Origin of the sequence: Bradyrhizobium sp. I1.14.4, assembly GCF_050435825.1 — a bacterium.
GTDB lineage: Bacteria > Pseudomonadota > Alphaproteobacteria > Rhizobiales > Xanthobacteraceae > Bradyrhizobium.
The window spans coordinates 56,838-147,500 of the sequence record NZ_JBNDLA010000001.1; the positions used below are offsets into that span (position 1 = coordinate 56,838).

A 90,663-nucleotide genomic window follows, 5' to 3' on the forward strand; every position below is an offset into this window, starting at 1 on the left:
TGGGCTGCTCGGTGAAGTGGCACGGCAGGCCGGCGTGAGCTGCGGCACCTGCCACGTCAATGGTGCGAACAACGCCAAATTCTTCATGCCGAAGATGTCGAGCCGGCCCGGCACGTTCGACACCACCGGGGCGCTGTTCAATCCGAAGGCCAACAATCTGGCGTTCGACCCCGTGCGGATTCCGAGCCTGCGCGGCGCCCGCTATCTTGCGCCCTACGGCGCCGACGGCCGGTTCGCCTCGCTGCGCGACTTCGTCCACAACGTCATCACCAGCGAGTTCGCCGGACCCGAGCCGTCGCCGGCAACGCTCGATGCGATCGTGGCTTATATTCACGACATCGACTTCCTGCCCAATCCGAGCCTTGGACCCGCCGGACGGCTGGCCGGCAGGATCAGCGACGCGGAGCGCCGCGGCGAAGCGCTGTTCTCGAAGCCGTTCCAGCACGATCCTGCACTGAGCTGCGCGGGCTGCCATGTTCCATCGTCCGGCTTCGTCGATCACCAGCAGCACGACATCGGTTCGGGTGGTCTGTTCAAGACGCCGACCCTGCGCAATGCCGACTTCAACGCGCCGTACTTTCACGACGGCCGCTTCGACAATTACAACCAGGTTGTCGACTATTTCGACCGGACCTTTCAGCTCGACCTCTCGTCGCAGGACAAGGGTGACCTCGTCGCCTACCTCACGGCCGTCGGTGATGGCGTGCAGCCCTATGAACGCGACGGTGCCGGTGCAACGCTGAAAGAGATCAATGAGTTTTCGACGGTGCTCGCGACCGCGATTCCAGTCGGTGACAAGGACATCGTTGCGCTGGCGGTCGATACGATCGGCCGCGAGCTACGCGAGTTGACCGAGCAATACCCTGATCGCAAGAACACCAGCGTATCGGGCGGCGCGCAGCAGCGCGTGCTTGCGCGCAACGGCCTCAAGGAGCTCGTGCTTACGCTACGGCGAATCGAGATGGCGGTTGTAGCAGGACGCAACACCGATGCTGCGACCGAGTTCAGGAATTATCGCAATCTGATGGCCGCTGCAGTTCCTGCGCTATTGGCCAGCGCCGAGCCGTGGTCGCTGTTCAATCAAGACGTGCATGATCAGCATTATGCTGCGCTTCGCGAGGTGATGCGCTCCAAGCACATTTCGCGCTGATCGAGCTGTTTTGTTTTGCAGTGAATTTGCGATCCGCATCGTTGCCCGGATTGCGCAATCAATTTTCGATCGTCGGTTGAAGAGTCGAATCGCGGAGTTGCTGCCTGCCGCAGCAGATGTCTCCACAGAAAATCTTTGAACGTTTCGAAATTTCTCGCGCGCTTTCACGTAAGCGAAAAGCGTGCGTCATATTGTCGCACTAAGCAGTGTGTGTTGCTAACCGCAAACACCCTGAGGTCGACAATGAGTTTGAATTACAAAAAGCACTGGAAAACCAGCACCGCGCTCTGCATCGCGTCAACGGTGCTCGTCGCAACAGCCGCATATGCCGCTCACTATCCGGGCGGTCACAGTGATTGGGACAAGCGTTCGCATCACAATCACCAGGCGCACGAAGAGGGCGATCGTGCGAACCATGAGAACCACGGCAATCATGGTGACGGCGATCGCGGTGACAAGGTGAAGACCGCTTCGCCGATCAAGCACGTCATCATCCTGATCGGTGAGAACCGCGGCCTTGATCACACCTTCGGTGTGTACAAGCCGAAGGGCAAGGGGCAGACCATCTCCAACCTGCTGTCGAAGGGCATCGTCAACGAGGACGGAACGCCGGGACCGAACTTCGCGCAGGCGCAGCAGTTCTCGGTCGCCGGCCAGACGTCCTATTATATCGGTGCGCCGACGATCTCGAAGTCGCCCTACAACGCGACCAACAAGATGCCGCAGCCGAACACCAACGGCACGCCGACCGCGCAGAGCGACACCGGCGCCCCGTTCAAGACGATCGTCGAAGCCGGCGTCGAGAAGGACATGGACCCGGCCGATCTCGATATCCTCACCACCGGCTTCAGCGGTCTGCCGACCGGTGCGCTCGATACCCGCGTGCCCGGCGCCGGCGGTCTCAACGGACCGTTCCCGCTGCAGGGCGAGCAGATCAGCGACGATGACTACACCGGCGACTCGACGCATCGCTTCTATCAGGACTGGCAGCAGGAAGACTGCAGCGCCGCCAGCGCCACGAAGAAGAACAATTCGGGCTGCCTGAACGACCTGTTCCCGTTCGTGATGGCGACCTATTCGTCGTCCAACAAGAGCATGGCCAACTCGATGGGCTTCTATAATGCCCAGCAAGGGCAGGCTCCGATCCTCAAGATGCTCGCCGACCGCTTCACCCTGAGCGACAACTTCCACCAGTCGTTCCACGGCGGCACCGGTGCGAATCACTTCATGCTCGGCACCGGCGACGCGGCCTTCTGGAGCGACGGCAAGGGCAACCCGGTGACGCCGCCGGCCAACCTGATCGCCAACCCGAACCCGGTCGCGGGCTCGGTCAACCGCTACACTGTCGACGGCAATTGGAGCAACTGTTCGGACGTGTTCCAGGCCGGCGTGAAGCCGATCGTCGCCTACCTCAACAATCTGCCGTACGCGGCCGAGCCGAACTGCAAGCCCAACCACTACTACATGCTCAACAACGTCAATCCGGGCTATCTGCCGAACGGCGCACTGTCGGGCGGCAACAACGTTCCGCCGTCGCCGGTTCGCACGATCGGCGATGCGCTCATGGACAAGAATATCTCCTGGGCGTTCTATGGTGGTGCGTTTAACGACGCCGTGGCGCTTTCGAACGCCGCGGTTGCCGCCAATCCGTCGAACCCGAACCTCAGCGCCGCTGCGGTCGCCGATCCGGCGCACGCGCTCGGTGTTGCCTACTGCCAGATCTGCAATCCGTTCCAGTATGCGACCTCGATCATGGCCAACCCGGCCGTGCGTCAGGCTCACATGAAGGACACTGCCGATCTGATCACGGCGATCCAGGACAACACGCTGCCTGCGGTGTCGTTCGGCAAGCCGGACGGCCTGCTCGACGGTCATCCGCAGAGCTCGAAGGTTGATCTGTTCGAGGCCTATGTCCTGAACGTGCTCAATGCGCTGGACAACAATCCGGAGCTGAAGGCTGAAACCGCTGTCTTCATCACCTGGGACGAAGCCGGCGGCTACTGGGATTCCGGCTACATGCAGTCGATCGACTTCTTCGGCGATGGACCACGCATTCCGACCCTGATCCTTTCGCCCTATTCGACGGGCGGCAAGGTCAACCACAACTACGCCGACCACGTTTCGCTGCTGAAGTTCATCGAACGCAACTGGGCCCTCCAGCCGCTGACGAACCGCAGCCGCGACAACCTGCCGAACCCGACCTACTCGAAGAACAACGAGTATGTCCCGACCAACAGCCCGGCACTGTCTGACCTGTTCGACGCGTTCGACTTCAACAAGCCGGTCACGCTGTCCTACACCGAGTGATCGAGCGTTCGTCGAGCAAGAGATCTTGATCCGAACTAAGACCGGCGCCGATCGAACCGATGGTTCGGTCGGCGCCGTCATGTTTTGCGTGCCTACCCACGTGATCGACCGGAAACATGCGATGAACCGCAATGAGAAGACGTATCCGACAAGCCGGAGCGCCGCAGCCTGCCTGCTTGCCGTGGCCATCCTGGCCTCTGCGCCGACGCGGGCGATGGCGCAGCAGTTTTCTGCCGATCTTGTTGCGCGGAAGGACGAAACGTCGACCACGCTCGGAACGCTGCGTGTCTCGCAGCAAAAGGCGCGAATCGAGGCAAAGGCGTTGCCGGATGGCTTCTTCGTGATCGATACAGCCAAGCCCGCGGCGTATTTCGTCCGTCCCGGCGCACGTGTTTTCATGGAGGCAAGGCTGTCCAGCCCGCTGACCCAGATGTTCGTTCCGGTCGATCCGGACGATCCCTGCCGGCAATGGCAGGCGATCGCGCAGCTATCCGCGCCGATCGATCTTGCGGTGTGGCATTGCCAACGCGATGGAGAGGAGACTATCGCAGGGCGTAACACAGAGGTTTATCGAATCACGGCGCCGTCCGGTGCCAGCTTTGCCGGCTGGATCGACCGCGAGCGCCGGTTTCCAGTGCAGGTCAGAACCGCGGATGGGACGGTGATCGCCGCCGTTCGCATCCGCGACGAGCCCCAGCCGGCGCAAGCCTTCGAAATTCCCGCAGGCCTGCGCAGATTCGATCCGCAGGCGCTGATCCGCAGGATACAGCAGAGCGACGTGTGGGTTGCGCCACCAGCCTCGCAGTGAGCTTGCAGTGCGTTACTGCGATTGCCGGCTTGTCACCGGCAGCATCCGGCCGAGCGCCGTGTAGTGCGACTGATGCACATTGCTGTTGAACAGCGACCAGGGTTCGGCCTTCTTCAGGGCAACGGGAACGTCGAAGTTCACCAGCTGGGCAAATTTGCGATATTCCGTCATCGCTTCGTCGATATGGCCGGCCGCGAGCTCGAGGTCGATGCGGCGCAAAGTGAGGACGAGGTCCTTCAAGATCGCCCGCGCCGCCAGCCGCTCGTCCTTGCCGCCGATCGAGGTGTTCCTGATGTCCGGGATGTGCTCGGTCAATTCACGCAATTCGGCGCCGACCCCGGTCACGGCCAAGGACACCACCGCAGTATCGGCGGCCGGGATCGCGATCTCGAGCACGCTCGACAGCTCAAGCACTTCCTTCATCCGGAGCACGACGCCGTCCTTGTCGAAGGGACGTTCGCCGTCGCCGACCGCATTCAGATACGCCACGAGGTCCTGCGCGTCCTGGGTCGACAGTTCGAGGTCGAACACACGATCGAAATGATCGACCACCTGTTCATAGCTGTCGTAGCGGCCGTCGTGGAAATAGGGGGCATTGAAGTTCGCGTTCAGCAGGGTGGGGGTCTTGACCAGTCCGCCCGATCCGACGTCGTGACGTATCTGGTCGTTGAAGGTTCCGCCCGGAATATGACAGCCGGCGCAGCTCAACTCGGCCTGCTTCGGGAACGGTTTGAAGAACAGCTGCTCGCCATGACGCTCGGCCAGGCTCGCCTGCGCGGCAAGCCTGCCGCCGGGCGCAATCTTCGGATTGGGGAGGAAATCGATATCGTTGATATAAGCGACGAGGCCGTCGAGAACCTCGTCGCTCGGCCGCGGCCCGGAAAATTCGTTGGCGATGACATTATATACGAAGTCGCGCAGCGAGGTCATGCGCCCGTCATGCCCGTAGGGTGCGAGGAAGCGTGCGCCCCGCAAGCTCGGTATCCTGACCGGATCGAGGATGCTGTTGAATGTCTTCGCGTTGAAGACAAGGCTGGTCGTGTCGAAGGTGCCCGGGCGGGAGGATGCGCCCGGAACGAACAGTTTTGGGTTCGACGCGCCGTTGACGTGGCAAGTGCCGCAGCTCATCTCGGCCTGTCGGGCCTTGCCGCCGAGGATCGAAGGCGAGTTGAACGCGAGATCGCCGAGATTGACCAGGTAGGATTTTCGCCCGCCCATCGCTTCGGAGTGAAAGAGTTCGCGCGGCCGCGCCAGCGCTTCCTCGGAAAATTCGGTGCCGGCCGGCAGCACGGTCTGGTCGCCGCCCAGCGGGAACGCCATCACGTGCAGCGGGAGGAGAGCAACGACGAGCGCCAGCAACGCGACCCGTGTCGGTCTGACGCCACGATCAGCAGATGCCGCACGACGTTTTCCGGAGCCGGACGCCAAAATATCCCAAGCCATCGCGCGAAAACGCCCCTGTCACAAATGCATATGCGCTGCCGTGCGTCGGAAGATGTCACGGAGGTGACAGTTTCCTGTCGGCAGGATTCAATGACCATCTGTTTGGATAGACGACTGTTGATTGCGGTTTGATGACGATCGATCAACGAACCGCGATGTGTGGCTGACAGGGCGAAAATTTGTTGGCGCGCGAGCATCTTTTCACGTGTTTGTGCGCGCGTCGAAAAACAGTCATCCCGGCGAAATGTGTTTTGCATAGCGTGTAACTCCATTTCTATTTCTTTCTAAAATCAGGAGAGCACTATGCGGCTTTGGGGAGCCATTCCGGCGCTCGTAGTTGTTGCTGGCGCCGTTGCCATCTCGCCGGTGGCAAACGCGGAGAATTTGGTCGAAAAGATCGTTGATGAATTCAAGCACGAGGTGCGGGACCAACTGCGTGACCTGCGGGATCGCGGCCATGAAGGTGTGCATCAGTACAAGCACATTGTCGTCATCTATCAGGAAAACCACAGCTTCGATAACCTATACGGGCACTGGGGCGACGTCGGCCGTGACCGGATCAACGGCACCTCCGACGCCGATCAGGCGCATACGCTGCAGGTCCGGCAGGACAATCAGACTGTCTATGCCTGTTTGTTGCAGAACGACGTCAACCTGACCTCCCCGTCGCCGCAGCCGACCACCTGCACCGACAATACCGGCTCGGTCGCGATCCTGAGCGCCTTCAAGAACAAGCCGTTCGAAATCAACGACTTCATTCCGACCTCGGCGACCACCTGTCCGAAGCCGCTCGGCGCTTTCGCAGCGCACGGTTTCCTCAACGGCACCGGCGCGCCTGGCGGCTGCACCGAGGACATCGTGCATCGCTTCTACAGCGAGCAGTACCAGCTCAACGGTGGCCGGCAGAACCGCTACATGACCGGTAGCGATGCCGCAGGTCTGGTGATGGGCTACTACGACACCAAGAAGCTGCCCATTTACGCCTATCTCCATGGCCACAGCGCCCCGAACTACATCATCGCCGACAGCTTCTTCCAGGGTGCCTTTGGCGGTTCCTTCCTCAACCACCAGTTCCTGGTCGCGGCTGCTGCGCCGCAGTTCGTCGGTGCCTTGAGCGACGGCAGCGCCAGCGACTTCCACTCGATCGTCGATGCCAACGGCATGCCGACCAGCACGCCGCTCTATGCGCCGCTCTCCACGGTGAAGGACGCGCAGCTGACGGCCAAGTGCAGCCAGACCGGTCTGCCGGCAGGTCTCGCCTGCGGCGACTACGCCGTTAACACCACGCAGCCGTTCTATCAGCCCTATTCGCCGGGCACCGCCGACATCAAGCGCCTGCCGCCGCTGCACACCCCGAATATCGGCGATCGGCTGTCGGCCAAGCATGTTGATTGGGCCTGGTATTCCGGCGGTTGGTCGAACGCCAACGGTGACGTCGGCGCTTCCGGCTGGACCAACGGCAATGGCACGACCTGCACCGATCCGAACCATGTCTCCACCGCGGTGTTCCCGAACTGCCCCGACGTGGACTTCCAGTACCACCATCAGGCGCTCAACTACTTCGCCAACTACGCTCCCGGAACGCAGGCCCGCAAGGATCACCTGAAGGATGAGGCGGAGTTCATCCAGGCGGCGAAAAACGGCCGGCTGAAGCAGGTCAGCTTCATCAAGCCGATCGGCGAGGAGAACGAGCATCCGGGCTACACCAGCGAGTCGGAAGGCAGCCAGCATCTCGTCGATCTCGTCAAGGCGATCGTCGAAGGGCCGGACGGCAAGGACACGCTCATCGTCATCACCTATGACGAGTTCGGTGGGCAGTGGGATCACGTTCCGCCCCCGCCGTTTAACCGTCATGGTGCCGAAGCCAAGGCTGCGGACCAGTGGGGCCCGGGCACCCGCATTCCGGCGCTGCTGATTGCCAAGCGCTTCAACAAGTCGGGCGTCGCGCATGAGGACTTCGACACCACGTCGATCCTCAAGATGCTCGAGAAGCGCTTCGATCTCGATCCGCTGGTGACGCGCCCGGTGCGCAGCCTCTCGGCGGCGCTCAAGGCCGGCGAAGGCTGGCACTGATACCGAAATGATCTTGGCCCGCGTCAACGTCTGATGCGGGCCAGGACGTTCATGACGCTTCAGGGCGTTACATGATCAGATCGTGCTGCACGTGTGTAAGCTGGTCTGACAAGATGCTCGCGCCGGCCATCGCAACCGCCGCCCCGGTCGTGAGGCCCTGGATGTCGACCTGAAGGCTGGCCGTCGCCGAATCGCCATCCTTGTCGGTGGCGGACACATCGAACAGCAGGTCGGTGCTCGGGATGGTCGTCTTCTCGTTATAGGTGATGTTATTGACCGTGAAGGTGGCGTTTCCGCTCGCCGCGTGATCGTAGTCGACCTGGACTTGATTGAACTCCTTTCCGACATAGAGCGTGTAAGTCGATGTCGAGCTGTCGAACACTGAAGTGTTGATCAGCGAGGCGTTCGACGTCTCCTGCACGACGATGCTGGCGCTGCCACTATGCGGCTTTGGAATATCAATGCTGAAGTCGTGGACGTCGGCGCTGCCTTCAAGAACCTTGAAGACGACACTTGCGGTGCCGTTACCTTGCCACTGGGTCAGCATGAAGCTGATCTGCGGCTGTTCGTTGGAGAACGCGAGGTTCAACTGCTCGGCGGGATCCATGCTCAGCCCGGTATCGCCGACCGCGATGCCATTGTTCGAAGCCTTGACGTCGATAGGCTGATCGCTGCCGTTGGATCCGGTGATGACGAGCTCTCCATCCGGAGCCGTTAGCGAGGGCGTGCCGCTGCCCGAGGCGCCGAACGTGGAGCCGGTCACGGTCACCTGCTTGAGCAGCTCGACGCTCTCGAGATCAAAGGAAAAGGTTCCGTGCGGATCGATCAGCAGCTTGAAATACGGATCGGACAGCGTGCCGCCGGAATCCGCAAGGTAGGCATCCATCTCGACACCGCCGCTCGCCGCATGGGTCGAGTAGTAGAACGTGTAGTCATCACCATTTCCGGTGACGTGCACCGAGGTGATGCCGCCATCGAGGCTTGAGGTGGCCAGATTGTATCCGGTGCTGCCGACCACGCCATTGTGGATCGCAACGAACATCGCGGCGTCACTATCCGCGCCGAAATTGATGTTGTAAGTGCCCGACGCGGTCTGATTATCCTGAGCGGCGATGGCGGTCTCCGGGAATCCGCCAATTGTCGGGCCATCGTCGGTGATCGTCAGGTCCTTGCCGAGGTCGAGACTCGCGCGCTGGAAGTCGCCGTCCTTGTCGGTGATGGTTGCAACCAGGTCCACAGTTCCGGCGCTCAGTGAAACGCCTTCGCCGCCGTCGGGGCTGGTGCCGAAGGGTTGCGTTACCGCGCGATATTCGATGAAGCTCACGAGCCCTGTCGTTGGGTCGACTTCGATGGCAAACGCCAGCGTGCCGGTGGTCGTGCCGACATGTCCTTCGATGGTGTTGCCATTCAGGACCAGCACGTCGGCGAGGCCGGTGTGTGAGTCGATCAAACCTGACAGGGTACCGTCACCGCCGGCGATCGTCAGTGCGTAGCTGATGGACGCGCCATCCGCGCCCTGAACCGACGTGAATGCTGTCGAGAAATCGGCCGACGTCGTCGTCAGCAGCGCGTTCGGTGCCGAACCGGCGATGCCGTCGTCCAGAACCGTTGCCGTCAGGTGCGTCTCGCTCAGCGTCAACGACGGCGCCGCTCCGTTCGATACGATGCTCGGGCCGTCGTCGGCGATGGTCAGTTGGGTGCCGAGGTCGAGGCTCGCGCTCTGGAAGTCGCCGTCCTTGTCGGTGATCGTCGCCGTCAGGCTGACGATTCCGCCGCTGAACGATACGGCTTCGCCGCCATCCGGGTTGGTACCAAGCGGCTGTGTCACCGGCCGATACTCGGTGAAGGTAACGAGCCCGGTCACCGGATCAACCGCGATGGTAAATGCCAAAGTGCCGTTGGTTGCGCCGACGCGGCCTTCGATCGTGTTGCCGTTCAGAACCAGCACATCGGCGAGGCCGGTATGCGAGTCGATCAGGCCCGACGCCGTGCCGTTGCCGCCGGCGATTATCAACGCGTAGCTGATGGTCGCGCCGTCCGCGCCGTGAACCGAAGTGAACGCCGTCGAGAAATCGGCTGACTTCGTCGTCAGCGAGGCATCCGGCGCCGAACCCGCGATGTTGTCGTCGAACGTCGTTGCCGTCAGATGCGTCTCGCTCAGCGACAGCGACGGCGTAGTCCCGTTTGCCTTAATGCTCGGGCCGTCGTCGGTAATGGTCAATTGCTTCCCAAGATCCAGGCTCGCGCTCTGGAAGTCGCCGTCCTTGTCGGTGATGGTTGCAACCAGGTTGACGATTCCGGCCGCGAGCGACAAGCCTTCGCCGCCATCCGGGCTGGTGCCAAGCGGCTGTGTCACCGCCCGATACTCGGTGAAGGTCACGAGCCCCGTGGCCGGATCAAGCGTGATGGTGAACGCTAAAGTACCGGTGGCTGCGCCGACGCGACCCTCGATCGTATTGCCATTCAGGACCAGCACGTCGGCGAGGCCGGTGTGCGAGTCGAGCAGGCCCGACAGGGTGCCGTTGCCGCCGGCGATCGTCAGTGCGTAGCCGATCGTCGCCCCATCAGCACCCTGAACCGAGGTGAACGCTGTCGAGAAGTCGGCGGACGTCGTCGTCAGCGCTGCATTCGGCGCCGAACCCGCGATGTTGTCGTCGAGCGGCGTTGCTGTCAGATGCGTTTCACTCAGCGTCAGCGACGGGGCTGCTCCCGTCGCCTTTATGCCTGGGCCGTCGTCGGTGATAGTCAGCTGCTTGCCAAGGTCGAAGCTCGCGCTCTGGAAGTTGCCGTCGTTGTCGGTGATCGTCGCAACCAGCTTCACGGTTCCGGGGCTCAATGCGATGCCTTCGCCGCCGTCAGGGCTGGTGGCGAGTGGCTGTGTCACCGCCCGGTACTCGGTGAAGGTCACGAGCCCGGTCGTCGGATTGATCGTGATGGTGAAGGCCAGTGTACCGCTGGTTCCCCCGATGCGGCCTTCGATGGTGTTGCCATTCAGAACCAGCACATCGGCCAGGCCGGTGTGTGAGTCGGTCAGGCCTGAAGCTGTGCCGTTGCCGCCGGTGATCGTCAGCGCGTAGCCGATGGTCGCGCCGTTCGCGCCCTGAACCGAGGTGAAAACCGTCGAGAAGTTGACCGAGGTCGTCGTCAGCGCCGCGTTCGGCACCGAGCCTGCGATATTGTCGTCGAACGCCGTTGCCGTCAGATGCGTCTCGCTCAGAGAGAGCGACTGGGTGCTGCCATTGATGTCGATGCTTGGGCTGTCGCCTGTGATCGTGAGCTGCTTGCCAAGATCAAGGCTCGCATTCCGGGAGTCGCCATCCTTGTCGGTAATCGTGGCAACCAGGCTTACGACTCCGGCGCTCAACGTGATACCTTCCCCGCCGGTCAGTTGCTTCACCGCACGGTACTCGGTGAAAGTCACCCGCCCTGTGAGCGGATCGAGCGCGATGCTGAACGCCAGTGTGCCGGTGGTCGTACCGACATGGCCCTCGATGGTGTTGCCGTTCAGAACCAGCACGTCGGCCAAGCCGGTATGCGAATCGATCAGACCCGATGCCGCGCCGCTTCCGCCGGCGATCGTCAGCGCATAGAGGATTGCCGCGCCATCCGCGCCTTGAGCTGAGGTGAATGCCGTCGAGAAATCGGCTGACGTCGTTGTCTTTGTCGCATCCGGAGCCGAGCCGGCGATGTTGTCGTCCAGCGGCGTTGCGGTCAGGTGCGCCTCACTCAGCGTCAGCGAGGGTGCCGTGCCGTTGGCCTTGATGGTCGGGCCATCGTCGCTGATGCTCAGCCTGCTGCCGAGATCGAGGCTGGCGCTCTGGAAGTCGCCATCCTTGTCCGTGATGGTCGCAATCAACGTGACTATTCCGGCAGTCAGCGACACGGCCTCGCCGCCGTCCGGGTTGGTGCCGAACGGCTGCGTCACCGCGCGGTAGTCGGTAAAGGTCACCCGCCCCGTCGCCGGATCAAGCGCAATGGTGAACGCCAATGCGCCGCTGCTCGTGCCGACATGGCCTTCGATGGTGTTGCCGTTCAGAACCAGCACGTCGGCGAGGCCGGTGTGCGAGTCGACCAGGCCCGACGCCGTGCCGTTGCCGCCGGTGATCGCCAGCGCGTAGTTGATCGTCGCGCCATCCGCGCCTTGAACCGGGCTGAATGCTGTCGAGAAGTCGGCCGAAATCGTCATCAGCGTCGCATTCGGCGCAGAGCCGGCGACGTTATCGTCCAGCGCCGTTGCCGTCAGATGCGTCTCGCTCAACGTCAGCGACGGGATTGTTTCGCTCGTTGTGATGCTCGGGCCATCATCGGTGATGGTCAACTTGCTGCCGAGATCGAGGTTCACGAACTGCAGCTCGCCGTCCTTCGTGACGATCGCAACCAGGGTTACGACTCCGGTCGCGAGCGAGGTGCCTTCGGCGTTGTCCGGGCTGCTGCCGAGCGGCTGTGCCACCGCGCGGTACTCGGTGAAGGTCACGCGCCCTGTCACCGGATCAAGCACGATGGTGAACGCCAGCGTACCGTCGATCGCGCCGACGCGGCCTTCGATGGTGCTGCCGTTCAGAACCAGCAGGTCGGCAAGGCCGGTGTGCGAATCGATCAGTCCCGATGCGGTGCCATTGCCGCCGGTGATCGTCAGCACGTAGCTGACCGTCGCGCCACTCAAGCCCGGTGCGATGGTGAACGCAGCCGAGAAGTCGGCCGAAATCGTCGTCAACGCCGCGTTCGGCGCCGAGCCGGCGATGTTGTCGTCCAGCGCGGTCGCCGTCAGATGCGTCTCGCTCAGCGTCAGCGTCGGCGCCGTTCCGGCTCCAATCAGCGGGCCGTTGATTGTGATCGTGATGACCTCCGGGGTGCCGCCTATCGTGGTCACCGTGAAGCTGTCGGTCAGCACATCGCCGACATTGAGGGCTTGCACGGAGCTGTTGTCGTTGTCGAGCGTGTAGGTCCACACGCCGGAGGTCGTGATCGTGAACGAGCCGTAGCCGCCCGCGCTTGGCGTCGGCGTGCCCACGGCCGTGAAGGTGTTGGCGGGGTCGTCGACGTCGGTGTCGGTGAGGGTGCCGGTCGCGATCAGCAGGCCCGGCGAGGCACCGCTGACGCCGACCGCCCCCACCACCGAGCCGGTCGTGACGCCGGATATGATGGAAGCGTCATCGACCCCGACGATGGTGATGTTGAAGCTCTGGCTGGACGAGAGCGAGCCGTCGGTGACCGTGATCACGAAGCTCTGGATTGTGTTGGCCTTCAGCGCGTTGATCGGACCATCGTTCGGAACGAAGGCATAGGCGCCGGTCGAACTGTTGAGATAGAGCGTGCCAAACGTGCCGACGCTCGACACGTCGTATGTCTTCTGACCCAGCTCCGTGTTGCCTGCAACGCCGCCGCTGATGCCGTAAGTCAGCGCCAGGCCCTTGAAACTGATGCCGGAGAAGGTCCCGCTCGCGGCATTGAAATCGTCAAATATCGACGTATCGACCTCAGCCGGCGCCGCGCCGAGGTTCAGTATCGGCGGCACCGGCGGCGGCTTGAAGAAGTCGTTGATCAGGAATGGGAGCCCCGGCAAAGGCCCGAGCGGATCCGGCGGTGGCGGCGCGGCAGGCCCTGTAAAACTGATGGGGTGCAGCAGCTGCGACCCATCGAAGGCAGGCATGCCGGACCCTTTTACGCCCAGTGCTTTCGTGTAGTTCGCAAGCGTCTCCTGTTGGGCGTCCCGCAATTCCTCCATGCGGGCGGGGGTATTCGCGACCTGGTTCACGCCGACCGATGACCCTCTTGCGGTCAAGATGATCGTCGTTCCGGGGTCATCGACGATGATATGACGGGGAATCGCCTCCTTGGTCACCAGCTCGAACACGCCGTGGTGGAGGTCCTTGTAGTTGATGCTGTCGTCGTCCAGGAAGGTGACGTTCGGTTCGGCAGCCCGGGCTTCCTTCAGAAGCGATAAGGTCAGTGCGGCGAACGACAGCATGCCGAGGCCGCTGGCCCTGATGGTGCCGACAGGCGTCTCCGAGCTCAGGACGCCCGATCCTCCCAGCCGGCTGCCAATCAAGCGGACGATGCTTCTGGTTTTCGCGAACAGACCCGGCCGCAAGCTGCCGCCGGAGTGTTGGGCGAAGTCGCCCAACTCCAGCCGGGCGCCAGCGGGCAGGTCGAGCACCGTGCCGTCGATCAGGCGGATTTCGACCTGCCCGCCGGCTGCGATCTCGATGAAGTCACCCCGGCGAACGGGATCGCCGCCCGCGACTTGAATGGCAACGCCGCCCGCACGCGCGATGGTGCCGCAGCCGACCGCCATCTGAACAATGCCAAGCACTCGGGGCAGCTGGCCTGAAACGGCCGAGCTCGCGTCCCCGAATGCTACGCCGGACGCAACTAACATTGGCTTTTCGCCTGCTGAGCAATTCAGGCGGAACGCGGCGCCGCAGTTTTTTGGGGTGGCTTGCGCTCGCCACGAGGTAAAAAGACCTCGTACCGGCAGCCATCGGCTTGCCCGCTGAAACGTCCTGATTGAAACTTTATTCGGTAGTGAAAATCGAATTCCAGTACTGTGGGGAGCATCGCGGAAACGACAGAACTGCTGCCCTTTATCGCAGGGTGCGGCCCCACAAAATTTATAGTATAATTACCGAGTAAATTGTCCACATATTAATTTTTATTCGAGCTACGTCAGGCGCTTAGGCCTGTTTGCAGCAGCTCGCTTGGCACTAAAGGTCCTGCGGTCTCGGCCCGGCGGTCTAGATTTCCGTCGCGCCGCGACACGACAAGATCTTCTCGAAACGGAGGGGATCGTGCGCATCCATTTGGTTATTCAATTGCTCGCAAGCTTCGTCTTCGCGGTCGCGGCCTTCATGCCGGGCCAGGTGCAAGCGCAAACCGAGCCGGCCCAACAAGCGATTCAGAATTCGTCAGCGAAGCTCATCGGGAAAGTCGTAGCGGCCACCGGCTCGGTCACGATTGAGCATGCGAGTGCGGTCGTCGTTCAGGCCGCGCTGTCTGATCAACTGCCTCAGACGAAGGTTGGCGACCTCGTCTATTTGGGCGACGTGGTGCAGACCGGAGCCGATGGACGGGTCGGGATCAACTTCACCGACGGCACCTCCTTCAATCTGTCGAGCAACGCCAAGATGGCCATGACCGAGTTTGTGTACGACCCGAACGGCAAGTCGAATTCGACCTTGTTCAAGTTGGCCAATGGCACGTTCACCTTCGTTGCCGGCAATATCGCGAAGACGGGTGATATGAAGATCGACACTCCCGCCGCGACGATGGGAATTCGAGGCACCACGCCACGCATCGAAATATCTGACGATGGAACGGTCAAGTTCGCGACGCTCGTTGAAGAGGGCAAGAGCAAGCTTCTCAGAAAGCCCGTGACACGAGTGACGCCGGAGCAAAACTCCTACCACAGGTTCAACCCGAACATCTGCCGAGGGTGCTAGGCGAGCCAGGCGCCGGTCTTGAGCCGCTACTCACGGAAATCGGCGTCTGCGCGTCGTCAAAACCGGAGCCCGACATGAAGCCTCGTGCAGGTACCGGTGCGAGTGGGGGCGTAGCGGCGGTTCTCATCCTGCTGTTGTTCGCATCGCCGGCCGACGCGCAGAACCCAAAGCCAAAGGGCACCTATCTCAGGGATATCGGGTTGTGCAGCGGCCTCAATCATACGCCGGCCGACGCGCGCATTGGCGCGTGCACGACGCTCATCGATGCGGCGCAGGACATGACGCCTGCCGGCCTCGCGATCGCCTACAACAATCGCGGCAACGCCTATGCCGCCAAGGGAGACTACGATCGCGCCATCGGGGATTTCGATCGATCGATCGAGCTCAATCCAACCTACACCAAGCCGTTCAACAACCGCGGCGTGGCCTATTTCAAGAAGCGCGACTACGATCGCGCGAACGACGCGTTCGATCAGGCCATCAAGCTCAACCCGAACTACGGCGAAGCCTTTGCCAACCGTGCGGGGACCTATCTGAAGAAAAATGAATATGCCCGCGCAGCGGCCGATTACGATCAGGCCATTCGCCTCGAGCCGAACCTCGACGGCGTGTGGAATGGACGCTGCTGGAGCCGGGCTATCCTCGGCGCGCTGCAGGCGGCGCTGGAGGATTGCAACAAGGCCCTTCAATCGGGTCCGGCCAACGCCGCGACCTACGACTCGCGTGGCCTGATCTATCTGAAAACAGGCGAGCTTGGCGCGGCTATCGACGACTATAGCTCCGCACTTCGCATCGATCCGAAGCTGGCAAGCGCACTGTATGGACGCGGGCTGGCGAAGCTGAAGCAGGGCGACAAAGCCGGCGGCAACATCGACATCGCGGCGGCCAAGACGATTCAGAGCAGTATCGGCGACGACTTCACACGTTACGGCGTGCAATAGACGAGCAGGATCGACGAAGGCCACGGCAAGGACGATGGCCGGCTTGATCCCGGCGGCGAGTTCCTAGTCGATGATCTCGACCGTCGCCGAACGGCCGGCGACCAGCGCGATGCGATCCGGCAGGTGATCCAGCGCGATGCGCACGGGGACGCGTTGCGCGAGCCGAACCCAGCTGAAGGTCGGATTGACGTTCGCGAGCAGGCTCGCGCCTGCCGCGCGGTCACGATCCTCGATACCGGCCGCAATGCTCTCGACATGCCCGGTGAGCCGGACCGGCTCTCCCATCAGCCGTATCTGCGCCTTGTCGCCGACACGGATCCGCGCGAGCTTGGTCTCCTCGAAATAGCCTTCCACGTGCAGCGTGTCGGTGTCGACCAGCGCCATCACGCCCTTGCCCGCGGTGACGTAGGCACCGGGTCGCAGGTCCATATTGGTGATGGTGCCGTTCACCGACGCGTGCACCTCGCTGCGATCCAGATTGAGCTGGGCGACCGCGCGATCGGCGACAGCCTGGTCATAGGCGGCCTTGGCCTGCAGCTGCGTGGCCAGAACCTGCTCCTGTTTCTGCTGCGACACCGCATCGGTGGTCAGCGCACTATAGCGTTTGAGGTCGGCGTCAGCCTGATCCAGCGTCGCGCGATGGCCGGCGACCGCCGCATCGGCCTGCTGCAATGCCAGGGCAAAGCGTGCGCGATCGATCCGGAACAGGATGTCGCCGCGATGCACTTGCTGATTGTCCTTGACCAGCACATCGGTGACGAAGCCGGATACGTCGGGAGCAACCTGAACCACGTCGGCGCGAACCCTGCCGTCGCGGGTCCATGGCGACTCCATATAGTAGACCCAGAGCGCGTGAGCGACGGCGAGCGCGGCAACGAGCGCAATGGCGGTCAGCGCGACCCGGCCAAGCCAGGCGAAATTTCCCTTCATGGCAGAAACTCCGAAAGATAAACGACGACGCCAAGCAGGCATACATACAGTGCGAAGTTGAACAGCGCGCGATGCCAGACCAGCCGGTAGAGCCCGAAGCGCTGCATGATCCGGCTGATTCCCGCGCTCAGCGCGTAGGCGACGATGAGCCACAGCAGCAGCGCCGGCACGAGCACTCCGTAAATGTCGAGCTCATATCTCATGCGGCAAAACTCTCCTCGGGCTGCGATCGATACGCAGGTGCATCCGGAAACAGGCCGCGGCGGATGCCGACGAGGCCGAGCAATGCATCGTCCCGTGCGCGCACATTGGGATCCTTGACGACCGCGGTCAGCGCCGCATCGATGCATGTGAGCAATTCGGCCGGCATTGCCTCCTTCGCATGGGCACGAAACGCCGCCGCGAATTCGTCCAGCATGTCGTCGATGGCACGCACGGTCGATGCGACGAGGCCGTAACGGGCCCGCCTGAGGTCGATGATGTTGAGCCCGACGCGCAGCTGGATCAGGCTGTCGGCGTCGCGGCGGTCGCTCTCGGAGATGAAGGCGATGCGCTGTACCAATAGTCCGAGCTGATGCAGCATCAGACCGGCAAACTGCGCGCGATCACCGTGGCCGCGCCGCTCAGCCGCGACCGCGAGCGTCTGCCAGCTCGACATCATCAGCCGCTTGGCGATCCATTCGGCACCGACGCCGCGCGCGATGCGCGTCACGATCTCCGCGATGACAACACCGAGGAAGAAGGCAACGGACGTGTTGGCAAAACTGGCAAAATCCGCGCTGTAGGTCGATTGCAGCGCGAGCAGCGTCGCGGTGTTGGCGGCGAGCGCCATGCCGATCGGCGCGGTTTTGGGCCGCGCGATCAGGAAGCCGTACAAGAGGAAGGTCGGCGCCAGCGCGGCGATCAGAACCTCGACATGGGAGATGCCAGGCACCAGCGCGAACTGATAGATCGCGACGACGACGATCGCGACCAGCGAAAACAGGCCGAAGGCCCGGATACTGCGCGCCGGCTCGTCCTGCGCGGCGAAGAAGGAGCAGGCGACCGCCGCCATCATCGGCGCCGAGGCGCCATCGGCCCAGCCGGTCGCAATCCACAGGCCGCAGCAGATCAGGATGGCCGCCGCCGCCCCCGCGGCCGACCACAGCGCCATGCCGTGGTCGCGATGACGGACCGGCGCCGCCCCCGACTCCGGGTGGAACGCCAGCGGGACGGTGGAGACATCCTGGCCCGCGGCAATCGCATCGCTCACCGCACGGCAGTCGGCCGAGATGTCGACAAGCTCGCGTAGCCGGAGCAGCAGGCTGATCGTGATGATGCGCTCCCGCGGCGCGACGCCGTCGAGCGCGGATTGCCGCTCGGCGATCGCAGCGCGGATCTGCTCGCCGGATTGCCGCTGGCGATCCTCGTCCACGATCCACGCGGCAAGATCGTCGATCACGCGCCGTAGCTCCGGTTGCCTTTGCAACGCTACCTCGCCGAGTGCGGCAAGCCGGTCTTCGATCGACGTGATGATCGGCAACAGCATCAGCATACGCAGCCGGATCTCGCCGAGGCCACGCACGGTGCCGGTGTCGGCCAGCCGGTCATAGGCGAGATGGGTCGCCAGCGTATCGATCTCGACGATGTCGGTCGCAGGACGGAGGCGTTGGGCCCGTCGCGTCTCGCTGGTCCCGCGATCGAGCAGCACGTCGCGGGACAGACGGCGCGCGTCCGACAGCCAGCTCCTGACGCGGCCGCCGACCGCCGGCGCGACGCTACGGGGAAACATCACGGTCGACACCAGGCTCGCGCAGATGATGCCGAGCGAGATTTCCTCAACCCGCGCCAGCGCTATGTCGAAGATGCTGCCCGGGTCGGTCACCGACGGAAAGCCGATCAGTGCGACGGTATATCCGCCCAGCATGAAGACATAGCTGCGCGGCGTGCCGTCGAGCAGTGACAGATAAAGGCAGAGTCCGACCCAAAGCGCGATCGCGAGGCACAGCAGCTCCGGCGCATTGATTAGGTTCGGCACCAGGGCGACCGTCATGCTCGCGCCGACCAGGGTGCCGATCACGCGGAAGAACGCCTTCGAGCTGGTCGCGCCGGCCAGCGGCTGGGAGGTGATATAGACCGTCGCCATCGCCCAATAGGGGCGCGGCAGATCGATCGCCAATGCGATAACAAGTGCGAGCATCGACGCGGCGAACGTCTTCAACGCGAAGATGAGGTCCGCGTGGCGGACCAGGAACGGCTCTTCCTCGCGCATGACTATTTCGCCTCTGGAGCAGTCTTGGCTGGAGCAGTCTTGGCGTCCTGAAGGCGGCTTGCCCGCTGCTCGATGCGCTGGAGCGTCTCGAAGGTTACCGCAAGTTCCTCGCTGCCGATATCCTTGAGCAGGCTGGCCCGCACCCGGCGCAGCACCCGGTTGATCTCCTCGACCTTGGCTTCGCCGGTCGTGGTGAGATGCAGCGTCTTGGCGCGGCGATCGGTGGGGTCCTCGCGACGCTCGACCAAGCCTTCAGACTGGAGCAGATCGACCAGCCGCACCAGCGAAGGCCCCTCGATGCCCAGTTCGTCGGCCAGCACGCCCTGGCGAACGTTTTCCCCCTGCCGCGACAGCACCAGCAGCGGAATCGCCATGGCGTAGGACAGGCCGTGATCGGATAGCGCCTGATCCGACTCGCGACGCCAGATCCGGGCCAGCATGCTGATCAGGCGACCGATCTCGGCGTGGACATGGGATTGCGAAGGGGGCATGCAAATTAGATAGGATACAAACTATTAGGCTGCAACTAAATACCCTGATGATCACGCAAAAGCGAATGCAGTCTGGAGCGGGGATCGCTGCACCCGCGATCGATGTCGCAACCTGCGACCGGGCGACGGCCTAAAAGATTTTGCGACATCAGCATGCCGGCGACGTTGCCGAGCGTTGGGGCAGTCCCGATCAAGCCGCCTGGTCCAGCCGTGTAGCAGGAGGAAGACCCGACGAATGGTCCAATCCCGGCCTGCATGTCTGCCATGAAGAAGTTCACGGCCGGCAGCGGCCACAAACGGGGGGTGCGGAGGAGGAGTTCGCTTGGCGGTGACGCATGTTCCATGAACGCATGCCGCCGAGGAACGAAGCCACCGCGGCTTGGTATTTCTGCGCAACGCCACATGCCGCAATACGCATAGCGGCCCGACCCTCGAAACGCTCTCAGGGTAGAGGTTGCGCGGGATAGCCCGCATGTCTGCGGGCCGTGCTCGCGCCGATCCTCGTCTATCGCATCAGGACGTAGACGATGACGATGATCGCGAGTGCAATGACCGCGGACGTGATCATCATGCCGTAAGGACGCATCTGCCTTCCTTGCGTCGTCTCCGCGGTGCTGGCGGGAGCTGGTTCAGCGGGACCTTCTCGGACCATGGTTGGCGTCCTGCTCGTCATAACTCTATCCCGACGCCGCCGATGCAGCTTCGTTCCTAAATTGGTGTCGATGCCGGGCCGGCTGTGCATAGGAACCTCGCTCCGAGGGCGTTGTTGAGGCCACTTTCGGAGGCGCGCAGATGCAAGAGGTCGCGACGGTCACCACGAAGTCGGTCAATCCGGCATCGACGGCGAGGGTTGGCATGCACGCCATCCATCCGATGCTGGTGCCGTTTCCGATCGCGTGCTTCGTCGGAACGCTGGTAACGGATATTGCATATTGGGCGACGGCCGAGATGATGTGGGCCAATTTTTCGGCTTGGCTCTTGTTTGCAGGGCTGATCATGGGCGGCTTCGCTGCGATCGCCGGTCTGGTCGATTTCCTGAGCAATCGGCTGATCCGCGGCGTGCCATATGCATGGTTTCACATGGCGGGCAACGTCGTGGTGCTGTTGCTCGCGCTGTTCAATGCCTTCATCCACAGCCGCGATGCCTGGACATCGGTGGTGCCGACCGGGCTCGTGCTGTCGGCGCTGACCGTCCTCGTGATGCTGGTCACGGGTTGGCTCGGCTGGGACATGGTTTATCGCTATCGGATCGGAGTGGCGGGCTGATGCGGATCGATCTGACCAATATCCCTCACATCAAAGTTGCAACGCTGTTATTGGTCGGTCTGTGCCTGGCAAGCTGCAGCAAGGAGGCGGCGCCTGATCCGAAAACCCAGATCGGCGCACGTCCTGATTTGCCGGCATTGCAGCAATATCTGATGCCACCGATGCACGTCGCTCCGGTGGTCGGATGGAAGCAGGGCGAGAAGCCCAGCGTGCCGGACGGTTTGCAGATCAATGCGCTTGCCTCCGGCCTGCAGCATCCGCGCTCGCTCTATGTGCTTCCCAATGGCGACATCCTGGTTGTCGAATCCAAGGCGCCGGGGACCGAGCCGATCAAGCGGCCAAAGGACTTCATCATGAAATGGGTGGAGTCGTGGGCGACCTCAGGCGGTGACACCGGCGAAAGCAATCGCATCACGCTGCTGCGTGATAGCAATGGCGACGGCAAGCCGGAGATGCAGAGCGTCTTCCTCGACCACCTCCATTCGCCGTTCGGCGTCGCGTTGGTCGGCAACGATCTCTATGTGGCGAACACCGATGCAATCGTTCGATACCCCTATCACGAGGGCGACACCAAGATCACCGAGCCGGGTCAGACCCTGACCCAGCTTCCGGGCGGTCCGATCGACCACCACTGGACCAAGAGCCTGGTGGCAAGCCCGGACGGTGCGTTGCTCTATGTCGGTGTCGGCTCCAACAGCAACATCACCGAGAATGGAATCGAGGCCGAGAAGAACCGGGCGGCGATCCTCGAGGTCGAGCGCGCCACCGGCCGCTGGCGGATCTTCGCCAGCGGGCTGCGCAATCCGAATGGTCTGACCTTCGAACCGCAGAGCCACGCGCTATGGACCGTCGTCAACGAGCGCGACGAGATCGGTCCGAACCTCGTGCCCGATTATCTGACATCGGTAAAGGACGGCGGTTTCTACGGCTGGCCCTACAGCTATTTCGGCCAGAACGTCGATCCGCGGGTGCAGCCGCAGCGGCCGGACCTCGTCGCTAAGGCCACCGTCCCGGACTATGCGCTGAGCTCGCATGTCGCGCCGCTGGGGCTCGCGTTCTACACCGGCGACAAGCTGCCATCGTCCTATCGGGGCGGAGCGTTCATCGGCGAGCATGGCAGCTGGAATCGGCCGCAGCTCAATGGCTACAAGGTCGTCTATGTGCCGTTCGCCGATGGACACTCGAACGGACCTGCGCAGGATGTTGTAACCGGCTTCCTGAGCGAGGACCAAAAGTCCCGCGGCCGTCCGGTTGGATTGGCGATCGACAAGTCCGGCGCCCTTCTGATCGCCGACGATGTCGGCAACACGGTGTGGCGCGTCAGCGCCTCGGGCCGGCTCTGACGGTCCGTGAGCCATCGCGATTGGAGAACCCCATGAATGACAGCACGATCAAGAAAGTTGCGGTGAGTACCGCGCCGAAGGGAGCGATGAGCCAGACCTATCTCGTATCGGGCAAGCGTGTGGCAATGCGCCTCTGGGACAAAGAAAGGCCACAACAGGGCGCTGCCGACCGGCGAGACTACGAGACGGTCGGGTATGTCGTGGGCGGCCTCGCGGAGCTGACCCTGGAAGGGCAGCCCGTCCGCCTGCAGCCCGAAGATTCCTGGCTCGTGCCCGCCGGGTCGGAGCATAGCTATCGCATCCTGGAGCCATTCACGGCGATCGAAGCCACCGCACCGCCGGCGCAGGTGCATGGTCGCGACGAGGTCCAATCATAGGGGGCTAACAGTGTCGAACATGCTCGAAGAGAAACTCAGGGATTCGATCATCGGCGAGTTGAAGCGGCAGGCGGCCGACCGGCCGGATCTGCTCCGCGTACAGGAAGCCGGGGACCTGTCGGTCAGCGGCACGATCGACCTCGATGCGCTGGTCATGGTGATCGCGGGCTCGGTTGCCGGGGGACCATGAACGCGGCGCGTTAGGAACTCATCGAGACGCAGATGCTTCTGCACTTGAGGAGATCGACATGAAGAAAAAAACTGTGACGCAGGATCCCGGGCGCCCGAGCGACTGGGGTTCCCACGCGCAAACCGACAAGCCCTGGAAGGGCAATCCCGAGAAGGAGCAGCGTTCCGGAGACGAGAAGCCGGATCTGGAAAAGTGGCATGAATCGAACACGCAGTAATGCGCTGGCGGCAACGCTTGGAGAGACCGAATGGATATGGGCCTCGAAATCATCTACGGCGTCGGAGCGCTCGTGCTCCTGACCGCTTTGATCTTCTGCGTCCTTCAATACCACTTTCGCAACCGGCGCGCGGTGCAGGCAGGCGAACAAGTCGTTCGTGAGCGATACGAGCGGAATGAGGCGTGAGGCCGTGCCGCTTGCGCAAGGAGGAGACAATGGGACTGGCTCAATACGCGGTGATTGCAGCCGGCGAGGAATGGGGCGTCCTGCACGACGGCAATCTCAATGCTGGATACGCCACCAAGGAAGCTGCATTCGAGGCCGCGGCGGCCGCCGCTGCACTGGCGATCAGGATGGGGCACGAAGTCCACGTCAGCGTTCCCGGACGCGAAGAAGGGGAAGCTGCCCTCACCAAGCAGCCGACCTAGTCCAGACAACAGCCGTGTAGCTTGCATTCTCTGTGAGGTGGATGACGACGGCGCGCGCCGCCACGCTCTACGGATCGAGCTCAGTATCCCAATAGAGATAATCGAGCCAGCTCTCGTGCAGATAGTTCGGCGGAAACAGCCGGCCGTTGCGGTGGAGCTGATGCACGGTCGGGGCGTAGGGTGACTGCCTCGGAAACATCTTGGCCTGCTGCGGCGTCAGATTGCCCTTGCGCAGATTGCAGGGCGAGCAGGCGGCGACGACGTTCTCCCAGGTGGTCTGGCCACCCTTGCTGCGCGGAACGATGTGATCGAAGGTGAGGTCGTCGCCCGACAGGCAATATTGGCAGGAGAAGCGGTCGCGCAGGAAAACGTTGAACCGGGTGAAGGCGGGGTGGGTGGTCGGCTTGACGAAGGACTTGAGGGATACGACGCTCGGCAACTGGATTTCGAAGGAAGGACTTCGTACCGCCCGGTCGTAATATTCGACGATGTTGACGCGATCGAGGAACACCGCCTTGATCGCGTCCTGCCAGGACCAGAGCGACAGCGGGTAATAACTCAGCGGCCGGAAGTCCGCATTCAAGACCAGCACCGGCCAACCGCCTTGCGAGACATGTGCGTTCAAATAACGCTCCTGACTCCCATTAGCTGCGAAGCAGCATGCACTCACATACTACAGGCAGCGTGACGGGATTGTGAAGAGCAATGAGCGGCTTATCCGCCATGCCCTGCCATGTTCCTGCCCCGATTGCCTCCCGCCCGCGAGGCCCGTAAAGGGAGCCGCAAGGCCCTGTCGGCCAGTGACGGACCCCGCCGATGACCACAACGTCAAACTATCTCGAGGCGCCGCGCCGGCTGCGCGCATTCGTGCGCGCGCACGAAACGAGCCTCGTGGTGCTGGCGGTGCTGATCGGCGCCATTGGCGGCCTCGTGGTGGCGGTCATGAGCGGCATGGTCACGGTGCTGCACGCGGTGCTGTTCAATCTGCCGCTGGGCGACCGGCTGTCGAGCCAGCCCAGCATTGATCCCGTGCGCGCGCTCGTGGTTCCCACGGTTGGCGGTCTGCTGCTGGGATTTGCGTTCCTTCTGCTGCTCCGGGTCCGGCCGGCCCGCGAGATCGATCCGATCGAGGCCAACGCGCTCTATGGCGGGCGGATGTCGTTCCGTGGCAGCGTGATCGTGGCGCTGCAGACGATCTGGTCGAGCGGCGTCGGCGGTTCGGTCGGGCTCGAGGCCGGCTATACCCAGCTGGCCAGCGGCCTCGCCGCCTCGCTCGGCCGCGGCTTTCACCTCCGCCGCAACGACCAGCGAATCATGGTTGGCTGCGGCGCTGCGGCGGCAATCGCCGGCGCCTTCAGCGCGCCGCTTGCGGGCGCATTCTATGCTTTCGAACTTGTGATCGGCGGCTACACGCCGGCGAGCCTGACCCCGGTGGGCGTGGCCGCGGTGACCGGCTACTTCGTCGCCCATGCCTTCGAGCCGCTGCCGCTCGGCGTCGGCGTTGGAACCGTCGGCGACGTGCTCGGGCGGGATCTCGCGATTGCCGCGCTGCTCGGCATGGTCGCAGCCCTGACCGGCATAGCGATCATGCGCGGGGTGGCGCTGTGCGAGGCGCTGCTCGCCAAGACGCGGCTGTGGCCGCCGCTGCGGCCGGCGCTCGGCGGGCTTGCCGTCGGCGCGATGGCGCTGCTGACGCCGCAGGTGATGTCCTCGGGCCATGGCGCGCTGCGATTCGCCGGCATTGTGGCGATGCCGCTCGCCTTCATCGCGGGAGTGTTCGCGTTGAAGGCGGTTGCCTCGATCGTCTCGCTCGGCTCCGGCTTCCGCGGCGGATTGTTCTTTGCCACGCTGTTCATGGGCGCGCTCGGTGGCCGGCTGTTCGCGGCCGGCGTCGACATTGTGTGGCCGGGGCTGAACCTCGATCCCAACGCCTACGCGGTGATCGGCATGAGCGCGCTGTCGGCCTCGGTGATCGGCGGTCCGCTGACGATGTCGTTCATCGCGCTGGAATCCACCGGCAATCTCTGGCTCACCACCGCGGTGCTGGTCGCGGTCATCATCTCGACCACGATCACGCGCGAGCTGTTCGGCTATTCGTTCGCGACCTGGCGCCTGCATCTGCGCGGAGAGTCCATCCGGAGCGCCGCCGACATCGGCTGGATCCGCGATCTCACGGTGGGCAAGATGATGCGGCAGGACATGACGACGGTCGAAGCCGCGATACCGATCGAGGCGTTCCGCGAGAAATTCCCGCCCGGCTCGAAGACCCAGGTCGTCGCGATCGACGACGAGGGGCATTATGCAGGGCTCGCGCTGGTCGCGGAAGCGCACGCGCCCGATCTCGAGGCCGGCAAGGGGCTTGGCGCCATTTTGCGCTACGCCGACGTGGTGCTGCATCCCGCCATGAACGTGCAGGAGGCGATCGCGGTGTTCGACGCGGCCGAAGCGGAGTCGCTCGCGGTGATCGAGGGCGAGGGTGACCGGCGGCCGATCGGCCTGCTCACCGAAGCGCACGCCATGCGGCGCTATGCGGAAGAATCCGAGCAGCGCCGCCGCGAGGTGATCGGCGAGATTTGATTCCGGCGCGCGCTTTTCGACCCATCATCCTGCGGCGCTCGCGAAGCGAGCCTCGAAGGATGCACGGCCAAGCCGCGGCGGCGGGGCCGTCGATGCTTCGAGACGTTGGTTCCGTGCTCCTCAGCATGACAGGGACAAATAGGGGTTCAACGCTACACCACCACCCGCTCCAACTTCTGCAAACATCGTGTCACGCGAACCGCGGCCGGCATCTCGGTATCCGGAAAGCTGGTCTTCCAGTCGGTGACGCCGACCTCGCCGACATAGATGTCGCCACGCGAGTCCAGCGCGATGCCGTGCGGCGCCAGGAATTTTCCGGTCTCGACGCCGGGGCCGTGCTCGCCGCCGAGCCGGGCGATGCGCTTGCCCTTGTGATCCACGATCGATAGCCGCGGGCCGAGATTGGGCACCTTGCGGTTGACGGCCATGCCGGGGCCGAGCTCGCCGATCACGAAATTCGGCTGCTTGCCGCCGGAGCAGCAGCATAGGGCGCAGGGCCGGTGCAGATTGTTCCACTGCGTCTCGTATTTGCCGTTGCCGTCGAACACCTGGACGCGGTGGTTCTCGCGGTCGGCGACATAGACCCAGCCGTCGGCGTCGGTCGCGATGTTGTGCACGATGTTGAACTGGCCGGGATCGGTGCCGGGCTCGCCCCAGGTTTTGATCAGCCTTCCATCCGGCGTGTATTTGTGGACGCAGGCATTGCCGTAGCCATCGGAGACATAGATCTCGCCCCTCGGCGATAGCGCCGTATGGGTGCAGCGATGGAACGGCTCGCCACTCATGAACGGCGCCGGCTTGTACGGGATGCCGATCGTCAGCAGCACCTTGCCGTCAACAGAGCATTTGCGCACGGTGTGGTCGCCGTCGTCGGTGCAATAAAGATTGTCGTCGGCGTCGATATGCAGGCCGTGCGCGCGGGAGAATACGCCTTCGCCCCAGCTCCGGATGAAATTCCCCTCGCGGTCGAGCACCACCATCGGATGTTCGCCGCGGTTGAAGACATAGACGCGGTTCTTGCTATCGACCGCGACGGAGGCGACGTCTGTCAGGCTCCAGCCGTCGGGCAGTTTCGCGAAATTCTCGACGACGCGGTAGCGATGCTCGCCGGTGCCCAGCATGGTTGGCATAAGGCCTCTCTCCAAGATCGTCATTTCGGCGCGATGCGGAGCATCGAGCCCGGAATCTCGAGGTCCCATAATGCGCAATTGCGCATTAGGGTCTGCGCTTCGCGCATCCCGGAACGACAGTGGTAGCGGTTACGAAAGCTTCGCCACCGGCCCGACGTCGCGCGGCAACAGGCCTGCCTCGATCGCCTTGATCTGCAGCGCGAGGGCGCGCGAGTTGATACGGCATTGCGCGAGGCTGCCGGCGATGAACCACAGGCCGGGCTGCGGTGTGCGGGTGTACATGTTGCGCAGCTCCTGGCCGTCGCCAAAGCCCCAGATCGGGCCGACCCGCGCCGCCATCGCCTCGCCGAACAGCTTCTTCACCAGCTCTTCCTGGGGCCGGTAGCCGGTCGCGAGCACGATGAGGTCGGCATGAACCACTTCTCCGCTCTTCAGCCGTGCGCCTTCGCTCACGAAGGTCTCGATATCGGAAAACTGCTTCAGCGCGATCGCGCCGCTGGCGACGAGATCGGAGCAGCCGACGTTGAAGTAGTAGCCGCCGCCGCGGGTGAGGTACTTGAACTGCCAGCCGGTGCCGCCGTCGCCGAAATCGAGCTTGAAGCCTTTGCGAGCGAGGCCGTCGAGCAGCGGCTTGTCCAGTTCCTTCGACTGCTCGGTCATCAGCACATGGCTGCGCTTGGCGAGCGCGAGCGGCATCGAGGTCGCGATCAGATCGTTGTCCTCGAGCGAACCTTCATTGTAGGCGGCGTAGGCAAGCTGCGCCGACGGCTCGATATTGGTGATCAGCGTCGAGGAGCGCTGCACCAGCGTGACTTCGGCGCCGGACGAATACAGGTCCTGGGCGATGTCGTGGCCGCTGTTGCCGGTGCCGATTACCAGCGCGCGCTTGCCGGTCCAGTTCTCGCCGTCCTCGTAGCGGCTGGAATGCAGGACCTTGCCGGAAAAATTCGTCAAGCCGGGGATATCGGGCAGGTTGGGAATGCCGCTGACGCCGGTTGCCATCACGACGTGGCGCGGCCGCATCTTCCGGGTCGTGCCGTCGGCGCGGCGCAACTCGACGGCCCAATGCCCTTCCGCGTCGTCATAGCTGCCGCCCAGGAATTCGGTGCCGGTCCAGAAGTTCAGCTCCATGGCGTCGACATAGGATTCGAACCAGTTGGCGAGCTTGTCCTTCGGGATGTAGGTCGGCCAGTTCGGCGGGAACGGCATGTAGGGCAGGTGATTGACCTGAACTTGATTGTGCAGGGTCAGCGCGTGGTAGCGCTTGCGCCAATTGTCGCCGACGCGCGCCTCGAGGTCGACGATCAGCGCGTCGATCTTGAGCTGTTGCAGCCGTGCGGCGATCGCAAGTCCGGCCTGTCCGCCGCCGACCACCAGCACATCGGGCTCGCGGTCGGCATATTCGGCGGCTGCCTTGCGCAGGTCGAGCCAGTTGGGTCCGCGGAAGTCGCGGGAATGGGCTTTCCCACGCGGCCGGGTGTTTCCCTGCTGCTCCTCAAAGCCCTTCAGCTCCTCGAGTGCCGTCAGCAAGGTCCAGGCCTTCAGCCGGTCGCCGTCGGCGGCGTCGGGGATCAGCCGCACGATGCCGTGGCCGCGGCCAACAGCGGTCTCGAATTTGAAGATGGCCTCGATCGCATTGGTGCCGGCGCGCATCACCCGCCGCGGTGCGGCGCGCTCGGCATCGATGCGAAAGTCATGCGGCGCGCTGCGGCGCGCATGCGCGCGCAGTTCCTCGATGATCGCAAAGGCACGATTGACAGTCTGGATGTTCCAGCTCAGCGCCAGCACGTCGCGCCAGTAGCTGTCGGGGTGGAATAGCGGCTTCAGCAGCACATCGTCGAGGCTCGCGAGCGCATCCTCGAACTGCACAAGCCAATTGTCGGTGGCGACCGAAATATCGTCCGTCTTGTCGAGCATTGGGCGCTTCTCGTCGTCGGCCGCCCTTAGTGACGTTTTCTTGGCGGCGTTCCCTTGCCCGCAAGCCTATACCGATTGGCGAGGCCGCAGAAAGGGCGCGACGGGATAGCGCCTATTCGGCCAGCGACAGGATCAGGCCTTGATCCGGCGGAACGCGGCCCTGCAGGGTATCGAGATAGGCCTCGCGCACCGCGGCCGGGCCGCGCCGCTCGACGATATCGAGCCAATTGGGCAGATGCGGCACGAGTTCCGTCCATGCGGTGCCAAAGCGGTGGTCGACGCCGCCGGGACCCCATTCCTTGGCGCGCTTGCGGATCTGGTCGGGCGCGAAGAACCACACCGGCTTGGCGCCGGGAAGCGTCGGCTCGTCCGGCTCGCTCGCGCGATGCGTGAGCCCGACCCGCCCGGAATAGACCATCTGCGCGCCGAAGTGCCGGTGCAGGCTCTCGCGCAGCGCGCTGTTGCCGGCCATGTCGACATAGGCGACCGGCTCGGCCGGCGGGATCGCGGTGACCTGGTCATAGGTGACGACCTCGTCGTAGCAGCCGAGCGAGGTGACGAAATCGATATTGCGGTTCGATGTCAGCCCGATCACCCGGATGCCCCGCCTGTGCAGGAGATGGGCGAGGCCGAACGCGGTCTTGCTCGAGGCCGACGACAGGATGACGCGGCGTGCGCCGTAGAACTCATTCTCGGCCAGGAAGTCGTCGACCAGGAACGACAGCATGAACAGGGGCAGCAGCAGCGCACGGAAATCGCCCTGCCGGCCGGCATAGGTCGGATCGCCGGAGACGCGGGCATAGGCGTTGTAGACCGGCGAGACCTCCTGACGGTGCGCCGCTCCGTCGCGCAAGCCACGCTTGCTGACGTCGGTGGCCTCGATCATGAGATGGGTCGCCATCGGGAAATAGCCGAACAGGGTTTCGCCGACCGCGATAGCGGGATGTTTCGAGGCGATCACTTGGCCAAAGCCCCACACCGGGATGATGCCGTAGCCCTCGGGCGCCGGGAACAGATGCCAGTATTTCAGCTGCTCGCCAATCACGGCATAGGTGATGTTGTTGGCGGTGAAGGCGAAGCGGGTGACCTTGACCAGCAGCGCGTCGGCCGGCAGCGCCGCGGCATCGGGCAACTGCGTCTCGATCACCTTGCACTGCTGCAGATCGTTGCGGATGACGATGAAGTCGATCGAGTTCATGGCGATGATCCGGGTCTCAGATGCGGCGGCATCGTTGCGTCGATTGCCGGCCTTTTGCAACAGCAACTAAGTTTCAAACGCCGTTCGCTTCACCGCCATTTCGTTCAGCCGAGCCGTCCTTCGCGGTAGAGGTCACGCAGCTTGCGCTTGAAGATCTTGCCGGTGGCCTCGCGCGGCAGCGCGTCCATGAACCGGATATCCCGCGGCACCTTGAAATTGGCGAGCTTGCCGCGCAGAAAATCCTGGATCGCTGCAATCGACAGCGCAGCGCCCGCTTCCGGCTCGACGCAGGCGAACAGCCGCTCGCCGTACTCGTCGTCGGGAACGCCGAATACCGCGCAGTCGCGGACACCTTCCATGCCGATCAAGGTATTCTCGATCTCGGCGGGATAGATGTTGACTCCGCCGGAGATCACCATGTCGCGCTTGCGGTCGCAAAGGAACAGATAGCCGTCCGCGTCGAGATAACCGACGTCGCCGACACTGATGAGGCCGTCGCGGTCGGCCTCGGCGCGCGCCTTGGCGTTGCCGTGGTAATCGAAGTCCGACGTCGCCGTCTGGCGCATGAAGATCTCGCCGGGCTCACCGACGTCGCATTGCGTCCCATCGGGCCGGAAGATCTTCACGATGCCGCCCTCGATCGCGCGGCCGACCGTGCCGGGCTTGGCCAGCGCTTCCGCCGCCGAATGCCACACCGGGATGCCGGTCTCGGTCGAGCCGAGATATTCGTTGATCACCGGACCCCACCACTCGATCATCGCGCGCTTGACGTCGACGGGGCAGGGCGCGGCGCCATGCACGATGAATCGCAGCGATGACAGGTCGTAGCGGCGTCGCGTCTGCTCCGGCAAGCGCAGCAGCCGCACGAACATGGTCGGCACCATATGCATGTGCGTGACACGATACCGCTCGATCAGTTGCAGCAGATCCTCGGGATCGAAGCGGGGCTCGAGCACGATCATGCAGCCGTTGCGGAATGCGAGCATCCCGTAGGAGTGCGGCGCCGAATGGTACATCGGGCCGTTCATCAGGATCACCTGATCCTCGTTCGGCTTGACGCCGTAGGTGATGGCGCCGACGCGCGCGGCCGCCGCCTGCTGCTCGGGCCGCATCGGCTTGCGCCGCACGCCCTTCGGCAGTCCGGTGGTGCCCGAGGTGTAGAACATCGGCGCTGCGCCGATCGGCGCGTCGGCCAGCGGTTGATGCGTCTCGCGCCAGACGTCCCAGTCGGTCATGCCGTCTGGCACGCGCGTAGCCGCAGGCGCCACACCATAGGCCGCGGCGATCTCCGGTGGCGTGGTCACCACCAGCAGCTTGATTCCCGGCGGCAACCCGTCGCGGATCTGCGGCAACAGATCGGCGTGGCAGACCAGCGTATCGGCGCCGCTGTCGGACAGGATGTAGGCGACCTCGTCGGCCTTCAGATGCCAGTTGATCGGCACTACCGGACTGCCGAGCGCGGCGGAGGCCGCGACCACCTCGAACAGCGCGAAATCGTTGCGCAACATCATGCCGACCGGCTTGCCGTCGCGCACGCCGAGCGCGCGGAAGCCGGTGGCCGCCCGTGCGATGCGGGCGTGAATGTCGCTGTAGCTGATCTGCCTGTCGCCGCTGATGATCATGCCGGCTCTCTCCGCGTGGTCGTCCAGACGTCAGGCGCTGGCACGAACGAAATCGTTCCGCGCCTCATTAAACTCCGCCTTCAGCCGCGCCACCAGTTCGGCGACCGGCGGGGCATCCGTGATCTGGCCGATGCCCTGGCCCGAGCCCCAGATGTCGCGCCAGGCCTTGGCCTTCATGTTGCCGCCGGAGCCGAAATTCATCGTGGATTTGTCGGCCACCGGCAGATTGCCCGGATCGAGGCCTGCCGCCGCGATCGATGGTCCAAGATAGTTGCCGGGCACGCCCGTGAACAGGTTCGAATAGACGATGTCGTGCGCGGCATGTTCGGTCAATGCCTGCTTGTACCTGATATCGGCGTTGGCTTCCTCGGTCGCGATGAAGCGGGTGCCGATATAGGCGAGGTCGGCGCCGAGCGCGAGCGCGGATGCGATGCTCCATCCATCGGAGATCGCGCCCGACAACAGGATCGTGCCCTTGAACCACTGCTTGACCTCGCGCACCAGCGCAAACGGCGACAGCGTGCCGGCATGGCCACCGGCGCCGGCGCAGACCAGGATCAGCCCGTCGACGCCCTGCTCGGCAGCCTTGCGCGCATGCTTCACGTTGATGACGTCGTGGAACACCACGCCGCCATAGGAATGCGCGGCCTCGACGATCTCCGACGGCGGGCGCAGCGAGGTGATGATCACGGGCACCTTGTGCTTCACGCAGATCTCCATGTCGCGCATCAGGCGGTCGTTGGAGGCGTGGCAGATCTGGTTGACCGCGTAGGGCGCGACCTTCTTCTCCGGATGCAGCGCCTGGTATTCGCCGAGCTCGTTCTCGATCTGCGTCAGCCATTCGTCGAGCTTTTCGACCGGGCGGGCGTTCAGCGCCGGGAATGAGCCGACAATGCCGGCCTTGCACTGCGCGATCACGAGCTCCGGCCCCGAGACGATGAACAGCGGGGATCCGACGACCGGCAGTTCAAGCTTGTTGGCGAGCGAAGCAGGCAGCGACATTTTTCGGATCCTCCATGGTGGACCGCCCGGCCGGTAGCCGGGGCGGATCGCGATGTGTTGTAATGGCTGGAGCGGCGGCTCTCTTGCGCGGCAATATAAGGCTGGACGGCTGCGTTATGGCGTTCAATATTGAACAGCTGGTCGAGCAGAAATGAAAGAGGGCGCAGGCGGGCAAGCGGCATGGACTGGGAGCTTTGCAAGACATTCGTCGCGGTGGCGGAGACGCGCAGCTACGCCGGCGCGGCGCGGCGGCTGCGCATCAGCCATCCCACCGTCGGCCGCAATGTCGCGGCGCTCGAGAAGCAGCTCGGGACCCGTCTGTTCGCCCGGTCCAATGATGGGTTGGCGCTGACATCGCTCGGCCGCAAGTTCCGCGAGCACGCTGAGGTGATGGCCGCGGCCGCGTTGCGCGCGGAAGCTTCCGCGTCCGCAACCGGTGAGCAAGCCCGTGGCGTCGTGAAGCTGTCGATCGGCGCGACACTGGCCGCGCACTGGCTGATGCCGCGGCTCGGGCCGTTCCTGCGCGATCACGCCAGCATCCAGCTCGAGATCATCACCCACCCGTTTCCGGCGAGCGTGCGCCGCCGCGAGGCCGACGTGGTGCTGCGGCCGGTCGATGCGGGGGACGAGAACCTGATCGGGCGCAAGATCGGACGGCTCGGCGCCGGCTTCTATGCGTCACGCTTCTATGCCGCCGGCCGCAAGCTTCCGGAGCGGCCGGACGAGTGGAAAGGCCACAGCGTGATCGGGTTTGCCGACCAGGCCTCGAATGCGCGTCTGGCGCGGTGGAGCGATGTCATCACGCGGCAGGGCACGCTGGTGATGCGCTGTTCCTCGCAGGGCGACATGCTTGCGGCGGCGCGGGCCGGGCTCGGGATTTGCGCGCTGTCCTGCCTGGTCGGGGCCGACTATCCCGATCTGGTTCGGGTCGCTCCGCAGAAGCTCTCGAGCCTCTCCGATCTCTGGCTGCTCGCCCATCCCGATCTGGTCGAGCTTCCCTCGGTGCGCGCCGTCATCGGCTTCGTCACCGACTGCGCGCGCGAGGACCGTGTCAGGCTGCGCGGCTAGAACATCTCTTCTCAGGCACGCGCGCGCCACAGCGTCACCGCAAGCAGGATAAAGACGGCGCAAGTCCACAGCGACTGCCAGTTCTCCGGACCTTCGTTGAAGCCCATATAGATCGCGGCTCCGACGAAAATGCCGGCAAAGACCGATTCCGCCAGCGGGCGGATTCCTTTCGTGGGAGGATTGAGCAGCGTCGTCGCCGCAAACGGCACCGCCGCCATGGTGAGCGGCGCGAAAGGAAAATCGATAAAGCGCGGATCAAACACCAGGCCGAGTGCGGCCGCTGTGCCGACCACGACGGTGACGATCAGGGCCAATCCGTGCGTGGTCACCGGCACCGATTCGGTGTGGTAGCCCTGCGGACCCAACAATTCCAGGAAACTGGGCGGCGCGCGCCCCGCCATCAGGGCGTTGGCGCCAAACACCGGCGACGCCGTTGCCGCCAGCAGAAGCGAGCCCCACACAAGCCAGCCTCCCGCTCCATAGCTTTCATAGACCAGTCTTTGGGCGGCTGCCCCAAACAGGATTCCGGCCGTCGTTGCAGATACTCCGACTGCAAGCCATGGCACGAATTCGGGCTTCCTCGGCTTGCGGCGCAAGGTCAGCCATGCTGCGCCGAAGACCAGGATCGCCAGCACCATTCCGCTGCACATCTGCAATTTCCAGAACGGAAAATTGCTGATGGGCAGGCCGGCCGGATATTTCAGCGAGCGCTGCTCGGAATCGAACAGGCCCCAGGATCCGCCGACCGTGCCCTCGATCTCCCGCTTCCATCCCTCATCATAGGCCTCGAACAGGTTGACGCGGAAATGCTCGCGCCGGGCAAGGTCGAGGACCTCCGAGACCACCCGCGCCTGATTGACGCGCGACGGCAGCGCGGACTCGCGCATGCGCCCCTCGCTCGGCCAACCGATTTCTCCGATCAGGATTTCCTTGCCCGGGAAAGCCGCCGCGATCTGCCGGCGAATCTCGTCGGCGTGAGCGGCAGCATCTTCCGCCCGGATTGGAACGTTTTCCCAATACGGCAGGATATGAACGGTGATGAAATCGACGGCGTCGTAAAGTTCGCGATTGCTCAGCCAGAACTCCCAGACGTCGGCATAGGTGACGGGGACGCTGACCTGCGCCTTGATCGCGCGGATCGTGGCGGCGAGGTCGGACGCCGACATTTCCTTGCGTAACAAGACCTCGTTGCCGACCACAAGCGCGATGATGGTTTCCGGATATTCCTTGGCGAGGCGGATCGCCGTTGAAATCTGCGTTGAATTCTTCCTTCGGTCCCTGTCCAGGAAGATGCCCTGAATGACTTTAAGCCCCGCCTTGGCCGCGAGTCCGGGAATCTGATCGAGACCAAGATCGGTCGCGTAGGTCCGGATGCAGTCGGATATCTTGGCGAGTTGCGCGAGGTCTTCCGCGATCTGTTCCCGCGTGACCTGCGTCGCCGGCGAAAGTGATGTCTGATTGTTACGGAACGGAGCGTATGAGATGCACTGAACTTTATCGTTCGGATCGATCGGTGCGCGCACCAGGTTGACCGGGATGCCCAGCCACCACCACACCGCGGCGATGGCGCCCAGGGATATAGAGAGAAGCGTCAGCGGGATACGGCGAGAAACCAGGTCCGTCTCCTTGCAATGGGGACGTGCTGAGTGTGCTAAATCGGCGAGGCCGTCAAATTGAATAAGTATTTGTCTGCTGATGCTATATCACGCGATCACATAATTGGTGTGTTTTTCTCGACGACGCCCTACTTCGCGCCGGCGAGCACCCCCTCGCGATTCTTCAGCACGCGATAATATGCCCACCACAGATGCGCGGCGGCGCCGCGGAGCGGACGCCACGGCTCCGCAAGCGGCGCCATCTGCTTCGGCGTCGGCCGCTCCTTCAGCCCGAGCCCGACCTTGACCGCTTCCTGCACGGCGAGGTCCCCCGCCGGCCATGCATCGCCATGGCCGAGACAGAACAGGAGATAGACGTCGGCGGTCCACGGGCCGATTCCGGGCAGCGCGGTCAGCGTGTTGTGGGCGGCATCGGCCTCTTCGTTGGCGAGCACGTCGAGGTTCAGCCGCTCCTCGGCGAGCTCGCGCGCGATGTGCTTCAGCGTCTTGATCTTGGCGGCGGACAGTCCAAGCCGGCCGAGCCGGTCGGCCCGTACCTTGCGGATCGCATCATGATGGAATGGATCGAACGCCTTGCTGACGCGCCCCCAGATCGCCGCCGCACTCGCGGTCGACAGCTGCTGGCCGCAGATGATGGCGGCTAGCCCGGCAAACCCGGGCTCACGCTGCCGGATCGCCGGCATCCCGGTCGATTCGAGGATCGGGCGCAGGCGGCGATCCTGGTCGACCAGCTTCCGGATGGCGTCGTCGAGGTCGGCCTGGGTTTCGAGATGAATCAGCATTGCGGGATCTGCATCGGCTTGCCATGCGCGGGCTTGACCGCACATCCATCTCCTATCGTAACAGAGTCGTGTCCAGGTGCATGATCCGGAAAGTGGAAACCGGTTTGGCCTCGCGTCAAACGCAAGCCGTTTGCGCGGGGATCATGCTTAAACAGGGATCGTCTGGGCGAACCCGGCCATGAACCTACGAACGATCGCCATGCCACCCGTTTTCCGCTTCGCGCCGAGTCCGAACGGCTACCTGCATCTCGGCCACGCTTATTCGGCGCTGCTCAACCACGACCTCGCGCGGCAGTCGGGCGGACGATTCCTGCTGCGGATCGAGGACATCGACGCGACGCGCTGCCGGGTAGAGTTCGAGCAGGCGATCTACGAGGATCTCGCCTGGCTCGGCATCGCATGGGAAACCCCGGTGCGGCGGCAGTCGGAGTACCTTGGCGCCTATCGCGCGGCGCTCGACCGCCTGGCGGCGCAGGGCCTGGTCTATCCGAGCTTCGAGAGCCGCACCGACATCGCCCGGCTGGTCGCGGAGCAAGAGGCCGGTGGCGCCTGGCCGCGCGATCCGGATGGCGCGCCGCTCTATCCGGGAGCGGGCAAATCGCTGTCGGCCGGGGAGCGCGGCCGGCTGATCGGGCAGGGCGCGCCGTTCGCGCTGCGGCTCGACATGGCCTCAGCCTGCGCACGCGCCGGTGGCCTGCGCTGGCAGGAGGCGGGCGAGGGGCCGGCTGGCGAGAGCGGAGAGGTGGCAGCGCAGCCTGGGGCCTGGGGTGATGTGATCCTGGCGCGCAAGGAGACCCCAACCAGCTACCATCTCGCCGTCGTGGTCGATGACGCCCTGCAGGGCGTCAGCGATGTGGTCAGGGGCGTTGACCTGTTCTGGTCGACCAGCGTGCATCGGCTGCTGCAGGAACTGCTTGGCCTGCCCGGGCCGACCTACCGGCACCATCGCCTGATCCGGGACGCGGCCGGCCAGAAACTATCCAAATCGACCCAGGCGACCGGGCTGCGCGAGTTGCGGGCGGACGGTGCGAGCCCGGCCGATATCCGCCGCTTGGTCGGTTTGTCATAGATTCCGGCCGCGTTCGATCGCGAAGCAGGGCTGTTACCACCATGGCGCCTTGCGATGGCAGGCCGCAAACGCCGCCGTGACTCCGGCACGCCTGGCATGCCATGTTGTCCTCCAGGGCGGGGATCACTGAGACCATGGCGTCAAAATCGCGTGTACGGCGCCGCAATCGGCCATCCAAAAGGATGCCGCCGAAGACGCGCGCTGCCAAAACACGCGCCGGCAAGACAGGCACCGCCAAGACGGCCGCCAAGCGGGCCGCGCCAAAGGCGCCCGCGAAGGCTGGCCCCGGCGTGGTCGAGACCGCGCTCGCCGCCTTTGCTCATGAGGTGCGGACGCCGCTGACCGGTATCCTCGCGATCAGCAATCTGCTCGCGACATCGGATCTCGGCGAGCGTGAGCGGCGCTGGGTCGATACCGTCAAGGCCGGCGCCGAGCATCTGGCCAGCCTTGCGACCCTGTTCGTCGACGCCGCGCGGAGCGAGGGACCGGGGCTCGAGATCCGGCAGGATTTTTTCGACCTGCGCACGCTGGCGCGCCACGCCGGGGATTCGCTCGCCGGCCGCGCGGCAGCCAAGGGGCTGCAGGCCTCGGTCGAGGTCTCCGATAAGCTGCCCGCCTTCGCGGTCGGCGATCCCGTCCGCCTGCGCGCCGCGCTGGAGAACCTGATCGACAACGCCGTCAAGTTCACCGAGCAGGGCAGCATCGAGCTGCATGTCGCGCCGGTGCGCGCGCCCAAGGGCAGAATTGGCATTGCGTTTGCGATTTCCGACAGCGGCATCGGTCTGACGCTATCAGAGGTCAAGCGCCTGTTCCGGCCGTTCTCGCAGGCCAACGTCTCGATCGCCGCGCGGTTCGGCGGCGCCGGGCTCGGCCTGTCCTCGGTCAAGCAGCTCGCGCGCGCCATGGGCGGCGACATCGTCGCGGCCCGGCGCGCGGGCGGCGGTACCACCTTCACGCTCAACGTGGTGCTGGTGCCCGCCGAAGGGCCGGCCGGCGCCATGTCGAGCGAAGGCGCGGTGGTGCGGGCATCGCAAGGGCTGCGGCTGCTCAGCGTCGAGGACAATCCGTTCGGCCGCGTCGTGCTCAACACGATCCTGACCGAGCTCGGTCACCGCGCCGAATTCATCGGTCAAGGCGAGGCCGCGCCGGACAGGCTCGGCCAGGGCGCCTTCGACGCCGTGCTGATGGACATGGTGCTGCCGGGCATCGGTGGCATCGAGGCGATCAAGCGTATCCGCGCGCTGCCGCCGCCGCAGGGCCGGATCGTGATCATCGGGATTTCCGGCCGCGCCGAGGATGAAGCGGCGGCGCGCGCCGCCGGCGCCGACGCCTTCCTGGTCAAGCCTGTTTCTCCGCGGGCGCTCGCGACTGCGCTGCTTGCAGCGACACGCCGCGCGGCAGCCGCGACTTGATGATCGCCGCATTCAGCTCGCCGCCGAACACGAAGATCGCAGCGATGAAGTACAGAAACACCAGCGCGATCACCACAGAGGCGAGCCCCGCATACATCGTGACGTAATTGTTGGCGAAGCGCGCCAGGTACATGCCGAAACCGATGCCCGAGATCAGCGACGCCACCATGGTGAAGATAATGCCGGGCAGGATCTGCGTGAAGCCGCGGCGCCCCGCCGGCAGCCAGGCATGCAGGATGAAGAGCGCCACGACCAGAGCCAGCACCGTGATGCCGTAACGGGCGGTGTTGAGCAGGCTCTCGTTGGATTCGACGAAGAACGGGATATAACGTCGTGCCGCCTCGATGATCAGCGGCCCGAGCACTATCAGGAATGCCATCGCGAGCGAGGTGAACGCCGCGACCAGCGTGTAGCCGATCGACTCCAGCCGCAGCCAGTACCAGCGCCGCGGCTCGATCACGGCATAGGCGCGGTTCAGCGCCACCCGCAGCGCCTCGACGCCGTTGGAGGCGAAGTAGACCGCGAGCACCGCGCCGATGGTCAGGATGTCGCCGCGGGTGTTGGTCAGCACGTCGTGGATCTGGCCGGACAGCGCCTCGGCGACCTGCTGCGGCCAGACCTGCAGCAACAGCCCGACCGCCTGGTCGGCGAGCTCCTTGGAGCCGAAGAAGCCGGCCACCGACGTCAGCACGATCAGGAAGGGAAACAGCGCCATCAGGGTCGACAGCGCGATGTGGCTCGCAATCGCCCAGCCGTCATCGGCGAGGAACGTGTAAAAGGCATCCATCACGACGTGGGTGACGTAACGAAGCTGCTTCACATTCCACCCGGCATTGTCGAAAACGGCTCGGACCGAGAACGGACCCAGCATCTGATATTACGCATTGAAAAGCCAGTTGGTTGCATGGCGGAGCTGTGTGGAAGTCCGCTCCGTGCGGTGTTATGTACCGCAGATGACATCTGTCCTCAGCACGATCTTTCTTCCTATCGCCGTCGGCGCCGTCGCGCTGGTGCTCCTGCTCGGCCTCGTCAACATGATGAAGGGTGGTTCGCCGAACACGTCGCAGAAGCTGATGCGGCTGCGCGTGCTGCTGCAGTTCGTCGCCATCGTCATCGCGATGCTCGCGGTCTGGGCGATGGGGCGGTAGAGCATTTCGAGCGAAGCGGGCGATGGACAAACCTTAGGAGATCACGGCCATGGTCGTTCTCAATCGGATCTATACGCGCACCGGCGATGACGGCACCACCGCGCTCGGCTCCGGCGAGCGGCGGCCGAAATACGATCTGCGCATTGCGGCCTACGGCACGGTCGACGAGACCAATGCCGCGATCGGTGCGGTGCGGCTGCACCTTGCGGGTAGCTCCGAGCTCGATGCGATGCTCGGCCGGATCCAGAACGATCTGTTCGATCTCGGCGCCGACCTCGCGGTGCCCGCGCGCGAGGGCAAGGCCGAACGTCTGCGGATGCTGGCGAGCCAGGTCGAGCGGCTCGAGCGCGACATCGACAGCCTCAACGACCAGCTCGCGCCGCTGACCTCGTTCGTGCTGCCCGGCGGGACGCCTGCCTCTGCATATCTGCATCTAGCCCGGACGATATGTCGCCGCGCGGAACGGATGATCGTGGAACTCGCCGCCCGGCCCGACGAGCCGGTCAATGAAGCTGGCATCCAGTATATGAACCGCCTGTCGGATTTCCTGTTCGTTGCCAGCCGCTTCCAGAACAATAAGGGGGCCGGAGACGTATTGTGGGTGCCCGGCCAGAACCGCTAAACTGGTTCAAAACCAGGTGACGGTTTTTTGGCTTTGGCGCGTTGACCGGGGGAAACGGGACCTTTAGGTTCCGCGCCAGCCAACCGAAACCCATAAAATCAAAGCGAAAGAGGATCGATGAAGGTTCTTGTGCCGGTAAAGCGGGTCGTCGACTACAACGTCAAGGTCCGCGTCAAGAGCGACGGATCGGGCGTTGAGCTCGCCAACGTCAAGATGTCGATGAACCCGTTCGACGAAATCGCCGTCGAGGAAGCGCTGCGGCTGAAGGAAGCCGGCAAGGCGACCGAAGTGGTGGTGGTGTCGATCGGACCGGCGCAGGCCTCCGAGACCATTCGCACCGGGCTTGCGATGGGCGCCGACCGCGGCATCCTGGTGAAGGCCGAAGGCAATGTCGAACCGCTCGCGGTTGCCAAGATCTTGAAGGCGGTGGTCGAGGCTGAGCAGCCCGGCCTCGTCATCCTCGGCAAGCAGGCGATCGACGACGATAGCAACCAGACCGGTCAGATGCTGGCCGCACTGCTCGGCTGGTCGCAGGCGACCTTCGCCTCCAAGCTCGAGGTCGAAGGATCGGACTTCAAGGTCACGCGCGAAGTCGACGGCGGCCTGCAGACCATCAAGCTCAAGGGCCCGGCGATCGTCACCACTGACCTGCGTCTCAATGAGCCGCGCTATGCGTCGCTGCCCAACATCATGAAGGCGAAGAAGAAGCCGATCGACGACAAGAGCGCGTCGGATTACGGCGTCGATCTCACGCCGCGTCTGGAAGTGCTGAAGACCGCGGAACCGGCGGGCCGCAAGGCGGGCGTCAAGGTCAAGGACGTCGCCGAACTCGTGAACAAGCTCAAGACCGAAGCCGGGGTTCTCTGATGACGACGCTGTTGATTGCCGAACACGACCACGAGACCCTGAAGGATTCGACCAACAAGGCGCTGACCGCGGCGAGCCAGCTCGGCGGCGACGTACATGTGCTGGTTGCCGGCGGCGGCCAGGGCACCAAGGCGGCGGCGGAAGCAGCCGCCAAGCTGGCCGGCGTCACCAAGGTGCTGGTGGCTGAGGGCCCCGCCTATGAGCACGACCTTGCCGAGCCGCTGGCCGCGCTGATCGTCGCGCTGGCGGGAGGCTATGACGCCTTCGTCGCGCCCGCGACCTCGCGCTTCAAGAACGTGATGCCGCGCGTCGCAGCGCTGCTCGACGTCATGCAGGTTTCCGAGATCATCAAGGTCGTCGCGCCCGACACCTATGAGCGGCCGATCTATGCCGGCAATGCGATCCAGACCGTGAAGTCGAAGGACGCCAAGAAGGTGATCACGGTCCGCACCTCGACCTTCGCCGCAGCCGGCGAAGGCGGCAGCGCCGCGATCGAGAACGCCGCCGCGGCTGCCGATCCGGGCCTGTCCTCGTTCGTCGGCGAGGAAGTCGCCAAGAGCGACCGTCCGGAGCTGACCTCTGCCAAGATCATCGTCTCGGGTGGCCGGGCCATGCAGAGCCGCGAGAATTTCGCAAAATACATCGAGCCGCTCGCCGACAAGCTCGGCGCCGGCGTCGGCGCCTCGCGCGCCGCGGTCGATGCCGGCTATGCGCCGAACGACTGGCAGGTCGGCCAGACCGGCAAGGTGGTGGCCCCGGAACTCTATGTCGCGGTCGGCATCTCCGGCGCAATCCAGCATCTGGCCGGCATGAAGGACTCCAAGGTAATCGTCGCGATCAACAAGGATGAAGACGCGCCGATCTTCCAGGTCGCCGATTACGGCCTGGTCGCCGACCTCTACCAGGCGGTTCCGGAGCTCACCGAAGCGCTCGGCAAGCTGGGAAAGTAGGCGACAAGACACCGGCGGGATGGGGTAAGCTCCAGCCGGTGTTATTATTTTCGAGGCAATGATCCGGAAACGTTTTTCCGAAAGGATCATGCTCGACAGGGGAATTGGGATCCGGGTGTGATTACCTGTAATCACTTCATGGTCCCGGGAAACGTTTTCCGGCGGATTGGGCAACCCGGAAGGCTTCACTTCGGGTATCGTTGGAATTGGGCAGGCGCGATCTGCGCGCCGTTCCGGTGGATGACAAGATGACGGTGGCAATCAAAAAGGTCGGCGTGATCGGTTCGGGCCAGATGGGCAATGGCATTGCCCACGTGGCGGCGCTGGCCGGCTTCGACGTGGTGCTCAATGACATATCCAGCGACCGGCTGAAGTCGGCGCTGGCAACCATCAACGGCAATCTGACCCGCCAGGTCGCCAAGAAGGCGATCAGCGAGAGCGAGCGCAAGCAGGCGCTCGACCGCATCACCTCTGCCGAGACGATCGATGCGCTCGCCGATTGCGATCTCGTGATCGAGACCGCGATCGAGAAGGAAGAGACCAAGCGCAAGATCTTCCATGAGGTTTGTGCGGTGCTGAAGCCGGAAGCGATCGTCGCGACCAACTCGTCGTCGATTTCGATCACCCGGCTCGCGGCATCGACCGATCGTCCGGAGAAATTCATCGGCATTCACTTCATGAATCCGGTGCCGGCGATGGAGCTGGTCGAACTGATCCGCGGCATCGCCACCGACGACATGACCTTCGACACCGCCAAGGCGTTCGTCGCCAAGCTCGGCAAGCAGGTCGCGGTGTCGGAAGATTTTCCCGCCTTCATCGTCAACCGCATTCTGCTGCCGATGATCAACGAGGCGATCTACACGCTGTATGAGGGCGTCGGCAACGTCGAGGCGATCGACGCCGCGATGAAGCTCGGTGCGCATCATCCGATGGGCCCGCTCGAGCTCGCCGATTTCATCGGCCTCGACACCTGCCTGTCGATCATGCAGGTGCTGCACGAGGGGCTGGCCGACTCCAAGTACCGGCCGTGCCCGCTGCTGGTGAAGTACGTCGAGGCCGGCTGGCTCGGACGCAAGAGCCAGCGCGGCTTCTACGACTATCGCGGCGACAGGCCGGTGCCGACGCGGTAAGAAGGATCTGCACTCGTTCACCAAGGCAAATCTGCCACTGCTGAAGCAGGGCAAGGTGAAGAACGTCAGGTTCGATACGCTGGGCGGATCTGCACCTATCTAAAGTGCCAGCCTGGCGATCTCTTGCGCTTCGAAACGATGCGTCAGCCTGACGCGGCCATCCATTGCCCAAGTATTAACTTTCGCGCGTTAGCCCAAACCTAGTTCCGGGAGTACCGCGCATGGACATGATGAGCATGATGACAAGCATCCTGTCGATGCAGCAGGGCAATATGCAGGGCGAGATCGCGACCCGCGTGACCAAGCAGAACCTCGACGCGGAAAAGTTCGCGGTTCAGACCCTGCTCGGTACGCCGTCGACCGCCAATCTCGGTCCTGGCATTGGCGACAATCTCAACGCCGTCGCCTGATCAAAACCCTGCGGCGGCCGGGGCTAGCGCCGCCTTCACCAACTTGATCGCGTCGTCGCTCGCCCATTCGGCGGGACCGGCGATGTTGGCGATTTCGCAGCCCTGGCCGTCGACCAGCACCGAGGTCGGCATGCCCAGCGCCTTGCCTATGTTCTTAAGGTCCTGAAAGACCTTGGCTTTCTGGTCGCTGAAATAGCCGAGATTGGTCAGATTGGCCTCTTTCAGGAAGTTTTTCGGCTTGTCCGGGTCGCGGGTGTCGATGTTGATCGCGACCACCTCGAAATCCTTGCCGCCGAGCTTGGTCTGCAGGCTGTCGAGCGCCGGCATTTCCTTGCGGCAGGGCACGCACCAGGTCGCCCACAGGTTGACCAGCACGGTCTTGCCGCGCCAATCCGATAGTTTCTTCATCTGGCCGTTGGCGTCCTCGAAGGCGAGGTCGGGCACCCTCAAGGGGGTGGTCGCCATGGTCAGCGCCGCGACCTCGCCATGGGCCAGCGGGGCGATCTTCTTCGCCAGAGCGACCGCGCTGTTGCAGGCCACATCGCCGCCTGCGGGATGTTTGAGGCTCGAGACCCCGACATAGCCGATCGCGGCCCCGGCCAGCACGGCGCCGACCACCAACGGGATGCGCCATTTGGCCGTCGGCTTGGCGGTCGGTTCGGATGGGGTCGTCTCGGGCATATCGTTTGTCATCCTGGGTCAGATGTGGCTAAGCAGTGGCTAGGAATACGATCGGAACCGCCATGCTGTTTCGCCGTTCCGGCGATGAAACCACGCGGCCTGAAATACAAATTCGTGAGCGAGAAGTCATGAGCAATAAGATGTGGGGCGGCCGGTTCTCCGAGCGTCCCGACGCGATCATGGAGGAAATCAACGTCTCCATCGACGTCGACCGTCACCTTTATGCCCAGGACATCGCCGCGTCCAAGGCCCACGCGGCCATGCTCGCCGCGCAAGGCATCATCACGTCCGCTGATGCGAAAAATATCGGCAAAGGTCTAGACACGATTTTGTCAGAAATCGGCAAGGGCGATTTCGATTTCAAGCGCGCGCTCGAGGACATCCATATGAATGTCGAGTCGCGGCTGTCCGAATTGATCGGGCCCGCCGCGGGCCGGCTGCACACCGCACGCTCGCGCAACGACCAGGTCGCGACCGATTTCCGGCTCTATGTCCGCGACACCATCGACGAGACCGAGGCCGCGCTGGCCGCGTTCCAGCAGGCGCTGGTCGCCCGCGCGCTGGAGCATGCCGGAACCGTGATGCCGGGCTTCACCCATCTGCAGACCGCGCAGCCGGTGACCTTCGGCCATCACCTCTTGGCCTATGTCGAGATGGCCGGCCGCGACCGCGGCCGCTTTGCCGATGCGCGCAAGCGGCTGAACGAATCGCCGCTGGGGGCGGCGGCGCTCGCCGGCACCTCGTTTCCGATCGACCGCGCCGCGACCGCCAAGGCGCTCGGCTTCAACCGGCCGATGGCCAATTCGCTCGACGCGGTGTCCGACCGCGATTTCGTGCTGGAGACGCTGTCGGCGGCGGCGATCTGCGCGGTGCACATGTCACGCTTCGCCGAGGAGATCGTGATCTGGACCTCGCCGCTGGTCGGTCTCGTCAAGCTGAGCGACAAGTTCACGACCGGCTCGTCGATCATGCCGCAGAAGCGCAACCCGGATGCGGCCGAACTCGTGCGCGCCAAGACCGGCCGCGTGATCGGCGCGCTCACCGCGCTCCTGATCGTGATGAAGGGCCTGCCGCTCGCCTATCAAAAGGATATGCAGGAGGACAAGCAGGGCGCCATGGAGGCGTTCGAGGCGCTGTCGCTCGCGATCCGCGCCATGACCGGCATGGTCGAAGACCTGGTGCCGGACGAAGCGAAGATGAAGGCCGCCGCCGGCGAGGGTTACGCCACCGCGACCGACCTGGCCGACTGGCTGGTGCGCGCGCTGAAAATGCCGTTCCGCGACGCCCACCACGTTACCGGCCGCATCGTCGGCCTGGCCTCGAAGCAGGGCGTGGCGCTGCACGAGCTGCCGCTTGCGGCCATGCAGGAGGTCGAGCCGAAGATCACGGCGGACGCGCTGAGAGTGCTCAGCGTCGAATCCTCGGTGAAGAGCCGGACCTCGTTTGGCGGCACAGCCCCCAGAAACGTGATGGCGCAGGCCAAAGCCTGGGCCAAGCGGCTGGAAAAAGAGCGAAAATTGGGCTGAACCGGAAAATTTGGCCGTGATTTCATGGCGCTCCACCTCTCGCCAGAGCACGCCAATGTTTGTATGGTGCCGCCCGCATTGGGGAATTCGTCGTGATTAGCAAGAACCGCCTGACCCCCTCGGGATGGGCCATCATTGTGCTGAGCGCATCGGCGCTTGTGCTCGGCGGCTGTGGCCGCAAGGGACCGCTCGACCTGCCGCCGACCGCGAACGCCGCGCCAGGCGCGGCGCCGACCGACACCGAGGCCGAGCGGGCGGCACAGCCCAGCGTGTTCAATCCGACCTACGGCTCGGATGCCGCGCCGGCCGCGCCGCGAGGCAATAAACGGCCCTTCATCCTCGATCCGTTGCTCGGCAATTAATAACCGGAGCATGATCCGGAAAAGTGGAAGCCGGTTTTCCCTCGCGACAAACGCGGACCGCGTTTGCGCGGAGGTCATGCTCAAACAATCTAGCGTGTCATGAACCATTTCGACTATCGCAACGGCGTGCTGCACGCCGAGGCGGTCAATCTCATCGAGCTGGCGGAGGCCGTCGGCACGCCGTTCTATTGCTATTCGACGGCGACGCTGGAGCGCCATTACCGCGTCTTCACCGAGGCCTTTGCCGGCGAGAAGGCCCTGGTTTGCTACGCCATGAAGGCGAACTCCAACCAGTCGGTGCTGCGCACGCTGGCCAAGCTCGGCGCCGGCGCCGACGTGGTGTCCGGCGGTGAGTTGAAGCGGGCGCTGGCGGCCGGCATTCCGCCGTCAAAGATCGTGTTCTCCGGCGTCGGCAAGACCGAGTCCGAGCTGCGTGCCGCGCTTGCCACCGACATCCTCTGCATCAATATCGAGTCTGAGCCAGAGCTCGAGCTGCTGTCGCGGCTTGCGGTCGAGATGAAGACAACCGCGCGCATCTCGGTGCGGGTCAATCCCGACGTCGATGCCGGCACCCACGCCAAGATCTCGACCGGCAAGTCGGAGAACAAGTTCGGCATCCCGATCGCGCGCGCCCGCGAGGTCTATGCCCGCGCCGCAAAGCTGCCCGGCATCAAGGTCACCGGCACCGATGTGCATATCGGCAGCCAGATCACCGATCTCGGTCCGCTGGAGGTCGCCTTCCGCCTGCTCGCCGAATTCGTGCAGACGCTGCGCGCCGACGGCCACACCATCTCGCATATCGACTTCGGCGGCGGCCTCGGCATTCCCTATTACATGGACCGGGCCGCGCCGCCGGCGCCCGATGCCTATGCCGCGATGGTCAAGCGCGTCACGCACAATCTCGGCTGCACGCTGATGTTCGAGCCGGGCCGCATGATCGTCGGCAATGCCGGCATCCTCGTCACCCGCGTGATCCATATGAAGCCGGGCGATGCCAAGAACTTCGTCATCATCGACGCCGCGATGAACGACCTGATTCGGCCGACGCTGTATGAAGCGCATCACGACATCTTAGCCGTGCGACAGCCTGCGCCCGGCACGCCGACCATGGTCGCCGACCTGGTCGGCCCGGTCTGCGAGACCGGCGACTACCTCGCGCTCGACCGCTCGCTGCCGCAGCCGAAGGCCGGCGACCTGCTGGCTGTCATGACCGCCGGCGCCTATGGCGCGGTGCAGTCCGGCACCTACAACACGCGGCCCTTGGTGCCGGAGGTGCTGGTCAAGGACGACCAGTACGCCGTGGTCCGCCCGCGCATCGACGTCGACGCCCTGATCGCAATGGACAAGCCCGCGCCCTGGCTGTGAGGCACCGATAGTCCCTCATGCTCGGTGTCTTCCTGGCGAAGGCCAGGACCCATAACCACCGCTTTGGATTGTCATGCCGAGCTGGGGCCGCAACTCAGCCAAACCACAAACGCCTGTGACTATGGGTCCCGGGTCGCGCTTCGCTTGCCCGGGACGACAGCGTTTATTTGTCAACAGCGATTACTTCGCGGCGTGCGCGCCGCCTTTACCTCCGCCGACGATCACGCCCGCGGCCTTCTCGATCGGCTTGATCGCCGCGGTGAAATCCGACTCCGGCCCCTCGTCGCGGATGATGACTTCCCAGAGCCGGCCGACCGCTTCGGCGACTTCCATCGACAGGCCGAGCGAGCGCATTTCCTCGACGGCGAGCCGGACGTCCTTCACCATCAGGCCGGTGGCGAAGCCGAAGTCGAAGCTGCGCGGCAAGACCGAGCGCGGAAACTTGTCGCGGCTCGCGGTGTTCAGCCCCGAGCCCGCATTGATGACATCGATCATCACGGCCGGATCGAGCCCGGACTTCACGCCCATTACCACCGCCTCCGAGGTCGCGACCATCGCGGTCGCCGACAGGAAGTTGTTGGCGAGCTTCATGGTCTGGCCGGAGCCCGGTTTGGTGCCGATGAAGAACACCTTGCCGATCACGTCGAGCGCGGATTTCACCAGCTCGAAATCGGCGCGCGGTCCCGACACCATCACCGCGAGCGTACCCTTCTCGGCGCCGGAGACGCCGCCGGAGACCGGGCTGTCGATCTGCACGATGTTCTTCCTGGCCAGGAGATCGTGGATCTTCACCGCCATCTGCGAGCCGACGGTCGACAGATCGATGAAGCGCCTGACGCGGTTGCCCTCGATCACGCCGCCTGCGCCGGTCGCGACCTCGAGCGAGGCCTGCAACGAGGGCAGGCTTGCCATCACGGTCTCGACGCGGTCGGCGATGTCCTTGGGCGATGTTGCGGCCGCAGCGCCGCGCGCAACGAACTGGTCGACGACGTCCTTGCGGGTGTCGAACACGGTGAGCTTGTGGCCGGCCTCGATCAGCCGGCGCGCCATCGGGAAGCCCATCTTCCCAAGGCCGATGAATCCGATTTCCATGGTGTTTCCTCTACGTCGTTATGTGCGGAGCCTGCCCTGTACTCGATGTCGTCCCTGCGAAAGCAGGGACCCATAATCCCGGGACTGCGTTGTTTAGTTCAGCTGGGGCCACGGTCGTCGTAGCGACAACGAGCGGTGGTAGTGGTCCCGGCTCGCGCTTCGCCTGGCCGGGACGACAATGAGTGGAGTCTTGCTCACGCCTTGTTGTCGAGTTCGGCGAACACTTCGCGCGCGATGCGGAAGCTGTCGACGCCGGCCGGGATGCCGGCATAGATCGAGACCTGCATGAAGATCTCGCGGATCTCGTCGCGGGACACGCCGTTGGTCAGGGCGCCCTTGATGTGCGCCTTCAGTTCGTGTGGCCGGTTCAGGATCGAGATCATGGCGAGGTTGAGCATGCTGCGGGTCTTGCGCGGCAATTCCTCGCGGCCCCAGACCGCGCCCCAGCAATATTCGGTGACGAGTTCCTGGAACGGCTTGTTGAAGCTGTCCGAGTTCTTCAGCGCATTGTTGACATAGGCCTCGCCGAGCACCGCCTTGCGGATCTCGAGCCCCTTGTCGTGCGTTTTTTGGTCCATATCGTTTCCTCATGCGTTAAGGCGTTGGTTCGGCCGGGACGTTAGGGGGTCGAAGTGCCGCAGTCACGCCTTCGTGTTATGCGTATTTCCCGGTGTGGGTTACGCCCCGGAACGGGTGCCTCAAAGCCGCCGCCGTGCTAGGCTGACCTGCCGGCTACCCCGGAGATGTTATTGAGCGGAGCCAACATCGACCCGTCTGACAACCCGTCACGCGCCGTCCCCGACCGCGATGCGATCGCACGACTGAAGCTGACGCAACAGAAGCTGACAGAGGCTCTGCAGCGGGCAAAATTTGCGATTGCATGGGAACGGGCCTGGCCGCATCTGGCGCGGTTCCTGACGGTCGCGGGTCTGTTCCTGGTCGCGTCCTGGGCCGGGCTGTGGCTGGTGCTGCCGTTTGCCGCACGCGTGGCCGGTGCCGGCCTGTTCGGCATTGCCGCGCTCGGGGCGCTGTCGCCGCTGGTGCGCTTCCGCTGGCCGAGCCGCGAGGAGGGCCTGAGCCGGCTCGACCGCGGCGCCGGCATCCGCCATCGCCCGGCGACCACGCTGTCCGACACGCTCACCAACAAGGACCCGTTCGCGTTGGCGCTGTGGCAGGCGCAGCGTGAGCGCACGCTGGCCTCGATCAAGCGCATCCGCGCCGGCCTGCCGCGGCCGCGCGTCTCGCTGCACGACCCCTGGGCGCTGCGCGCGCTGGTCATCGTGATGCTGGTCGCGACCTATGTCGCGGCCGGCGACGAGCGCGGTCTGCGGGTCGCCTCCGCGTTCGACTGGAACGGCATCATGGCGCCGGCCAATGTCCGGGTTGACGCCTGGGTGACGCCGCCGAGCTACACCGGCAAGCCGCCGATCATCCTGTCGAACGCCAACAAGGACGCTGCCGCGGCCGACACTACCCCGCTCGCGGTTCCGGCCGGCAGCACGCTTTTGGTGCGCTCCAGCGGGGGCACCATCGATGTCGTGGCCGGTGGCGGCGTCACTGAGGTCGCGCCGGACGGGCAGGCGCCGAAGGGCACCAACGAGCGGCATTTCAAGATCACCGGCGACGGCACCGCGCATGTCCGCGCGCCCGCCGGCCAGCCGCAGTGGAAATTCACCGCGACACCGGACCGGCCGCCGTCGATCGCGCTGGCCAAGGATCCGGAGCGGCAGGCGCGCGGCGCGCTGCAGATGTCCTATCGGCTCGAGGACGATTACGGCGTGACCGAAGCGCGCGCGCAATTCGCGGCGCGGCCGGGCGATGCGCCCAAGGATGCGCCCAAGGCCAAGGATGCCGACGGCAAGGGGGCGCAGCCGCGTCCGCTGTTCGAGCCGCCGCAATTCGCGCTGGTGCTGCCGAATGCGCGCACCCGCAACGGCGTTGGTCAGACCGTGAAGGACCTCAGCGAAGATCCTTATGCCGGCGCCGATGTGACGCTGACGCTGTCGGCCAAGGATGAGGCGGGCAATGAGGGCAAAAGCGAGCCGTTCAACATGCGGCTGCCGGAGCGCCTGTTCACCAAGCCGTTGGCGCGCGCGCTGATCGAGCAGCGCCGGATCCTGGCGCTCGACGCCAACCAGAACGGCCAGGTGTTCGCCGCGCTCGAGGCGCTGATGATCGCGCCTGAAATGTTCATGCCGGAAACCGGCTATTATCTCGGCCTCCACACCGTGAGCCGCCAGCTCGAGGCAGCGCGCACCGACGATCAGCTGCGTGAGGTCGTCGCCAGCCTGTGGGCGCTCGCCGTCACCATCGAGGACGGCAACATCAGTGATGTCGACAAGGCGCTGCGCGCGGCACAGGACGCGCTCAAGCAGGCGCTCGACCGCGGGGCGACCGACGAGGAGATCAAGAAGCTCACCGACAATCTGCGCGCGGCGCTGGACAATTTCCTGCGCCAGCTCGCCGAGCAGTACCGCAACAATCCGCAGCAGCTGGCGCGGCCGCTCGATCCCAATGCCAAGGTGCTGAGCCAGCAGGATCTCAAGAACATGCTCGATCGCATGGAGCGGCTGTCGCGCTCCGGCGACAAGGATGCGGCGAGGCAGTTGCTGGAACAGATGCAGCAGATGCTGGAAAACCTGCAGATGGCGCAGCCCAATCAGGGCGACGACGACATGCAGCAGTCGCTCAACGAGCTCGGCGACATGATCCGCAAGCAGCAGCAGTTGCGCGACAAGACCTTCAAGCAGGGCCAGGATTCCCGCCGTGACCGCATGCGCGGCAAGCAGGGCGACCAGTCGATGGGCGATCTGCAGCAGGATCAGCAGTCGCTGCGCGACCGCCTGAAGAAGCTGCAGGAGGAGCTCGCCAAGCGCGGTATGGGGCCGGATCAGCGCGGCCAGAAGGGCCAAGGGCAGCAAGGTCAGAAGGGCAATCAGGGCCAGCAGGGCGAGCAAGGCGACGACCAGGGCGACGATGGCGACGGGCTCGACCAGGCCGATTCCGCGATGGGCGATGCCTCCGGGCGGCTCGGCGAGGGCAATGCCGACGGCGCGGTGGATTCGCAGGGCCGCGCCCTGGATGCGCTGCGCAAGGGCGCGCAGAGCCTCGCCGATGCGATGCAGCAGGGCGACGGCGACCAGCCGGGCGATAGCCCCGGCAACCGCGCCGGCCGCCAGCAGAGCGGCGGCAACCAGACCGATCCGCTCGGCCGTCCGCTGCATGGCCGGGAATTCGGCGACGACTACACGGTGAAGGTCCCCGGCGAGATCGACGTCCAGCGCGTCCGCCGCATCCTCGAAGAACTGCGCCGCCGCCTCGCCGATCCGTCACGGCCGCAGATCGAGCTCGATTACATCGAGCGGCTGCTGAAGGATTATTGAGCTCGGCCGCCATGCCGGCTCGCATTGCGACCGGGTGCGGTCAAGTCCGAAACGTGCTCCCAATCGGTCCGCACAATTTCTCTAAAATTCTTGGGTTCCCATTGGCGCGCATTTAAGTCGCCTGAGTCACTCTGTTTCGGAAAATTGGCAAGCGTCTCAGGAGAGCACATGGGGCACTGCAGCCGTTTATTCATTGCATCGTCATGCCGGCCATTGCGTAATATTCGCCGGTACCAACAGAGGACCAACCCGTTTCGACGATTCGTTCGAGACCAGTCGGGCAGCTATGTCATTATTTCAGCGCTGCTGATGCCGGTGCTGGTGGGCACGGCAGGGCTCGGCACCGAAGTGGGCTGGTGGTTCTACAAGCACAAGAATATGCAGAGCGCGGCCGATTCCGGCGCGGTCAGTGCCGCAACCGCGGCCAGTGCAGGCGCCGACCTGTTGTCCGAAGCCAATGCGGTGACGGCAAACTACGGTTACGCGAACGCCGTGAACAACGTCACGGTGACGGTGAATCGGCCGCCGAAGGCAGGCAATTTCACGTCCAACCTGCAGGCGATCGAGGTCGTCGTGACGCAGCCGCAACCGCGGCTGATGTCGGCTCTATTCGGCTCGAATCCCGTCATGGTCACCGCGCGCGCGGTCGCCCTGCCGAATTCCGGGACAGGTTGCGTCCTTGCGCTCGATGCGAGCGCCAGCCCCGCCGTCAATGTGAGCGGGAGCAACCAGCTCAACCTGATCAAGTGCAACCTCTATAGCAACTCGAGCGCGAGCCCATCGCTCAACGTTGCCGGCAGCGCGACCGTCACCGCGAACCAGGTCGGAGCAGTCGGCGACGTCTCCGGCACGAGCAACATCACGGCAACCAACGGCATCAAGACGCACATACAGCCGATCGCCGACCCGTATGCGACCGTCTCTCCCCCAGCGGAGCCGAGTTGCACGAACGGCAAGATCACGGTCAACGCCAACGGAAAGACAAACTCGCTCAGTCCCGGCTGCTACAAGGGCAACATCACGGTCAATGCCGGCGCAACCCTGAGCCTTGACCCCGGCATCTATTATCTTGACGGCTCAAATCTGAGCGTCGCCGGCAACGCCACGATCACGGGCAGCGGCGTGACCCTGGTTTTTACAGGATCGGGAAGCAACTGGGGTACCGCTTCAATCGGCAGCAACGCGACCATCGATCTGACGGCGCCGACCTCCGGCTCCACGAAAGGCATCGTCATGTATGGCGACCGTAATATGCCGACCGGGACCACCTTTAATCTCACGGGTGGCGGCACCCAGAACTTCGGCGGCGCCATTTACCTGCCAAAGGTCAACCTGAGCTTCAGCGGCGGAAACGGCACGAGTACATCCTGCACCAAGATCATCGCAGATACCTTGACGTTCACCGGTACGTCGAACCTTCAGGTCAATTGTTCGGCGCTCGGCACCGCGACCATTGGCTCGCAAACTGCGCAACTCATCGAATGAGGTCGGCTCCGATGCAAATCCAGAGATCCTCACCCAACAGTCATGGCCGCTTGCGTTGTTCTCTAATGCGGCACGTGCGCGCGACCGTTCACGACAGACGTGGCGTCGCGGCCATCGAATTCGGCATCATGATCCCGCTGCTGTCCCTGATGGTGGTCTCGGTCACCGACATTGGGCTCGCACTCTTTCGCAAGATGCAGGTCGAAAATGCCGCACAGGCGGGAGCGCAATACGCAATCGTGCGCGGCTTCGATGCGGCTGGCGTTACCAGCGCGGTAACAGCCGCCACGAATTCCACAGCCATCACCGCTTCGCCCAAGCCGTACCAGTTTTGCGGATGCCCAACGAGTACGGGAATTAGCACCGTCAGTTGCGGTGCGGTTTGCCCCAGCGGCGCGCAGGCCGGGACATATGCAATGGTCTCGGCGCAGGGGACCTACTACACGCTCATCAACTACCAGATTGTGGCGACCTCATACACGTATAACGCCCAGTCCACTGCGAGGCTGCAGTGAAGCTCACAGCATTCCGCCGAGACAGTCGAGGGGCCTCTGCGCTGGAATTTGCCCTGACCGCCCCCATGTTCTTCCTGTTCATATTCGGGATCATCGAGTTCGGACTGCTGTTTTGGACTCAGCTCGGGCTTCAGCACGGCACGGAAATGGCGGCGCGTTGCGCAACCGTCAACGGCACGCTCTGCCCAGACAGCAACGCCATTACGACCTACGCCGCGCAGCAGGCGTTCGGCCTCACGCTCCCGACGCAGACATTCACCCATTCCACGTCGGCATGTGGCAACCAGGTCAGCGCGAGCTACGCATTCCAGTTTGCGCAATTTCTCAATGTGTCGCCGATCGTGCTGACTGCCCAGGCGTGTTTTCCGAGCTGAGCTCGGCGTTGAATGCGCACCCTAGCTCGCCTTCCGCGCCGCCAGCGCGTCCGCGACCGCAGTGCGGATATCGGCCACCGAGAACGGTTTCGTCACCACGTCATGTACGATCGCCTCGAGCCCGGAGGCGCGTTCGCGCTGATGCGCGAAGCCGGTCATCAGCAGGATCTTCAGCTCGGGAAAGTCGCGCGCCGCGGTCAGTGCCAGCGCGATGCCGTCCATGACAGGCATCTGGATGTCGGTGAGCAGGAGGTCGAACGCGCCTGCATCGCGCGTCAGCATCTCCAGCGCCTCGGCGCCGTCCTGCGCGGTCACGGTCTCGTGGCCGTCCATGGCGATGGCGCGCGCCACCAGCGAGCGCATCGAGTCTTCGTCGTCGGCGATCAGAACACGCGTCATGGCGATTGGTCAGGTCCAGAAAGTGTTGGCCGGCAGCCTCACGCGCGGCCGCCGGTGAGATCACGCTTGTTGAAGAAGCGTACGTCGATATTGCGGCCTTCGGGCGGCGGCGAGGCGAGGCGCGACTTGAAGAAGGCGCGCTCGCCGGGATTGAGCACCGGCTGCTCCAGCACTGCATTCCAGGCATAGATCTCGGCGCCCTGCGCGTCGCGGACCGAGAAGCGCAGCCGTGGCAATTCGACCGGTTTGCGGGTCTGGCCGACGATCATGCCCTCGATCACCAGCACCGGCTTGCCGTCCACGGTCTCGTTGGTGATCTTGAGGTCCTTGAAGGCGAGCCCGCGCAAATTCACGTCGAGTCCGACCATCTTGTAGAACAGCGCCGTCTGCGGCAGCAGGCGCACTACGTCATTGCGCCAGACGAAAAGCGCGATGATCAGTGCGCCCATCGCGCCGCAGGTGGTCGGCAGCGCGCCGATCACAGGCATGAAGGGAATTCGGGGCAAAGAGGGCAGGCGGAACAGGCCGGAAAACGCCGGCAGGCGGACGCGGCGCCCGGTTCCGGCCGCCTCCTGGGTGTCGGTATGGGCCGCAGCATCCGCCTCGGCCACCGCCGGCCATTCCGTGGCGGCGTCGCTCCCGTCGGCCGGCAAATCGGCCGAAATCGAGGGGCTTTCGACCACCGGGGTCTCGTCGGCCTCCTCGCGGCCCATCGCCTCCCATTCGGACGCGAGATCGGAGCCGGCGGATTGGTAGGCCAAAGTGGGCGCCGTTGCCCCGATCGCGTCCTCCGGCCGGGCCAGCCAGACCTCCCGGCAGCGGGAACAACGGACGGTGCGTCCGGCCTCGCCCAAGGTGGCCGGATTGATGGCATAAGATGTTGTACAATGCGGACAAACGATATGCACGGAGCCGAATCTCCACCGTGTGGTATGTCCGGATGCTACTTAGCGACCGTTAACGAATCGGAAACCATAACCGACGCACAACCTTTCTGTGCGGTTTGTGGCCGGTTGGAGCGCGTTCGGGCCGCAAGACTGGGGTCAAGCGCTGGGGTCAAGCGTGGGGTATTGGGCCATCGGCCCTCTCGAACGGAGCTAGCGCATTGGTTCGGTTCGAAAATGTCGGTCTGCGTTACGGGCTCGGCCCGGAGATTTTGCGCGACCTCTCCTTCATGATCCCTGCGCACTCGTTCCAGTTCCTCACCGGGCCGTCCGGCGCGGGCAAGACCTCGCTGCTGCGGCTGTTGTTCCTGTCGCTGCGGCCAACCCGCGGGCTGGTCAACCTGTTCGGCAAGGATATCTCGCTGCTCAACAAGGACCAGGTCGCCGACCTGCGCAAGCGCATCGGCATCGTGCTGCAGGATTTTCGCCTGCTCGACCATATGACGACCTATGAGAACGTCGCGCTGCCGTTCCGCGTGATGGGCCGCGAGGAATCGAGCTATCGCCGCGAGGTGATCGACCTGCTGAAATGGGTCGGCCTCGGCGAGCGCATGGATGCGCTGCCGCCGATCCTGTCGGGCGGCGAGAAGCAGCGCGCGGCGATCGCGCGCGCGGTGATCTCGCGCCCGCAATTGCTGCTGGCGGACGAGCCGACCGGCAGCGTCGATCCGACGCTCGGGCGCCGCCTGTTGCGGCTGTTCATCGAGCTGAACAAGTCGGGCACCGCCGTCATCATCGCGACCCACGACATCACGTTGATGGATCAGTACGAAGCGCGGCGGCTGGTGCTGCATCAGGGACGGCTGCACATCTATGAGTAGGAGCGGCGACGAGAAAGTATCGTTGGTCGATCTCGGGCGCGAACGCCCGCAGGTCCCGGCCACGGCGCGCAACATGTCGCCGATCGTGCCGCGCGCCTCGATCTCGGGCCGCGCGCTGGTCGCGGTCGTCGCGATCATGACCTTCCTCGCCTCGCTGACCACCGGAACCGTGCTCCTGGTCAGCGCGTCGGCCGCTGAATGGCAGTCCGAGGTGTCGAGCGAGATCACCATCCAGGTGCGCCCCTCGCCGGGCCGCGACCTCGATCGCGACGCGCAGGCCGCAGTGGATGCGATGCGGGCGCAGCCCGGCATTCTCGAGGTCCGTCCGTTCAGCAAGGAGGAATCCGCCAAGTTGCTGGAGCCGTGGCTCGGCAGCGGGCTCTCGATCGACGAACTGCCGGTGCCGCGCGTCATCGTGGCGCGGGTGCAGCCCGGCACCACGCTCGATCTCGCCGCGCTGCGCGCGCGGGTGACGCAGGCGGCACCGACCGCAAGCGTCGACGATCACCGCGCCTGGATCGAGCGCATGCGCTCGATGACCGGTGCCACCGTGTTTGCCGGCGTCGGCATCCTGATCCTGGTGATCATCGCCACCATCATCTCGGTCTCGTTCGCGACGCGCGGCGCGATGGCGTCCAACCGCCCGATCGTCGAGGTGCTGCATTTCGTCGGCGCCGGCGACAGCTTCATCGCCAACCGCTTCCTGCGGCATTTCCTCAGATTGGGCCTCGAGGGCGGGTTGATCGGCGGCGGCGCGGCGATGCTGGCGTTCGGGTTCTCCGAGTCGATCGCCAACTGGTTCTCCGGCACGCCGGTGGGCGACCAGTTCGCGGCACTGCTCGGCACGTTCTCGCTGCGTCCGTCCGGCTATCTGGTGCTGGCGTTGCAGGCGGTGCTGATTGCGGCGATCACCGCATGGGCGTCACGGCGGACCCTGTTTGCGACGCTCGACGACATCGACTGACGGCCAGCGACAGCGCGATCAAGGGGCCGGTTTCGTGATCGCGGTTCGCGGCCTGAGTGTGATTTGGCGTGCATGCGCGCGGGCCTGGCCGCGGCAAAACCGGTTTCCACTTTTCCGGATCATGCTCTAAAATCCCCCGGGGGAAGGACAACCGCATCACATGAGTTTGCAGTCCGACGATACGTCGCCGAATGGCCTTGCCGCGCGCCCGCGCGGCTGGCTGCGCGCCGTCGTCGTGGTGCCGCTGGCCCTTGCTTTCGTCGCCGCGGCGGTCGGCTTCATCGGCTTCCTGTCGCAACTGCGCGGCGTCGAGACCGATCCGCCGCACAATGCCGACGGCATCGTGGTGCTGACCGGCGGCTCGTCGCGGGTGTCCGACGCGATGGAGCTGCTGGCGGCGGGCTACGGCAAGCGCCTGTTGATCTCGGGCGTGCATCCGACCAACGACGCCAGCGACATTTCGCGCTCGGTTCCGGACAGCCAGGGGCTGATGCGCTGCTGCGTCGATCTCGACCGCTCTGCGGTCAACACCCGCAGCAATGCGGCGGAGACGCGGCGCTGGGCGCGCGAGCGCGGCTTCAAGTCGCTGATCGTGGTGACCTCGAACTACCACATGCCGCGGGCGATCGTGGAACTGTCACATGCGATGCCCGACATCACGCTGATCCCGTTCGCGGTGGTCGGCGACAAATGGCGCGACGAGCCGTGGTGGACGAATGGCGGAACGTTCCGTCTCTTGCTATCGGAATACGCCAAATATGTTGCTGCGGAGGTCCGGGTGCGGCTGGCCGATGTCGGCCTCGACCTGACCTCGGATCTTGCCGAGCCGGCAGCGGCACCACGCCGTCCGGCAACGGCACAGGCGAATTGATGTATCAGCAGGTCCCGTCATTCCGGGGCGATGCGAAGCATCGAACCCCAATTCGCAATTGCGAATTGTCGAATCTCGAGATCCCCCGATGCGCGATCGCGCATCTGTGGTCTGGTGCTGACGCACCATCCTGGAATGACGATGTGACTGCACGAAGGTAGTTTTAGAAATGACGTTGATCTTCCTGCGCTCGCTGATCTTCAATGTGTTGTTCTATCTGGTGCTGGTGCTGCTGTTGATCGTCGCACTCCCGGCGCTGCTGCTGCCGCGGTCGGCACTGATGGCGGTCGAGGCCGCGTGGGCCAGCATCAGCCTGTTCCTGATGCGCGCGGTCTGCAATATCAGGATCGAATTCCGCGGCGTCGAGAAGATTCCGAAGGGCGCGCTGATCATCGCCTCGAAGCACCAGTCGTTCTGGGAGACCTTTGCGCTGATGCGCTTCTTCGAGCAACCGCTGTTTATCCTCAAGCGCGAGCTGATGATGATCCCGGTGTTCGGCTGGTGCCTGAAGAAGGCCGGCATGATCTCGGTCGAGCGCGGTGGCGGGCCGCGCTCGCTGATCAAGACGCTGAAGCGCGCAGCCGCCGAGGTGAAGCTCGGCCGGCAGCTCGTGATCTTTCCGGAGGGCACCCGCACCGCGCCCGGTGCCGTGCCGAACTACAAGGCCGGCGTCGCCCAGATCTATGCCGAGAGCGGCGTGCCGTGCCTGCCGATCGCGCTCAATTCCGGGCTGTTCTGGCCGCGCCGCACCTTCATGCGCTATCCCGGCACGCTGGTGGTCGAATTCCTCGACCCGTTGCCGCCGGGCCTGCCGCGCGACGAATTCATGACCCGCCTGCGCGACCAGATCGAGACCGCCACCAGCCGCCTCGTCGAGGCCGGCCGCGCCGAACAGGCGCAATTGTTCGGCGGGGTGCCGAGTTCGGCGAAGGGGTAGGCAGACCTATCGATTCCCGGCTACAGCGGGAGGAATGCGAGATCGGTCAATCCAAGCCCGCGGAAGGCAGGCGTATCGTTACCCGGAGTCCTCCCAGCGACGACCGGTCCAGGGTGAGGGAGCCGGCATCATAAAGTTCGGCGAGCTCGCGCGTGATCGACAGTCCGAAGCCGAATCCGGGCGAGCTCTCGTCGAGGCGTCGACCGGCCTGCACCGCCTGTGACATCTGCTCCGGCGAGAGCCCCGGCCCGTGGCGATCGTCGGCGCTGGCATCGGTGCGACGGCGGCGGTCCTTCTCGGTGCATCGGCGTCTGGCGCCGATCTCGGCCTGCCGACTTTCGTCTGCGGCGCTGTCGTGACCGCGATCGTGCTCCTGTTTGGCGGCAAATCGCCGGGGTCGATCGTTCGGGACATTTCGTGGTCGGTCCTGCCTCTCGTCGCCGGACTGTTCATCCTGGTTGAAGGTCTCAATCATACCGGCACACTCCCCGCGCTCGCCGAACAATTGGAGCGAGCCGCGGCCATTTCGCCGCACGCGACAGCGTGGGGGGCCGGCATCGTCACGGCAATCGCTTCGAACCTCATCAACAACCTGCCGATGGGGCTGATCGCGGCGACGACGACGCACGCTGCGCAGTCGTCTCCTCATATCACCGGCGCGGTTCTGATCGGCGTCGATCTCGGGCCCAATCTCTCGGTCACGGGCTCTCTCGCAACAATTCTGTGGCTGATCGCGCTAGGCCGGGAAGGCGAGTACGTCAGCGCCCTGCGGTTCCTCCGGCTCGGCATCTGTGTGACGCCTCCGGCATTGATCCTGTCGCTGCTTGCACTCTCGCTGGGGGCGCCGTGAAGAGCCGACGGAGGCGAACCCCTCACCGCATCACGAACGGATTCGCCGGCACGTCCGTCGCGGTCGAGATCCACACGCTCTTGGTCTCCTGGTATTCGCGGACCGCGTCGATGCCGCTCTCGCGGCCGACGCCGGAGAACTTCATGCCGCCGAACGGCATCATGTAGCTGATGGCGCGGTAGGTGTTCACCCACACGGTGCCGGCACGCAGCTGCTTCGGCACGCGGATGGCACGCGCGAGATCCTTGGTCCAGATGCCGGCGGCGAGGCCGTAGATGGTGTCGTTGGCGATCCGGATGGCGTCTTCCTCGGTGTCGAAGGAGATGATCGACAGCACCGGTCCGAACACCTCCTCGCGCGCGATCCGCATCGAGTTATCGACGTCGGTGAAGATGGTCGGCTCGACGAACTGGCCGCCCGTGATTCCGTCGCCGGAAGCCGGCTTGCCGCCGAGCAGGCAGCGCGCGCCCTCGGCCTTCGCGATATCGATGTAGTCGAGCACCTTCTTGTACTGGGCGGGCGTCGTGATCGGGCCGACATTGGTGTCGGCTTGCATGGGATCGCCGATCTTGGCGGACTTCGCCAGTTCCAGCACGCGCGCGACGAACTTCCCCTTGATCGAGCTCTGCACCAGAAGGCGCGATCCTGCGATGCAGGTCTGGCCGGTCGCGGCGAAGATACCGGAGATCGCGCCGGCCGCGGCCGCAGTGAGGTCGGCGTCCTCGAACACGATGTTCGGTGATTTGCCGCCGAGCTCGAGCGAGACGCGCTTCAGGCTCTTGGCGGCGGTCTCGTAGACTTTTGCGCCGGTCGTATCCGATCCGGTAAAGGTGATTTTTGCGACGCCCGGATGGGAAATCAGCGCGGAGCCAGCCTCGGGTCCGAAGCCGGTCACCACGTTGAAGATGCCGTCGGGGATTCCGGCCTCCTTGGTCAGGGCCGCGAATTCCAGTGCGCTGGCCGAGGTGAATTCCGATGGCTTGACGACCACGGCGCAACCGGCCGCGAGCGCGGCGGCGCATTTCCAGGCGACGAACAGCAGCGGCGAATTCCACGCGGTCAGCGCCGCGACGACGCCGACCGGCTCATGCGTCGTGTAAGCAAACGTCTCCGCCTTGTCGATCGGCACCAGGCCGCCTTCGAGCTTGTCGACCAGCCCGCCGAAATACCACCACCACTCCGGATGATAGCGCAGCTGGCCCAGCATCTCGGCCATCAGCTTGCCGTTGTCGCGCACCTCGATCTCGGCAAGTCGTTCCGCATTTGCTGCAACGAGGTCGCCGAGTTTGCGCATCACCTTGCCGCGTGCGGAGGCCGTCATCTTCGCCCATGGACCGCGCCACATCGCCTCGTTGGCGGCCTTCACCGCCTTGTCGGCGTCGGCGGCCGTGCCGCGCGGGATCTTCGCCCACGCCTCGCCGCGATAGGGATCGATCGTGTCGAACCATTCGCCATTGGCGGGGTCGACATACTGGCCGTTGATGTAGAGCTGATAGATTTTCATGAGATCCTCCCGCAAGGCGATGGTTCTGGTTGGCGAAACGGTATCACGCATTGCGCGACGCCGTCATAACGCAGATGCGTGCGAGGGTTGTGGCCGGTGTGGGCCGGTATCAGCCGTGCGGCATGGCAAGCCCGGCGGCGACAGGCGCTCAGGACGCGCTCGACGCTGCCCGGCGTGCACGACGCGCGGCGCGGCGCCGCTGGCTCCAGAGCCTGGCGCGGTCGAGATAGAGATAGACCACCGGCGTGGTGTAGAGCGTCAGGATCTGGCTCAGGATCAACCCGCCGAAAATGGCGATGCCGAGCGGCTGGCGCAACTCGCTGCCTTCGCCGAGGCCGACCATCAGCGGCACCGCGCCGAACAAGGCGGCGAGCGTCGTCATCATGATCGGCCGGAAGCGCATCAGGCAGGCTTGGTAGATCGCATCGCGCGACGACAGCCCGCGCTGGCGCTCGGCGTCGAGCGCGAAGTCGATCATCATGATGGCGTTCTTCTTCACGATGCCGACCAAGAGGATCACTCCGATCATGCCGATGATGTCGAAATCGGTGCCTGACAGCATCAGCGCCGCCACCGCGCCGACGCCGGCCGAGGGCAAAGTGGAGAGGATGGTCAGCGGGTGGACGTAGCTCTCGTAGAGCATGCCGAGCGAGATGTAGATCGTCGCCAGTGCTGCGAGAATCAGGAACAGCTCGTTCGCCAGCGCCTGCTGGAAGATTTTCGCGGAGCCGGCAAACCCGCCGGAAATGCCCGCCGGCATGCCGAGCGCGTGCATCGCGTTCTCGATCGTGGTGGTCGCCGTGCTCAGCGAGGCGCCCGGCGGCAGGTTGAAGGAGATGGTGCTGGCGACGAGGAGATCCTGGTGGTTGACCGATAGCGGCGTCTCGCCGTGCTCGAAACGCGCAACGCTCGACAGCGGGATCATCGTCTCCGCGCTGGTCGAGACCGCCGTTCCGGTCGACGCGACGCCCTTGCCGGTGGCGCCGATCGAGTTGGTGGCCTGATTGCGCACCACATTGGCGGCGACCGCGCTGACCGAGCTCTTTTGCGACGTCGAGGCCACCGTTCCGGCCACCGCATTGGTGCTCTGCGTGCCGGTCGCAGAGCCGCCCGAGGTCGAGATATAGACCTCTTTCAGGGTCTGCGGATCCTGCGAGAAGCGCGGCGCGACCTCCATGATCACGTGATACTGGTTGCGCGCGACGAAGATGGTCGAGACCTGGCGCTGCCCGAACGCGTCATAGAGCGTGTTGTCGAGCTGGCTGACCGTGATCCCGAGCCGCGAGGCGGCGTCGCGATCGATGATCAGATTGGCTTGCTGCGCCTTGTTCTGCTGGTCGCTGTTGACGTCGGCGAGCGTCGGCTCCTTCTGCAGCGCCGCGACGAGCTTTGGCGTCCACTCGTTCAGCTCCTCGAAGGTCGAGCCCTTCAGCGTGTATTGATACGCCGCGTTGCCAGAGCGTCCGCCGGCGCCGAGATCGCCGATCGATTGCAGGAACAGGGTGGCGCCCGCCACCGTCGCCAGCCTGTCGCGCAGCCGCTCGATCACCTTGTCGGCACGCAGCTTGCGTTCGCCCATCGGCTTCAGCGAGGCGAACACGGTGCCGGTGTTGGTGCCGCCGGGGCCCACGCCGCCGCCGCCGGTGAAGCCGACGGCGGTATCGACCGCCGGATCGGCCTTCACGATGTCGATGAACTGGGTCAGCTTCTGCTGCATCAGCTGGAACGAGGTGCTCTGGTCGGCCTGGATCGAGCCGATCAGCAGCCCGGTATCTTGCTGCGGGACGAAGCCCTTGGGCACGACCGTGTAGAGATGGACGTTCAGGTAGAGTGTGCAGCCCAGGATCAGCATTACCAGCAGCGGATGGCGCAGCGCGACGCCGAGCGTCGCGCGGTAGCCGCTCAGCATCAGCTCGAACACGCGCTCGCTGATCCGGTAGATCCGGCCATGCGGCCGGCCCTCCTCCTTGCGCAGCAGCACCGCGCACATCATCGGCGTCGTGGTCAACGAGACCACCAGCGAGATCACGATGGCGATCGTGATGGTCATGGCGAATTCGCGGAACAGGCGGCCGACCAGGCCGCCCATCAACAGGATCGGAACGAACACCGCGATCAGCGACACGCTCATCGACAGCACGGTGAATCCGACCTCGCGTGTGCCGAGCAGCGTCGCTTCCAGCCGCGACAGCCCCGCATCCATATGGCGGGTGATGTTTTCCAGCACCACGATGGCGTCGTCGACCACGAAGCCGGTCGCCACCGTCAGCGCCATCAGCGAGAAGATGTCGAGCGTGTAGCCGAGCAGGTACATCACGGCGAAGGTCGCGATCAGCGACACGCCGACCGCCACCACCGGCACCAGCGTCGCCCGCGCATTGCGCAGGAAGGCGAACACGACCAGGATCACCAGCGCGACGGCGATCAGGAGCGTGATCTCGACGTCGTGCAGCGAGGCCCGGATCGTCTTCGATCGGTCGACCGCGAGGGTGATGTCGATCGCGGGCGAGACCGAGGCCCTGAGCTGCGGCATCAGCCCTTTCACATTGTCGACCATCTTGATGATGTTGGCGCCCGGCTGCCGGTACACGATCATCACGACGGCCGGCTTGCCGTTGGCAAGGCCGAGCGTGCGCACATTCTCCACGGAATCGATGACGTCGCCGACGTCGGTCAGGCGCACCGCCGCGCCGTTGCGGTAGGCGACGACCAGCGGCTTGTAGTCGGCCGCCTTCCGGGCCTGGTCGTTGGCATAGATCTGGTAGCGCTGGTTGCCGACGTCGATGCCGCCCTTCGGGCTGTGCGCATTGGCGCTGGAGAGCGCGGCGCGGACGTCCTCGAGCCCGATGCCGTATTTGTAAAGTGCAGGTGGGATCAGCTCGACGCGCACCGCGGGCAGCGAGCCGCCGCCGACCGAGACTTCGCCGACGCCCTCGACCTGCGACAGCTTTTGAGCGAGCACGGTCGAGGCGGCGTCATAGAGCTCGGCCGGCGTCAGCGTGTCCGAGGTCAGGGTGTAGATCAGGATCGGCGCCGAGGCCGGGTTGAACTTGCGGTAGGTGGGATTGGCGCGGAGGTTGGTCGGCAGGTCGGCGCGCGCCGCGTTGATCGCCGCCTGCACGTCGCGCGCGGCGCCGTTGATGTCGCGGTCGATGTCGAACTGCAGCGTGATGCGGGCGGAGCCGAGCGAGGACACCGACGTCATTTCTGTGACGCTGGCGATCTGGCCGAGGTGGCGCTCGAGCGGGCTTGACACGGTGGACGCTACATCGGCCGGGCTGGCGCCGGGCAAGGTCGCCTGCACCATGATGGTCGGGATGTCGACGTCGGGCAGCGGCGACACCGGCAGCTTGAAGAACGCAATGATACCCGCCACCACCAGTCCAAGCGACAGCAGCGTGGTGCCGACCGGCCGGCGGACAAAGGGGGCGGAGAGGTTCATTGCATCAGCGGGCGATGTTTGCGGATCAGCTTCTATCCGTCCGTGCCGTGATGCAAAAGCCTAAATGTCACAGGCGCTGCCATACACAAGCCGCGATTTGTTGAACTGCGAGCGGTGCGTCGCAGCCTGAAAGCGTGCGTCAATGAGGCGCTCGACATAATAGCTGTCCGCACTCAGCCCGGATCAATCCTGCCCGCCGCACGCACTTCCCGATGCGGCGCCCCCGCAGCGTGCAGCATCGTCGCGAGCTGGTGCAGTTGCGCGTCGCGAAAGCCCTGCTTCTCGATCGCGGCGACGGTCGAGAGCACATAGTCGCGGTTGTTGCCGGAGCGGCCATGGCCCTGCTGCACCAGGTGCAGTTGCTCCGCCAGCGACAGCCGCCCGGCATATTGCACATGGCCGCGATCGACCACATAGGCCAGTGCGGAGACCCGATCGCGCGCGGCGTTCTCCAGCCACACCGAGCGCATCACCTCGCGATAGACGTTGGTGGTCTGCTCGCGCGACCGCAAATAGGCGATGGTGTCGTGGCGTTGGCGGGCGGCGACGCGAAACGCGATGCCGCGGCAGGCGCCGCCGCGGTCGAGCCCGAGCACCAGGCCCGGCTTCTCCGGCGTGCCGCGATGGTCGAACGAATAGACGCAGAGCGCGCGATGCTCGCCGATCAGCCGCGCCGGCACCTGCTCCAGGAACTCGAAGCCCGGCTTCCACATCAGCGACCCGTAGCCGAACACCCAGAGGTCGCCGTCGGTTTCGGAATGGGGAGGATTTGCTGACATTGCGCCGATGGGCTAGCAGAACAGGCCGTCGAAGCGAAGCAAATTTCGTTCTGTTTCCAACACTTGACCTTTAGAACGATTGCTGCCGCTTCGATTTTGACAAATTCGCCCGCCAAAGGACGCCGCATGTCCGATTTGACCTCCGCCCCCCGCCGCCGCTCGCGCTTCGGCCTCTATGCCGTCCCTGTCGCGGTCCTGATCGCCGCGGTGCTGTGGAGCGGCTTCTGGTTCTTTGCCGCCTCGCAGGTCGGCGTGCAGGCCGATGCCTGGCGCGCGCAGGAAGCGAAAGCCGGCCGGGTTTATGACTGCGGCAACCGCTCGGTGGCGGGTTACCCGTTCCGATTCGAGGTCCGCTGCACGGATCCGAGCGTGATGCTGGTCTCGCAGACCGCCTCGCCGCAAATGGCGTTCGTGGCGCGGCTCGCCGAGATCCTGGTGGTGGCGCAGGTCTACGACCCCAAGCTCGTGATCGCGGAGTTCAAGGGACCGGCCACGATCGCCGAGAGAGGCGCGCAGCCGACGCTGTCAGTGAACTGGAAGTTGGGACGCAGCAGTGTGGTCGGCCTGCCGGCGCCGCCGCAGCGCGCCTCCCTGGTGTTCGACGATCTCGCGATCGACCGCACCGGCGGTCCCGCGCCGATCCCGGTGGCGCGCGTCAATCACATCGAGTTGCACGGCCGGCAGGTCGATGGCTCGGCGCCGGACAATCCCGCGATCGAGACCGTGCTGCAGCTCAATGGCGGCACCCTGCAGGACGTGCATCCGCTGCTCACCCAGCCGTTCAACGCCGACATCCATGCGCGGCTGAACGGCCTGAAGGATTTCTCGCCAAAGCCGTGGCCCGATCGCTTCCGCGAGATCCAGGCCGCCGGCGGCAGCGTCGAGATCCAGCAGTCGCGGATCGAGCAGGGCGATGTGCTGTCGGTCGCGGCCGGCACGCTCCGCCTCAACGCGCAAGGGCGCATCGAGGGCGAGCTGCAGATGACGGTCGCCGGCCTCGAGCGCGTCATCCCTGCGCTCGGCATCGACAAGATGCTGGAGGAGGGCGTGCCGCAGGCAACCCTCGATCGCGTCGCCCCGGGCGTAAAGAGCCAGGACCTCAGCAATCTGTTCGGCGCGCTGGATCGCGCGATCCCCGGTCTCGGCAAGGTGATCAAGCAGAACGCCAATGCCGGCATTTCCGCCACTATCAATTCGCTCGGCACCGAGGCCACGCTCGAAGGCAAGAAAGCGCGCAGCTTCCCGCTGCGTTTCGCCGACGGCGCAGTGTTTCTGGGGCCGCTGAAAGTCGGGCAGATTCCGCCACTGTTCTGAGCGTGTGGACTTGCGAAAGCTCTCGTCATTGCGAGGAGCCATAGCGACGAAGCAATCCATCTCTCCGCGTATGCGGCGCGATGGATTGCTTCGCTTCGCTCGCAATGACGGAGCTAACGAGCACAGCGGAATGCGCCGACCAATCCGCCCGGACTCTGTCAGGCATGCTCGAATGGACCGACCTCGCGGATCACCTTGCAGATCTGCAGGAAGCCGCTGGCGTAGAATTCGGCATGCCCGCGCTGCATGGTTTCGACATGCTCAGGATGATTTCGCCAGGCTTCGAGCGCCTCCTCCGAAGCAAAGCGAAACAGGGTGAGCTCCTCGCCATCCGCCGCCTTGAACGATTTCACCGACAGGAATCCCGGAAGGCGGCTGACGATATCGTACATGCGTTCGCCCAGCCGGTTGTATTCCTCGAGCGAGGCGTCATCCCGTAACTTCAGGTCACCGACCACAATGACTTCACCGATCATGTTTCTGCCCTTTGTCCATCGAATGTCCATGGCGGCCTGAAAACAGGCGCCGAACGACAATTCGATCTCGCGACCGGTGTTGTTACACGTTCGCCCTGTTCGCGGCGGGGCTGAGAGGCGGATTGCGCTGCGCAAAAATCCGCACTGCGCACTGCGCACTGCGCGAACGCCTTAATCCCTCGCGCGCGATATCGTCCGTAGCGGCGAAACATTCCCGTCACTGCGATGAGAAAAACGTGACCGGAATATTGCGGGCCGCCGCGAATATCGTTCCCCGAATACCGCTCTGTCTCACCTGAGGAAACAACCTCGTGTGGAGGAAGCGATGCGAATTCTCGGGGGAATTCTGCTCGGCGGCATGCTGCTGTCGACTAGTTCTGCGTTTGCGGAAGACGATGCGTCCGAACTGAAGGCGTTGAAGGCACGCCTCAAGCAACTCGAACAGAAAATGGAAGTGCAGGCGCGCAAGGAGGAGGCGTTGGCCGCAAGAGAGAACGCACGGCAGAACACGCAGATGGCGGCCAAGGCGCCGGTGCCGTTCGATCCATGCGCATCGGGCAAGCTGTGCTACAAGGGCGTCACCTTTACCTTTGGCGGCTGGGTCGACCTCACCGGCATCTATCGCACCCGCAATCTCGCCTCCGACACCGGCTCGGTCTACGCCTTCATTCCGTTCCCGCAGAGCAAGAACTTCAACACCGGCGAGTCGCGGTTCTCCGCGCGGCAAACCCGCTTCTCAGTGCTTGCGGAAGCCGAGGTCTTTGCCAACACCCGTGTCGCCGGCTACGGCGAAATGGACTTCGAAGGCGCCGCGCAGACGGCGAATTCGGTCGCGACCAACTCCTTCAACCCGCGGCTGCGGCAGGCCAGCGTCGAGGTCGATCGTACCGATCTCGGCTTGCATGTGCTTGCCGGTCAGAGCTGGTCATTGAACGCGCCGAGCAAGGCCGGCATCGATCCGCGTTCGGTCGACGCTCCCGGCGTGATCGATTTCGAATCGGTGCCCGGCTTCCTGGCGGCGCGGCAGCCTGGCATTCGCGTCTGGCAGGACATCGGGCCTGAATTCAAGCTCGCGGTCTCGGCGGAAAACCCGCAGACCTCGTTCTTCGGCGGCAACACGCCGCTGGTCGGTACGCCCGCGGCCGGCCCGCAGGGCGTGCTCAATCCGAACCTCTTGGTCAACCTCACCGGTCCGGGCGGCAGCTTCTTCAACAACGCCAACAATGTCAGCCTCAATCACGTGCCCGACGTCACCGTGAAGGGCGCATGGGATCCGCGGCTCGGGCCCTACAAGCTGCACGTCGAGGGCTGGGCGATGTATCGCGATTTCTTCGATCGCTTCAACTTCGCCAATCACGACGTCAACAGGGTGAGCTTCGGCGGGCATTTCTCGGCGGAGATCGTGCCGAAGCTGCTGGAGCTGCAAGGCTCCGCGTCTCACGGCGCGCTCGGCCGTTTCACGGCGACGCCGTTCCCGGACGCGACGCTGCGCCAGGACGGTTCGATCCAGCTGCTGCCGATCACGGCATTCCTGGTTGGCACGGTCTGGCACACCACGCCCTCGCTCGATCTCTACGCCTATGCCGGCCTCGAGAAGACCAAGGCGACGTTCTCCAATGTCGGCACCGTGCCGTTCGGCTACGGCAATCCGCTCTACAACAATCTCGGCTGCAACATCGAGAACTCGCCGGCGGCAACCTGTAACGGCAACACCTCGGAAGTCAGGCAATACACCGCCGGCTTCTATGACACGATCTTCAAGGGCGACTACGGAGCCATCAAGGCTGGCGTGCAGTACTCGTACAACCAGCGCTTCGCCTTCGCCGGTGTCGGCGGTGCGCCGAAGACCGACGACCACATCGTCATGACGCAGATCCGCTACTACCCGTTCTAGAACTTCAGTGAGGGGGAGTTTCCGCAGACTCTGCTATCACCGAGTGCGCGGAGACAGCCCCTCACCCCAGCCCTCTCCTCGTAAGAACGGGGAGAGGGAGAGCAGCGTCGTCGAGCCTTAGAGCGGTCTTTGAGCGTCAAGCCGGATATTGCGCACTCGGTTCTGATTCCGATCAGAGCCGAAGCTCTGGAAAGGAGACTTCGATGAGGATCGTGAGCAGAAAGGAGAGGGCCATGATCGCTCGCGAGTTGATGATGGTCGGCCGCGCCGCGCATGTGCTGCGGCGAACCGGTCTGGCGATGGCCGGTGCCATGGCCGGCACCTTCGTCGCCGCCCAGCTCGCGAAGGGCCAGGTCGCGATGTTCGGCACGCTCGCCTTCATCGCGACGGCGATCGTGATCGGTGCCGTCGGCTTCTATCTCGGCATCGATATTCCGAGGCCCGCGATGCGTGCCACGGGACGCATCGATGCGGTCGAGCTCTTGAGCGCGAGCGGCATCTTCCTCGCCGCCCTGGCCGCGCTGGTGTCGGTCTATGGCATCGTGTTCGACGAGATCCCGCCGCGCGCCTGGGAGTTCGTGATCGGCTCCTGGTGGTTCGGCGGCGACGTCATGCTGGCAACCGCCGGCCTCGTCGGCCGCCAGCGGCTGATAGCGAAGGTTGCGCCGATACCGGCGGCGGGGCCGATCCGGGATCAACGGTTGCGACGGTGAGTAACCGCGCGGCTGACGTCCGCAGTGCCCGCTGCGCCAATCTGTCCCGTAGCTGAGCGCGCCCGATGCGATACCCTCGCTGAAAAATCGGGGAGGGACATCATGCCAGCAAAATTCCACCGCCGTCATGTCATCGCTGGCGGAGCTGCGGCTGCCGCGACGCCCTTCCTGTCGCGCGGCGCCTCGGCGCAGACCGCCTGGCCGTCGCGGCAAATCCGCATGATCTGCAGCTATCCGGCAGGCGGGCTGGCGCGGGCCTTCGGCGAATTCATCGCAAGGCAAGTCGGGCAAACCGTCGTCATCGAGAACAAGGCGGGCGCCTCGGGCTCGATCGGCGCCGCCGAGGTCGCGCGCTCAGCGCCGGACGGACACACCATCCTGTGCTCGATCTCGACCACTTACATGATGAACCGGGCGATGATGAAGAACCCCGGCTACGACATGGACAGGGATCTGACGCTGGTCAGCGTCATTCCGGGCGCCGGGCTCTTGCTGGTGGCGAGCCCGAAGCTTGGCGTCAAGACGCTGGCGGAATTCGTCGCTCATGCGCGAAGCAGCGGCAAGGTGAACTTCGGCACCTACAGCGCAGGCTCTGCGCCGCACATGACGATCAACGAGCTCAACAAGCAATACGGTCTCACCATCGAGCCGATTCATTATCGCGGCGAGGCGCCGATGTGGACCGGACTCGCGGAAGGCACGCTCGACGTCGCGATGGGCAGTTACACCGCGGCGCAATCCGTCCTGCAAAGCAGCCGCGGCGTCGTGTTCGCGGTGCATTCGAAGAAGGTCGACGCGATCCCTGAGATCCAAACGTTGCCCGAACAGGGCGCGACGTCGAAATTCTTCACCGTGAGCGGCTTCTCGGGCTGGGCGCTGCCGAAGGCGACGCCGCAGCCGATCCTCGACCGGCTGTCCGAGCTCTGCGTCGCCGCCAACAACGACCTGAAGGTGAAAGGGGTGCTCGCGACCTTCGTGCTGGAGCCCGCGATCGGCTTCAAGGCCAGCAATGCGCTGTATCAGCGTGAATTGCCGGTCTGGATGGATGCCGCCCAGTCGCTCGGCCTGCCACCGGCGTAGGTTAGTCCGGAACTGTAGGATGGGTAGAGCCAACGGGTCCGCAATCTGCTTGTTCCGATTTTCAGAATTTAACTTGACGCCAGACCCAACTCAGATGTTCAATACACCCGTCTCACCCGATCGAGGGGCGCTTCGCGGTCGTCACGAACGCGGTGTGAGATGCGGTGGACGCGGAATGCGCAGTCGACGAATGCGTATGAAGCGGACGGTGAAGTCGTGTGGTCCTGACGCCCTAGTGGCAGGTGTCTCCCGCGAGATGCGAAGCATCTTCGCGAGACGGTGACAAAAAAGCCAAGTCTCGCCGGGGAGAGCACGAAGTAAGCCGTAGCCCATCGCGCAGGGAAAGCGGGGTTGTTCCCGGTTACACCTGTGGTCCTACCCCCGAGCTTTCTACCTTTTGCTCGGGGCCCATGGGTGCAATCGGCACCCGGCTTTCCCTGCGCCCTCTGTTCTCAGAGCGGCGAAACGAAATGCAAAACTCGGGCAAATCGTGTCGCGAGAATGCGGATGTATGACTCAGAAGGCGCCACACATACGTCGTCGTCCCGGCGAAGGCCGGCACCCATAACCACAAATGCCGATTGTTATGCACCGCTGGAACGGCGAGTCCCGCCAATCGCACCCGCCGCGGCGTATGGGTCCCGGCCTGCGCCGGGACGACGAAGAGTATGCGGCCTCAGCCAGGCTACTTCTTCAAACAGGCTACTTCTTCAAATTCGCATGCGGGCGGCCGAAGTCGGGGGCGGCGGAATCCTGGCCGATCTCGACGATGCCGCGGCGGATGGCGCGGGTGCGGGTGAAGTGGTCGAACAGCGCTTCGCCGTCGCCGCGCCGGATCGCGCGGGTCAGCTTGGACAGATCCTCGGTGAAGGTGCCGAGCATCTCGAGCACGGCGTCCTTGTTGGCGAGGAACACGTCGCGCCACATCGTCGGGTCGGAGGCCGCGATGCGGGTGAAGTCACGAAAGCCGCCGGCGGAGAATTTGATGACCTCGGATTCCGTCACCTGCGCCAGCTCGTCGGCGGTGCCGACGATGGTGTACGCGATCAGATGCGGCAGATGGCTGGTGATCGCGAGCACGAGGTCATGATGATCCGGCGTCATGATCTCGACCTTGGCGCCGAGCGCGGCCCAGAAGGCGCGCAGCCGGTCGGTCGCGGCTGGATCGGTGCCTTCGGGCGGCGTCAGGATGCACCAGCGGTTGATGAAGAGCTCGGCGAAGCCGGAATCCGGCCCCGAATGCTCGGTGCCGGCCACCGGATGCGCCGGGACGAAGTGCACGCCGTCAGGCAGATGCGGCGCCATGTCCTTGACGACGGCGCCCTTCACCGAGCCGACGTCGGAGATGATGGCGCCGGGCTTGAGATGGCCCGCGATCTCGGCCGCGACCGGACCACAGGCGCCGACGGGGATGCAGAGGATGACGAGATCGGCATCCTTCACCGCCTCGATATTGGTCTCGACGACGCGATCGACGATGCCAAGCTCGGCGACACGCGCACGCGTCTGCTCCGAGCGCGCGGTGGTCACGATCTCGCCGACCAGCCCCTGCGCGCGCGCGCCGCGTGCGATCGAGCCGCCGATCAGGCCGAAGCCGATCAGCGCGATGCGTTTGAAGAGCGGAGCGGTGGTCACGTCGGTGTTCACTTTCCGGCCAGGAAGTCGCGCAGGCCCTCGACCACGAGGCGGTTGGCTTCCTCGGTGCCAATGGTCATGCGCAGCGCATGCGGCAGCTTGTAATTGTTGAGCGCGCGCAGCACGAGGCCGCGTCGCGTGAGATAGGCGTCGGCCTCCGCCGCGGTCTTGCCCTGGTCGGTCGGGAAGTGGATCAGCACGAAGTTGGCGACGCTCGGCGTCACCTTCAGCCCGAGCTTGCCGATCTCCTCGGTCAGCCAGTTGCGCCACTGTTCGGTATGGGTCCGCGACATCTGCACGTGAGCAGAGTCCTCGATCGCCGCCACCGCCGCCAGCATCGCCGGCGTCGTGACGTTGAAGGGGCCGCGGATGCGGTTGCAGGCATCGACGATATGCGCCGGGCCGAACATCCAGCCGACCCGCAGCGCGGCAAGGCCGTGGATCTTCGAGAAGGTGTGCGTCACCACCGTGTTGTCGGTGGTTGCGACCAGCTCGATGCCGAGCTCGTAGTCGTTGCGCGAGACGTAGTCGGCATAGGCGGCGTCGATCACCAGCAGCACATGCGAGGGCAGGGCGGCGCGCAGGCGCTTGACCTCGTCGAACGGGACATAGGTGCCGGTCGGATTGTTCGGGTTGGCGAGCCAGACCAGTTTTGTGCGCGGCGTCACCACCTGGAGGATGGCGTCGACATCGGCCGTGAAGTTGGTCTCGGCCGCGATCACATTTTTCGCGCCGTTCGCCATGGTGGCGATCGGGTAGACCAGGAAGCCATGGGTGGTCGAGATCGCCTCGTCGCCGGGCGCAAGATATGTGTGCGCCAGCAGGTTGAGGATCTCGTCGGAGCCGGCGCCGCAGATGATGCGGTCGGGATCGAGGCCGTAGGCGCGGCCGATCGCGTGGCGCAGCACGCGCGAGGTGCCCTCCGGATAGTCCTCGAGATGGTCAGCCGCGGCCTTGTAGGCTGCGATCGCCTTCGGAGAAGGACCGAACGGCGTCTCGTTGGCGGACAGCTTGAACACCTTGCGGCCCGGTTCCGGCACCGGGCTCTTGCCTGGCGTGTAGGGCGCAATATCGAGAATGCCGGGGTTCGGCACGGGGCGGGACATTATCAACTCCGGATATACGGGCGGCTAGCTCTTACTTCAGGTCCTGGCCGATCCATTAGAGGGCACCGTATAGCGCGTTGCGTGGCTGCCGACGAGGGCCGAAGAGCGGACCGAGGCGCCGGCCTCGATCAAGGCGAGCTTGATCTTCTCGAAATCGTGCCCGGCAACCGAGACCAGCAGTGCCGCGCCATCGAATGCGGTGTCGGGGACCGCGACGATCTCGGCGAGCGGCGCCAGCGCGCGGGCGACGTCGGCGTTCCAGCCGGAGACGCGCACGCTCCAGGTCTGCACCTCGGTCACCATGGCGTCGTCGGCGACTCGCGAGATCACGAACACCGGCAGCGCAGCCGGATGGTCGGCGCGTTCGAGGAACGGCAGCCGCGCGATGATCTTCGGCGCGCCTTCGGCCTCGAGCGCATTCCACCACGGCGTGCGGCTGGCGATCGCGGAGACCAGCGCGAGGTCGCCCTTCGATTTCGCCACCGCCTCGACCGCGGCCTGTGCGCTGAAATGCGACACGTAGGGCACCACGAAGCCGAAATGAAACCGCGCCGAGTCGCGCATTGCCGACTCGCCTACGGAAACATCGGCATGCACCGCGAATGGCGCCTGCACGTAAGTGAAGGTCGAGATGATGACGCGCCAGATGCTCTCGATGGTGTCGAGCGGCAGGATGCCGCGATGACGCTGCACCAGTTCGCGCATCATGCTGGCCTCGCGCGCCGGGCGGAACGCCGAACCGACCTCCTGGGTCTTCTTGACCTGGATCAGGCGGTCGATGATGTCGCCGCGCGCCATCAGCAGGCGGTGAACCTGCTCGTCGATCGCGTCGATCTCCTTGCGCAGCTCCTGCAGCGAGGGCGGCGACGGGGGTGGCTTGGACATGCTCAAAAACCTTGTCGTCAGGGCGGCCCGTTGCCGCGTCGGACAGGGCTCCTGATTAGGAAAGACAGCCACCGAAAGCAAAGAGAAACCTCGCCGTCCAGCCTTGCGCAAGCGGTTAACCATCGGCGGCCGGCCGGGGCCGCCTTGACGACGGGGGGCCTGAGGACTACGTTCGGTTCACTCCGTGGTCATTTGAGCCGGCCGGCTTGCAGCCACGTTAAACAACTCGCTAAACAGGCCGGGGACAGATCAGCTCCCGGCCGAACCTTGTTCAGGCCGGGTTTTTTATGGCCTGATTTCTGTTCGAGCCCTCCCGCGCGGAGGCAGGGTCGCCTAGATGAGCAACGTGCGTCCGATAACGAGCCAACCGGTCCCCAGCGATGATCGCGCCCATGAGGCCGATCATCCGTCGTCATTGGTGGCGAAGTTCGGCATGGACCAGCCGCTCAAGCTCGATTGCGGCGTCGATCTCGCGCCATTCCAGATCGCCTACCAGACCTATGGCCAGCTCAATGCCAACAGGTCCAACGCGATCCTGCTGTGCCACGCGTTGACCGGGGATCAGCACGTCAACAACATCCATCCCGTCACCGGCAAGCCCGGCTGGTGGGACACCATGGTCGGCGCGGGCAAGCCGATTGATCCCGAAAGATACTTCATCATCTGCTCCAACGTGATCGGCGGCTGCATGGGCTCCACGGGCCCTGCGTCGCTGAACCCTGCGACCGGCAAGGTGTGGGGGCTCGATTTCCCGATCATCACCATCCCCGACATGGTGCGTGCGCAGGCGATGCTGATCGATCGCCTCGGCATCGCGACGCTGTTCTGCGTCGTCGGCGGCTCGATGGGCGGCATGCAGGTGCTGCAATGGACCGCGGCCTATCCCGAGCGCGTGTTCGCGACGCTCGCGATCGCCTGCTCGACGCGTCACTCGGCGCAGAACATCGCGTTCCACGAGCTCGGCCGCCAGGCGGTGATGGCCGATCCGGATTGGCGCGGCGGCCGCTATGTCGACGAGGACACGCATCCGCATCGCGGACTGGCGGTGGCGCGGATGGCCGCGCACATCACCTATCTCTCGGACGCGGCGCTGCACCGCAAGTTCGGGCGGCGGATGCAGGACCGCGAGCTGCCGACGTTCTCGTTCGATGCGGATTTCCAGGTCGAGAGCTATCTGCGCTACCAGGGCTCGTCCTTTGTCGAGCGGTTCGACGCCAACAGCTATCTTTATCTGACCCGCGCGATGGATTACTTCGACATCGCCGCCGACCACAATGGCGTGCTGGCGAAGGCGTTCACCGGCATCAAGACCCGCTTCTGCGTGGTGTCGTTCACCAGCGACTGGCTGTTCCCGACCTCGGAATCGCGCGCGCTGGTGCATGCGCTGAATGCGTCGAGCGCACGGGTGTCGTTCGCCGAGATCGAGACCGATCGCGGCCATGACGCCTTCCTGCTCGACGTGCCCGAATTCCTGGAAATCTCCCGAGCGTTCCTGCAGGCCGCAGGCAAGGCGCGTGGACTGAAGGACGACGGCCAGTCATGAGCATGCAGCAGACACTGCCCTTGCCGGGCATCGCGCCCGAGCGGACCGGCGGCACTCGCACCGATCACCTGCTGGTCGCCGATATGGTGCGGCCGGGCTCGCGCGTGCTCGACGTCGGCTGCGGCGACGGCGAGCTGTTGCAGCTGCTGGAGAGCCGCGGCATCGACGGCCGCGGCATCGAGCTGTCGCGCGAGGGCGTCAATGGCTGCGTCGCCAAGGGGCTCGCGGTGGTGCAGGGCGACGCCGACACCGACCTTGTCAACTATCCCGATGATGCATTCGACTATGTGATCCTGTCGCAGACCTTGCAGGCGACCCGGCAGCCGAAGGTGGTGCTGGAGAATCTGTTGCGGATCGGGCAGCGCGCCATCGTCTCGTTCCCGAATTTCGGCTTCTGGAAGATGCGGCTACAGCTCCTGGTCGGCGGTCACATGCCCCGGACCGAGAATCTGCCGGCGAGCTGGTACGACACGTCAAACATCCATTTCTGCACCATCAAGGATTTCGTCCAGCTCTGCGAGGAGATCAACGTCAAGATGGAGCGCGCGGTGGCGCTCGATCTCTACGGCCGCCCGGTGCCGCTCAATCTGCCCTGGTGGGTGTGGAACATGTTCGGCGAGCAGGGCGTGTTCCTGCTCAGCCGGGGCGGACAGGGGAAGTGATCGGTGCGTGGCGCGTCAAACCGGCGCCGCCGCCAGCGACCGCGGATCGCGCACCGGCCAGCGGCCGGCCTCCACCAGCGCGATGAAGCGCTCCACCATCTCGTTGAACAGCGCCGGCTCCTCGAGGTTGAGCACGTGGCCGGACTTCGGGAAGAAGGAAAGGCCGGCGGCCGGCAGATGCTGCTTCAGGAACATGCTGGGCGCGATGCAATTGTCGTCCTCGTCGCCGCACAGGATCAGCGCCGGCGTCGCGACGCGCCTGATGGCGTCGGTCATGGTGTAGATCGAGGGCCTCGCGCCTTGAAAGCTGCGCATCGTGTGGGCCGAGCCCTTGGCGTCGTGGCGGGCGAGCGCGGCGTAGAAATCGGCGTGGCCGCGCGGGTCCTTGACCAGGAACGGAATCCGGCTCGGCGCCTCGCGCGTCACCTTGGCGACCTCGACCGAGCCGATGGTCTCGAGCTGCTCGGCATTGGCGCGGCACTGCGCACGGAAGGCATCGAGATTCTCGAGGCTGGAGCCGGAGCCGACGGCGGCCAGCGTCATCGAGCGCGCGCGCTCCGGCGCATTGAGGGCGACCTGCAACGACGAATAGGACCCCATCGACAGCCCGACGAAATGCGCGCTTGCGATGCCGAGCTGGTCGAGCACCGCAAGTGCGTCGGTGTAAAAGTGCTTGTAGGTGTAGGCGTCGGCGTTCGCAGGCACGTCCGACGGCGTGTAGCCGCGCGCGGAATAGGCGATGCAGCGGTGGCCGCGCGAGAAGTAGCGCATCTGCGGTTCCCAATTGGTGTGGTCCGCGGCGAACTCGTGCAGGAAAATGATCGGGGTTCCGTGGCCTGCCTCTTCGAAGTGGAGGCGGATATTATCCTTCGTGAGGGCGTGGGGCATTTGCAATTCCTTCTCGTTGGCCGCCCCCAGATTTGCAATTAATTTCCGCGGCTGCAATGCGGCAGTTCTGGTTCCTTTTGGTCATTGAATCAGCGCGGAATGACCCCGAAATCGTTTCCGCAGCGCCGCATGAAGTCTTCCTCTCGCCACATCCCGATTTTCAAAACCACCTCCGTGTTCCTCAGGGAACGCGACGGGGAATTGGGGGGCGTTACAGAGGATCTCGTGAAGTATGGTTCAGTTGCTTGTGTATCGCCGGTCGCTTCGTGTTTTGGCGCTGGCTCTGTGTTCGCTCACTCTCGCCGTCGTTTCCGTTTCTTCGGCATCCGCTCGTCCGCACCATTCACGTCACGCGCATGCGGCCCATGCCGGCCATCACGCGCGTCACTTGCCCGTCATCACTATCGGCATGCAGCGCGGCTTTCGCACGCCGAGCGCCGCGCGCAAATTCAGGCGGGCGGTTTCGCCGAGGCCAATGCGGCCCCGCTGCCGGGCGGCGCTGAAGCCGTGCCCAACACCGGCGGCGTGAGCGCGGCAAGCGGCTTCGGCTCGTCCGGCATCGTCGCCGAGGCGCGTCGCTATCTCGGGGGCAACCCGACCGGCCGCTCGAGCCTGTGGTGCGCACGCTTCATGAACATGGTGCTTCAGCACACCGGTCATCGCGGCACCGGCTCCGACATGGCGAGCTCGTTCGCCAAATACGGCACACGCGTTTCGGGGCCGCAGGTCGGCGCCATCGCCGTGATGGGCCGCCGCGGCGGCGGTCATGTCGGCATCATCACCGGCGTCGATGCCAAGGGCAACCCGATCATGATCTCGGGCAACAGCAGCCATCGCGTCCGCGAGACACCGATCTCGCGCGGTCGGATCTACGCCTATGTGATGCCGACGAACTGATCCGTTGAGGGTGGGCACGGCGCCTGCGCACTTTGCCCGCCCGCCGAACTACGCCGGCGTCGGCGCCTCGGCGGCAATCGTGTCGCCGACGGCCGCGCCGCCATCGCTGATGATCTCGGCATAGATGCCGCATTCATTGTTGCCGAAGCGCTGCATCAGCGTGTTCGGGACTGAGAGGTCGCGCGCGCCGGTATCGGGATCGACATTGACCGCGGCGCAGCGGGTGATGCGCTTCACCACCTTGGCTCGTGCGCTGCCGATCGCAATCGTCTGGTCGAGCAGGCTGGCTTCATGCCAGGCCGGCCAGCCCTCGACATAGAGGTTGGCGCGGAAGCGCAACGGATGGACGGGGGCCCGCACCATGTCCTCGATCGCCCGCAGGCTCGCCAGATTGATGATCGAGACCACCTTGCGCGGGACGTCGGAAAAACTGTGCCCGGGACTCACCAGCAGCTTGGGCGGTCCCTTGATCTGGCCGGCATGACGATCGGCAAAATAGCGCTCGATCGCCGCGCGCCCCTCTGCCGTCTCGAGATCGCCCTGGGCCACCATCGCGCCATTCCGGCGCAGCGTCAGCACATGGCTGTCGTCGTCGAAATGGGCGCGCAGCGGCGCCAGCCACTCGTCCCGCTGCAGCATCAGGAAATGCGGCTTCGGCAGCCATTTTGGCGCCGATGGATCGAAACCGCTCGGGCCGTTCTCGATCGCGTAGCGGCGATCCGAGCGGATCGTCTGGCCGACCTTCAGGTCCGCGCGGGGCAGCGGCTCGGGCGTCAGACCCTTGACGGGATAGCGATAGATGCCGGTGATGCGGGCGGAGGAAGTGTGCGTGGTGTCCATTCACCCGCTCTAGCCTGTTTGGCGGGCCAGGAGAACCGCCGCCAATGTGAAGGCAGCTAGTCCGGCCGTGACGCGCCTTCGGCGTCCAGCACGCGCTGCATGAACACGAGTTCGAGCCAGCGGCCGAACTTGCGTCCGACCTCAGGCATCCGTGCGACCTCGACAAAGCCGGCCTGCGCGTGGAGCCGAAGCGAGGTCTGATTGCCGCCGTCGATGCCGGCGATCATGACGTGCTTGCCGAGCGCCGTCGCGGCCGCGATGAGCTCGTCGACGATGACGCGGCCAAGGCCGCGGCCGCGATGATCGGCATGGATATAGACGCTGTGCTCGACGGTGTAGCGATAGCCCGGAAAGGCCCGGAAATCGCCGAACGTGCCGTACCCGAGCACCACGGGCCCTTCGGCTGCGACCAGCACCGGGTAGCCCAGCCCCTGCCGTGCCTCCATCCACGCCAGCCGCTCGGCGTCGGAATCCTGCTTCTCCGTCCAAATCGCGTTCGAGTTCGCGACCGCTTCATTGAAGATCGCGGTGATCGCAGGAATGTCCTGCTCGGTGGCGGAGCGGATTATCATTGGTCGTTCCTCGACGGGCCTCTTGAATGAGCCCGATTGTCTACTATATAAGACGATATGTCAATTATAGGGGACAAAGCCGACGAGGCCCTCGGGCGGCGCGTTCGCGCCGAGCGGGAGGGCCGCGGCTGGTCGCTGGCGGAACTCGCCGGCCGGGCAGGCGTGTCCAAGGCCATGCTGAGCAAGATCGAGCGGGCGGAGGCGAGCCCGACCGCGGCGACGCTGTCGCGGATTGCCACGGCCTATGGCCTGACCATGGCCGCGCTGTTCGAGGTTGCGTCAGACAGTTCCCGCCTGCAGCGGGCCCGGGATCAGCCGGTGTGGCGCGATCCGAAGGCCGCCTATCTGCGGCGGCAGGTGTTTCTGCATCCGGCCAATCCGCTGGAGCTAGTGGAGATCGAGCTGCCTGCCAGGCAGGAAGCCGGCTTCCCCGCCAGCGCCTATCGCCTGGTCCGTCAGGTCGTCTGGGTCATCAGCGGCCGCCTGACCTTGATGGAAGGCGCGGAGCGCCACGAGCTCGCCGCGGGTGACCGCGTCGAGCTCGGTCCGCCGTCGGACATCGTCTTCCGTAACGAAACTGCTCAGCCCTGCCGCTACCTTGTCGCCATCGTGCGGCGCTGAGCTCCATCGGGTGAAATCGCAGACTGTGGCTCTTCCGTTTTGGAACCAAGTGCCCACATTTGCGGCAAGCCTGAAAAATGATGGCGACGACCAGAGGCTGGTTGAGGAACGTCAACCCGGCCCGCGGAAACCCAATGAAGATGCCGTTGTCATGCCTTCGCGCGTGGTTCGCGAAAGTGTGCGCGGTTTCGCGACAAGACCACGCGCAAACTTAAAAGTTTGGGCGCGATCGGACGCAAAACCGGTGCCCACTTTTGCTGATCGCGCCCCGGGTGACGATGGCAGGCCGAGGGAAAACGAATGAACATTGAGAAGTACACCGAGCGCTCGCGCGGATTCATCCAGTCTGCCCAGTCGCTCGCAATGCGCGACGGTCACCAGCAGTTCGCGCCTTTGCATCTGTTGAAGGTGCTGCTGGACGACAATGAGGGGCTCGCCGGCGGTCTGATCGACCGTGCCGGCGGCAATTCCAGGGCGATCCTGAAAGCGACCGAAGAGGCGCTGAACAAGCTGCCGAAGGTTTCGGGCAATGGTGCCGGGCAGGTTTACCTGTCGCCGGAGCTGGCGCGCGCCTTCGATGCGGCGGAAAAGGCCGCCGACAAGGCCGGCGACAGTTTTGTCACCGTCGAGCGTCTGCTGCTCGGGCTCACGCTCGAGAAGGGCAGCGAGGCTGCCGGCATCCTGAGCAAGGGCGGCGTCACGGCGCAGAACCTGAATGTAGCGATCGAAGCGCTGCGCAAGGGCCGCACCGCTGATAGCGCGACCGCCGAGAATGCCTATGACGCACTGAAGAAATATGCCCGCGACCTGACCCAGGCTGCGCGCGACGGCAAGCTCGACCCGGTGATCGGCCGCGACGAGGAGATCCGCCGCACGATTCAAGTTCTGTCGCGGCGAACCAAGAACAATCCCGTTCTGATCGGTGAGCCCGGCGTCGGCAAGACCGCGATCGTTGAGGGTCTGGCGCTGCGCATCCTCAACGGTGACGTGCCGGAGAGCCTGAAGGACAAGAAGCTGCTGTCGCTCGACATGGGCTCGTTGATCGCCGGGGCGAAATATCGCGGCGAGTTCGAGGAGCGGTTGAAATCCGTCCTGCAGGAGGTCTCAACCGCCGAGGGCGGCATCATCCTGTTCATCGACGAGATGCACACGCTGATCGGCGCCGGCAAGACCGACGGTGCGATGGACGCGTCCAACCTCCTGAAGCCTGCGCTCGCGCGCGGTGAGCTGCATTGTATCGGTGCGACCACGCTCGACGAGTATCGCAAGCATGTCGAGAAGGATGCGGCGCTGGCCCGCCGGTTCCAGCCGATCTATGTCAGCGAGCCGACGGTCGAGGACACCATTTCGATTCTGCGCGGCCTGAAGGACAAGTACGAGCAGCATCACGGCGTGCGCATCACCGACTCCGCACTGGTGGCCGCGACCACGCTGTCGAATCGCTACATCACCGACCGCTTCCTGCCGGACAAGGCCATCGATTTGATGGATGAGGCGGCGGCGCGGCTGAAGATGCAGGTCGACTCGAAGCCTGAGGAGCTCGATTCGCTGGATCGCGACATCATCCGGCTGAAGATCGAGCAGGAGGCGCTGAAGAAGGAGAACGATGCCGGCTCCAGGAGCCGCTTGCAGACCCTGGAGAAGGAGCTCGCCGGATTAGAGGAGAGGTCGGCGGCGCTGACGGCGCGCTGGAGCGCGGAGAAGAACAAGCTCTCCAATGCCCAGAAGCTGAAGAGCGAACTCGATGCGCTCCGCGTCGAGCTTGCCAATGCACAGCGGCGCGGCGAATTCCAGAAGGCGGGCGAGCTGGCCTATGGCCGGATCCCCGAGCTGGAGAAGAAGCTTGCCGACATCGAGGCGAGCGAGAGCGGCAACCAGAGCGGCGGCGAGATGATGGAGGAGGCGGTCACCGCCAACCACATCGCGCAGATCGTCTCGCGCTGGACCGGCGTTCCGGTCGACAAGATGCTCGAGGGCGAAAAGGACAAGCTACTGAAAATGGAGGACAGCCTCGCCAAGCGCGTCGTCGGCCAAGCCGAAGCCGTGCGTGCGGTGGCAACCGCCGTGCGCCGTGCCCGCGCGGGCTTGCAGGATCCGAACCGGCCGACCGGTTCGTTCATGTTCCTTGGGCCCACCGGCGTCGGCAAGACCGAGCTGACCAAGGCGCTCGCCGCTGATTTGTTCAATGACGAGACCGCGATGGTCCGCCTCGACATGTCCGAGTTCATGGAGAAGCACTCGGTCTCGCGGCTGATCGGCGCGCCTCCCGGCTATGTCGGCTACGACGAGGGTGGCGCACTGACCGAAGCCGTTCGGCGCCGGCCCTATCAGGTCGTGCTGTTCGACGAGATCGAGAAGGCGCATCCCGACGTCTTCAACGTGCTGTTGCAGGTGCTCGATGACGGCCGCCTGACCGATGGTCAGGGCCGCACCGTCGACTTCCGCAACACGCTGATCATCATGACCTCGAACCTCGGTTCGGAGTTCCTGGTGAATCAGCCGGAAGGCGAGGACACCGCGGCGGTCCGCGATCAGGTGATGGGCGTCGTGCGGGCGCATTTCAGGCCGGAATTCCTGAACCGCATCGACGAGATCATCCTGTTCCATCGCCTGCAGAAGAGCGAGATGGGCCGCATCGTCGAAATCCAGTTCGTGCGGCTGACCAGGTTGCTCGAGGATCGCAAGATCGAGCTCGCGCTCGACGCGAAGGCGCGGGATTGGCTCGCCGAGAAGGGCTGGGATCCGGCATATGGCGCCCGCCCGCTGAAGCGGGTGATCCAACGCAGCGTGCAGGATCCGCTGGCCGAGATGATCCTCGCCGGCGAGGTCAAGGACGGCGATCGCGTGGTGATTTCGGAGAAGGGTAACGTGCTGACCTTCAACGGTCAGGTGCCCAAAACCGCCGAGATCGTGCAGTTCGATGCCCCGGTCTCGAAGCGCAAGCTGAACTGAGCATCCGGGTAGCGAAACTGGATGTGACCTTGCGACAGGCCGCATCCGCGCGACGGTCGACGGGCCGCCCGCGACAGAGTTCCTGTCGGGCGGCCCAATTCATGGCCCGAATTGATGAAACCTCCCGTCGACCGCGTTCGTTTTCATCCTGAATGATCGGCTTGGCGTGGCAACGCCCCGCGCAGCTGGAAAGGAAATATTTGGCCCGAATCGCATCGCTGATTCGCGCGCCACCCTGCATCATCCTGCAAAGCCACACCGTCGGTCACCCTCAGCAGAAGGCGAATTGCATGAGTAGGGAACTCATCGCCCATAACCGGCCCGTTTATGACGATCTTCATCCCCGCGTCTACGGCGCAGCCGCGGGTCTGGTCGCGTGGTTCGTGCTGTCAGCGTGGATCTTGTTCGACCGCCAGAATGAGGTCGAGCTGTCGCTGATGTTCGTCAGCGTGTTGCTGGTTGTCGCGGTGCTCTTGCCGTGGCTGCTATCGCAGGTCTGGCAGAGATACGACTATCGGCATGACCCGCATCCGCGATCGATTCCGTTCCGCGAGTGGCGGAGGGGCGAATTCGCGGTCTGGGGCAGTACGATCAACAGCACCCATGCCACGATCGACATGCTGCTCCCATTGGCTGCCGTCGCGTTCGGGCTGACCGCGATCGGGATCGTGTTCCTGATCTGCGCGAGCCTCGCGCCGTAGATCGTCGTCGGAACGGTCATTCCTGCGGGGCGATTGGCGGTGACGGCTCGTCGTCCTCGCTGGGCTCGAGTTCGGACAAGATATCGACCAGCTCGCGGGCGCGGCCGGTGGCCAGCGGCCTGCCGGCATTGATCAGTGGCTCGTCATTAGCGAGCCACGCCTTGGCTTCGGCGAGCTCGGTGACGGTTGCGCCGGACGCGATGATCTTGGCGATCGTAATATCGTCGGCGTAGCCAACAGCTTTCAACACGTCGTCGCGGGTGAGCCGGGTCATGGTTGCAGATCCTCATTGGGCATAGCTATGCCCTTGCCCGCCGGCCATTCCGGCCGACGGGTAAGGTGCATGAGCTGAGTGCCTCAGCTGTGCGTTGTGAGCCCGGGCGGATGCTGGGACATTACCCAAAGCTCGATTGCCGCCAGGACCGCAACTGCGATGCCGATAACCACGTGCACGGTCATCGCGGTGGTGGCTCCCTGGAAACCCAGAACCCACGGCGAGATCAGCGTCCAAAGTCCGACGACGAGGTTCAGCCACTCCTCCCAGACCGCGAAAGCCGCAAGCGCGGCGATCGCCAGGACCGCCATCACAAGGCCGGCGATGTGGGCGTTGGTGGAAACCGTTCCGGCGTCGAATTTGAACAGCCACGGCGACAGGAAGAGAATCGCGCCGAGGATGAGGTTTGCGACGTCGCACAGTTTTGCGTTGTTCCAATTCTCCATGACTCCCTCCATTGGAGGTTTCACCTGCGAATCAACTGGACCACTGTCATTCGAGTTCCTGTCCTGTTCCGCGAAATTTGGCTGAAATTGCCACTGTCAGACCTTCGCCGGAGTGTGTTCCGACGCGACCGCCAGCTCCGGCCACCAGCTGCAATGGGTGCGCAGCGGCATGTCCAAGCCGCCTTCCAGGGGATGTGATCAGCGGTTGGTGATGGACCGCGTCGTCGGGGCGCTGCCGGTGGCATCCGAGACGATGCGCGAGCTGCCGCGGCTGGACATCTGGGCCTCGATCCGGTCGCGCTCCTTCTCGAAGTTCGCCAACATCGGACCATCGAGCGAGCGGCCGCGCGGCAGTTTCACCCGCATCGGGTCGACGAATCGGCCGTTGACCAGGATTTCGTAGTGGACGTGCGGGCCTGTCGACTGGCCGGTCGAGCCGACAAAGCCGATCACCTGACCCTGCCGCACCTTCTTGCCGATCTCCATGCCCTTGGCGAAGGCCGACATGTGGCCGTAGGCCGTTTCGTAGCCGTTGGAGTGCTTGATGCGGATATATTTGCCGTAACCGCCCTCGGGCCCGACCTTCTCGAGCACGCCGTTGCCGGAGGCAAAAATCGGCGTGCCGTAGGCGGTGGCCCAGTCGACGCCGGTGTGCATCTTCACGTAGCCGAGGATCGGATGGCGGCGGCCGCCGAAGCCCGAACGCATGATCGCGTTGTTGACCGGCTTGCGGACCAGGAACTTCTTCGCGCTCTTGCCGGTCTCGTCGTAGTAGTCGACCACGCCGTCGTCGGAGCTCTGGAAGCGGTAGTATTTCTTGGTTTCGCCGCCCACGGTCAGCGCGGCGTAGAGCACTTCGGTCTTTTCGGTGCTGGTTACGCCCTCGTCCTCGCCGGCATAGAACACGTCGAACGAGTCGCCGGGCTGTACCTTGCGCTGGAAATCGACGTCGTAGGAGTAGATCTTGACCATGTCGTCGATGACGGTCGGCGGCACCTTGTTGCGCAGCGCGGTCTCGTAAATGCTCTGGTAGAGCCGCACGCCGCTGCCATCATCCTCGTCATCGTCGCTGGAATTGTCGGCGGTATCGGTGACGGTGTTCATGCTCTGCACGTCGACGGCGACGTATTTGCCGAGGTCGGACAGGGCCGCGACCGCTTCGATGATGGAGTCGTTGGCGACCATCACACGATAGGGCTGCAGCCTGACATTCGGTCCGGGAGCTGCCGGCGCCATCAGGATTCGCACCTTCTGGCCTTCCTTCAGGCCGCCATCGCGGCCGCGCGGGCCGAGCGTTGCGGCAATCGCCTTCGCCTCGTCTGAGGTCGCGCCCTGGTCGCGCAGGATCGAGGTGATGCTGTCGCCCTTCCTGACGACGTGAACCCGTTCGCCGGTCGGATTGCCGCCGGTGACCTGTTCGTTGGTCTTCGGCAGCAGGGTGACGTTCTCCGGCACCACGCGGGTCTCGAAGCCCGCATAGGGATCGGAGGCATTGCCCTCGGTGGCGTAAGCCATCCTCATATCGGGCCCGGCGCCGGTCGCGTCGGCCGTGGCATTGGCGAGTGAGGCGTAGCGCACCGATCCGCCGGAGCCGCGCCAGTTGGCAGCGTCGCGGACCCGCATCAGCACGTCGTCGAGCGCGACGACGGCGGCGAGCTTGGCCTTCGGCAGCACGGAGCCGAGATCCTTGGTGACGAAAGAGACCTCGGCGTCGGGCTCGGCGGCGGCATTCGGATCCTCGGTCGCCGCCGGCGTGTCGGAGCCGACATCGGTCAAAAGACGCTGCGCGTTGAACGCGGGTATTTTCGCCGACAGGTCGCTCGTGGTCATCGAGAGATTGCCGGAAATCCGGATGAAGGGCCGCACCCGCATCACGTCGCGATTGCCGACTCGGGTCACGGTCGAGACGCGCACCAGGCTGCGGGAAACCGAGGATTCGCTTGGCGGCGGCAGGCGGTCGCCCTTGTGCAGACTGACGACGCGATCATTGCCGGTGAAAGCGCCGCGCAACGCGCCTTCGACGCGCTCAGGCACCTTGGCAAAGGTCATCTCACCGTCGAGCGACGCAAAAACGGCGCCGCCGATCAGGGCCGCGCCACATAGGCCGGTCAGAATGGTGCCGCTAAACCATTGAACGGAGACACGGCGGCGATCAATCACCGCAGCCTCGGTGCCGTCGACTGAGAGCGGCGGTTCGTGACCGAGATCAATCGTCCCGGTCTCGCGCCCAATGCCGCTTCCGCGTGACGCCCGTTGGCTCAACCCGATATCCCCCCAAATTCCAGCAACTGCGATCGACCTCTGCTCGTCCTCGTCCCCACCTTGATCCCCTGAAGAGGAATCTCAGCGGTGTGGCGAGCCACACGCATCGAAGTCGAGAAGACGATGGCCATTAGCTAGCCGCTATCTCGAACGTCAATGCTGTGCAGATCTCTCAATGTTGCTCGGCCGTGAAGGGAAGAGGCGACGGGCTCTTGGAGAAAATCGCCTGGTCCCCCAGAAAAACCACCCGAGCCCCCACAGGTTACGAGCGGTTCAATGCGTATCTTATAGCCAGAACGTCGCAGGATTGTGGCTCAAGTGCGGCGCAAGGTCCCCAAATATAAGGGACTTTTCCGCACCCGAAAAAAGTTTGTCGTCATGCGACGATTTCTTGACGATGAGTGTTGACAGGTCCGAAGGGGCGGGCCTATAAGACACCCACTGAGCGCGGCGCTGCATTGGCCCACCGGCCAAGGCAAGCATTCGCGCCCTTTATGCTCCTCACTTCGATGAGTGACACAACAGCCGACATAAATCGGTTGGAGTTTACCATCGACTGCTGAAGGGTAGAACCACCCTATAGGGTGTGGGGTCATCGGATCCCGGGCTGTTTGACAAGTGAAGATGAAGAAAGAGAAACGTGGACGGCGGAGTCCTTGCGTCTCTCGGAATACTTGAAAGCTTCGGCTTTTGACGTTCTGAGGGTGGACGAAAGACTTCGGCGGTACACGTTTTAAAGGTTACACCATCGTTGCCAACGATGTGAATCGTGGGCAGCTCGTTGACTTCGGTCGGCGAAGAATGGTGGGACCTCGTCAAAACGTTGTGATCAGCCGGTTCAAGGTTTCAAGTCCAACTTGAGAGTTTGATCCTGGCTCAGAGCGAACGCTGGCGGCAGGCTTAACACATGCAAGTCGAGCGGGCATAGCAATATGTCAGCGGCAGACGGGTGAGTAACGCGTGGGAACGTACCTTTTGGTTCGGAACAACACAGGGAAACTTGTGCTAATACCGGATAAGCCCTTACGGGGAAAGATTTATCGCCGAAAGATCGGCCCGCGTCTGATTAGCTAGTTGGTGAGGTAATGGCTCACCAAGGCGACGATCAGTAGCTGGTCTGAGAGGATGATCAGCCACATTGGGACTGAGACACGGCCCAAACTCCTACGGGAGGCAGCAGTGGGGAATATTGGACAATGGGCGCAAGCCTGATCCAGCCATGCCGCGTGAGTGATGAAGGCCCTAGGGTTGTAAAGCTCTTTTGTGCGGGAAGATAATGACGGTACCGCAAGAATAAGCCCCGGCTAACTTCGTGCCAGCAGCCGCGGTAATACGAAGGGGGCTAGCGTTGCTCGGAATCACTGGGCGTAAAGGGTGCGTAGGCGGGTCTTTAAGTCAGGGGTGAAATCCTGGAGCTCAACTCCAGAACTGCCTTTGATACTGAAGATCTTGAGTTCGGGAGAGGTGAGTGGAACTGCGAGTGTAGAGGTGAAATTCGTAGATATTCGCAAGAACACCAGTGGCGAAGGCGGCTCACTGGCCCGATACTGACGCTGAGGCACGAAAGCGTGGGGAGCAAACAGGATTAGATACCCTGGTAGTCCACGCCGTAAACGATGAATGCCAGCCGTTAGTGGGTTTACTCACTAGTGGCGCAGCTAACGCTTTAAGCATTCCGCCTGGGGAGTACGGTCGCAAGATTAAAACTCAAAGGAATTGACGGGGGCCCGCACAAGCGGTGGAGCATGTGGTTTAATTCGACGCAACGCGCAGAACCTTACCAGCCCTTGACATCCCGGTCGCGGACTCCAGAGACGGAGTTCTTCAGTTCGGCTGGACCGGAGACAGGTGCTGCATGGCTGTCGTCAGCTCGTGTCGTGAGATGTTGGGTTAAGTCCCGCAACGAGCGCAACCCCCGTCCTTAGTTGCTACCATTTAGTTGAGCACTCTAAGGAGACTGCCGGTGATAAGCCGCGAGGAAGGTGGGGATGACGTCAAGTCCTCATGGCCCTTACGGGCTGGGCTACACACGTGCTACAATGGCGGTGACAATGGGATGCTAAGGGGCGACCCTTCGCAAATCTCAAAAAGCCGTCTCAGTTCGGATTGGGCTCTGCAACTCGAGCCCATGAAGTTGGAATCGCTAGTAATCGTGGATCAGCACGCCACGGTGAATACGTTCCCGGGCCTTGTACACACCGCCCGTCACACCATGGGAGTTGGTTTTACCTGAAGACGGTGCGCTAACCCGCAAGGGAGGCAGCCGGCCACGGTAGGGTCAGCGACTGGGGTGAAGTCGTAACAAGGTAGCCGTAGGGGAACCTGCGGCTGGATCACCTCCTTTCTAAGGATGATCCTTCAGATCAGCTCACGCTATCTATCGGATCGTTTTAGAAACATTCAGGGGCCAACAGTTTCAGGATTGTTGAGCTCC

Annotated in this window: 80 protein-coding genes, 1 rRNA gene, 1 pseudogene and 1 riboswitch (1 of these 83 cut by a window edge); of the genes and pseudogenes, 47 read left to right on the plus strand and 35 right to left on the minus strand. The window is 64.2% G+C overall.

Translation table 11 applies throughout. The features are described 5' to 3' along the window. The 3 genes from ABIB78_RS00260 to ABIB78_RS00270 form a co-directional block, all read left to right on the plus strand. On the plus strand, window positions 1-1,150 hold the 3' portion of the coding sequence (locus ABIB78_RS00260) for a cytochrome c peroxidase (protein WP_429020171.1). Its footprint begins 227 nt before the window's first position; 1,150 of the gene's 1,377 nt are visible here — the last part of the coding sequence; the start codon falls outside the window, past its left edge; its stop codon occupies window positions 1,148-1,150. A gap of 243 nt (window positions 1,151-1,393) precedes the next feature. After that, a complete protein-coding gene (locus ABIB78_RS00265; protein ID WP_429020173.1) occupies window positions 1,394-3,457 on the plus strand; it encodes an alkaline phosphatase family protein in 2,064 nt (687 codons plus the stop codon). A gap of 121 nt (window positions 3,458-3,578) precedes the next feature. After that, the gene (locus ABIB78_RS00270) at window positions 3,579-4,265 is read left to right on the plus strand and encodes a hypothetical protein (RefSeq protein WP_429020174.1); all 687 of its coding nucleotides are present in this window, start codon (window positions 3,579-3,581) and stop codon (window positions 4,263-4,265) included. A 12-nt stretch (window positions 4,266-4,277) separates the two neighbouring features. Here the strand turns inward: ABIB78_RS00270 and ABIB78_RS00275 are convergent, their stop codons facing one another. Next, window positions 4,278-5,585: a cytochrome c peroxidase gene (locus tag ABIB78_RS00275; protein ID WP_429020175.1), complete on the minus strand. Its 1,308-nt coding sequence runs from the start codon at window positions 5,583-5,585 to the stop codon at window positions 4,278-4,280. Window positions 5,586-6,011: 426 nt separating this feature from the next. On the opposite strand from ABIB78_RS00275, the gene ABIB78_RS00280 reads away from it, so the two are divergent. Further along, a complete protein-coding gene (locus ABIB78_RS00280) occupies window positions 6,012-7,781 on the plus strand; it encodes an alkaline phosphatase family protein (RefSeq protein WP_429020177.1) in 1,770 nt (589 codons plus the stop codon). A 67-nt stretch (window positions 7,782-7,848) separates the two neighbouring features. On the opposite strand, the gene ABIB78_RS00285 is transcribed toward ABIB78_RS00280, so the two are convergent. Beyond that, a complete protein-coding gene (locus ABIB78_RS00285) occupies window positions 7,849-14,094 on the minus strand; it encodes a DUF5801 repeats-in-toxin domain-containing protein (RefSeq protein WP_429020179.1) in 6,246 nt (2,081 codons plus the stop codon). A 475-nt stretch (window positions 14,095-14,569) separates the two neighbouring features. Here ABIB78_RS00285 and ABIB78_RS00290 point away from each other — a divergent pair, with 475 nt between their 5' ends. After that, window positions 14,570-15,220: a FecR family protein gene (locus ABIB78_RS00290; RefSeq protein ID WP_429020181.1), complete on the plus strand. Its 651-nt coding sequence runs from the start codon at window positions 14,570-14,572 to the stop codon at window positions 15,218-15,220. 74 nt (window positions 15,221-15,294) lie between these two features. Beyond that, on the plus strand, window positions 15,295-16,161 hold the full coding sequence (locus tag ABIB78_RS00295; RefSeq protein WP_429020183.1) for a tetratricopeptide repeat protein: 867 nt from the start codon (window positions 15,295-15,297) through the stop codon (window positions 16,159-16,161). Between the two features lie 63 nt (window positions 16,162-16,224). On the opposite strand, the gene ABIB78_RS00300 is transcribed toward ABIB78_RS00295, so the two are convergent. The 5 genes from ABIB78_RS00300 to ABIB78_RS00320 all read right to left on the minus strand — a co-directional run bounded on the left by ABIB78_RS00300 (window position 16,225) and on the right by ABIB78_RS00320 (window position 20,485). Continuing rightward, window positions 16,225-17,091, minus strand: a complete 867-nt coding sequence (locus ABIB78_RS00300; protein ID WP_429020184.1) for an efflux RND transporter periplasmic adaptor subunit — start codon at window positions 17,089-17,091, stop codon at window positions 16,225-16,227. Continuing rightward, window positions 17,088-17,294, minus strand: coding sequence for a DUF1656 domain-containing protein (locus ABIB78_RS00305; RefSeq protein WP_173639069.1), 207 nt, complete (start codon window positions 17,292-17,294; stop codon window positions 17,088-17,090). Before ABIB78_RS00305 ends, ABIB78_RS00300 begins: the two co-directional genes overlap by 4 nt. Continuing rightward, on the minus strand, window positions 17,291-19,342 hold the full coding sequence (locus ABIB78_RS00310; protein ID WP_429020187.1) for an FUSC family protein: 2,052 nt from the start codon (window positions 19,340-19,342) through the stop codon (window positions 17,291-17,293). Before ABIB78_RS00310 ends, ABIB78_RS00305 begins: the two co-directional genes overlap by 4 nt. Window positions 19,343-19,344: 2 nt before the next feature. After that, the gene (locus ABIB78_RS00315; protein ID WP_429020189.1) at window positions 19,345-19,833 is read right to left on the minus strand and encodes a MarR family winged helix-turn-helix transcriptional regulator; all 489 of its coding nucleotides are present in this window, start codon (window positions 19,831-19,833) and stop codon (window positions 19,345-19,347) included. A 505-nt stretch (window positions 19,834-20,338) separates the two neighbouring features. Continuing rightward, window positions 20,339-20,485 (minus strand): hypothetical protein, encoded by a 147-nt coding sequence (locus tag ABIB78_RS00320; protein WP_429020191.1) that lies wholly within the window; start codon window positions 20,483-20,485, stop codon window positions 20,339-20,341. Between the two features lie 140 nt (window positions 20,486-20,625). Between ABIB78_RS00320 and ABIB78_RS00325 the strand changes: the two genes are divergently transcribed. The 7 genes from ABIB78_RS00325 to ABIB78_RS00355 are packed head-to-tail and all read left to right on the plus strand — an operon-like array spanning window position 20,626 to window position 23,654. Then, window positions 20,626-21,099: a DUF2231 domain-containing protein gene (locus ABIB78_RS00325; RefSeq protein WP_429020193.1), complete on the plus strand. Its 474-nt coding sequence runs from the start codon at window positions 20,626-20,628 to the stop codon at window positions 21,097-21,099. Next, complete coding sequence (locus ABIB78_RS00330; RefSeq protein WP_429020195.1) at window positions 21,099-22,442, plus strand: PQQ-dependent sugar dehydrogenase; 1,344 nt, start codon at window positions 21,099-21,101, stop codon at window positions 22,440-22,442. The genes ABIB78_RS00325 and ABIB78_RS00330 overlap by 1 nt, the downstream gene beginning before the upstream one ends. Before the next feature lie 32 nt (window positions 22,443-22,474). Next, window positions 22,475-22,819 (plus strand): cupin domain-containing protein, encoded by a 345-nt coding sequence (locus ABIB78_RS00335; protein ID WP_429020197.1) that lies wholly within the window; start codon window positions 22,475-22,477, stop codon window positions 22,817-22,819. A 10-nt stretch (window positions 22,820-22,829) separates the two neighbouring features. Then, window positions 22,830-23,009 carry a hypothetical protein gene (locus ABIB78_RS00340; RefSeq protein WP_429021563.1) on the plus strand — a complete coding sequence of 60 codons (180 nt, stop codon included), beginning with the start codon at window positions 22,830-22,832 and terminating at the stop codon, window positions 23,007-23,009. 58 nt (window positions 23,010-23,067) lie between these two features. Beyond that, window positions 23,068-23,226, plus strand: coding sequence for a hypothetical protein (locus ABIB78_RS00345; RefSeq protein ID WP_429020199.1), 159 nt, complete (start codon window positions 23,068-23,070; stop codon window positions 23,224-23,226). A 30-nt stretch (window positions 23,227-23,256) separates the two neighbouring features. Next, the gene (locus ABIB78_RS00350; protein ID WP_429020201.1) at window positions 23,257-23,412 is read left to right on the plus strand and encodes a hypothetical protein; all 156 of its coding nucleotides are present in this window, start codon (window positions 23,257-23,259) and stop codon (window positions 23,410-23,412) included. A 29-nt stretch (window positions 23,413-23,441) separates the two neighbouring features. Then, window positions 23,442-23,654 (plus strand): hypothetical protein, encoded by a 213-nt coding sequence (locus tag ABIB78_RS00355; protein ID WP_429020203.1) that lies wholly within the window; start codon window positions 23,442-23,444, stop codon window positions 23,652-23,654. Between the two features lie 67 nt (window positions 23,655-23,721). On the opposite strand, the gene ABIB78_RS00360 is transcribed toward ABIB78_RS00355, so the two are convergent. After that, entirely contained in the window at window positions 23,722-24,279 is a 558-nt protein-coding gene (locus ABIB78_RS00360; RefSeq protein ID WP_429020205.1) for an HNH endonuclease, read from the minus strand. Between the two features lie 191 nt (window positions 24,280-24,470). Here ABIB78_RS00360 and ABIB78_RS00365 point away from each other — a divergent pair, with 191 nt between their 5' ends. Beyond that, window positions 24,471-26,231, plus strand: coding sequence for a chloride channel protein (locus ABIB78_RS00365; RefSeq protein WP_429020207.1), 1,761 nt, complete (start codon window positions 24,471-24,473; stop codon window positions 26,229-26,231). 152 nt (window positions 26,232-26,383) lie between these two features. On the opposite strand, the gene ABIB78_RS00370 is transcribed toward ABIB78_RS00365, so the two are convergent. The 5 genes from ABIB78_RS00370 to ABIB78_RS00390 form a co-directional block, all read right to left on the minus strand. Beyond that, window positions 26,384-27,361: a peptidyl-alpha-hydroxyglycine alpha-amidating lyase family protein gene (locus tag ABIB78_RS00370; protein WP_429020209.1), complete on the minus strand. Its 978-nt coding sequence runs from the start codon at window positions 27,359-27,361 to the stop codon at window positions 26,384-26,386. 129 nt (window positions 27,362-27,490) lie between these two features. Then, a complete protein-coding gene (locus tag ABIB78_RS00375; protein ID WP_429020211.1) occupies window positions 27,491-29,278 on the minus strand; it encodes a flavin-containing monooxygenase in 1,788 nt (595 codons plus the stop codon). Window positions 29,279-29,390: 112 nt separating this feature from the next. Next, the gene (locus ABIB78_RS00380) at window positions 29,391-30,476 is read right to left on the minus strand and encodes a DUF2855 family protein (protein WP_429020213.1); all 1,086 of its coding nucleotides are present in this window, start codon (window positions 30,474-30,476) and stop codon (window positions 29,391-29,393) included. A 104-nt stretch (window positions 30,477-30,580) separates the two neighbouring features. Further along, the gene (locus ABIB78_RS00385) at window positions 30,581-32,098 is read right to left on the minus strand and encodes an acyl-CoA synthetase (RefSeq protein ID WP_429020215.1); all 1,518 of its coding nucleotides are present in this window, start codon (window positions 32,096-32,098) and stop codon (window positions 30,581-30,583) included. A gap of 30 nt (window positions 32,099-32,128) precedes the next feature. After that, complete coding sequence (locus ABIB78_RS00390) at window positions 32,129-33,100, minus strand: NAD(P)H-dependent flavin oxidoreductase (RefSeq protein WP_429020217.1); 972 nt, start codon at window positions 33,098-33,100, stop codon at window positions 32,129-32,131. 180 nt (window positions 33,101-33,280) lie between these two features. On the opposite strand from ABIB78_RS00390, the gene ABIB78_RS00395 reads away from it, so the two are divergent. After that, window positions 33,281-34,168 carry a LysR family transcriptional regulator gene (locus ABIB78_RS00395; RefSeq protein WP_429020219.1) on the plus strand — a complete coding sequence of 296 codons (888 nt, stop codon included), beginning with the start codon at window positions 33,281-33,283 and terminating at the stop codon, window positions 34,166-34,168. Between the two features lie 11 nt (window positions 34,169-34,179). Here ABIB78_RS00395 and ABIB78_RS00400 read toward each other — a convergent pair whose 3' ends face one another. Both ABIB78_RS00400 and ABIB78_RS00405 read right to left on the minus strand, forming a co-directional pair. Further along, window positions 34,180-35,742: a glycosyl hydrolase family 17 protein gene (locus ABIB78_RS00400; protein ID WP_429021480.1), complete on the minus strand. Its 1,563-nt coding sequence runs from the start codon at window positions 35,740-35,742 to the stop codon at window positions 34,180-34,182. A gap of 170 nt (window positions 35,743-35,912) precedes the next feature. Next, the gene (locus ABIB78_RS00405; protein WP_429020221.1) at window positions 35,913-36,566 is read right to left on the minus strand and encodes a DNA-3-methyladenine glycosylase family protein; all 654 of its coding nucleotides are present in this window, start codon (window positions 36,564-36,566) and stop codon (window positions 35,913-35,915) included. A 199-nt stretch (window positions 36,567-36,765) separates the two neighbouring features. On the opposite strand from ABIB78_RS00405, the gene gluQRS reads away from it, so the two are divergent. Beyond that, the gene (gene gluQRS, locus ABIB78_RS00410; protein ID WP_429020223.1) at window positions 36,766-37,635 is read left to right on the plus strand and encodes a tRNA glutamyl-Q(34) synthetase GluQRS; all 870 of its coding nucleotides are present in this window, start codon (window positions 36,766-36,768) and stop codon (window positions 37,633-37,635) included. Between the two features lie 134 nt (window positions 37,636-37,769). After that, window positions 37,770-39,047 carry an ATP-binding protein gene (locus tag ABIB78_RS00415; protein ID WP_429020225.1) on the plus strand — a complete coding sequence of 426 codons (1,278 nt, stop codon included), beginning with the start codon at window positions 37,770-37,772 and terminating at the stop codon, window positions 39,045-39,047. Here ABIB78_RS00415 and ABIB78_RS00420 read toward each other — a convergent pair. Next, window positions 38,974-39,834, minus strand: coding sequence for a YihY/virulence factor BrkB family protein (locus ABIB78_RS00420; RefSeq protein ID WP_429021481.1), 861 nt, complete (start codon window positions 39,832-39,834; stop codon window positions 38,974-38,976). The genes ABIB78_RS00415 and ABIB78_RS00420 overlap by 74 nt on opposite strands. Window positions 39,835-40,000: 166 nt before the next feature. Between ABIB78_RS00420 and ABIB78_RS00425 the strand changes: the two genes are divergently transcribed. The 7 genes from ABIB78_RS00425 (at window position 40,001) to ABIB78_RS00455 (ending at window position 44,174) form a co-directional block, all read left to right on the plus strand. Continuing rightward, a complete protein-coding gene (locus tag ABIB78_RS00425; protein ID WP_429020227.1) occupies window positions 40,001-40,195 on the plus strand; it encodes a twin transmembrane helix small protein in 195 nt (64 codons plus the stop codon). Between the two features lie 49 nt (window positions 40,196-40,244). After that, on the plus strand, window positions 40,245-40,817 hold the full coding sequence (locus tag ABIB78_RS00430; protein WP_429020229.1) for a cob(I)yrinic acid a,c-diamide adenosyltransferase: 573 nt from the start codon (window positions 40,245-40,247) through the stop codon (window positions 40,815-40,817). 117 nt (window positions 40,818-40,934) lie between these two features. Then, window positions 40,935-41,684, plus strand: coding sequence for an electron transfer flavoprotein subunit beta/FixA family protein (locus tag ABIB78_RS00435; RefSeq protein WP_092123260.1), 750 nt, complete (start codon window positions 40,935-40,937; stop codon window positions 41,682-41,684). Further along, the gene (locus tag ABIB78_RS00440; protein ID WP_429020231.1) at window positions 41,684-42,634 is read left to right on the plus strand and encodes an electron transfer flavoprotein subunit alpha/FixB family protein; all 951 of its coding nucleotides are present in this window, start codon (window positions 41,684-41,686) and stop codon (window positions 42,632-42,634) included. The genes ABIB78_RS00435 and ABIB78_RS00440 overlap by 1 nt, the downstream gene beginning before the upstream one ends. Window positions 42,635-42,882: 248 nt before the next feature. Then, window positions 42,883-43,764, plus strand: a complete 882-nt coding sequence (locus ABIB78_RS00445; RefSeq protein WP_429020233.1) for a 3-hydroxybutyryl-CoA dehydrogenase — start codon at window positions 42,883-42,885, stop codon at window positions 43,762-43,764. Window positions 43,765-43,851: 87 nt separating this feature from the next. After that, entirely contained in the window at window positions 43,852-43,968 is a 117-nt protein-coding gene (locus tag ABIB78_RS00450; RefSeq protein WP_429021483.1) for a hypothetical protein, read from the plus strand. A gap of 17 nt (window positions 43,969-43,985) precedes the next feature. Then, window positions 43,986-44,174, plus strand: coding sequence for a hypothetical protein (locus ABIB78_RS00455; protein ID WP_429020235.1), 189 nt, complete (start codon window positions 43,986-43,988; stop codon window positions 44,172-44,174). Here ABIB78_RS00455 and tlpA read toward each other — a convergent pair whose 3' ends face one another. Then, window positions 44,175-44,855 (minus strand): thiol:disulfide interchange protein TlpA, encoded by a 681-nt coding sequence (gene tlpA, locus ABIB78_RS00460; RefSeq protein WP_429020237.1) that lies wholly within the window; start codon window positions 44,853-44,855, stop codon window positions 44,175-44,177. A gap of 128 nt (window positions 44,856-44,983) precedes the next feature. On the opposite strand from tlpA, the gene argH reads away from it, so the two are divergent. From argH to lysA, 3 genes are all read left to right on the plus strand, one after another. Beyond that, a complete protein-coding gene (argH, locus tag ABIB78_RS00465) occupies window positions 44,984-46,381 on the plus strand; it encodes an argininosuccinate lyase (RefSeq protein ID WP_429020239.1) in 1,398 nt (465 codons plus the stop codon). A gap of 92 nt (window positions 46,382-46,473) precedes the next feature. Continuing rightward, window positions 46,474-46,743 (plus strand): LPS translocon maturation chaperone LptM, encoded by a 270-nt coding sequence (gene lptM / locus ABIB78_RS00470; RefSeq protein ID WP_429020241.1) that lies wholly within the window; start codon window positions 46,474-46,476, stop codon window positions 46,741-46,743. A 99-nt stretch (window positions 46,744-46,842) separates the two neighbouring features. Further along, entirely contained in the window at window positions 46,843-48,108 is a 1,266-nt protein-coding gene (gene lysA / locus ABIB78_RS00475) for a diaminopimelate decarboxylase (protein WP_429020243.1), read from the plus strand. Window positions 48,109-48,288: 180 nt separating this feature from the next. Here lysA and ABIB78_RS00480 read toward each other — a convergent pair whose 3' ends face one another. Beyond that, window positions 48,289-49,200 (minus strand): NAD(P)-dependent oxidoreductase, encoded by a 912-nt coding sequence (locus ABIB78_RS00480; RefSeq protein WP_429020245.1) that lies wholly within the window; start codon window positions 49,198-49,200, stop codon window positions 48,289-48,291. A gap of 194 nt (window positions 49,201-49,394) precedes the next feature. Beyond that, window positions 49,395-49,778: a carboxymuconolactone decarboxylase family protein gene (locus tag ABIB78_RS00485; protein WP_018268955.1), complete on the minus strand. Its 384-nt coding sequence runs from the start codon at window positions 49,776-49,778 to the stop codon at window positions 49,395-49,397. 171 nt (window positions 49,779-49,949) lie between these two features. Between ABIB78_RS00485 and ABIB78_RS00490 the strand changes: the two genes are divergently transcribed. The 4 genes from ABIB78_RS00490 (at window position 49,950) to ABIB78_RS00505 (ending at window position 54,957) form a co-directional block, all read left to right on the plus strand. Then, complete coding sequence (locus ABIB78_RS00490; protein WP_429020248.1) at window positions 49,950-52,583, plus strand: TIGR02302 family protein; 2,634 nt, start codon at window positions 49,950-49,952, stop codon at window positions 52,581-52,583. Window positions 52,584-52,751: 168 nt separating this feature from the next. Next, the gene (locus tag ABIB78_RS00495) at window positions 52,752-54,068 is read left to right on the plus strand and encodes a TadE/TadG family type IV pilus assembly protein (protein WP_429020250.1); all 1,317 of its coding nucleotides are present in this window, start codon (window positions 52,752-52,754) and stop codon (window positions 54,066-54,068) included. Between the two features lie 11 nt (window positions 54,069-54,079). After that, window positions 54,080-54,583: a TadE/TadG family type IV pilus assembly protein gene (locus ABIB78_RS00500; protein WP_429020252.1), complete on the plus strand. Its 504-nt coding sequence runs from the start codon at window positions 54,080-54,082 to the stop codon at window positions 54,581-54,583. Next, on the plus strand, window positions 54,580-54,957 hold the full coding sequence (locus tag ABIB78_RS00505; RefSeq protein ID WP_429020253.1) for a TadE/TadG family type IV pilus assembly protein: 378 nt from the start codon (window positions 54,580-54,582) through the stop codon (window positions 54,955-54,957). Before ABIB78_RS00500 ends, ABIB78_RS00505 begins: the two co-directional genes overlap by 4 nt. A 21-nt stretch (window positions 54,958-54,978) precedes the next feature. Here ABIB78_RS00505 and ABIB78_RS00510 read toward each other — a convergent pair whose 3' ends face one another. Together ABIB78_RS00510 and ABIB78_RS00515 are read right to left on the minus strand one after the other, a co-directional pair. Then, window positions 54,979-55,356 carry a response regulator gene (locus ABIB78_RS00510; protein WP_429020255.1) on the minus strand — a complete coding sequence of 126 codons (378 nt, stop codon included), beginning with the start codon at window positions 55,354-55,356 and terminating at the stop codon, window positions 54,979-54,981. A gap of 38 nt (window positions 55,357-55,394) precedes the next feature. Beyond that, entirely contained in the window at window positions 55,395-56,264 is an 870-nt protein-coding gene (locus tag ABIB78_RS00515) for an MJ0042-type zinc finger domain-containing protein (protein ID WP_429020257.1), read from the minus strand. Between the two features lie 197 nt (window positions 56,265-56,461). Here ABIB78_RS00515 and ftsE point away from each other — a divergent pair, with 197 nt between their 5' ends. The 4 genes from ftsE (at window position 56,462) to ABIB78_RS00535 (ending at window position 59,893) form a co-directional block, all read left to right on the plus strand. Next, window positions 56,462-57,121 (plus strand): cell division ATP-binding protein FtsE, encoded by a 660-nt coding sequence (gene ftsE / locus ABIB78_RS00520; RefSeq protein WP_429020259.1) that lies wholly within the window; start codon window positions 56,462-56,464, stop codon window positions 57,119-57,121. Continuing rightward, window positions 57,114-58,085, plus strand: a complete 972-nt coding sequence (locus tag ABIB78_RS00525; RefSeq protein WP_429020261.1) for a cell division protein FtsX — start codon at window positions 57,114-57,116, stop codon at window positions 58,083-58,085. Before ftsE ends, ABIB78_RS00525 begins: the two co-directional genes overlap by 8 nt. 160 nt (window positions 58,086-58,245) lie before the next feature. Further along, complete coding sequence (locus ABIB78_RS00530; protein WP_429020263.1) at window positions 58,246-58,956, plus strand: YdcF family protein; 711 nt, start codon at window positions 58,246-58,248, stop codon at window positions 58,954-58,956. Between the two features lie 169 nt (window positions 58,957-59,125). Continuing rightward, entirely contained in the window at window positions 59,126-59,893 is a 768-nt protein-coding gene (locus ABIB78_RS00535; protein WP_429020265.1) for a lysophospholipid acyltransferase family protein, read from the plus strand. A gap of 46 nt (window positions 59,894-59,939) precedes the next feature. On the opposite strand, the gene ABIB78_RS00540 is transcribed toward ABIB78_RS00535, so the two are convergent. Continuing rightward, the gene (locus ABIB78_RS00540; RefSeq protein ID WP_429020267.1) at window positions 59,940-60,119 is read right to left on the minus strand and encodes an ATP-binding protein; all 180 of its coding nucleotides are present in this window, start codon (window positions 60,117-60,119) and stop codon (window positions 59,940-59,942) included. Between the two features lie 24 nt (window positions 60,120-60,143). Between ABIB78_RS00540 and ABIB78_RS00545 the strand changes: the two genes are divergently transcribed. Then, window positions 60,144-60,743: an ArsB/NhaD family transporter gene (locus ABIB78_RS00545; RefSeq protein WP_429020269.1), complete on the plus strand. Its 600-nt coding sequence runs from the start codon at window positions 60,144-60,146 to the stop codon at window positions 60,741-60,743. A 22-nt stretch (window positions 60,744-60,765) separates the two neighbouring features. Here the strand turns inward: ABIB78_RS00545 and ABIB78_RS00550 are convergent, their stop codons facing one another. From ABIB78_RS00550 to ABIB78_RS00560, 3 genes are all read right to left on the minus strand, one after another. After that, on the minus strand, window positions 60,766-62,247 hold the full coding sequence (locus ABIB78_RS00550) for an aldehyde dehydrogenase (protein WP_429020271.1): 1,482 nt from the start codon (window positions 62,245-62,247) through the stop codon (window positions 60,766-60,768). 148 nt (window positions 62,248-62,395) lie between these two features. Continuing rightward, a complete protein-coding gene (locus ABIB78_RS00555) occupies window positions 62,396-65,689 on the minus strand; it encodes an efflux RND transporter permease subunit (RefSeq protein WP_429020272.1) in 3,294 nt (1,097 codons plus the stop codon). Window positions 65,690-65,862: 173 nt separating this feature from the next. Next, on the minus strand, window positions 65,863-66,468 hold the full coding sequence (locus ABIB78_RS00560; protein WP_429020274.1) for a gamma-glutamylcyclotransferase: 606 nt from the start codon (window positions 66,466-66,468) through the stop codon (window positions 65,863-65,865). Window positions 66,469-66,594: 126 nt separating this feature from the next. Between ABIB78_RS00560 and ABIB78_RS00565 the strand changes: the two genes are divergently transcribed. Next, entirely contained in the window at window positions 66,595-67,782 is a 1,188-nt protein-coding gene (locus ABIB78_RS00565; RefSeq protein WP_429020276.1) for a DUF2125 domain-containing protein, read from the plus strand. Between the two features lie 158 nt (window positions 67,783-67,940). Here ABIB78_RS00565 and ABIB78_RS00570 read toward each other — a convergent pair whose 3' ends face one another. Continuing rightward, window positions 67,941-68,258, minus strand: a complete 318-nt coding sequence (locus ABIB78_RS00570) for an antibiotic biosynthesis monooxygenase family protein (RefSeq protein ID WP_429021485.1) — start codon at window positions 68,256-68,258, stop codon at window positions 67,941-67,943. A 325-nt stretch (window positions 68,259-68,583) separates the two neighbouring features. On the opposite strand from ABIB78_RS00570, the gene ABIB78_RS00575 reads away from it, so the two are divergent. From ABIB78_RS00575 to ABIB78_RS00585, 3 genes are all read left to right on the plus strand, one after another. Then, window positions 68,584-70,152 carry a hypothetical protein gene (locus tag ABIB78_RS00575; RefSeq protein WP_429020278.1) on the plus strand — a complete coding sequence of 523 codons (1,569 nt, stop codon included), beginning with the start codon at window positions 68,584-68,586 and terminating at the stop codon, window positions 70,150-70,152. Window positions 70,153-70,385: 233 nt separating this feature from the next. Next, window positions 70,386-70,865, plus strand: a complete 480-nt coding sequence (locus ABIB78_RS00580; RefSeq protein ID WP_429020280.1) for a hypothetical protein — start codon at window positions 70,386-70,388, stop codon at window positions 70,863-70,865. Between the two features lie 102 nt (window positions 70,866-70,967). Further along, the gene (locus ABIB78_RS00585; protein ID WP_429020282.1) at window positions 70,968-71,945 is read left to right on the plus strand and encodes a Bug family tripartite tricarboxylate transporter substrate binding protein; all 978 of its coding nucleotides are present in this window, start codon (window positions 70,968-70,970) and stop codon (window positions 71,943-71,945) included. Between the two features lie 702 nt (window positions 71,946-72,647). Here the strand turns inward: ABIB78_RS00585 and ABIB78_RS00590 are convergent. The 3 genes from ABIB78_RS00590 to ABIB78_RS00600 are packed head-to-tail and all read right to left on the minus strand — an operon-like array spanning window position 72,648 to window position 75,571. Next, a complete protein-coding gene (locus ABIB78_RS00590) occupies window positions 72,648-73,580 on the minus strand; it encodes a prephenate/arogenate dehydrogenase family protein (RefSeq protein WP_429020284.1) in 933 nt (310 codons plus the stop codon). An 8-nt stretch (window positions 73,581-73,588) separates the two neighbouring features. Further along, window positions 73,589-74,686: a histidinol-phosphate transaminase gene (gene hisC, locus ABIB78_RS00595; protein WP_429020286.1), complete on the minus strand. Its 1,098-nt coding sequence runs from the start codon at window positions 74,684-74,686 to the stop codon at window positions 73,589-73,591. A gap of 36 nt (window positions 74,687-74,722) precedes the next feature. Continuing rightward, on the minus strand, window positions 74,723-75,571 hold the full coding sequence (locus ABIB78_RS00600) for a chorismate mutase (RefSeq protein WP_429020288.1): 849 nt from the start codon (window positions 75,569-75,571) through the stop codon (window positions 74,723-74,725). A gap of 174 nt (window positions 75,572-75,745) precedes the next feature. Continuing rightward, window positions 75,746-75,825, plus strand: a riboswitch (SAM riboswitch). Window positions 75,826-75,908: 83 nt separating this feature from the next. On the opposite strand from ABIB78_RS00600, the gene metX reads away from it, so the two are divergent. After that, entirely contained in the window at window positions 75,909-77,114 is a 1,206-nt protein-coding gene (gene metX, locus ABIB78_RS00605; protein WP_429020290.1) for a homoserine O-acetyltransferase MetX, read from the plus strand. Further along, window positions 77,111-77,776: a methionine biosynthesis protein MetW gene (gene metW, locus ABIB78_RS00610; protein WP_429020292.1), complete on the plus strand. Its 666-nt coding sequence runs from the start codon at window positions 77,111-77,113 to the stop codon at window positions 77,774-77,776. Before metX ends, metW begins: the two co-directional genes overlap by 4 nt. Window positions 77,777-77,791: 15 nt before the next feature. Here the strand turns inward: metW and ABIB78_RS00615 are convergent, their stop codons facing one another. Beyond that, entirely contained in the window at window positions 77,792-78,664 is an 873-nt protein-coding gene (locus tag ABIB78_RS00615; RefSeq protein ID WP_429020294.1) for an alpha/beta fold hydrolase, read from the minus strand. A 232-nt stretch (window positions 78,665-78,896) separates the two neighbouring features. Here ABIB78_RS00615 and ABIB78_RS00620 point away from each other — a divergent pair. Then, window positions 78,897-79,561 (plus strand): annotated as a pseudogene (locus ABIB78_RS00620) (TIGR02594 family protein). Between the two features lie 48 nt (window positions 79,562-79,609). Here ABIB78_RS00620 and ABIB78_RS00625 read toward each other — a convergent pair. Both ABIB78_RS00625 and ABIB78_RS00630 read right to left on the minus strand, forming a co-directional pair. Continuing rightward, a complete protein-coding gene (locus ABIB78_RS00625) occupies window positions 79,610-80,401 on the minus strand; it encodes an MOSC domain-containing protein (RefSeq protein ID WP_429020296.1) in 792 nt (263 codons plus the stop codon). Window positions 80,402-80,457: 56 nt separating this feature from the next. Further along, a complete protein-coding gene (locus ABIB78_RS00630) occupies window positions 80,458-80,973 on the minus strand; it encodes an N-acetyltransferase family protein (RefSeq protein WP_429020298.1) in 516 nt (171 codons plus the stop codon). A gap of 57 nt (window positions 80,974-81,030) precedes the next feature. On the opposite strand from ABIB78_RS00630, the gene ABIB78_RS00635 reads away from it, so the two are divergent. From ABIB78_RS00635 to ABIB78_RS00645, 3 genes are all read left to right on the plus strand, one after another. Beyond that, entirely contained in the window at window positions 81,031-81,594 is a 564-nt protein-coding gene (locus ABIB78_RS00635) for a helix-turn-helix domain-containing protein (protein WP_429020299.1), read from the plus strand. A 300-nt stretch (window positions 81,595-81,894) separates the two neighbouring features. After that, window positions 81,895-84,546 carry an ATP-dependent chaperone ClpB gene (gene clpB, locus ABIB78_RS00640; protein ID WP_429020301.1) on the plus strand — a complete coding sequence of 884 codons (2,652 nt, stop codon included), beginning with the start codon at window positions 81,895-81,897 and terminating at the stop codon, window positions 84,544-84,546. Between the two features lie 290 nt (window positions 84,547-84,836). Next, complete coding sequence (locus ABIB78_RS00645; RefSeq protein WP_429020303.1) at window positions 84,837-85,247, plus strand: hypothetical protein; 411 nt, start codon at window positions 84,837-84,839, stop codon at window positions 85,245-85,247. A 16-nt stretch (window positions 85,248-85,263) separates the two neighbouring features. Here ABIB78_RS00645 and ABIB78_RS00650 read toward each other — a convergent pair whose 3' ends face one another. From ABIB78_RS00650 to ABIB78_RS00660, 3 genes are all read right to left on the minus strand, one after another. After that, window positions 85,264-85,521 (minus strand): hypothetical protein, encoded by a 258-nt coding sequence (locus ABIB78_RS00650; RefSeq protein ID WP_429020305.1) that lies wholly within the window; start codon window positions 85,519-85,521, stop codon window positions 85,264-85,266. Window positions 85,522-85,604: 83 nt separating this feature from the next. Beyond that, entirely contained in the window at window positions 85,605-85,967 is a 363-nt protein-coding gene (locus tag ABIB78_RS00655) for an SPW repeat protein (protein ID WP_429020307.1), read from the minus strand. A gap of 198 nt (window positions 85,968-86,165) precedes the next feature. After that, window positions 86,166-88,229, minus strand: coding sequence for a M23 family metallopeptidase (locus ABIB78_RS00660; RefSeq protein WP_429020309.1), 2,064 nt, complete (start codon window positions 88,227-88,229; stop codon window positions 86,166-86,168). A gap of 853 nt (window positions 88,230-89,082) precedes the next feature. Here ABIB78_RS00660 and ABIB78_RS00665 point away from each other — a divergent pair. Next, window positions 89,083-90,573 (plus strand): 16S ribosomal RNA (locus tag ABIB78_RS00665). Window positions 90,574-90,663 lie beyond the last annotated feature (90 nt).

What these genes read in the sequence shown, in the direction of transcription:
- ABIB78_RS00265 (WP_429020173.1), top strand. Translation starts at nt 1,394, where the DNA reads ATGAGTTTGAATTACAAAAAGCACTGGAAAACCAGCACCGCGCTCTGC.
- ABIB78_RS00270 (WP_429020174.1), top strand. Translation starts at nt 3,579, where the DNA reads ATGAACCGCAATGAGAAGACGTATCCGACAAGCCGGAGCGCCGCAGCC.
- ABIB78_RS00275 (WP_429020175.1), bottom strand. Translation starts at nt 5,585, where the DNA reads ATGGCGTTCCCGCTGGGCGGCGACCAGACCGTGCTGCCGGCCGGCACC.
- ABIB78_RS00280 (WP_429020177.1), top strand. Translation starts at nt 6,012, where the DNA reads ATGCGGCTTTGGGGAGCCATTCCGGCGCTCGTAGTTGTTGCTGGCGCC.
- ABIB78_RS00295 (WP_429020183.1), top strand. Translation starts at nt 15,295, where the DNA reads ATGAAGCCTCGTGCAGGTACCGGTGCGAGTGGGGGCGTAGCGGCGGTT.
- ABIB78_RS00300 (WP_429020184.1), bottom strand. Translation starts at nt 17,091, where the DNA reads ATGAAGGGAAATTTCGCCTGGCTTGGCCGGGTCGCGCTGACCGCCATT.
- ABIB78_RS00305 (WP_173639069.1), bottom strand. Translation starts at nt 17,294, where the DNA reads ATGAGATATGAGCTCGACATTTACGGAGTGCTCGTGCCGGCGCTGCTG.
- ABIB78_RS00310 (WP_429020187.1), bottom strand. Translation starts at nt 19,342, where the DNA reads ATGCGCGAGGAAGAGCCGTTCCTGGTCCGCCACGCGGACCTCATCTTC.
- ABIB78_RS00315 (WP_429020189.1), bottom strand. Translation starts at nt 19,833, where the DNA reads ATGCCCCCTTCGCAATCCCATGTCCACGCCGAGATCGGTCGCCTGATC.
- ABIB78_RS00320 (WP_429020191.1), bottom strand. Translation starts at nt 20,485, where the DNA reads ATGGTCCGAGAAGGTCCCGCTGAACCAGCTCCCGCCAGCACCGCGGAG.
- ABIB78_RS00325 (WP_429020193.1), top strand. Translation starts at nt 20,626, where the DNA reads ATGCAAGAGGTCGCGACGGTCACCACGAAGTCGGTCAATCCGGCATCG.
- ABIB78_RS00330 (WP_429020195.1), top strand. Translation starts at nt 21,099, where the DNA reads ATGCGGATCGATCTGACCAATATCCCTCACATCAAAGTTGCAACGCTG.
- ABIB78_RS00335 (WP_429020197.1), top strand. Translation starts at nt 22,475, where the DNA reads ATGAATGACAGCACGATCAAGAAAGTTGCGGTGAGTACCGCGCCGAAG.
- ABIB78_RS00345 (WP_429020199.1), top strand. Translation starts at nt 23,068, where the DNA reads ATGAAGAAAAAAACTGTGACGCAGGATCCCGGGCGCCCGAGCGACTGG.
- ABIB78_RS00350 (WP_429020201.1), top strand. Translation starts at nt 23,257, where the DNA reads ATGGATATGGGCCTCGAAATCATCTACGGCGTCGGAGCGCTCGTGCTC.
- ABIB78_RS00355 (WP_429020203.1), top strand. Translation starts at nt 23,442, where the DNA reads ATGGGACTGGCTCAATACGCGGTGATTGCAGCCGGCGAGGAATGGGGC.
- ABIB78_RS00365 (WP_429020207.1), top strand. Translation starts at nt 24,471, where the DNA reads ATGACCACAACGTCAAACTATCTCGAGGCGCCGCGCCGGCTGCGCGCA.
- ABIB78_RS00370 (WP_429020209.1), bottom strand. Translation starts at nt 27,361, where the DNA reads ATGCCAACCATGCTGGGCACCGGCGAGCATCGCTACCGCGTCGTCGAG.
- ABIB78_RS00375 (WP_429020211.1), bottom strand. Translation starts at nt 29,278, where the DNA reads ATGCTCGACAAGACGGACGATATTTCGGTCGCCACCGACAATTGGCTT.
- ABIB78_RS00380 (WP_429020213.1), bottom strand. Translation starts at nt 30,476, where the DNA reads ATGAACTCGATCGACTTCATCGTCATCCGCAACGATCTGCAGCAGTGC.
- ABIB78_RS00385 (WP_429020215.1), bottom strand. Translation starts at nt 32,098, where the DNA reads ATGATCATCAGCGGCGACAGGCAGATCAGCTACAGCGACATTCACGCC.
- ABIB78_RS00390 (WP_429020217.1), bottom strand. Translation starts at nt 33,100, where the DNA reads ATGTCGCTGCCTGCTTCGCTCGCCAACAAGCTTGAACTGCCGGTCGTC.
- ABIB78_RS00395 (WP_429020219.1), top strand. Translation starts at nt 33,281, where the DNA reads ATGGACTGGGAGCTTTGCAAGACATTCGTCGCGGTGGCGGAGACGCGC.
- ABIB78_RS00405 (WP_429020221.1), bottom strand. Translation starts at nt 36,566, where the DNA reads ATGCTGATTCATCTCGAAACCCAGGCCGACCTCGACGACGCCATCCGG.
- gluQRS (WP_429020223.1), top strand. Translation starts at nt 36,766, where the DNA reads ATGCCACCCGTTTTCCGCTTCGCGCCGAGTCCGAACGGCTACCTGCAT.
- ABIB78_RS00415 (WP_429020225.1), top strand. Translation starts at nt 37,770, where the DNA reads ATGGCGTCAAAATCGCGTGTACGGCGCCGCAATCGGCCATCCAAAAGG.
- ABIB78_RS00420 (WP_429021481.1), bottom strand. Translation starts at nt 39,834, where the DNA reads ATGGATGCCTTTTACACGTTCCTCGCCGATGACGGCTGGGCGATTGCG.
- ABIB78_RS00425 (WP_429020227.1), top strand. Translation starts at nt 40,001, where the DNA reads ATGACATCTGTCCTCAGCACGATCTTTCTTCCTATCGCCGTCGGCGCC.
- ABIB78_RS00430 (WP_429020229.1), top strand. Translation starts at nt 40,245, where the DNA reads ATGGTCGTTCTCAATCGGATCTATACGCGCACCGGCGATGACGGCACC.
- ABIB78_RS00435 (WP_092123260.1), top strand. Translation starts at nt 40,935, where the DNA reads ATGAAGGTTCTTGTGCCGGTAAAGCGGGTCGTCGACTACAACGTCAAG.
- ABIB78_RS00440 (WP_429020231.1), top strand. Translation starts at nt 41,684, where the DNA reads ATGACGACGCTGTTGATTGCCGAACACGACCACGAGACCCTGAAGGAT.
- ABIB78_RS00445 (WP_429020233.1), top strand. Translation starts at nt 42,883, where the DNA reads ATGACGGTGGCAATCAAAAAGGTCGGCGTGATCGGTTCGGGCCAGATG.
- ABIB78_RS00455 (WP_429020235.1), top strand. Translation starts at nt 43,986, where the DNA reads ATGGACATGATGAGCATGATGACAAGCATCCTGTCGATGCAGCAGGGC.
- tlpA (WP_429020237.1), bottom strand. Translation starts at nt 44,855, where the DNA reads ATGCCCGAGACGACCCCATCCGAACCGACCGCCAAGCCGACGGCCAAA.
- argH (WP_429020239.1), top strand. Translation starts at nt 44,984, where the DNA reads ATGAGCAATAAGATGTGGGGCGGCCGGTTCTCCGAGCGTCCCGACGCG.
- lysA (WP_429020243.1), top strand. Translation starts at nt 46,843, where the DNA reads ATGAACCATTTCGACTATCGCAACGGCGTGCTGCACGCCGAGGCGGTC.
- ABIB78_RS00480 (WP_429020245.1), bottom strand. Translation starts at nt 49,200, where the DNA reads ATGGAAATCGGATTCATCGGCCTTGGGAAGATGGGCTTCCCGATGGCG.
- ABIB78_RS00485 (WP_018268955.1), bottom strand. Translation starts at nt 49,778, where the DNA reads ATGGACCAAAAAACGCACGACAAGGGGCTCGAGATCCGCAAGGCGGTG.
- ABIB78_RS00495 (WP_429020250.1), top strand. Translation starts at nt 52,752, where the DNA reads ATGGGGCACTGCAGCCGTTTATTCATTGCATCGTCATGCCGGCCATTG.
- ABIB78_RS00500 (WP_429020252.1), top strand. Translation starts at nt 54,080, where the DNA reads ATGCAAATCCAGAGATCCTCACCCAACAGTCATGGCCGCTTGCGTTGT.
- ABIB78_RS00510 (WP_429020255.1), bottom strand. Translation starts at nt 55,356, where the DNA reads ATGACGCGTGTTCTGATCGCCGACGACGAAGACTCGATGCGCTCGCTG.
- ABIB78_RS00525 (WP_429020261.1), top strand. Translation starts at nt 57,114, where the DNA reads ATGAGTAGGAGCGGCGACGAGAAAGTATCGTTGGTCGATCTCGGGCGC.
- ABIB78_RS00530 (WP_429020263.1), top strand. Translation starts at nt 58,246, where the DNA reads ATGAGTTTGCAGTCCGACGATACGTCGCCGAATGGCCTTGCCGCGCGC.
- ABIB78_RS00535 (WP_429020265.1), top strand. Translation starts at nt 59,126, where the DNA reads ATGACGTTGATCTTCCTGCGCTCGCTGATCTTCAATGTGTTGTTCTAT.
- ABIB78_RS00540 (WP_429020267.1), bottom strand. Translation starts at nt 60,119, where the DNA reads ATGTCACAGGCGGTGCAGGCCGGTCGACGCCTCGACGAGAGCTCGCCC.
- ABIB78_RS00550 (WP_429020271.1), bottom strand. Translation starts at nt 62,247, where the DNA reads ATGAAAATCTATCAGCTCTACATCAACGGCCAGTATGTCGACCCCGCC.
- ABIB78_RS00555 (WP_429020272.1), bottom strand. Translation starts at nt 65,689, where the DNA reads ATGAACCTCTCCGCCCCCTTTGTCCGCCGGCCGGTCGGCACCACGCTG.
- ABIB78_RS00560 (WP_429020274.1), bottom strand. Translation starts at nt 66,468, where the DNA reads ATGTCAGCAAATCCTCCCCATTCCGAAACCGACGGCGACCTCTGGGTG.
- ABIB78_RS00565 (WP_429020276.1), top strand. Translation starts at nt 66,595, where the DNA reads ATGTCCGATTTGACCTCCGCCCCCCGCCGCCGCTCGCGCTTCGGCCTC.
- ABIB78_RS00570 (WP_429021485.1), bottom strand. Translation starts at nt 68,258, where the DNA reads ATGATCGGTGAAGTCATTGTGGTCGGTGACCTGAAGTTACGGGATGAC.
- ABIB78_RS00575 (WP_429020278.1), top strand. Translation starts at nt 68,584, where the DNA reads ATGCGAATTCTCGGGGGAATTCTGCTCGGCGGCATGCTGCTGTCGACT.
- ABIB78_RS00580 (WP_429020280.1), top strand. Translation starts at nt 70,386, where the DNA reads ATGATCGCTCGCGAGTTGATGATGGTCGGCCGCGCCGCGCATGTGCTG.
- ABIB78_RS00585 (WP_429020282.1), top strand. Translation starts at nt 70,968, where the DNA reads ATGCCAGCAAAATTCCACCGCCGTCATGTCATCGCTGGCGGAGCTGCG.
- hisC (WP_429020286.1), bottom strand. Translation starts at nt 74,686, where the DNA reads ATGTCCCGCCCCGTGCCGAACCCCGGCATTCTCGATATTGCGCCCTAC.
- ABIB78_RS00600 (WP_429020288.1), bottom strand. Translation starts at nt 75,571, where the DNA reads ATGTCCAAGCCACCCCCGTCGCCGCCCTCGCTGCAGGAGCTGCGCAAG.
- metX (WP_429020290.1), top strand. Translation starts at nt 75,909, where the DNA reads ATGAGCAACGTGCGTCCGATAACGAGCCAACCGGTCCCCAGCGATGAT.
- metW (WP_429020292.1), top strand. Translation starts at nt 77,111, where the DNA reads ATGAGCATGCAGCAGACACTGCCCTTGCCGGGCATCGCGCCCGAGCGG.
- ABIB78_RS00615 (WP_429020294.1), bottom strand. Translation starts at nt 78,664, where the DNA reads ATGCCCCACGCCCTCACGAAGGATAATATCCGCCTCCACTTCGAAGAG.
- ABIB78_RS00625 (WP_429020296.1), bottom strand. Translation starts at nt 80,401, where the DNA reads ATGGACACCACGCACACTTCCTCCGCCCGCATCACCGGCATCTATCGC.
- ABIB78_RS00630 (WP_429020298.1), bottom strand. Translation starts at nt 80,973, where the DNA reads ATGATAATCCGCTCCGCCACCGAGCAGGACATTCCTGCGATCACCGCG.
- ABIB78_RS00635 (WP_429020299.1), top strand. Translation starts at nt 81,031, where the DNA reads ATGTCAATTATAGGGGACAAAGCCGACGAGGCCCTCGGGCGGCGCGTT.
- clpB (WP_429020301.1), top strand. Translation starts at nt 81,895, where the DNA reads ATGAACATTGAGAAGTACACCGAGCGCTCGCGCGGATTCATCCAGTCT.
- ABIB78_RS00645 (WP_429020303.1), top strand. Translation starts at nt 84,837, where the DNA reads ATGAGTAGGGAACTCATCGCCCATAACCGGCCCGTTTATGACGATCTT.
- ABIB78_RS00650 (WP_429020305.1), bottom strand. Translation starts at nt 85,521, where the DNA reads ATGACCCGGCTCACCCGCGACGACGTGTTGAAAGCTGTTGGCTACGCC.
- ABIB78_RS00655 (WP_429020307.1), bottom strand. Translation starts at nt 85,967, where the DNA reads ATGGAGAATTGGAACAACGCAAAACTGTGCGACGTCGCAAACCTCATC.